Genomic DNA, 115,343 nt, shown 5'->3' on the forward strand with positions numbered 1-115,343 from the left:
AGATTCTGTGTATGGACTTCATCCACCATCGCTCGGATAGTCGAACTCCATGAGGAAACGCCCACCAGGTCTTTGGGGCGCAATCGGGTTTCCAGATAGTGGGCTGCGGCAGAACCAATGGCGCGTTTGATGGTGTGGTCGCTGGCATCCTCCTCGGTATCAACCACTATGGCCTGCTTAATGCCGTAACGTTCCTCGATCCCTTTTTCAAGATTCAGGAAGATATTTGAGGGCTGGACAACGCTGATTTTCACCACCCCTTCTTTCTGACAGCGGGTGATGGCGCGGGAGATAAACGACTGAGAAAGCGAGAGAAGTTGAGCAATATCGGACTGTTTGCGTCCTTCAAGATAGTAAAGGGTAGCGATTTTAACCAATAGCCGTTGTTCGTCCTGCTTAGCCATATATTTCCCCGAAAATCATTTACGTACCGCCATTATCTTAATGCGTTTTATCATACGCGAAAATTGAAGACAGGTAAGTGTGATAAAGCTCTAACTTTAACCAATCCTCAAAAACAGCTATGGACAAATACGAAAATTAGGTTGCATAATTGAATAAAGAATCATTTATGAATATATATTCATAGTGGTGACAGATCAACTTATTATTACCAGCGTCAGTGTGGTCGCGGTAAGGAGGCAGAATGTACCTGAGTATGATACAAGGGCGTAAGCCTGATGATGTGACGTATGGGAAATTCTGGTTTTTTTAGTCCCACACGGAATAAATATTCCACATTGAAAATAAATTCAGAGGTGCTAAATGAATCCCTGGAACTATGATATCCAGACTCTTGAGCGCAAAGCGCGGGCGGTTCGCCGTCACATCGTCAGATTAAATGCTAACAGTCCTGCGGGTGGGCATACTGGTGCGGACCTGTCTCAGGTTGAACTGTTGACGGCACTCTATTTTCGGATACTCAATGTCGCTCCGGAGCGTATCGCTGATGAAGCTCGGGATATCTACATCCAATCTAAAGGTCACGCGGTGGGCTGTTACTACTGTGTTCTGGCGGAAGCGGGTTTTTTCCCCGTTGACTGGCTGGAAACCTATCAACATGCCAATTCCCATCTTCCCGGACATCCGGTTCGCCAGAAAACACCGGGTATTGAACTGAATACAGGTGCTCTGGGCCACGGTTTACCTGTTGCGGTGGGACTGGCTCTGGCTGCGAAGAAAAATAACAGTTCACGCCGCATCTTTTTAATCACAGGTGATGGTGAATTGGCCGAAGGAAGTAACTGGGAAGCGGCACTGGCTGCTGCTCATTATGGCCTCGACAACCTGATCATTATTAATGACAAGAACAATCTTCAATTAGCCGGACCGACTCGCGAAATCATGAATACCGATCCGCTTGCCGCAAAATGGCAGGCATTTGGTATGACAGTGACTGAATGTCAGGGGAATGATATGGCGTCGGTTGTCGCCACTCTGGAAGGACTTAAGCAGGAAGGCAAACCTAACGTCATCATTGCCAATACCACGAAAGGCGCGGGTATATCGTTTATCCAGGGGCGCTCTGAATGGCACCATCGGGTGCCAAAAGGTGAAGAGATCGAACTGGCTCTGGAGGAGTTAAAAGATGAGTAATGCAGAACACCTCGCAAACGTCATGGTTCAGGCGTTCATTGATGCAGTTGAAAAGGGGGTTGACCTGGTTCCGGTCGTAGCGGACTCGACATCAACAGCGAAAATTGCTCCTTTTATAAAGCAGTTTCCTGGTCGGTTGGTCAACGTAGGTATTGCTGAACAAAGCATGGTTGGAACGGCGGCAGGACTTGCTCTTGGCGGTAAGGTAGCCGTCACCTGTAACGCTGCGCCATTTCTGATCTCCCGTGCCAATGAGCAAATTAAAGTCGATGTTTGCTACAACAATACCAATGTGAAGCTATTCGGTCTTAATGCCGGTGCCAGCTATGGCCCGTTGGCGAGCACTCACCATTCGATCGATGATATTGCCATTATGCGAGGCTTCGGCAATATCCAGATTTTCGCCCCATCTTCGCCACGAGAGTGCCGACAGATTATCGATTATGCGATTGGCTATCAGGGACCGGTATATATTCGTCTTGATGGAAAAGCACTGCCGGAACTTCATGACGAGAGTTACCGTTTTGTTCCGGGGGCGGTGTTGACACTGCGCGAGGGGGAACATGTGGCGCTGGTGGCAACTGGCTCGACAGTTCATGAAATTGTTGATGCCGCTGCGCTGTTGGCTGATGCAGGTATTCAGGCGAAAGTGGTCAGTGTACCTTCAATTCGACCATGTGATACCAAAGCTCTGTTATCAGTATTACAGGGCTGCAAAGCGGTGATTACCGTAGAAGAGCACAATATTAATGGTGGGTTGGGAAGCCTGGTGGCAGAAGTACTGGCTGAGGGCGGAGTTGGGGCAGTGTTAAAGCGTTTAGGTATTCCGGATGGAGAGTACGCAGCGGCAGCGGATCGTGGCTGGCTACGTCAGCATCATGGTTTTGACGCCGCAGCTATCGCTGCTCAGGCGCGAGACCTGCTGTGACGTTCACACTGTTGCCAGTGTGATTACATCATTGCCCGAGAACCGCCATTGCACGCGATACATTTGGCTGTGAGCACGTAGTATCATTTGGTTGTGTTGCAACTCAACGATTTGATACTGCGAAAATCCGGCGTTTGCCTGTTGTGATGCCAGGGTTACTTTAAAAGCACTTTCTTTGGCGGAAAATGCCAGTGTGAGAGCCTGTTCCACTGTCAGGCCGCTATTGGCCAACCACTCTTTTTCTGTATTGGTGACAATACTACTTAACAGTTCGTTCGCAGTTTGCAGCGTAAATATAGTTTCTATATCCAGCCCGACGGGATGCGTCGATACCGTCGCCAGGGCAATTGTTGCGCAATGACTGATGCTGCCAAACAGATTTTGCGGCCACAACGGTTGGCGTTGTGCGCCGATGCCGGGTACGGTTTTGTGGCCAAATTCACGCAGCGCGTGCACGGCGGCAATACGGCCTGCCAGGTGCTCGGCTTTACGCTTACGTCCACTGGACAGAAGTTGAGTGTGGTGGGGCAGCCAGAGCATGTCGTGCTCATGGAAGCTGTCGGGATCGAACTCGACAACGTGCAGCGTATGGTCTGCGAAGGTGAGTGGTGTGTGAGTTGTGCGCATGATAGTGATGAGTTCCCTCTCCCCGCAGTGAGGAGAGGGAGAAACGTTATCAGAAGTGCGTGTTAACGCTCATGAACCACGTGCGGCCCGGTTCGTTATAGGTGTGCGCGCCAGCGCCCGCCATATAGTTCCCGGTGACGATATCACCCGTGGTCTGGGCATTACCTTCACGCCACAAACGTTTATCAAAGACGTTATCCACGCCGCCGGTCAGGCTGACGTTTTTCGTCACGTCCCAGGTCGCACTCAGGCCGACGATACTGTACGGACTAACTTCGCTGGCCGAGCTGCCGGTCACCGGTTTACCCTGGTAATCGTATTTCTTAGGCTGCTGTTTGCCATACCAGGTGAAGGTTGACTGCAGCGACAAATCTTCGCGTGCCTGCCAGCTCAGGGTCGAATTCAACGTGTATTCAGGAATAATCGACAGGCGCTCGCCGGTCTCTTTATTCTTACTTTGCAGCATGTAGGTGATGTTGTTGGTCCAGGTAACGGTTTCGCTAACTGGCACGTTCAACGTACCTTCCAGACCCTCAACCACCGCTTTAGGAATGTTTTCCCACTGATAGATATCGGTGTAAGTCGTCTTTCCTTTATTGGTGATAGACGTTCTGTCGAAAGGTACCGTACCCGCTTCAATCTTGTTGCGATAATCATTGCGGAACCAGGTTACCCCGGCCAGCCAGCCGTCACGTTTGAACTCAAGACCAATCTCTTTATTGATACTGGTTTCGGCCTTCAGATCGTCATTGCCCATCATGTAGCAACCAATACCGGTCGCGGAGCCGGTGGCGTAGCAACCCTGCCCCTTGCTGTACAGAATGTAATTCGGGTTGAGCTGGTACAGACTTGGCGCTTTATAGGCGCGCGCAATGCCCATTTTCAGCGTAAAGTCATCTCCCAGACCTTGGGACAGGTTCAGAGACGGACTCCAGTTGTCGCCGACGATGCTGTGATGGTCGAAACGTAGACCCGGCGTCAGCATGGTGCTGTCGGTCAGTTCCATGTTGTTTTCAGCAAACAGAGAGAAAATCTCTGCGTCTGAGTACGGGCTACGGTTGGTGCTGCTCGAACCTGGAATATCACCGCCCATAAAGGTCTGTGAATTGGACAACATATCCTTCATGCGCTGCTGATTCCATTCGGTACCGAGCGTCAGGTTTTGGTTGACCAGCAGATCTAACGGAATGCTGACCTCACTGTGCAGCATGACGTCACTCAGGTCGGCGTCGAGATATTTTTGTGACGCATTCGGGTCGAAGATCCCCTCAGTACCGCCCGCCAGACCTTCCGGCGTACGGGAGTTACGCGTATGTTCGTACTGTACCCAGTTGCTGGTGGTGACGCCGTTATCCCAGCCACCATTCCAGGTCAGAGAGTAGTTCTGGCGGTAAAGACGGTTGGTCTCTTTCCCGTAGTTATCTTTCACCAGTTGGTTGGTGTTGGTGTTTTGGGTGTCACCCGCATAAAGATTGCCTTGACGGCTATAGCCAGCTTCCAGTTCCAGTGACTGGAGCGGGGCGAAATCCCAGCGAACCACGCCGTTAATATCTTTGTTGATCACCCCTTCACGACCGGCTGGTAGGGTATTTGAATATGTGCCGGTACGTTCTGACTGATGACCCTGGTTGATGTCCCATGCGTCGGCCTGGGTTTTATCGAGATTACCGTAAAGACGGAAGCTGAAATCTCCGCCCATTGGACCATTCAGGCTAAAGTTGGTACGTTTGGTCGAACCTTCGTCTTTGTGTTCCGGGGCATTGAAATAGGTATCCCAGGAGCCGTGCCATTCGTTGCTGCCTTTTTTGGTGATGATATTCACCACGCCGCCAGCCGCACCGTTGCCATAGCGTGCCGCGGCAGGACCGCGCAGCACTTCAATACGCTCGATCATTTCCGGCGGCACCCATGCGGTATCGCCACGGGTATCACGCTCGCCGCGCCAGCCCTGACGCACGGAGTTGCGGCTGGTGACCGGTTTGCCGTCGATAAGAATCAGGGTGTTTTCCGGCCCCATACCGCGAATATCGATCTGGCGGTTGTTGCCGCGTTGGCCGCTGGTTGAGTTACCGGTCAGGTTAACGCCTGGCATGGTACGGATGATTTCCGACACGTCGCGAGCGGGAGGATTCTTACGGATTTCATCAGCGGTAATGGTTGAAACGCCCGGCGCCTGCAGGTTCTGCTGGGCGGCGGTAACCACAATAGTGTCTTCATGAGAGACTGCGGCGTTCTCGGTTTGATCTTCTGCCATTGCTGGCAGGGCTACCCCGTAAATCCCTAAATTGACCAATAAGGCCAGTGAATGAATCTTGTTGTTCATTGTTTGTCCTGCTGTTCTTTTAGCCACGAGTACCAATCTGCCGTAGTACGGCATTTGGCCTGATGTCGCCCGTATCCGCGTAAACCCTCCATTCCAGAAAAAGTACGCAGCGTCAGGTCGGTTTATAAGTGGTGAAAAACTGTGCGCGCTTCCCACAGCGCGACAATACGCTATTGCAAATGCAAATAGTTATCAATAATATTATCAATATATTTCACGATAAATCATAAAATTTCACAATAAACATGGGGTTATGGCGGTGACGACGTTAATGATGGGAAGCGAGGCGTGGTGGCAGTCGAAAAAGGGCCCGGAGTGGGAGCGTGAAGACAACGGAAATTATCGGGTAACTTTTTGGTGGCGTGACCCGCAGGGAACGGAAAAAGAGTCCGCTATTCGTCGCGTATGGGTCTACGTCACCGGCGTCACCGATCACCATCAAAACGCGACCCCTCAGTCGATGCAACGCATTGATGGAACAAATGTTTGGTGCTGGCGTATTTCACTCAGCGCCAACTGGCGCGGCAGTTACTGCTTTATTCCAACAGCACGAAACGATATTTTTGCTGCGCTGGCAGCGGGCGAAGCGCCTGACCGAACCGTGCTGCGTGAAGGCTGGCGAAAATTGCTGCCGCAGGCCATTGCCGATCCGCTTAATCCACAGAGCTGGCAGGGCGGTCGTGGTCACGCGGTGTCTGCGCTGGAGATGCCGGAGGCTCCCGTACAACCTGGATGGGATCGACCTGAAAACCCCGGTTCTCCCGCAGTTTGCCTGCAATGGCGTAGCGGCAGGCTTGGCAATACGCGCCGCGTGTGGGTGTTTACCACCGGTGATGCCCAACCGGAAGCACGTCCGTTGGCTATCCTGCTGGACGGACAGTTTTGGGCGCAGAGTATGCCGGTCTGGCCTGCGCTAACTTCACTTACGCATTGCGGACACCTCCCTCCCGCCGTTTATCTCCTGATTGATGCCATCGATACGGCTCACCGCAGCCACGAACTGCCGTGTAATGCCGATTTTTGGTTGGCAGTACAGCAGGAGCTATTGCCGCTGGTGAAGGCGACGACCGCGTTCAGTGACGACCCGCAGCGTACCGTGGTCGCCGGGCAAAGTTTTGGCGGGTTGTCATCGCTGTATGCCGGACTGCACTGGCCGGAACGCTTTGGCTGCGTACTCAGTCAGTCTGGATCTTACTGGTGGCCGCATCGCGGTGGTCATCAGGACGGAGCGATCGTCGAGCAACTGAAGACCGGGACCATCAGCGCTCAGGGGCTGCGGATTGTCCTGGAAGCGGGGATACGCGAGCCCATTATTTTTCGTGCAAATCAGGCGCTATATGCCCAGTTACCCTCTGCGCCACAGTCTATTTTCTGGCGTCAGGTTGATGGTGGACACGATGCGCTTTGCTGGCGCGGCGGTTTGATGCAAGGGCTAATGACGCTCTGGCAGCCGCTTACCGACACGATTTAACCGGACGATGTTCCACGACAGGAGTTGAGTATGGAATTCAGTAATCCCTTCGATAATCCGCAGGGTCAGTTTTACATTCTGCAAAATCCCCAACGCCAGTTTAGTCTTTGGCCGCAACAGTGCTCACTTCCTGCTGGCTGGAAGGTCGTGTGTGAACCCCAATCCCAGGAAGCCTGCCAGCAATGGCTGGATGCAAACTGGACCGCGCTGACGCCAGCGAACTATGTCGATGTGCAGGAGGCTCCATGACTCAACGTTTACCGTTAGTGGCGGCTCAGCCGGGGATCTGGATGGCGGAAAAACTCTCCACATTGCCCTCGGCGTGGAGCGTAGCGCACTACGTAGAATTAACCGGCGAACTGGACGCGCCGTTGCTGGCGAAAGCGGTTGTGGCTGGCCTGGAGCAGGCCGATACCTTGCGAATGCAGTTTAGCGAAGATAACGGCGAGGTCTGGCAATGGGTGGATCCTGCGCTCACTTTTGTACAACCCGAAATCATCGATCTGCGCGAAAAAACTAACCCACATGAGGTGGCGCGGGCGTTGATGCAAGCTGACCTGCAGCAGGATCTGCGTGCTGACGGCGTCAAGCCGCTGGTTTTTCATTTGCTTATACAGGTGGGAGACAAACGCTGGTATTGGTATCAACGTTATCATCATCTGCTGGTTGATGGCTTCAGTTTCCCGGCTATTACCCGACAGATAGCCGCAATTTACCGCGCATGGCTGCACGGCGAGTCAACGCCAGACTCACCTTTTACGCCGTTTACTGAGGTGGTGGAAGAGTATCAACAGTATCGTCAAAGCGATGCCTGGCAACGCGACGGCGCATTCTGGCGCGAGCAGCGAAAACAACTACCACCACCGGCTTCGCTGTCGAACAAACCGTTGCCGGGGCGATCGGCCAGCGCGGAGATTATTCGCCTGAAGTTAACCGCGCCTGAAGGCGTGTTCCGCCAGCTTGCGGCACGCATGCCTGATGTTCAGCGTGCGGATCTGGCTCTTGCGCTGGTGGCGTTGTGGCTGGGACGCTTATGCAGCCGAATGGATTATGCCGCCGGGTTTATCTTTATGCGGCGCATGGGCTCGGCGGCGTTGACGTCCACAGGACCGGTTTTAAACGTTCTGCCGTTTGGCGTGCAACTGGATGCGACAGAAAGCTTGCCTGCGCTTGCACAACGACTGGCCGGGCAGTTGAAGAAAATGCGTCGGCATCAACGTTATGATGCCGAACAAATCGTTCGCGACAGCGGGCGTGCAGCCGGGGCCGAACCGCTGTTTGGCCCGGTGCTGAACGTGAAAATATTCGACTATCAGCTGAATATTCCCGGCGTACAGGCGCAAACCCATACGCTGGCGACAGGGCCGGTGAATGATCTTGAACTGGCATTGTTCCCGGATGAAAACGGCGGGCTGAGTATTGAAATCCTGGCCAATAAACAGCGCTACGATGCAGCGACGCTGGCGCAGCATGCCTCGCGTTTAATCGCGCTTATTGAGCAATTTGCCGACAATCCGTCGCTATGCTGTGGCGACGCTGAAATGTTGTTGCCGACAGAACATGAGCAGCTGGCGAAGATTAACGACACGAGCGTGGAGATCCCGTCCACTACGCTGAGCGCGCTGGTGGCGCAACAAGCCGATAAAACACCGGATGCCCCGGCACTGGCCGATGCCCGCTATCAGTTTAGCTATCGCGAAATGCGCCAGCAGGTTGTGGCGCTGGCGAGCCTTCTGCGTGAACGCGGCGTACAGCCGGGTGACAGCGTTGCCGTGGCATTACCGCGTTCCGTGTTCCTGACGCTGGCGCTGCATGGCATTGTTGAGGCGGGAGCCGCCTGGCTGCCATTGGATACCGGATACCCGGACGATCGCCTGCGGATGATGCTCGAAGATGCGCAGCCAAAACTGTTGATCGCGACCGAGGAACAACTGGCGCGCTTTAGTGACATCCCTGGCCTGGAAAGCCTGTGCTACGACGCGCCGCTGCCAGCAGATGATGCAGCTCCGTTGGCGCTATCTCGACCCAATCATACGGCCTATATCATTTTTACTTCCGGTTCAACCGGCAGGCCAAAAGGGGTGATGGTTGGGCAAACCGCCATCGTTAACCGTTTGCTGTGGATGCAAAATCACTATCCGCTGACCGCAGATGATGTGGTGGCGCAAAAAACACCGTGCAGTTTTGACGTCTCGGTATGGGAGTTTTTCTGGCCGTTTATTGCCGGGGCAAAACTGGTCATGGCAGAACCTGAGGCGCACCGCGATCCACTGGCGATGCAGCAGTTTTTTGCCCAATACGGGGTGACGACCACGCACTTTGTTCCTTCTATGCTGGCTGCTTTTGTCGCTTCATTGACGGCGGAAACGGCGCGGGAGAGTTGTGCCTCGCTGAAACAGGTATTTTGTAGCGGTGAAGCCTTGCCTGCAGACTTATGCCGCGAGTTGGAACAGTTGACTCATGTGCCGTTGCACAATTTATACGGGCCAACGGAAGCGGCGGTCGATGTGAGCTGGTATCCGGCTTGGGGGGAAGAACTTGCCGCCGTAACCGGCAACAGCGTGCCGATTGGCTATCCGGTATGGAATACTGGTTTACGTATTCTGGATGCCATGATGCGACCGGTGCCTTTCGGCGTGGCGGGCGATCTGTATCTGACGGGGATCCAACTGGCACAAGGCTATTTGGGCCGTCCGGATCTGACGGCGAGCCGTTTTATCGCCGATCCGTTTAACGCGGGAGAACGCATGTATCGTACCGGGGATGTGGCGCGCTGGTTGGAAAATGGCGCGGTGGAATACCTCGGGCGCAGCGATGACCAGCTTAAAATTCGCGGACAGCGCATTGAGCTCGGTGAGATTGACCGGGCGATGCAACAAATGCCTGACATCGAACATGCCGTTGCCCATGCCTGCGTATTCAACCAGGCCGCGGCGACAGGCGGGGATGCGCGCCAACTGGTGGGGTATGTGGTGTCTCAATCGGGTCTACCGCTGGAGACGTCTGCATTACGGGAACGTCTGCGCGAAAAACTGCCTGCGCACATGGTACCAGCGGTATTGTTACAACTGGCGGAGTTGCCGCTTAGCGCGAACGGCAAACTGGATCGTAAAGCGCTACCCATGCCGCAGTTGACGTCGCGCACTTCCGGGCGCGCGCCGCGAGCAGGGACGGAGACAACCATCGCGCAGTCTTTTGCGGCCTTGCTGAATTGCGAGGTGAATGATGTAGAGGCTGATTTCTTTGCGCTGGGCGGACATTCTCTGCTGGCGATGAAGCTGGCGGCGCAATTGAGTCGCCTATTTGAAAGACAGGTGACGCCAGGTCAGATTATGGTGACTTCTACCGTGGAACAACTCAGTGAATTACTGGAAAGTCATGATGATGAACAGTCGCAGCGTCTGGGATTCGAGACGCTGCTGCCACTGCGTGAAAGTCACGGTCCAACGTTGTTCTGCTTCCATCCGGCGTCGGGTTTTGCCTGGCAGTTTAGCGTGCTGTCACGTTATCTCAGCCCGCAGTGGTCGATTATTGGTATTCAGTCGCCGCGACCGGATGGCCCGATGCAGATGGCGGAAAACCTCGATGCGGTATGCGAACATCATCTGGCAACGCTACTCAGTCAGCAGCCTCATGGCCCCTACTATTTATTAGGTTATTCACTGGGAGGGACGCTGGCGCAGGGAATTGCCGCGCGTTTACAGGCCAGAGGTGAGACGGTTGCCTTCCTGGGGCTGCTGGATACCTGGCCGCCGGAGACGCAAAACTGGCAGGAAAAAGAGGTCAATGGTTTAGATCCTGCCGTACTGGCGGAGATCGAGCGGGAGCGTGAAGCGTTTCTGGCAGCACAGCAGGGGAATGCGTCGGAGGTTTTATTTACCGCTATCGAAGGCAACTACGCTGATGCGGTTCGCCTGCTCACGACGGCACACAGCGTGCCGTTTGCGGGCCACGCCACGCTGTTCGTTGCTGAGCGTACCTTAGTGCCGGGCGTCAGCCCTGAACGTAGCTGGTCCCCGTGGATATCCAGTCTGGATGTTTACCACCACGACTGCGCGCATGTCGATATTATCTCCCCTGCCTCGTTTGAGGATATAGGGCCGATAATTAATTCTCGAATCAATAATTCGATGTAACAAAGCCATTCTAGCTATTGCGGCGATCAAATAGCTCCATAATGTAAATTATATGTTATGGAGATGATCTTTTTTGTGGGGCGGATGGCGATTAAAGGGGTGAATAAATTCCGAATATTATTATTGGTAGGGCTTCAGGCACAAAGAATGTTTCGGATAATTCTTACTAACTGGTAGACTTCTCTTTCGAAAATGTTCTTCTTTGGGCGCGGATCTCAGGTCACACAACATGTCATCATTAAATATTAAGCAAGACAACGTTTCGGAACTTACTGCTTATCCCCAGCCAACGGTTAATGCCAACGAAATTGATTTAGTGAATCTTATCGAAATTTTATGGCGCGCCAGGACGAAAATTATGGCGACCGTATTAGCCTTTGCTTGTGTGGGTATTCTGGTCTCTTTTTTGTTGCCACAAAAATGGACCAGTCAGGCCATCGTGACCCCTGCAGAACCGGTCCAGTGGCAGGAGCTTGAGAATACGTTGACCAAATTGCGCGTGTTGGATATGGATATAAACGTTAGCCGTGGTGATGTATTTAACCTGTTTATCAAAAAATTTCAGTCGCCCTCATTGTTAGGAGCGTATCTGCGTTCTTCACCCTACGTGATGGATCAACTGAAAGGCGCTGATATCGATGAAATGGACCTGCATCGGGCCATCGTCAGGCTCAGTGAGAAAATGAAAGCGGTTGACAGCAACGCGGGAAAAAAGAATGAAACCTCGTTGTATACCGCATGGACGCTGAGTTTTACCGCGCCACAGGCTGAAGAAGCCCAGTCGGTATTGAAAGGCTACATCCAGTACATTTCCGACATTGTGGAAAAAGAAACGCTGGAAGATATTCGCAATAAACTGTCGATCAAAACCAGCTTTGAAAAAGAAAGACTGGAGATGGATCGCGTCAGGCTCAAGAATCAGCTGGAAGCCAATATCCAGCGGTTGAACTACTCCCTGGAGATTGCGAATGCTGCCGGGATTAAAAAACCAGTCTATAGTAATGGTCAGGCAGTGAAAGATGACCCTGATTTTTCTATTTCACTTGGCGCCGACGGCATCGCGCGTAAATTAGAAATAGAAAAATCAGTAACAGATGTTGCTGAAATTAACGGTGAATTACGTAATCGCCAATATCACGTTGAGCAGCTGTTAGCGATGAATGTGAGCGACGTACAATTCGCGCCGTTTAAATATCAACTTTCACCTTCGCTGCCGGTGCATAAAGATGGTGCGGCTAAATCAATGATCGTTGTTCTGGCTGCTTTACTGGGCGGTATGGTGGCATGTGGTGGCGTTTTACTGAACTACGCCATGGCGTCGCGTAAGCAAAAAATGACGTTTGTTGACCAACAACTGGTGTGATGAATTGTCGTATGGCGGCGAACAGGACGCCATACGACAAATCTTGCTATTTGTTGCGCCCGAGCGGTACCACTAACGGCGTTCCGGCAACCGGATCGTCGATAATCATACAGCGCAGCCCATAGATTTTTTCGATAAGCTCCGCCGTGACAATCTCCTTCGGCGCGCCCTCGGCAATAATATGTCCGTCACGGAGTGCAATCAGATGCGTCGCATAGCGACAGGCCTGATTGAGGTCGTGTAAAACGGCGGCCAGCGTATAGCCTTTCTCCCGGTTTAGTTCACTCAGTAGCTCCAGCAGATCGATCTGATGACTGATATCCAGCCAGGTGGTGGGTTCATCGAGCAGCATAATGGATGTTTCCTGCGCCAGTACCATCGCAATCCATGCGCGCTGCCGTTGTCCGCCGGAAAGGGTATCCACACTTTGTGATGCCAGGTGGATGATCCCCGTCGCCTGCATGGCGTTTGAGACCGCTATTTCATCTTCATTCCGCCAGCGGGTAAACAATGGCTGGTGCGGGTAGCGCCCACGGGCAACCAGCTCCTGCACCGTAATATCACCCGGCGTAGTGGCGTTTTGCGCAAGTAAACCAATTCTGCGGGCTACTTCTTTGCTGGGATAGTGCTGAATATGCTCACCGTCGAGCCAGACCTGACCGCGTGCAGGTGTCATCAAACGACTCAACGTGCGCAGTAGCGTTGATTTCCCGCAGCCGTTTGGCCCAATAATTGCGGTGAAGTGACCGTCGGGAATCGACACATTGAGGTTTTCCGCTACGGTAAACTTGCCATAACCCAGCGTTAACTGGTCGCCACGCAAACGGGCTACTGATTCGATCATTTTTTGCGGGACTCCTGAATTAACAAGACGATAAGATAAATACCGCCGAGGCTTACGGTGACAACGCCCACCGGAAGCTGATAAGGCATAAACAGCTGTTGAGCGCACAAATCCGCCAACAGCAGCAGCAATGCGCCGCACAATGCCGACAGGGTTAATCCCCAGCGCGATGTGCCGCTAACCCGCCGCGCGATATGCGGGGCGACAAGAGCAATAAATGAGATGGGGCCTGCCAGCGCGGTGGCGGCGGCGGTCAGCACAACGGCGACCAGCATCATCATCAAACGTGAACGTTCTACGCTGACCCCAAGCGCGCAGGCACTGTCATCACCCATTTCCAGTAAACGCATCCGGCGCACCAGCAACGTGGCGCACACCAGCATAATGATGATCAACGGTGCAGCAGGCCAGGTCTTAGCCCAGGTCAGACCATTGAGCGATCCGGCGTTCCACAGCCCAGCCGTCAATGCGGTTTCTAATGAAGCCTTCAGCAGCAGCCAGGTGTTGAACGCGACCAGCATGGCACGTATGCCAATACCGATAATAATCAGTCGGAAGGTGTCAATACCGTTGCGCCAGGCAAGCGCCCAGACCACCAGAGAAGTCAGGATCCCACCCAGCATGGCCGCCAGCGCGATTGCGGTAAGATGCTGTCCGAACAGCACCATTGCCACCAGCACACCGCTCCAGGCCCCGGTATTGAAACCCATCACATCCGGGCTGCCCAGTGGGTTACGCATCAGCGACTGAAATATTGCGCCGCTCACGCCGAGCGCTGCGCCAATCAATAGCGCCATGAGCACGCGTGGCAAACGCCATTCGGTCACCACCAGGGTAATACTGCGCGGCGCATCGCCGAGCAGGGCGGCAATAATTTGCTGGGTTTCCAGCGTAACAACGCCGCTACGCAGGCTCCATAAACCAATGACGAGACAACCTGCAACCAGCAGCAGGCTGCTGATTATCAGGCGGCGGGAGAGGTGCATCATGCGCCACCCCCGCGCGATTTACGGCGTACCAGAAAGATAAGCACCGGCGCGCCGATGAAAGCGCTGACCACCGACACGCGCAGCTCGCCGGGAACAATCAGGCGACCGATGATATCGGCAATCAGTAACAGTGAAGGGGTTGCCAGCAGGGTGACGGGCAGTGACCAGCGGTGATCCGCCCCCACCAGCCAGCGCGCCATGTGAGGTATCATCAGGCCGATAAAGGCGATAGGACCGACAATCGCGGTCGCGCTGCCGCACAGTACGGTAATCACCAGCAGGCCAATAAACTGTGTGCGAGCGACTTTACTACCAAGCGCGGTAGCTGTGTCGCTTCCGAGGCTCAGGCTATTCAGGGCGCGGCTGAGGAACAGCGCAACAGCAGCGGCAATCAGCACCGGCACCAACACGACCTTCAGCGTTTGCAGGCTGCGGATATCCAGTGAACCAGCCTGCCAGAAACGCAACTGATCGTAGACATCCGGGTTGAGCAGGGCGATGCCGGTGGATAATCCTTCCAGCACCGCGCCCAGGGCAACGCCCGCCAGCGTCAGACGTACCGGGCTTAGCTGCCCACCGCCCTGACTACCGGTAAAAGCTACGATCAGCGACGCAGCCAGAGCACCGCAAAAGGCCATCAGCAGTTGCTCTTGCGCAGAGGAAAAGCCGAACAGCGCGGCCCCCAGCACAATAGCAAAGCTGGCACCAGAGTTGACGCCCAGAATACCGGGATCGGCGAGAGGGTTACGCGTGAGTGTTTGCATTAATGCGCCAGCCAGGCCCAGCGCACCACCTGCGAGCAGTCCTGCCAGTGTGCGCGGCAGGCGCGCGTCCAGCACGATGGTGCAATCAGCGCTTTGACAACTGCCGGTGAGCGCATCCAGCACCACGGAAGCAGGTAGCGATTTTGCGCCAATCACCAGGCTTAGTACCGTGATGAGAACAAGTAATAACAATAGTCCGGGCACGGCGAAGGCGCGTGTCGCGGAAACAGAGCATGGCATATCAACTTCCCTGATAATGATAGTAATTATCGTTATCGATCTTATTTGGATATGTTAGCATGTGCAGCCATCGAATGGATATTGAAAAAGTACCTGGTAAGGCTCTGTAATGAATCGACAATCATGGCTGCTCAATCTCAGCCTGTTAAAGACCCACCCTGCATTTCGTGCCGTCTTCCTCGCCCGTTTTATTTCCATTGTCTCTCTGGGGCTACTCGGTGTGGCGGTTCCGGTACAGATCCAGATGATGACGCAGTCGACCTGGCAGGTTGGTTTGTCGGTGACGTTGACTGGTAGCGCGATGTTTATTGGCCTGATGGTGGGCGGCGTGCTGGCCGATCGCTATGAACGTAAAAAAGTGATCCTGTTGGCGCGTGGAACCTGCGGAATCGGCTTTATTGGTCTGTGTCTGAATGCGCTACTGCCTGAACCGTCATTACTGGTGATTTATCTGCTTGGCTTGTGGGACGGTTTCTTTGCCTCACTGGGTGTAACCGCTTTGCTGGCAGCAACGCCGGCGCTGGTCGGGCGGGAGAATTTGATGCAGGCCGGGGCGATTACCATGCTGACGGTGCGTCTGGGGTCGGTCATTTCGCCAATGCTTGGCGGGGGGCTGCTCGCAACCGGTGGCGTGGCCTGGAACTACGGGCTGGCGGCGGCGGGGACCTTCATTACATTGCTGCCGTTGCTGAGCCTTCCCGCGTTGCCGCCTCCGCCGCAGCCGCGTGAGCATCCGCTGAAATCGCTGCTGGCAGCATTTCGTTTTCTGCTTGCCAGTCCGCTGATTGGCGGCATTGCGTTGCTCGGCGGTCTGTTGACCATGGCGAGCGCTGTACGCGTGTTGTATCCGGCGCTGGCGATTAACTGGCAAATGTCGAGCGCGCAAATTGGTCTGCTGTATGCGGCTATTCCCCTGGGGGCGGCGGTGGGCGCATTGACCAGCGGGCAACTGGCGCACAGCATTCGCCCGGGACTGATCATGTTGGCATCGACCGTGGCGTCGTTCCTGGCTATCGGGCTGTTTGGGTTGATGCCGGTGTGGGAGCTTGGGGTTGTTTGCCTGGCGCTGTTTGGCTGGCTGAGTGCGGTCAGCTCTTTGTTGCAGTACACCCTGTTACAGACGCAGACGCCGGAAGCGATGCTCGGGCGAATTAACGGTTTGTGGACCGCGCAGAATGTCACTGGTGATGCCATCGGAGCGGCGTTGTTAGGTGGTCTGGGCGCGATAATGACGCCAGTCGCTTCGGCAAGCGTCAGTGGATTTGGCCTTGCGATCGCAGGACTGCTGCTGTTGCTGCTGTTGAATGAGTTACGTCGTTTCCGTCAGACACCGCCTGAACTGGCGTGAGGCTTCAGGCCGGATGCGGCGTAAACCACATCCGGTACGAACCATTAAAACAGTGAGGAGAAGCGTTGCAGCAACAGCGTCGCGCTGTAGTAGTCCAGACGGAAAGTTTCCGTTCCCAGGGCGTAAACACGCTTGTTCTGCACGGCCGGCAGATGTGCCAGCAGCGGATTGGCATAAATGGCGTCGGCATCTTTGTTGTCGCCCGCGAACAGGAATAGCGCTTCGCCATTCAGTCCGGTCGCCAGATTCTCACCGCCGATTTGAATGATATCGTGGCGCTTGCCCTGACTCTGGCTGGTGTGCAGTCCGGCTGGCAGCTGCGCTAACGTGAAACCTAACTGCTCCATTAACTTGCCTTGCGCAGATTCCGGCGTCCACAGGTTGGCGCTGTGCGCGGCGGCGGTGTACACCAGTGCGTTAACCGGCTGTGGCGGTAGGGTAATACGTTGTTTAACCGTCTGCAGTTGCTTATCAAACTCGGCAATACGTGCTGCCGCCTGTTGCTCATGCCCGGTGATGCCGCCTAACTGCGTCAGCAGTGACTGCCAGCTTTTGTCGTCGTAATTAATGATAAGTGTGGGCGCAATGGTGGACAGTTGATCGTACAGTGCGAGGGCAGAATCCCCGCCGGTGGCGCTTATCAGAATCAGATCCGGCATTTGCGCCGCAACGGCTTCAGCGCTCGGTTCACCAATATACAGACGACTCAATTTGCGCTCTTTTGCGACTTCGCTCCACTGACGCAAAAAGCCCTGCGCATCGCCAATGCGATTGTTCGGCGTGGTGGCCCCGCTGGCGATGACCGGAGCATCAATCGCCAGTAGCGAGCCTGTGAGGGTGACGCTGGTGGAGACAATGCGCTGCGGCTTATGCTCCAGCGTATGCGTGCCGCGGCTGTCGGTAACCTGACGCGGCCACTCGGCGGCGTGACCTGAAGAAATTCCTGAAATAGACAAACCTGTCAGCAAGAGCATGGTGCGGCAAAAAGAGGGGAGACTCACGAATCAGCTTCCTGTTATCAGTATGAGTAATGCTTCTCATTTTCATTGTTAGTGAACAAGGATGCAAGCCAAAGTCGCACATTGTGCTACCTCAAGAGTTGACATACTGCCGCTTTACTTTTAGGTTAGCGACCGAAAATATAAATGATAATCATTATTAGAACCTTTATCATTTTTGGAGGATGATATGGATACGTCACTGGCCGAGGAAAAAACGCAGACTATGCCGACGCTCGCTCCCGACAGTTTTTTCTTTATGTCGCCGTACCGTAGTTTTACGACGTCAGGATGCTTCGCCCGCTATGCGGAACCGGCAATTGATGGCGACGCGCCAGACAGCCCTTTCCAACAGAAAATGCGCGCCCTGTTTGCTGATGCCAAATCGCAGGGTATCGCTAACCCTATCATGGTCGGGGCGATCCCTTTTGACACCCGCCAGCCGTCATCGTTGTTTATTCCCCAGTCGTGGCAGACGTTTTCCCGCACGGCGAAGCAGCAGTCATCACGTTATTTTAATGCGCATCAGTCGCTGAACGTCGTGGAACGTAAATCGATCCCAGAACAGGACTTTTTTGAAGACATGGTCGCCCGGGCGGCTGCGCTGACGTCTACCCCGGAAGTTGACAAAGTGGTGTTATCCCGCCTGATCGATATCACTGTAGACGCCAATATAGACAGCGGCGCCCTGCTGGAGCGGCTGGTGGCGCAAAATCCGGCGAGCTACAACTTCCACGTGCCTCTTGAAGACGACGGCGTATTGATTGGCGCCAGTCCGGAACTGCTGTTACGCAAAGAAGACGATCGTTTCAGCTCATTACCTCTGGCCGGTTCCGCGCGCCGTCAGCCGGACGATGTGCTGGACAGGGAGGCGGGTAATCGCCTGCTGGCATCCGAGAAGGATCGCCATGAACACGAACTGGTGACGCAGGCGATGAAAAATGTATTGCGCGATCGTAGCCGTGAACTGCAACTCCCTTCCTCTCCGCAACTGGTTACCACGCCTACGCTGTGGCACCTCGGTACGCCGTTTGAAGGTAAAGCCAACGCGCAGGAAAACGCCCTGACGTTGGCGTGCCTGCTACACCCGACACCTGCGCTGAGCGGCTTCCCGCATCAGGTCGCACGCAAACTTATCGCCGAACTGGAGCCGTTCGATCGTGAACTGTTCGGCGGCATTGTCGGCTGGTGTGATGCCGAAGGTAACGGTGAATGGGTCGTGACGATCCGCTGCGCGAGGCTGCTGCGCAATCAGGTTCGTTTCTTCGCCGGAGCAGGAATTGTGCCAGCCTCTTCCCCGGTTGCGGAATGGCGTGAAACGGGAGCCAAGCTTTCCACCATGTTGAATGTTTTTGGCCTGCATTAAGAGCCTGGTCCATCAGGCTATTTTATTTGCCAGTTTGACCCTGGGCAGTGCTCACAATCCTCACGTACCACAAGTACGCTCCGGTTGCTCCGCGCTGTCCGTGTCCAAACTGGCTGCAACAATATACGCCTTATTGACAGGCTCTAAGGAGTAATCATGAGTATTCCTTTCACCCGTTGGCCGGAAGAATTTGCCCGCCGCTATCGTGAAAAAGGTTACTGGCAGGGTTTGCCGCTGACCGACATTTTGACTCGCCACGCCGATAGTGACCAGACGGCGGTGATTGATGGTGAACGCCATCTGAGCTATCGCCAGTTGAACCAGGCAGCGGATAATCTCGCCAGCAGCCTGCGCCGCCTGGGGATCAAACCCGGCGAAACCGCGCTGGTGCAACTGGGCAATGTGGCTGAACTGTATGTCACCTTTTTTGCCCTGCTCAAGCTGGGAGTGGCGCCTGTTTTTGGGCTGTACAGCCATCAACGCACCGAGCTCAACGCCTACGCGACACAAATTAAACCGGCGCTGCTGATCGCTGACCGCGCGCATACGCTGTTTACCGCAGATGACTTTCTGAACACATTTGTTGCCGAGCACAGCTCGGTGCGCGTGGTTCTGCTGCTCAATGACGAGGGTGAACACAACCTGCAAAACGCGATAAGCCAGTCGGCGACTGATTTTACCGCTACGCCATCGCCTGCAGATGAAGTGGCGTATTTCCAGCTTTCCGGTGGCACTACCGGGACGCCGAAGCTGATCCCGCGTACCCATAACGATTATTACTACAGCGTGCGCCGCAGCAACGAGATTTGCCATTTCACTGGAGAAACGCGCTATCTGTGCGCTATTCCGGCGGCGCATAACTACGCCATGAGTTCACCTGGCGCGCTGGGGGTGTTCCTTGCGGGTGGAACTGTAGTGCTGGCGGCCGATCCAAGCGCCACGCTGTGCTTCCCGTTGATTGAACAGCATCAGGTGAACGTTACGGCGCTGGTGCCGCCAGCCGTGAGCCTGTGGCTGCAGGCGATTGCGGAGTGGGGCAGTAATGCGCAATTGGCATCGCTGAAATTGTTACAGGTTGGCGGAGCGCGCTTGTCCGCGACGCTTGCAGCCCGCATTCCGGCGGAAATAGGCTGCCAGTTGCAGCAGGTCTTCGGTATGGCGGAAGGGCTGGTGAACTACACCCGCCTGGACGACAGTCCTGAGCGCATCATCAATACCCAGGGTCGCCCGATGTGTCCCGATGATGAGGTTTGGGTGGCAGACGCTGACGGTAATCCTTTGCCACAGGGCGAAACCGGACGCCTGATGACGCGTGGCCCGTACACCTTCCGTGGCTATTTCAACAGCCCTGAACACAATGCCAGCGCCTTTGATGCCAACGGGTTTTACTGCTCCGGCGATCTGATCGCTATCGATCGGGATGGCTACATCACCGTGCAGGGGCGCGAAAAAGATCAGATCAACCGTGGCGGGGAGAAGATCGCTGCCGAAGAAATCGAAAACTTGTTACTGCGCCATCCGGCGGTGATTCATGCGGCGCTGGTCAGTGTGGATGACGAGCTGATGGGCGAGAAAAGCTGCGCCTGCCTGGTAGTAAAAGAGCCGCTACGCGCGGTGCAGGTGCGTCGTTTTCTGCGCGAGCAGGGCGTGGCGGAATTCAAATTACCTGACCGTGTGGAATGCGTTGAGTCATTACCGCTGACGCCGGTTGGGAAAGTGGATAAAAAACAATTACGTCAGTGGCTGGCATCACGTTCACTGGCCTGAAGGAGAAAAAGAGATGGCAATTCCTAAACTGCAGGCTTATGCGCTACCCACAGCGCTTGATGTTCCGGTGAACAAAGTGGACTGGGCCTTTGAACCTGAACGCGCCGCGCTGCTGATCCATGACATGCAGGACTATTTTATCGGTTTTTGGGGCGATAACTGCCCGATGATGGAGCAGGTCGTCGCGAACATCGCCGCGCTGCGCCAGTACTGCAAAGCGCATAATATTCCGGTGTATTACACCGCCCAGCCGAAAGAGCAGAGTGATGAGGACCGTGCTTTGCTTAATGATATGTGGGGGCCGGGCCTGACGCGTTCGCCTGAGCAGCAAAAAATCGTTGAAGCGCTGGCACCGGATGCAGCAGATACTATCCTGGTGAAATGGCGTTACAGCGCATTTCATCGCTCTCCGTTAGAACAGATGCTTAAGGAAACCGGGCGTAATCAACTGATTATTACCGGCGTGTATGCGCATATTGGCTGTATGACCACTGCAACAGACGCCTTCATGCGTGATATCAAACCGTTTATGGTTGCCGATGCGTTGGCGGACTTTAGCCGTGACGAACATCTGATGTCGCTGAAATATGTGGCGGGACGTTCCGGGCGTGTGGTGATGACGCAGGAATTATTGCCGATGCCTGTCCCGGCCAGTAAAGAGGCGTTGCGCCGCGTTATTCTGCCGCTGCTGGATGAATCAGAAGAGCCGATGGATGATGAAAACCTGATCGACTATGGACTGGATTCGGTTCGCATGATGGCGCTGGCCGCCCGCTGGCGTAAAGTGCATGGCGACATTGATTTCGTCATGCTGGCGAAAAAACCGACCATTGACGCCTGGTGGACGCTGCTCTCCCGCGAGGTGAAGTAATGGCCGGATTTGACTTCACAGGGAAAACCGTCTGGGTAACCGGCGCGGGAAAAGGAATCGGCTACACCACGGCGCTGGCGTTTATTGACGCCGGGGCACAGGTTACGGGCTTTGACCGCGAGTTCGCGCTGGCAGAGTATCCCTTTGCCACCGAGGTGATGGACGTGGCGAACGCGCAGCAGGTGGCGCAGGTATGCGGGCGTTTGCTCGCGAATACCGAATGTCTCGACATACTGGTGAATGCCGCAGGGATCCTGCGTATGGGACCAACCGACGAGCTTAGCGTTGAGGACTGGCAGCAAACCTTCGCCGTCAACGTGGGCGGGGCGTTCAATCTGTTTCAGCAGACGATGGCGCAGTTTCGTCGCCAGCAGGGTGGGGCGATCGTCACCGTTGCATCGGATGCGGCGCACACGCCGCGTATCGGCATGAGTGCTTATGGGGCGTCAAAAGCCGCGCTGAAAAGCCTGGCGTTAACCGTCGGACTTGAACTGGCGGGTAGCGGTGTGCGCTGTAATGTGGTTTCGCCTGGCTCGACCGATACCGATATGCAGCGTACGTTGTGGGTCAGCGATGACGCGGAACAGCAGCGTATTCGTGGATTTGGCGAGCAGTATAAGCTCGGCATTCCGTTGGGGAAAATCGCCCAGCCGCAGGAGATCGCCCACACGATTTTATTTCTTGCCTCCGATTTAGCCAGCCACATTACGTTGCAGGATATCGTGGTAGACGGCGGCTCTACGCTGGGAGCATGACGATGATCTGGAAACGTCATTTAACGCTGGATGAACTCAATGCCACCAGTCAGAACACCATGGTGGCGCACCTGGGCATGGTCTATACCCGACTGAGTGATGATGTGCTGGAAGCCGAAATGCCGGTGGATGAGCGTACGCATCAGCCGTTTGGTTTGCTGCACGGCGGAGCGTCTGCGGCTCTGGCAGAAACGTTGGGTTCGATGGCGGGTTATCTGATGACTCGCGACGGGCAGTGTGTGGTGGGGACGGAACTCAACGCCACGCACCATCGGGCGGTTTCGCAGGGTAAAGTGCGCGGTGTCTGCCAACCTTTGCACCTCGGGCGTCAGAATCAGAGCTGGGAAATCGTCATCTTTGATGAGCAGGGACGACGCTGTTGCACCTGCCGTTTAGGTACTGCGGTGATGGGGTGAAGTGACCCTGAAAAGTAAAATGAAATTGCAGCGTTAACAGGTAAATGAAGTGATCTAGTTAACAATGCAATGTAAATACTCAGTGATACTTCGGGTTTGTATGGTTGTCAGGTTGTTAAATTCAGAAAAGATGTTATAGAAACAAAATGTAACATCTCTCTGGAGCGGACAACGGATAACAACTATGAACAAATCAGGGAAGTACCTCGTCTGGACAGTGCTCTCCGTAATGGGAGCATTTGCCCTCGGCTATATCGCATTAAACCGCGGTGAACAGATCAACGCGTTGTGGATAGTCGTGGCGTCGGTCTGTGTCTACCTTATCGCTTATCGTTTCTACGGCCTGTACATCGCTAAAAATGTATTGGCGCTGGACCCGACGCGTATGACGCCAGCCGTGCGTCATAACGATGGTCTGGACTATGTTCCCACCGATAAAAAAGTGCTGTTTGGTCACCATTTTGCGGCGATTGCCGGAGCGGGGCCATTAGTTGGACCTGTACTGGCGGCGCAAATGGGCTATCTGCCAGGTATGATCTGGTTGCTGGCCGGGGTGGTGCTGGCGGGTGCGGTGCAGGACTTCATGGTACTGTTTGTATCTACCCGTCGCGATGGTCGTTCCCTTGGCGAACTGGTTAAAGAAGAGATGGGCCCAACGGCAGGCGTTATTGCGCTGGTGGCCTGTTTTATGATCATGGTGATTATCCTGGCGGTACTGGCGATGATCGTCGTGAAAGCGCTGACCCACAGTCCGTGGGGAACCTATACCGTGGCGTTCACAATCCCGCTGGCGATTTTTATGGGGATTTACCTGCGTTATCTGCGCCCAGGTCGCATTGGTGAAGTGTCGGTCATCGGTCTGGTCTTCCTGGTATTCGCCATTATTTCCGGCGGCTGGGTGGCGGAAAGTCCCACCTGGGCTCCTTATTTTGACTTTACCGGCGTACAGCTGACATGGATGCTGGTGGGATACGGTTTTGTCGCTGCCGTGCTGCCGGTATGGCTGCTGCTGGCACCGCGTGATTATCTTTCTACCTTCCTGAAAATTGGCACCATTGTTGGTCTGGCGGTAGGGATCCTGATCATGCGCCCGACACTGACCATGCCTGCGTTGACCAAGTTTGTTGACGGTACAGGCCCGGTCTGGAGTGGTAACTTGTTCCCGTTCCTGTTTATTACCATCGCCTGCGGTGCAGTCTCGGGTTTCCACGCGCTGATTGCCTCCGGCACCACGCCGAAGATGCTGGCGAATGAAGGTCAGGCCTGCTTTATCGGTTACGGCGGGATGCTGATGGAATCCTTTGTCGCCATTATGGCGCTGGTGGCGGCCTGCGTTATCGATCCAGGTGTTTACTTTGCGATGAACAGCCCGATGGCGGTACTGGCACCTGCCGGAACCACCGATGTGGTTGCGTCAGCGGCACAAGTCGTGAGCAGTTGGGGCTTTGTTATCACGCCTGATACGCTGCATCAGATTGCGAACGATGTCGGCGAACAATCCATTATCTCCCGCGCAGGCGGTGCGCCGACGCTGGCGGTGGGCATGGCGTATATTCTGCACGGTGCGCTGGGTGGCATGATGGATGTGGCGTTCTGGTATCACTTCGCCATTTTGTTTGAAGCCCTGTTTATTCTGACGGCAGTCGACGCCGGTACGCGCGCCGCGCGCTTTATGTTGCAGGATCTGCTGGGCGTGATGTCACCGGGTCTGAAACGTACCGATTCGCTGCCAGCGAACCTGTTGGCGACAGCGCTGTGCGTGCTGGCCTGGGGTTATTTCTTGCACCAGGGCGTGGTGGATCCACTGGGCGGTATTAATACCCTGTGGCCACTGTTTGGTATCGCCAACCAGATGCTGGCCGGTATGGCGCTGATGCTTTGTGCAGTGGTACTGTTCAAGATGAAACGTCAACGCTACGCATGGGTGGCGCTGGTGCCAACCGCCTGGCTGCTGATTTGTACCCTGACTGCTGGCTGGCAGAAAGCGTTTAGCCCGGATGCGAAAATCGGCTTCCTGGCTATCGCCAACAAGTTCCAGGCTATGATCGACAGCGGAAACATTCCGGCACAGTACACCCAGTCACAGCTGACGCAGCTGGTGTTTAACAACCGTCTGGATGCGGGGCTTACCATTTTCTTCATGGTGGTCGTGGTGGTGCTGGGTCTGTTCTCTATCAAAACTGCACTGGCAGCGTTGAAAGAAGATAAACCTACGTCGAAAGAAACGCCATACGAACCGATGCCTGAGAATGTCGAAGAGATCGTGGCGCAGGCGAAAGGCGCGCACTAATATTCTCTTAACCAATTAGCCCTCTCCTGAACGGGGAGGGCGTTTGTACGACAGGTAACCACTATGTTTGAAACGCTCTCTAAAGCCGGAAAGTATTTAGGCCAAACCGCCCGGTTAATGATCGGTGTACCGGATTACGACAACTATGTTGAACATATGCGAGTCACGCACCCGGATCAGACGCCGATGACCTACGAAGAATTTTTCCGCGAGCGCCAGGATGCGCGTTATGGGGGCAAAGGCGGCGCGCGCTGTTGTTAATGATCTTCATAATTCAAGCTGCAGGTATGTGGGCTTTGTTACTCGGCCCATCCCTGGGCTTCGCCCCTACAGGGCCGCTGCAAGCAGTGTGCAAATCTGCTCCCGGCAGATTTTTCGCTCACCCTGTAAACGATTCTACCTTTTCGAACGCCGTGCGCAGGGTATCCGGGGTTAACGTCACCGCTAGCGCGTGAATGGATTCTACCGGGCGCAGAGTGTGGGCAATCACCTTATCAATCTCGGCCTGATTCTTGATATCCACATCTAATTGAGCCAGCCGCGTTGGCAGGTTGAAGCGCTGATAAGCGGCTATCAATTGCGCCAGTGCATCATCTTGTTCCAGCAGCGCGCTCTGCACCAGTATGCCGTACGCCACTTTGGTGCCGTGTAAAAACCTCTCCGTTTGCGGAAGGACGGTCAGGCCATTGTGTACCGAATGTGCTGCCGCCACCCGGGTGTAACGTTCGCCCAGACCGCCAACCATGCCGCCTCCGGCAATAATGGCATCAACCACATCGCAAAATGTGCGGCTTAACTTGCCTTGTTGTTTATCGGCTAGCGCCTGCTCGCTGCTTTCCAGCAGGACATCGCGGATCGTCTGTGCGGCATGGATACCCAGGCGTACGGTCAACGGCAAAGTTTCCGGCTGAGGCGCGAGAACGACAGCTTCATACCACTTCGCCAGCGTATCGCCGATCCCCGCCAGTAAATACTCCTCTGGGGCGTTGAGTATGATTTCCGGCTCTACCAGTACGAGAAAATTAGCATCATCGAAAATGTCAAAATGTAGCGCCTGGCCAGCATCGTTGTACCAGACAGAGAGCGGTGTCCAGGCCGCGCAGGTGGCGGCAATGGTCGGGATCGCCACGAAAGGCAAACCGAGACGACGAGCCAGCGCTTTGGCGGTGTCGAGCAAGGTTCCGCCGCCCACGCCAATCACCACGCTGCGATCCTCTCCTGACAGTTTTTGCAGTTCAGTTACATCGGTTTCGCTGCAGTGTCCTGTGAACAACAGGCGCTTAGCTTCGGCAAGATGAAATGCATCTGGCAGATAAGGGCGGGCCGCATCAATGGCGCGCTCACCATAAACCCAGACAGCGTGTGAGAGTTGATCGGCAGTGAAAAAATCGTTGAGTCTTGACAGGCTGCCGGTATGGGAAAAATAGTTGGCCGGGCCGGTGACGACGCGAATCTCGGTATTACTCATGTTGTGTTTGTCCTTTTGGCTGTCCTGTCCTGGCAGGTTATTTTTATATAGACGTCTGAACGTCTTGATTGCCAAATGCTAGCATCGTGCTATAGTGGCTTCAACCACAACATCACACGCTGGGATAACAATAATGAGTAATAACCCGCTGATTCCGCAAAGCAAACTACCTAATCTGGGCACCACTATTTTCACGCAAATGAGCGCGCTGGCGCAGCAGCATCAGGCCATTAACCTCTCGCAGGGATTTCCTGATTTTGACGGTCCACTTTTTTTGCAGGAACGTCTGGCGTATCACGTCGCGTATGGTGCAAACCAGTATGCGCCGATGACGGGTGTGCAGCCGCTGCGCGAAGCTATTGCGGATAAAACCACGCAGTTATACGGCTTTAGTCCCGACGCAAATAGTGAAGTGACCGTCACCGCAGGGGCAACGGAAGCATTGTACGCCGCAATTACGGCGCTGGTGCGTCAGGGTGATGAGGTGATTTGTTTTGACCCAAGTTACGATAGCTATGCGCCTGCGGTCGAATTATCCGGCGGGGTGGTGAAACGTATCGCGCTGCAACCGCCGTCTTTTCGCGTCGACTGGCGGGCGTTTAGCGCTTTGCTCAGCGAACGTACCCGGCTGGTGATCCTTAACACACCGCATAACCCTTCTGCCACCGTGTGGCATCACGCCGATTTTGATGCGCTGTGGCAGGCGATTAAAGAACGCGAGATCTTTGTCATCAGTGATGAAGTTTATGAACATATCTGCTTCGCTGAACAGGGTCATGCCAGCGTGCTGGCGCATCCCCAGCTACGTGAACGCGCTGTTGCCGTTTCATCATTTGGTAAGACTTATCATATGACCGGCTGGAAAGTTGGCTACTGCGTCGCGCCTGCCGCCATTAGCGCAGAATTGCGCAAGGTTCACCAGTATCTGACGTTTTCTGTCAATACGCCGGCGCAGCTGGCGCTGGCGGATATGCTGCGCGAAGATCCAGCGCACTATCATGAGCTGCCAGCATTTTATCAGCAAAAACGCGACATATTGGTGAATGCCTTGCGTGATAGCCGCCTGGAAATACTCCCGTGTGAAGGCACGTATTTTCTGTTGGTCGATTACAGTGCTGTCTCTACGCTTAACGACGTTGAGTTTTGCCAGTGGCTAACGACTGAGGTGGGCGTTGCGGCGATCCCGTTGTCGGTTTTTTGCGCCGATCCTTTTCCGCATAAGTTGATTCGCCTCTGTTTTGCCAAGCAAGAATCGACGCTACTAGCGGCAGCCGAACGTTTGGTTTCGCTATAGCTATTTCACCGTCCAGGCTTTAGAGAATCGACGGTCGGCAAACAACTCTTGCAGGCCGTTGATTTGTTTTAGACGTAAAACCTCATCGTCGTCCATACCTAGCTCTTTACTTATTTTCTCTTCACTCCACCCCAGCTGTGATAATTCACGAACGATTTCCGACATAGCGTGAATTTGATGCCGCCCGCGAGCACGGTTATGGCGAATGGTCGCTGCCATACGTTCGTGGCGTTCGCGTTGTAAACAGGTGACGGGCAGATAGCCATGCAGGCGTGATCTCAGCAATAGCTTGCTTTTACCTAACTCATGACGGTGAAATCCATCGACGATTTCATAGTCTTCCGCCGTTGACTGGACCACCACAATAGGTTGAGTGAATCCGTCGGCTTCGATGGATCTCAGCAGCAACTTTTTCTCCGGCGGGGCAACGTTATTGGGATTGTAATCGTTGGGCGAGATATGATCATTTTTAACCCATAACACACAATCGACAGGCTCATCGCGAAAGGGGCTGACGCTGTGTATCGCCATTCTGAATTGATTGATCGCTTCAATTCGCTCTTCTTCTGACAGGCCAGAAAGAAAACCAGTGAGTTCCTGAGTTAATCGTTGCTGCATAAAATCCCCCATTCCTGGCGTTTTGTTTTCATACGTTCGTTATAACGTTGGTAGTTTTTAGGTTTTGTTGGGCTAAAAGAAAGTGCCCGGCACCAGTAGTCATTATTCAGCAAGACTTTGCAGATACGCCGCCACGATGGAATATCCTTTGAACCAATATCTTTTTCCTGAATTTGCGGGATATTGTCCATGCCCTTTTTCTTATACCACTGTAAATAAACGGCGATTTTATTGCGGTAATGTTCTGCAGTCGTCTCTGGCATGCTGTTCAATAGCAGCATGGCATATTCCTGCCAGCTTAAATGCTCTGGTTTGAGTATTTTCCGGTGACCGTAAAAATGATTATCATGTCCAGCGTAAATTCCCCCGCTTTTGACGCCGCTAACACGGGCGCACATGGCTGCCCAGCGCTCGGGTTCAATGACATGATATAGCCATAATCCCTGGCGCTGTTCCGGGCCAAAGGGCTCACAAATGCGCATGTAGCGCGTTGGGACACCAGCCTGATACATCAGGTTGTATAGGGGATTGCTCGGCATTCTGGTTTTTGCAAACCAGGTCCATATATCGGCGGTTTTCCAGTCATAAAGCGGATAAATATACCAGGTGTGCCCGCCGGGGGCGCTGGTAGTCCAGGGTTTATCATCGGCAAAACGTTGCTTATGAGAATTGGCGATAGCGACGAAACGATTGTATGACTCATCGGCGCGGATGCCCACCATCATGGCGGCTGGTCGTTTCTCTGAAAACCAGTCAGCAAATTCACGAACAAATTGTTCAAATGTCATGCCGGGTTGATAGAAAGAGAAGAACTCAGGGTCGGTTATAGCATCCGCAGGTGGTTGACGAACCCACGGTGTATCAGGTTCCCAGCACTGCCATTCGGGTTGAAATTGTGAGAGTGAATTTTGGGTGGTGAGCGGTAAGGCCACCCAATAAAATCGTTCAATGACATCGGCATAACGTTCACGTAGAGCTACTACATAGTCGATAGTGCAGGAAAATTGTGCTTCCCAGTCGATAAACAGGACGTTAATTTTTTTTCCTAACTGACGAGCGAGCGTGGCTGTCAGGTGTAGCATTAGCCCTGAATCTTTTCCTCCAGAGAATGAGACGCACACGCGTGGCAGAGTTTCTAGTGTCCAGGTTATGCGTTCCTGAGCGGCCTCCAGAACATTTTGTACCAGAGGAATTTTATAAACAGACATATCAAGTCCATATCGGCATCTTATTATTTACAGACATAATAAATGCTTGTAATTGGATATGCCAGTTTATGTGTTATGCAATTTACGCTGCATTCTTTATTTGTATGGTTCGACAGAGATTATTCTCTGGATGAATTAAATTTATTGATTGAATATATCACTTGCTGCTTTAAATAATATTCTGGCTGATTCTTGCTATGTATTCAGCGAAAGCATTATTGTTGAGTGAGGCTCTGTTGTACATTAAATAAAGTGTAATGGATGGTAATGTAAAATCAATATTGATCTCTTTTAAATCTAAAGAAGTACGATAGTATTCGTATATAGCCCGAGGAATAACGCCGATTATGTCCGTGCTGGCAATGATATTGGTGATTGAGATCGTCGAATCGCTGCTGAAACCAATGTTACGATTGATTAAAGCATTATCTATTTGTGACTGGAAGTTTTTAATACCTTCATTTTCAGTAAGAAAAAATGTAAACTGCTCTTGTATAATGTCATCAATCGTACTTGACTCATTGATTCTTGAGTGATTTTTTCTGCAAGCCAGGACATGCTCGAGTGTTGTGAATGGCGTACAGATAATGGAGCGGTTATTGATTGACTCTGTCGTAATGACCAGGTCAGCCTTGCGGTATACCAATATGTTCTCCGCCGTTTCTGAGGAGATTAATATATCGTGATGCTCAATTTCGATATCTGACTCATCTCTGAGAGAATGAATTAACTCGTTGATAATCAGTCTGGTTGCAAATTGCGGGCTGTAAATAACAAATTTTTTGCTCAGACTGGAACTGTGCATTATGTTTATTGTTTGTTCCAGATTGTTGAGGTTTTTCTCAAGATGATGATGAAGATTAATGCCTGTCACCGTCGGGGTAATACCCTTACCGGAACGAATAAACAGTGGATCATTAAATTGCGTACGCAGTCGCTGCAACGACTGACTAACAGCAGAAGGTGTAATATACAGCGTTTCAGCAGCCTTACTGATGCTCAAATGTTGATAAATACACTCAAATATAACCAGTAGATTGAGATCGAATTTTTTAAGGTCGTAGAGATTAGCCATATATGCCTTCCAATAATAGTTATGTTGAGAAAAATAAAGATTTTGAATATTTTAAATGGTAGTTATTCTGGTAGTTTATGTTTCTGTGCTTAATGAATCATTAACTTTAACTAAAATAGCACAATCTGCGTAATTTTCACGAGGGGAATTTGAATTGTGCTGAGTGATTGAAATGAGAACGATAACAATCACTCATTCTATTACCTTTATTTATTTCCCATGATAATGTTTAATTTATCCTTATCGGGCAACCCGACCTCCTGTTGTAACGTATTGTCCTTGCTCATGTAATAGATAGCCGGCGTTACGTTAGCCCCCAGGTCATCCATCAACTTTTGATTGATATTCAATACTTTCATCTGTTCTGGGGGGACGGCGGTCGGGATTTCCAACTTTATTTTCCCACCAGATGCCTCATAGTCATGCCAGGTTTTGGCCGGATCTTTTGCGGCCAGAATCGCAGCGGCGGTAGCCGGACTTTCGGGTTTAATTACGCCAACCAGCAATGTGCGCAACTGAACTTTTCCGGAATCCACCCACGGGCGCGCCTGCTGCCAGAATTGTTTACAATAAGGACAGAAAGGATCGGCAAACACGTAGACAATGACTGGTGCCTCTTTTTTCCCGTCCAGGATCCAGGATGCCTTTTCCATCCGTTGCCACATCTCGCGACCTGCAGGGGCATAAACCTCTTTTTCGATTAGCGCATTGCTGAGGTTTTCTCCTTTTTCGTTATACATGTAGCCCGAGATGGCATGTTTACCGTCAGGCGTGACGTAGATAGTAACGCCCATATCCTGGTATTTTCCCAGATAGCCTTTCATTCCTCCCGGCGCGTCGAAGGGTTTCAGGATAGTAATGCCCTGTTTCTCAATCGCTTTAACAGGAGCAGGCAGTTCTTCGGCATACACCACTGCAGGGAGCAGGCTTAAAAGTAAGGTGCGTTTAAACATTGATTTTCCTTATAAAATAAGAAGGACAGGGGACTCTGTTGTAAAACCTATCGCAGCCATAGGTAAGATCGACCGTCCATCGATTGCCCTTTCTTTAGTTGGGTGATGTAATCCCAATCGCTGTTACGACCTTTGTTAAGGTAATGTAGAGCGCAACACATAGCCAGTCCTGCTGGCACTGATGTTACCTGCGGGTAGCTCGGGTAATGGGGCTCCCTGCAAAGGGGGCCTTTTTTACTTTTATCGTTAAGTTCACAACATGTGTTTGAGTGGGTTGTTAGTTATCGCTTATTGATTTGATAAAGGAAACGCATTAGCCCTGCGAAGAGATTTTCGTTAACTTATCTCTCAACGAAAACACGGAGGAAGTACAGATGTCTTTGATTAATACTAAAATTAAACCTTTCAAAAACCAGGCGTTCAAAAACGGTGAGTTCATCGAAGTAACCGAGAAAGATACCGAAGGTCGCTGGAGCGTCTTCTTCTTCTACCCGGCTGACTTTACTTTCGTATGCCCGACCGAATTGGGTGACGTTGCAGACCATTATGAAGAACTGCAGAAACTGGGCGTAGATGTCTATTCCGTCTCTACTGACACCCACTTCACTCACAAGGCATGGCACAGCAGCTCTGACACTATCGCGAAAATCAAATACGCGATGATCGGTGACCCGACTGGCGCCCTGACCCGTAACTTCGACAACATGCGTGAAGATGAAGGTCTGGCTGATCGCGCAACTTTCGTTGTTGACCCGCAGGGTATCATCCAGGCAATCGAAGTTACCGCTGAAGGTATCGGCCGTGATGCATCTGACCTGCTGCGCAAAATTAAAGCTGCTCAGTACGTCGCTTCTCACCCAGGTGAAGTTTGCCCGGCGAAATGGAAAGAAGGTGAAGCGACCTTAGCGCCATCTTTAGATCTGGTCGGCAAGATCTAAGCCAGTTTTGCCTTGCGGTGATGCGCTTGCACAGGCCTATGAAACCGTAGGCCGGTAAACGAAGTGCCACCCGGCAATCAATGGGCGCAGACGCGCCCATTTCATTCCAGCACCATGACGCAAGTTGCATTAATGCAGTCCAGCGAAGTCGGCTTGCATGATGATGTTTTCAGAGAGGGAAGAAGAATGCTCGACACAAATATGAAAACCCAGCTCAGGGCTTACCTTGAGAAACTGACCAAACCTGTTGAGTTGATTGCTACGCTGGATGACAGCGCTAAATCGGCAGAAATCAAGGAACTGCTGACTGAAATTGCTGAATTGTCAGAAAAAGTCACCTTCAAAGAAGACAATACTCTGGCGGTACGTAAGCCATCGTTTCTGATTACTAACCCCGGTTCTCATCAGGGACCACGCTTTGCCGGTTCTCCTCTGGGTCATGAATTTACCTCTCTGGTGCTGGCGCTGCTGTGGACCGGCGGTCATCCGTCAAAAGAAGCGCAGGCGTTGCTGGAGCAAATCCGCGATCTCGACGGTGATTTTGAGTTTGAAACCTATTATTCGCTTTCCTGCCATAACTGTCCGGACGTAGTGCAAGCGCTGAACCTGATGTCTGTACTCAACCCCCGTATCAAGCATACGGCGATTGACGGCGGGACATTCCAGAACGAAATCACCGAGCGCAACGTGATGGGCGTTCCAGCGGTCTATATGAACGGCAAAGAGTTCGGTCAGGGTCGTATGACGCTGACTGAGATCGTGGCGAAAGTGGATACCGGTGCAGAAAAACGTGCAGCCGAAGAGCTGAACAAGCGCGATGCCTATGATGTGCTGATTGTCGGTTCTGGTCCTGCGGGCGCGGCAGCGGCGGTGTACTCTGCACGTAAAGGTATTCGCACCGGACTGATGGGCGAACGCTTTGGTGGTCAGGTTCTTGATACCGTTGATATTGAAAACTATATCTCGGTGCCCAAAACTGAAGGTCAGAAACTGGCCGGCGCGCTGAAAGCACACGTTGATGATTATGATGTTGATGTGATCGACAGCCAGAGCGCGAGCAAACTGGTCCCGGCGGCGCAGGAAGGCGGTCTACATCAGATCGAAACGGCATCCGGTGCAGTGCTGAAAGCTCGCAGTATTATCATTGCTACTGGTGCGAAATGGCGCAACATGAACGTGCCGGGCGAAGATCAGTATCGCACCAAGGGCGTAACCTACTGCCCACACTGCGATGGCCCGCTGTTTAAAGGCAAGCGCGTCGCAGTGATTGGCGGCGGTAACTCTGGTGTTGAGGCCGCAATCGACCTCGCTGGTATTGTTGAACATGTCACGCTGCTGGAGTTTGCTCCAGAAATGAAGGCCGATCAGGTGCTGCAGAATAAACTTCGCAGTCTGAAAAACGTCGATATCATTCTCAACGCGCAAACGACAGAAGTGAAAGGCGATGGCAGCAAAGTCACTGGTCTGGCGTATCGTGATCGCGTAAGCGGCGATGTTCACAGCGTAGAACTGGCTGGTATTTTTGTACAGATTGGTCTGTTGCCAAATACCAACTGGCTGGAAGGTGCCGTTGAGCGTAATCGCATGGGTGAAATCATCATTGATGCCAAGTGCGAAACGAGCGTTAAGGGCGTTTTTGCTGCCGGTGATTGCACCACCGTACCGTATAAGCAGATTATCATTGCGACCGGCGAAGGTGCCAAGGCATCATTGAGTTCGTTTGATTATCTGATTCGCACGACAGTAGCATAAAAAAGTAAGACACACCTGCAATACCAAAACCGCCAGTTTTCCTCTGGCGGTTTTTTTTATTTCCGCCGCTCACAAATTTTCAATTCCTGAAACAATAAAACGCATAAAACATTACTTAAGTTAGCCTGATCATTTTTTTAGTCAAAGAAAGCGTTAGCGTTTCATTTATTATATTAACCCACATTATGTTCTTATTTATTTTATGAATAAATGGTTGGTTAATTCATGGGTGAAATATATAAAACCCTGACGAACTTTGAATCGACAGGGTTATTTTTGCGTGACTTTTTTATCTCTTATGACAGTAACGCGCTGAAAGAGGCTTATTCTGCCCTGGATAGAAATGCCGAGTCGCTAACAGAGCAGGAGTGGCTGGAAGTGGAGTACGACTTCAATGCACTGTTTGTCGGACCGCAGAAACTAAAGGCCGCGCCGTTTGCCTCGGTTTATCTTGAAGAAGATGCCCTCGTAATGGGCAAATCAACCCGAAGCATTCGGGAATTCATGGCAAATATGGGCTTATCTATAAATGACAGGAATAATATTCCGGATGATCATATTTCCTGTGTATTGGAATTGGCGGTTTTATTATCAGCTAATGCCAGAGCATCATCTGAATACCAGGTGACCCTTACTCGATATGCATCTGAGTATGTCGCGGTGTGGGTGCCCAAGTATATAGAAAAAATAAATATAAATGCACAAACCGTCACGTTGAAAAACGTAGCGGGAAGATTGTCTTCTTGGCTTGATGAATTAAAAACGAGAGTATCAATATGAGTAATGAACCGGGAGTTCTGAACAGACGTTCATTTTTGAAAGGGTTGATTGCCCTTGGCACGGTCGCAGCCCTGCCAGGGGGATTGCTGACTTCACGCTGCGCATTGGCGCAACCGCCAATCCCGTTTAACCCCAAAACCTACAAAATTTATCGCAACGCTTGTCCGCGTAACTGCTATGACACCTGTAGCCTGAAAACCTGGGTGAAAGACGGTGTCATCACCTTTGTCGAAGGGGCACCGGAGTCAACATTTACACACGGTACTCCTTGTGTAAAAGGCCTGACTTATCCCCGTCGCGTCTATAGTCCGGATCGTATTAAATATCCGATGGTTCAGGATGTTCGCGGTAGCGGGAACTGGCGTCGCATCTCATGGGAAGACGCAATGCAGCGTATTGCGACCAAGATGCTGGAGATCAAAAAGAAAGACGGCTCAATGCTGGGTCTGGCGCTGACTAAGTACTCCGGCAAATTCGGTGTGCTGAACTATGCCGTTGAAGGCATGATGTCTTCGCTGGGCTACACCACCCGTTTTGCCGGAACGCCGTGCTGGCCGGCCGGTATTGACGCGCAGAACTATGACATGGGCGACATGTGGTGTAACGACCCGGAAGATATGGTGAAAGCCAAATACATCATCATCTGGGGGGCTAACCCGGCCTGGTGTTCAATGCACACCATGAAATATGTCTATCAGGCGCGGGAAAAAGGCGCAAAAGTGGTCGTTATCGATCCGCTGTTAACCCAGACTGCCGCGAAAGCCGATCTCTACTTGCGTGTACGTCCAGGCTCAGATGGCGCTCTGGCGTTGGGAATGGCGCGCCATCTGGTGGATAAAGGTCTGGTGGATCAGGATTTCGTCAATAACTATTCCCACGGTTATCCGGAATTCGAAGCCTATCTGCGCAACAATGTGACCGTTGAGTGGGCCGCTGAAATCTGTGGTTTTTCCGCTGATGTTGTTCGTCAATTGGCGGAAGAATTTACCGCAGTTAATCCTGCCACCGTGTGGATTGGCTACGGTATGCAGCGCCATGTCAACGGCGGCGCAAACGTCCGTGCGATTGATGCCTTTGTGGCAATGACCGGCAATATTGGGGTTGAAGGCGGCGGGGCGCGTTATGGTCACCTGCATACCTGGGGCTTTAACTACAATGCCATGCTGCAGAAACCGCCGGTAGGTTCTGTTGGTATGCCCGGTGCTGCTGGGGCAACCAGCGAATTTGGCGCCGCGGGCGCAGTTGCGCAATATTCCGATCGTTCGCTTAATATCAACCAGACGGCACAAGGGTTGCTTGATGCCAACGATCCCCCTGTGCGCATGCTTTGGGTCGCTTGTAAGAACCCGTTTGCTCAGGATTTTGATCGTAGCAAGATGGAAAAAGCGTTCGAAAAACTGGAAATGGTGGTGTGCGCCGATCAGTTCTTTAACGAAACCGTTGGGCATGCCGATATCGTTTTGCCGGTGACTACCGCATTTGAAGAGTGGAACGTAGACGCCTCTTACTGGCACTACTGGCTCTCTATCAACCAGCCAGCCATTAAGCCGATGTATGAGGCGAAATGCGACCTGGAAATTGCCGTTTTACTTTCCCGCACGATCAACAAACTGGAGCCGGGTTCCTGTACGTTCCCGCAGGAGTTCGATCATAAACGTTGGTTGGATCAGGAATTCAATGACGGGATGGGCAAAATGTTTGGTATCTCTTCCTGGGACGATCTGCTGGACGGCCCGAAAAAAGCCATTCTACCAAGCTCTGCGGCCTGGTATGACCGCAAGTTCAAAACGCCCTCCGGCAAGTTTGAGTTCAAATCTGAGCTATGCGAGAAAAATGGTCATACTGCGCTGCCGGAGTACAAACCGGAAGCCAAAAGCACCTTGCCATTCCACCTGTTTACGCCGCATGTGCAGTTCGGTATCCATTCTCAGTTTATCAACCTTGACTGGATGCAGGTTTTCTATCCGGAGCCGTTTGTTTATATGCATCCGCTTTCTGCAGCGAAAAGAGGAATTACTGAAAACGACCTGGTAAAAGTGTTTAACACCGCCGGAGAAGTGGAACTGCGTGCGAAGGTCACCGCTAACGTACCGGAAGATTTCCTGGTGATGTATGAGGCGTGGTTCCCGAAACGCAAATACAACGTACAAAACGTGGTAGCTGATACCCCAGCCGATATGGGGTTGATGAAAACCGGCGCACCGGGTGCGGCGATCCACAGTCAGTTTGCGGACATCATTTTGGTAAGTAAAGGAGCAGCGGCATGAGACGCGCGTTTTTAGTCAATAGCGATAAGTGCATCGGCTGCCGTGGCTGTGCGATGGCGTGTAAGAGTTTTAACCAGTTGGAGCCTGAACGCTTCTGGCGCTATGTCTATCCATTGGATAAAGAAATTTATCCGCATGAAGAGCGAGCATTTTATTCGCTGGCCTGTAATCACTGCGAAAACCCAGCCTGTCTGGCGGCGTGTCCGGTAGAGGCGTATACCAAACGTGAAGATGGTGTAGTGGTGCATAACCCGGAGCGCTGTATCGGATGCAAAAACTGTATCCGCAACTGCCCATACGGTGCGCCGCGCTTTAATGAGGAGACGAAGAAAGCGGAAAAATGCAGCATGTGCTACGAGCGACTTGATGTTGGTATGCAGCCGGCGTGCGTGAATGCCTGTCCGGTCGGTGCGCTGACGCTTATCGACCTGGATGCCGACCCGATCCCCAATAATGCCGTACAGTATCCGCCGGGATTCCCGCGTATGCCGCAGCTGAATCCGGGCACGCGATTTATCCTTGCGCGCCAACCGAAGCAGCCGGAGGGCAAGTAATGGAAAAGTATGAACTTCCGCTGGTTATTTTTACCGTATTGAGCCAGATGTCGGTTGGGATCACACTCATTCTGACGCTGCGTGCCTTGCAGGGAAAACTGGAGAGCAAGCGCCTGTATTGGCTGATAAGCGGGCTGGTTCTGGCTGCTGCGTCCGTGGCGGCAGTATTGCACCTTGCGCATCCGGATCGCGCCTACAACGCCCTGATTAACCTGCAGCACGCCTGGCTGAGCCGTGAAATTCTTGGCGCAACCTTATACGGCGCGGCGGTGGGCGTGACGTTTTTGGCGAAAGGGCACAAAGCCCCAGCTTTACTGGCATCCATTCTCGGGATCGCGCTGGTGGCGGTACAGGGGATGACTTATGCAGCCCCAGCTATGGCGGCGATCGCCAATGGTCTGACGATGCTGCTGTTCTTCATCACAGTGTGGGTGATGGGGTGTGCCGCGATTCCGTTGCTTAATCTCACGCCTGCCATTGCCGCATTACGTCAGGGGATTGTCGCTTGTCTGGCGGTCATGATTGCCGCGCCGATTATCTGGTTAAGCGGCGGTACTATCATGCAGATGACGGCGCATGCCTGGCTGACGTCGCCGCTTTATCTGGCAAGTTTGGTTTGTCTGGCGGTGGCCTTTGTACTCAGCCGCCAGGGAGAGCGTCGTGCAAAAGCGCTTTTTGTTCTGCTGTTTGTTGGTCTGTTTCTGAGTCGTCTGACGTTCTTTGGCGATACGGTCAGTACCATTGTGAATATCGGTCACTTGTATTGATTGTGAGCGAATAAAAACCCCTGTCAGGCGGTTAACCTGGCAGGGGTTTTCTATCTATCGCAAAGATAGTAAATCAGCGGCTGTTAGCGGACAACCAGCACCGGCAGTGTTGCGTGGCGAACAACGCTGGACGCGTTTGAGCCTAGCAGATGGGTGCTGATTGATGGATTGCGTGACCCAATGACAACGACATCCGCATTCAACTCTTCACCTAACTCGTTGACCACGTCACGTACGCTGCCAAAGCGGACGTGTTGTTTGATACGAGAAGGATCGATACTGAAATGACCGACCATCGTTTGCAGACGGGATTCCGCTTCGTGTTGCAGATGCTCTTCAAAACGACGAACGTCAGCGGCAAAGCGATGCAGACTTAAGCTCGCCGAACCTGGCAACACGTGCAGCAGATGGATAACGCCTTTTTCCTGTGCCAGAAATTCTGCATGGCGAATAGCCTTATCGCTCAGTTCCATCTCGAATACATCAACAGGCATTATGATTGTGTTGTACATAAACATTCTCCTTGTCATTACATGAACACATAACAGCATAGTATTAAAAATGATTCTGTCAGTCACGACACAGATTTATGTTTTGCGAACAGGAAGAAAAACAAGGAACTGGGGCAAACCGGAAAGAGGATGCGGATGCATCCCCTGTAAGATAAAGCGAGTCGCTTTGATAAGACAGAGTTAGCGCAGGTAATCGCCAGCAGCTTCAGGTTGGTACTCAAGCTCAATGACTTCGAGATGTGTTGATGTCCCGCCTGGCAGTTCCCAGTGAATGGTGTCGCCAACGCGCAGACCCAAAAGTGCAGCGCCAACCGGCGCCATTACCGAAAGCTGTGTGCTGCTGTCAGTCATATTAGCTGGATACACCAGGGTACGCACGCGGACTTCGCCATCACTCAGATTGCGGAATTTCACGCGGCTGTTCATGGTCACAACATCGTGCGGCATGGTTTCTGGAGAACACATTTGGGCACGATCCAGCTCGGCGTTCAGGGCGTCGGCAATCGGTAAACCAGCAAACGCAGGTTGCTCCAACAGGCGGTCAATGCGTTCCGCATCGAGGTCGTTAATGATGATAGTTGGTCTGGACATTTATTACTCCATGTCGTCGATACTGCGGGTGCGCAGGTAAATAATCCCAAAAGAAAACCCTCACCGTCAGGCGGCAAGGGTTTAGCTTTTATGATGATACTGAGACTTACCCCAGGTTTGAAGTGATTTAGTTCACATTCAGGCAAATCATCAATATTGTCGCGTATGGTGTGATTTTAGCCGAAAAACGTGATCGTTCTCCAATTTGCATTATGCTTTTTAAGCGCTCGCTGCGGGCGCGTCAAACAACTCAGTGTTCCGCGACAGGAGATCTCATGAGCCAGTACGACAAACTAACCTTGAAAGACGGCAGCTATTTGCATTTTAAAGACTGGGGAAGTGGACAGCCCATTGTCTTTAGTCATGGTTGGCCGCTGACGGCGGATGCGTTTGAGGATCAGATGTTGTTCCTCGCGTCGAAAGGATTTCGTGTGATCGCCCATGACAGGCGTGGGCATGGGCGCTCGGCCCAACCCTGGGATGGTCACAATATGGATCAGTATGCTGACGATCTGGCTGAACTTACCGCGTATCTCAATCTTAAAGATGCCGTCCATGTCGGACACTCTACGGGCGGTGGGGAAGTGGCGCGGTACATTGGTCGCCATGGAACGCAACGGGTAGCAAAAGCGGTATTAATCGGCGCGGTGACGCCCATTATGATCAAGACCGATTTTAATCCAAACGGCGTGCCGAAAGAGGTGTTTGAGGGTATCCGTGAAGGGGTGATAAACGATCGCGCTGCCTTTTTCTATGAACTGACCGCAGCATTCTATGGCTACAACCGACCGGGCGTAAATGAGTCGAAAGCCGTACGCGAAAGCTTTGTTGCACAGGGCTTACAAGGCTCCATCAAAGCGTTGTACGACTGTATCCATGCGTTTTCAGAAACTGACCTGCGTGAGGATCTCAAAAAGATGACTATCCCGACGCTGGTGATCCACGGTGATGACGATCAGATTGTCCCGTTTGAAACCTGCGGGAAGGTCGCGGCGGAAATATTACCGGACTCGCAACTGAAGGTGTATGTTGGTGGATCGCATGGCATTTGCACCACCCATAAACATCAGATCAACGGCGATCTGCTCAACTTTATTCAGTCTTAATCTTTGGGGACGTACTACGCTGTTCCGCCCGACGAGGGAGCAGCGTAGTGTTCGATCAGGCTGTTTAGTATCCCACTTTGTCGATAATAAACTGTTTACCACAGTTACCCGGATGCGGTTGCGGTAAGAATGACTGTGCGGATAACGTCTGGTTGATGGTGTCGGCTTTCAGAGATAACTGGATCTCCGTGAGATAAGCCGGATTACCGTGGCAGCTTAACTTCACGGCTTTAACGTTCTCTTTACCCCAGCTTTTGGCGACGGCGGCGTCAAATGCGCTACGGCTGACGGTTTTACCGTAGTTGTCTGCCAGGAACTTGCCAGCTTCGCTGTTTTTAACCTCATTATTCAGCCGTACCATCGTGCCGAAGTACGCGTCGGGGTCAAAACCGAAACAGGCGCCATGTTTGGCATACTCGTAACGCTCCAGACAGGATCTCCCACCGGCGCCGGGCATTACGGCGCTGAGCTTTGCCGCGCTTTCCAGAGAAAGTCCCGTTTCAGGTGCCGCGCATTTACGGCTGGCGCGCGCTTCAGGTAGGTTGGGAATTGGTCGCGTCGCGCAGCCAAAACGCATCCAGCGGCGGTTGTCGACTCCACGGGCGGCGATAGATTTTGGCAGGCTGGGCCATAAACCGTGAACGGTCAGGAAATCCGCTTTGTTCGCGCTCTCTTTTTGCAGGCGACATTCGTCAGGTTCCTGACGATTACGCTCATGCTGGCTCTGACAAAATCCGGTTTGCCAGGAGAGGGCCAGCACGTAGCTGTCAAAATCAGCGTACTGTTTTGCCTGAAGTTCATCGGCCTTAGCCGCAGAAATTGGCAGCAGAAGTGCTGCCAGCAACGAAGAATAACGCCATGTTGATCTCATGATGATGTCGAATACTTATATAAATTCTGAATATCATCTATTTAATCATAAAAAATGCCAGTCAGGTTCAGCTGACTGGCATCATTTTCATCAGGCGTGAACCGAAATGGTTAGCTCCACATTGCCAGAATCGGCCAGCCGACCAGCAGAAGCATAGAGATGTAGATAACGCCGAAGATAGCACCCAGACGCCAGTAGTCTTTGGATTTCACATAACCACAGCCGTAGATGATTACGCCAGGGCCTGTTGCATACGGAGTCAGACAGCCCATGATACCGATGGACAGCACCAGCAAGATACACAGGTGTTCCATCGGAACGCCCGGGATACCTTTACCAACCGCCAGAATAACCGGCAGCATGGTGGCGGTGTGTGCAGAAAGACTGGCAAACAGGTAGTGAGCAAAGTAGAACACCAGCACCAGCACGATTACGGTCGCGTTAGGCGAGAAGCCTTCCAGGTGCGTACTCATGGTGTTGGCGAACCAGTCGATAAAGCCTGAACGGGTTAATCCATTCGCCATAACGACCAGTGTGGCAAGGTTGACCAGGGTGTTCCATGCGCTGTTATAGCGGGTAATGTCTTTCCACGGTACCACGTGCAGCGCCAGCATCAGGGAGACTGCCAGCAGGCCCACTGCGGTTGCGTCAATCAGCTTACCACCGAAAACCCACAGACCCAGGCTCAGTATAACCAGACCGATCAGAGTCAGCTCTTTACGGGTCAATTTACCCATGGTTTTCAGTTCATCACCAGCCCATGCGGCAACTTCAGCACTGTGCGTAACTTCTGGCTTGTACAGAACATAGGACAGCCACGGAGCAACGATCAGCAAAATAATACCAACCGGCAGGAAGCTGAGGAACCACTGCAACCAGCTGATTTGAATACCGGCAATTTTGTTGACGAATTCCAGACCCAGCACGTTAGGCGCAGCGCCGGTTACGAACATAGAGGAGCTCAGGCTGGTACTGATAACCATCATCCACATCAGATATCCGCCGATACGGCGCGCGGAAGGATCGTTTGGGAATGATTTAAACAGCGGAGGCAGGTTTTTGATAACCGGGAATACGGTCCCACCGGTACGCGCGGTGTTAGATGGTGTAAACGGCGCCAGCAAAATGTCGATAATAACAATCGCATAGCCCAGCGTCAGGGTACGTTTCCCCATGAATTTCACCATAAACAACGCGATACGGCGACCCAGACCGGTGACTTCATAGCCCAGCGCGAAAATAAACGCGCCAAACACCAGCCACACGGTCGTGCTGGAGAAGCCTGCCAGACCCCATTTCAGCGCTTGCTTACCCGCTTTAAACGCCGGGTCAGCCAGCTCTGAAGCATCAAACAGCAGATAGTTGCTGCCGATGACGCAGATCGTTACGGCGATAAAGCTAATCGCTGTTGCCGGGATTGGCTCAAGGATCATCCCGACAATCATTGCCACGAACACGGCAAAGTAGTGCCAGGCCTGCGGGGGCATTCCATCAGGGACGGGGATAAGAAACATGACGCCCATGACGATCAGTGGGGCCAGCAACTTCCATATTTTATCTTTTGCTAAAGACATGTGTGTGATTCTCCGGAAAGGATCTTTAATTGTGATAATGATGAACTTGTGAAATCTGAGCTAAGAACCAGGTGATGATCAGCAGATCGGCACAGCCTCCAGGGCTGAGATTGCGTTCAATGCACTGTTGGTCGAACTGGCGCAGGTATTCGAGATCGGCAGGGGTGCGAATTCCCCCTTGCTGCAATAGTGTGGCGGCCTGTTGTTGTAGCCAGCGCAGACCTTCAGCGCCACCGCGAGAGGCCACGTTGGTATCGCCATTGATGGACATCAGCAGCAGTAACGTATCGAGTAACGCCAGTTCAGGATCGCGCCCCTGTGCCAGCAGGGCACGGTAGTGCGGCAGAGCATGCTGGATGACTAACGGGTAACCCGCTTCGGCTTCACCTCGTGCGCCGGTTAATCCCAGTTGCTGATAAAGACGTTGGCCAGCCGTGAGTTGTTGATTATTCTGGCGCAGTTCGCGCTCGGTCAGGCCACGGCAAAATGCGGCTGCCGTAGAGCAAAGGATTTCAGGGGTGACGGTCAGGCCTAGCTGGAGCAGGCGGCCAATGGCGGCACACAGTAGTCCCAGTGAAAAGATGCTCCCTTTATGGGTGTTCACCCCGGCGGTGGCGCGAAACATGTCGGCTTCGCAGGCCATGCCCAGCGGCCGCAGCCCTTGCAGCACATCTTCAGGCGACAATTGCGCGCTAAACGCCCCGTATTCAATAAAACGCGGCAGCCAGGCCTGAATCGCCTCAGCGCTGCGATGGAAATCTTCCAGCGCCATATCTTTATGTGCGCCGTTGTTAAAACGATCCACCAGACCCGGTTTGGGCGACAGGTTGACTTCAGTCAACATGGCGCGCCACGCAAGCGTTGCGTAGGCATCCGGGAGATCCAGAGGAAGGACTGCGTTATGGGGTGATGTTGCGGGAATCGGCATCATGCAGCAGTGCCTCCATTTGAGTCAGTAAATCGGAAAGCGCGTGAGTTTTACCCCGCGCACAGTCGGCAGCACTTTGCCCGCACAGCAGACAGCGACGGGCAGGGAGTGCGAAATGACGCCGGGACAGAATTTCCCCTTCTGGGGTCAGGACATCGATGTCCCACAACCGTCCCAGCGGGTGAGAATGCTCAAGCTCAATGGTGGCGAGCTTGAGGTCATGGGCCGGAGCCTCAATAGACAAAAGACCTTCCGGACCGCTGGCCGAAACCAGCGCTGTTTGCTCCCTGATAATCCAGGCAGATTTTTCTGCCAGTGCGAGCAGGGCGGTTACGCCGTGATTAAAGATGCGACGGGTTAATGCGCTGTCTTTAATCGGACCCGGTGCAACCACAGTGAATGAGACCAGTGGCGCGTGGTGGCGCGTCAGCCAGGCATGTTGCCTTGCTTGTCTCTCATCGCGGCTGGCGAGCAGCTCGGGAATCGAAACCGCGTGTTGGGTGGCGAATTCAGGGAGCAGGTGCATGGCTTATTCCTTCACCTGATGCACAACGTCAATCACCGAGCCATCGCGATAACGCACAACGGCAATCACACGATCGGTGAATTCGATAGCGCGTGGTTGACCAGTAAGTTGCTGAGCTCGTTCGCGCAGCCATTCAATGGATACCACTTTCATACCAGCTTCTTTCAGACGTTCTGCCAGTTCAGGACGCGCAGGGTTGACGGCGATACCGTGGTCAGTGACCAGGATATCGACGCTGGAGCCCGGCGTTACGCAGGTCAGGACGTTATCAACCAGCGTCGGAATGCGTCCGCGAACCAGTGGAGCAACAATGATGGAGAGCGCAGCGGCAACTGCGGTATCGCAGTGACCACCGGATGCGCCGCGCAGTACGCCGTCAGAGCCGGTCAGGACGTTAACGTTGAAGCTGGTGTCAACTTCCAGCGCACTCAGTACCACGACGTCCAGACGATCGACAGATGCGCCTTTCGAGCCCCAGTTGGCATACTGGTTGGCACTGATTTCAATGTGGTTTGGGTTGCGGGCCAGCGACTCAGCCGCGTTACGGTCGAAGCTCTGCACGTCCAGCAGTTTGCGGATCAGACCTTTTTCGTGCAGATCCACGATGGTGGCGGTGATGCCGCCCAGCGCGAAGTCAGCACGGATATCGCGGCTGCGCATTTTGTCTTCCAGGAAACGCGTCACGGCCAAAGAGGCGCCGCCGGTTCCTGTCTGCAGTGAGAAGCCTTCATTGAAGTAGCCGGAGTTAACAATGACGTCTGCTGCGCTACGGGCGATTAACAGTTCACGTGGGTTGGTGGTCATGCGGGTCGCATCAGCACCGATTTTGTCTGCATCGCCAACCTGATCGATCTGGACGATCAGATCCACCTGATCCTGCGTAATGCTCGCCGGGTTATGTGGGTAGGTCAGTAGCTGTTCTGTCAGCAGGACAACCTGTTTTGCGTTTTCGGCATCAACGCGGGCATAGCCCAGTGAGCCGCAGCATGCTTTACCGGTATAACCGTTGGCGTTACCAAACTGATCGCAGGACGGTACGCCGAGGAAGGCGACATCAATGCTGAGTTCGCCGCTTTGTACCAGGTGTACACGGCCACCGTGGGAGTGGATCTGGACTGGTTCTGCCAGCAGGCCACGGGAGATCTCTTCCGCCAGCGGGCCACGCAACCCGGAGGTATAAATACGGCTGACTACACCCTGACGGATGTGCTCAACCAGTGGAGCATGGCAATCGCTCAGAGAGCTGGAGGCCAGCGTCAGGTTTTTGAAACCCATCCTGGCGATGGCGTCCATCACCAGGTTAATCGTCAGATCGCCACCGCGGAAAGCGTGGTGGAAAGAGATGGTCATGCCATCCTGTAAACCCGAACGACGAATGGCGTCTTCCAGGTTAGCGCACAGCTTTTTGTCGCGCGGTTTTTGCGCCTGTAATTCTACTTTTGCGGTGCTCTGATAAGCGGAAAGCTCACTTTCTGCATGACGGCTCCAGGTCGCCACGCGATCCTGGCGTTGAGACTGTTCGATTTTCTGCGTCATTTTTTTGCCTTATTCTTCGCGAATGCCTGAAAGTTCTGCACGGGAGATAACCAGAAGGGCGCGCTCGATAACCGGGCTGTCGACCATTTTGCCGTTGAGGGAAACTACGCCACGACCCTCGCGAGCGGCGGCTTCAGCGGCCTCCACGACCAGGCGCGCATGAGCCAGCTCTTTGCGCGTTGGGGCGTACAGGTTGTGCAGGAGTTCGATCTGGCGCGGGTTGATCAGCGATTTACCGTCAAAACCCAACTGCTTGATGTGTGCAGCTTCGTGCAGGAAACCTGCTTCGTTGTTGGCATCGGAATACACGGTGTCGAACGCCTGAATACCGGCAGAGCGTGCCGCCTGCAAAATAGAACAGCGGGCAAACAGCAGTTCAGTACCCTCCGGCGAGCGCTCAGTACGCAGGTTACGCACATAATCTTCCGCACCCAGAGCAATGCCGATCAGACGCTCGGAAGCGTGGGCAATTTCTACCGCGCGGGTAATGCCTAACGGCGATTCGATAGCGGCTAACAGACCGGTGCTGCCGGGCTCACGGCCACAGGCTTTCTCGATACGCAGAATTTCGCTTTCGATGTCGATGACATCCTGCGCGGTATCAGTTTTCGGTAAACGCACGATGTCTGCACCACCGCGTACCACGGCTTCGAGATCGTTAATGCCCCATTCGGAGTCGAGGGCGTTTACACGCACGATAGTTTCAACGTCGTGATACAGCGGATGCTGCAGGGCGTGATACACCATACGGCGGGCAGTATCTTTCTCGCGCAGCGCGACGGAGTCTTCGAGGTCGAACATCAACGCATCTGCCGGGTAGATGAACGAGTTGCTGACCATGGCGGCATTGGCACCAGGTACGAACAGCATGCTGCGGCGGGTACGGGTTTTACGTTGTTGTAAAGATGCGGAAATCACTGGCAATCCTCCCATGGCAGTGCCGAAATACCACCAGCGCGGGCCAGTAGTGCTTCCAGTCGCGCACGTAAAATGCAGTCCAGTGCGCCTTTATCATCAACATTTAATTGCACGCCGCGTACGTTGTAGCGGGACAGAACGTCCAGAATGGTGGTCCGGATGGCATCACCGAACTGTTTTTCGACGCTACTGTTAACCTGCAGGTCAATATCCTGCGAATCGAGTGGGGCGATGCGAATCATCACATCACCGGACTCAAGTGTGCCTGCGACGGCTGCCTGGTTTATTTTCATTTTTCACCTGTTGCTAATGCGGGGGTATTTTGGCGGACTGCCGCACCCGATGAGGCTCGTTCAACCATGCTTTGCAAGTAGTGCAGCGTGGCGTCAGGGACCAGGGATGCGATAGCCGTGAGATCTTTTTTAACCAGCAGCTTGCGCACCCAGGAGGCGGAAATCGGCATCTCCTGGAAACACAGCCGCTCAATTTCCACCAGTTCAATTGGTGGGGCGGGAAGCGTTGGGGTCTCCAGCCAGTAACGCATATCGTTGTTGTACTGGGAGGTGACGGTGCAATACGGCTCGGTACCGACGAAGCGGTGCGTAACGCCGAGAGCCGGGGCCAGATATTGGCGGAAGATTTTCAGGTCAATTTCGGTGTAGCAGTGGTTAATAACGCTCTGCTCTTTGATGAAGTAGCACGGGAATGTGGCGCGGGAAATGATATATTCCGAACCGCGATGCACGGTTAAACGTGGAATGTCTTTTGTTCCTTTAAGCACCAGATCCAGTCGGTCTTCATACGGAAAACGCGAGGTATCCTCTTTGACCAAAAACAGATGCAGCCAGTCACATTGTGCGGCTGCCTGTTGGATCAGAAAACGGTGTCCGTTGGTGAAGGGGTTGGCGTTCATGACGATACAACCAATTTTTTTCCCTTCACGACGCAGTTTTGCCAGAGATTCAGCGTAACGCTTCAGACGCGTGGTGCTGTTTTCCATCAGCACCATAATGCCGGGAACGCTGGTCAGCGTAGAAAAGCCACACTGTTTAAACAGCGATTCGTACTCGGTTTTGGTATAGATGAAGAGGTGCGTACAGTGGCGCTCATAGGCGAGGTTGATTAACTCGGTCGCCAGTGTCAGCGCTAAGCCTTCGCCGCGTACGGATTCGCAGATGGCGACACACTTAATGATATTGCCAGCAATACCGCCACAGGCGATCAGGCGGTCATCACGGGTGACGGTGATAAATACTTCGACGGTGGTATCAACGCTCAAATCATTTTCTTTCAGAAATTGCGCGATAGCCGCCATCTTTTTATTTTCTGAGCGTTTAACTTGCGTGAATATATTATTACCGAACATAGTGAAAAGAGTCCCGATGCTATATTTTGTTACTGGGTTTCTGTTTTTGTTGCTCCGCTTAGCAACTTGATAACGTTTTGTTCGCAATTGAAGGGAATGGTTTTTTATTACCGAGTATTTCTTTTTTTCCCTGATGCATACATCGTAAGGGGTATTTTGGAGGTAATTTTTGATTTATTTCACAATAAGTTAGAAGGTTTTAATGTGTTTTATGGTTTTAAGTTTTTTAATTAATTTAACCCCCAAATAACCGGTGGTTTTTATTTGTTTAATTGATTTAAGGTGGGGAATCTGCAACGATCTTGCTTTATACCGTAACGTGTAAATAGAACATTTTAATTACAACTACAATGATAAATAAGTTTTGGTTAATGTCGGTGAGGGAAGGGGTGATGACAGAACAGAAAAATAAAACAAGGTTTCCTTTTTTTCGTCGCCTGGCATTTCCATTGCGTATCTTTCTGCTTATTTTGGTCGTTTCCGTTTTTATTATCGCCGCGCTAGCGCAATACTTTACCGCCAGCTTTGAGGATTATCTGGCAACGCATGTCCGAGATATGGCGATGAACCAGGCCAAAATCATCGCCTCTAACGACAGTATCATCACTGCGGTGAAACATCGCGATTACAAGCGTCTGGCGACCATTGCCGACAAACTGCAGAGCGGGACTGACTTTGACTATGTGGTTATCGGGGATACCCACTCTATCCGGCTTTATCATCCGAATCCGGAAAAAATTGGCTACCCGATGCAGTTCACCAAGCCTGGTGCGCTGGAAAAAGGGGAGAGTTATTTTATTACCGGCAAAGGGTCGATCGGGATGGCGATGCGCGCCAAAACCCCGATCTTTGACAACGATGGTAAAATCATTGGTGTGGTCTCCATTGGCTATCTAATCAGTAAAATCGACAGCTGGCGTTCGGACTTTTTACTCCCCATGGCAGGGGTGTTTATTCTGTTGTTGCTGGTACTGATGCTGCTCTCCTGGTTCTTTGCCGCCCATATTCGGCGGCAGATGTTGGGGATGGAGCCCAAACAAATCGCGCGGGTGGTGCGCCAACAGGAAGCGCTCTTCAGCTCGGTGTATGAAGGGTTGATTGCCGTGGATCCTGATGGATATATCACCGCAATAAACCGCAGCGCGAGGAAGATGCTGGGGTTGTCTTCACCTGGGCGAAAGTGGCTGGGAAAACCGGTTAGCGAGGTGGTTAAACCTGCAGACTTTTTTACCCAGCAGATTGCGGAAAAACGTCAGGACGCAATGGTGAACTTTAATGGCCTGAGCGTTATCGCCAACCGGGAGGCGATTCGCTCCGGCGATGAGCTGCTCGGCGCCATCATCAGTTTTCGTAGTAAAGATGAAATTGCTACCCTTAATGCGCAATTAACGCAAATCAAACAGTATGTAGAAAGCCTGAGAACGCTGCGCCATGAGCATCTGAACTGGATGTCGACCATTAATGGCCTGCTGCAAATGAAAGAATATGATCGGGTTCTGGCAATGGTGCAGGGGGAATCCCAGGCGCAGCAGCAGCTGATTGACAGCCTGCGCGGTGCGTTTGCCGATCGCCAGGTCGCTGGTCTCTTATTTGGCAAGGTGCAGCGCGCGCGGGAGCTGGGCCTTACTATGATCATCGTTCCTGGCAGCCAGTTGCATCAACTCCCCGAGGGGCTGGATAGCACAGAGTTTGCAGCAATTGTTGGCAATCTGCTTGATAATGCATTTGAAGCGAGTTTGCGCACCCAGCAAGGCAACAAGGTCGTCGAACTCTATTTGAGTGATGAAGGGGATGACGTCGTCATCGAAGTTGCCGATCAGGGATGCGGTGTGCCGGACGCGCTACGTGAAAAAATATTTGAGCAGGGTGTGAGCACCCGTACCGATGAACCCGGTGAACATGGCATCGGTTTGTATCTGATTGCAAGTTATGTGAGGCGCTGTGATGGGGTGATTACGCTCGAAGATAACTCCCCTTGCGGTACCTTATTTTCTTTATTTCTTCCGAAAGTGAAAAAAAATAATGACGGAACCATTAACGCTGTTGATCGTTGAGGATGAAACGCTACTGGCGGAAATGCATGCTGAATATATCCGCCATATACCCGGATTTAGCCAGATATGGCTGGCGGGTAATCTTGCACAGGCAAGGATGATGATTGAGCGTTTTAAACCCGGTCTGATACTGCTCGATAACTACTTGCCGGACGGCAAGGGAATTACGTTGTTGCATGAGCTGACTCAGGCGCGCTATCCGGGCGGCATCGTGTTTACCACGGCTGCCAGCGATATGGAAACGGTCTCCGAGGCTGTGCGCAGCGGCGCGTTTGATTACCTGGTCAAACCCATAGCCTACGAGCGCCTGGGGCAGACGCTGACGCGCTATCAACAGCGCAGACGCATGCTGGCCGGTAATGACAGCGCCAGTCAAAAACAGATTGACGAAATGTTTAATGCCTATGCCCGTGGCGAGCCGAAAGGTGATTTGCCGACCGGGATTGATGCGTTAACCCTGAATGCGGTGTTGAAGTTATTTGCCGATCCGACGGTACAGCACACAGCGGAAACGATCGCTCAGGCTCTCACCATCAGCCGTACCACCTCCAGGCGCTACCTCGAGTACTGTGCCAGCCGTCATTTGATTATTGCGGAAATTATTCACGGTAAAGTAGGCAGACCGCAGCGTATTTATCACGGCGGTTAATACACGTCATCCTTTAAGCTGCCACTTTGTTGGCGGCGTGAAGAAACCCCAGTCACATAGTTATCTATGCTCCTGGGGATGTCTTCACTTGCCGCCTCAATGCAGCTTAAATGATTTTGTGTATCACGGTCAGATAATGAAAGTTATCGTCAACCGCCAATCAGAGCAGACGTAGCGGGTACCATCACTTCAGTGGCGATAATCACCACCAGCAGTCCAACCAGAACCGGAACCGAGGTACGTTTAACTACTTCGAACGGAGATATTTTTGCCATACCTGCGACAGCGACAACCACGCCGGAGACCGGGGAGATGGTGCGTCCAAGATTTGATGCCTGCAACATCGGGATAGCAAGATATGCTGGGTTAATGCCAGAAGAGTGAGCCAGTTTAGGGATCATCTCAACGAAGGCATAGAACGGTGCGTTACCGGAACCTGTGGTCATTGCCGCCAGCATGGTCAGGATAACCAGCACCAGCATCAGAATAATACTCGCTGAGCCAAACGAGGTGGCGATAGAAATCAGGCTCTGAATAAAGCCGATAGTGCTCAAGCCCTGGGCAAATACACCCGCCGCGACGAGCAGCATCACTACGTTAGCAAAGGCGTCCGCCATGCCCCGGTAAGCGACTTCCAGACCTGAAAACACCTTCTGGGTGTTGAATCCGCGCACAAATTCCAGAACAGCAGCGATGAGCATGCACAGCACCAGAATTGTGATGATGTGCAGTTGTGGACCCCATTTACCATCAAAAATCAGCACGCCAACGATCGGTGTAAACGGCAGGATGGCATAAAACGACGGAGCGGTAGTGGTGATTTCTGCCACGTCTAACATTTCGTGAGAAATGTGCTCTTTTTTATCCAGGTAGCGCTGCCAGAAAAAGTGGGCAATCGCCATAGCAATGATGGCGGCAATGGAAATCGGCAAAGTGGTTTTAAACGCGAAATCGATGAGCGGCATTTCTGCGGCTTTTGCCGCTAGCACCACATCACCGGATGTCGGCGAAAGAATAATAGCAGCAGGAGAGGCACAAATAGCCGCTGCAGCGCCACGGCTGATTCCAACGTTAACCATGACCGGGAACAGCGTTGCCATCAGCAATACGCCCAGGCCGGTAGCTGACGAGACGGCCAGGGACATCAGACAGGCGACAAAATAGGCGGCAATCATAAGCAGATAAGGTGAATTGATGTACTGCAGCGGCTTAGAGGCAAGCTTAACTACCATATCGTTTGCACCAATATGCGTCATATAGGCAGCAAAACCACACAGCATCATAATCATCATGCCGAGATCGCCACCACGGCTCATCAGCAAAATTTTAATATATTCAACAATATCTGTTGCGGTATAGCCCGTCGTTGCCGCGCTGGACGGCAAAACTTTATGCCCCATCAGCGCACTGATAATCAGCAAAACCAGACCACCAACAAACAGTACGCCTGTGGCTGAATAACCTTTAATGATGTAGCGCGCCACACCCACAATAACCACAACCCCAATAAGGAGTTCAATAATTGTCAACATTGTTTCCCCTGTCGCATTGCTGCCCGGAAAGTAAAAAAACTAAAAAAAGTAAAAAGTGGTGACAGAATGTGCCTAATAAACTGATAACTCTTGCTGATTGAAATCAATAAAAATACGGATTAAAGCGATAGCTAAGTCGTTTTTTCAGCATCGCGGCAAACAAAAGAATCTCACAATAAAAAACTGTGATGCGCAGCACTGATGTGAGTGTTTTGTAGCTATATTGATTCCAATTTGTTAATTTATTGTGATTTTATTTAACTTTTTCCGGAGGGAAGAGCAATTTATTGGCAATAAAGAGAAAATAGTTCCTCTGAGATGGCTCAATATATAAAGGGATAATTATCTTAAAAATTATAGGCTGAGGATTATTCTGATTTTTTATTTGTGCGTTTTTGTTAAGCTAACATTAAGGTTGGGTTTGCTAAAATTAGTAATAAATCCCAGGATGGTAATTAAGTTGTGATTGTTGCTAAACGATATTTTCTCATTTTTTCATTTCTTTTTATTCAGTTAGCTTTCATTCCACAGGGAGCAGCTGATGATAAAGGCTGGTTTGCTACTTTTAAAGATAATGTCAGTGAAACCTGGCAGCAACCAGAACATTATGATCTGTATGTACCTGCTATTACCTGGCATGCGCGTTTTGCCTACGATAAAGAAAAAACGGATCGCTACAATGAACGTCCCTGGGGGGCTGGATTTGGTCAATCCCGTTGGGATGATAAAGGTAACTGGCACGGACTTTATATAATGGCCTTTAAGGATTCCTACAATAAATGGGAACCCATTGGCGGTTATGGCTGGGAAAAAACCTGGCGACCACTGGCTGATGAAAATTTTCATGCGGGCCTCGGTTTTACCGCCGGTTTCACTGCGCGCGATAACTGGAACTACATTCCGATCCCGGTGCTGTTACCGCTGGCATCAATTGGCTATGGTCCGGCAACGTTTCAGATGACCTACATTCCAGGAACGTATAACAACGGCAACGTCTACTTTGCCTGGATGCGTTTTCAGTTTTGATAGACTACCTGTTTTGTCAGGTGGTTTATTAAAAAACTTTTTAAAAACAGATATATAAGAGGTTTAACTGAAAAATAACGCGACATTTATCACTTTTTGATAAAGTTCGACTGGACAAAGTGCATCACAATTGTTGTACTGATACCCGACACAGCATTTGTGTCTATTTTTCATGTAAAGGTAATTTTGATGTCTAAGATTAAAGGTAACGTTAAGTGGTTTAATGAGTCCAAAGGATTCGGTTTCATTACTCCGGAAGATGGCAGCAAAGATGTGTTCGTACACTTCTCTGCAATCCAGACCAATGGTTTTAAAACTCTGGCTGAAGGTCAGCGTGTAGAGTTCGAAATCACTAACGGTGCCAAAGGCCCTTCTGCTGCAAACGTAATCGCTCTGTAAGCATACGACAGCAAGCATTCAAAACCCGCTTAATTGCGGGTTTTTTTCGCTCTAATGTGCGGGTGAGGCGGAAACCAGCCAGAATGCCAGGGCGGTCATCGCAAATGATCCCAACAGATTAACCAGTACATTCACCATAGCCCAACCTAAGCGTCCTTCCTGAAGTAAAAACACCACTTCGGCTGAAAAGGTGGAGAACGTTGTTAACCCACCGCAAAAGCCTGTGGTGATCAACACTTTCCACATAGGGTCAATGTTGGTCATGCGATTAAACCATGCCAGACCCATCCCAATGATAAACGCCCCAAGTAAGTTTGCCGCAAGCGTACCGAACGGAATAGCCTGATGCAGCGGGTTAAACCGCATACTCAACATCCATCTTGCTACGCTACCTGTACCACCGCCGATAAAAACCGCTAAAAGGAGTTGTAACACTACGTAATCCTGCTATTTGATTGTATAGAGAGTGAGTTTAACGCTGAATAATCATTGTTGGCGAGCTTAACAAAGATTTCTGGAGGGAATATGTTTGTTGCAGCAGGGCAATTTGCCGTAGGACCTTCATGGAAAAAGAATGCAGAAACCTGTGCCTTACTGATGTCTCAGGCGTCAGGTGAGGGGGCGTCGCTGCTGGTATTACCGGAGGCTTTGCTGGCACGCGACGATTCTGACCCTGATCTGTCCGTGAAATCAGCCCAGTTGTTGGAAGGTGGGTTTATGACGCGTTTATTGCGTGAAAGCGCGCAAAATGAGATGACGACAATCCTGACCATTCATGTCCCCTCTGTTCCAGGGCGGGCATTTAACATGCTGGTGGCGCTACGTGCAGGCCGGGTCGTGGCCCATTACGCGAAATTACATCTCTACGATGCCTTTTCGATTCAGGAGTCACGTAATGTGGATGCTGGGGACACCATCGCGCCGCTGCTGGACGTTGGCGGATTAAAGGTAGGGTTAATGACCTGTTATGACCTGCGCTTCCCTGAGCTGGCCTTGGCGCACGCATTGCAGGGGGCAGAGATCCTCGTTTTGCCCGCGGCCTGGGTGCGAGGAGCGCTTAAAGAGCATCACTGGGCTACGCTTTTGGCGGCAAGAGCGTTAGATGCGACTTGCTACCTGATTGCGGCTGGAGAGTGTGGTAACAAGAATATTGGTCAAAGCCGGGTTATCGATCCCTTTGGTGTAACCATTGCCGCCGCGGCAGAAACGCCCGCACTCATTATCGCCGAGGTTTCTGCCGAGCGGGTGAGACAAGTCAGGGCACAACTTCCGGTGTTAAGTAACCGGCGTTTTGCGCCACCGCAATTATTATGACGTTTTTTTAAACAAGGCTTGATTCACCTTGTTACAGATTGCTATTGTGTGCGCGCGTCGAAAGGCCGTTAATATTCTCAGGTTAATATGGCGCTTTATGCAGCCTGGTTTAAGTCAAGAAGGTATCTATGGGTGAGATTAGTATTACCAAACTGCTGGTGGTTGCCGCACTGGTTGTTCTGCTGTTTGGTACCAAGAAGTTACGTACGCTGGGTGGAGACCTGGGGACGGCAATCAAGGGCTTCAAGAAAGCTATGAACGATGATAATGCTGATGCCAAGAAAGAGGCTGATGGTAGCGTTCAGGCTGAGAAGCTTTCTCATAAAGAGTAATGTCAGGAGCATGATGCTCATACTGCATACTCTGCATGAAAAAAAACCGGCAATTTGCCGGTTTTTTATTGGTGATATGTAAGTGAGTATTACACGATTACTTCACTTCCAGCCCTTTGGCCTGCATGTCAGCATGGTATGAAGAGCGAACGAATGGGCCGCAAGCTGCATGGGTAAAGCCCATGGCCATGGCCTCTGCTTTCATCTCATCAAACTCATCCGGGCTTACATAGCGTTGAACCGGCAGGTGGTGACGGCTTGGCTGTAAATATTGCCCCAGCGTCAGCATGGTCACGCCATGATTACGCAGGTCACGCATAACCTCAATGATTTCAGCATTGGTTTCACCCAGACCCACCATCAGACCTGATTTCGTCGGAATCTCAGGGTGTGCTTCTTTGAAACGTTCCAGAAGCTTCAGCGACCAGTTGTAATCTGCGCCAGGACGTACATTGCGATAAATACGCGGTACGTTTTCGAGGTTGTGGTTAAACACGTCCGGCGGTGTGGCTGTGAGGATATCCAACGCACGATCCATACGACCACGGAAGTCAGGCACCAGCGTTTCGATTTTAATTGACGGGCTCTTCTCACGAATAGCAGTGATGCAGTCAGCAAAGTGTTGAGCACCGCCGTCACGTAGATCGTCACGGTCAACGGAGGTAATGACCACATAGCGCAGCGCCATGTCAGCAATCGTCTGAGCCAGTTTTAACGGCTCGTTGGCATCAGGGGCAACCGGGCGGCCATGGGCAACGTCACAGAATGGGCAACGGCGGGTACAGATTGCGCCGAGGATCATAAAGGTTGCGGTTCCGTGATTGAAACATTCCGCCAGGTTAGGGCAGGACGCTTCTTCGCAGACAGAGTGCAGGCCATTTTTGCGCATTGCTGCTTTGATGCCCTGGATGCGGGTGGAGTCCGCTGGCAGTTTTATTTTCATCCATTCCGGTTTACGCAGCAGGGCTTCACGCTCTGTTGCCACATTTTTTACCGGGATAAGAGCCATCTTATCGGCATCGCGGTATTTAACACCGCGTTCCATCACAATGGGTTTACTCATAGCTTGCGTGTTCCAGTTGCGAATTACGAAGGAAAGCGTTTCAATTCAAGGGAATGTTGCATTTATCAACTATTTTTGAATTAGTGATACGCAGTATATCATTGAAACGGGCCAGAAAGCAGCCTGACAGGCTGGCAAAATGTAAAATAGTTGTTGTTTTGTGCCATTTGCCACAACATTTGCCGTGGCAAAGTATGACCGAATTTTAGTCTGCAACGTACTCGTGCGGTGGGTTACCCAACAGCGCTAAGATGTTGGCCAGCAGTAGGGGGCGAACGCTCTCGGTCGTGGCTGCGCTATCCCACTGCGATACTTTCGCCATCTCCATCCCGGCGTAACCACAAGGATTGATACGCAAGAAAGGCGACAAATCCATATCTACGTTGAGCGCTAAGCCGTGAAACGAACATCCTCTACGAATACGTAATCCCAAAGAGCAGATCTTCTTCTCCCCGACGTATACGCCAGGCGCATCGGCTCGCGGGTGGGCATCAATACCGATTTCCGCAAGCGTATTCACAACGGTTTGCTCCAGCAGCGTTACCAGTTCGCGAACGCCAAGTTTACGACGTTTCAGGTTCAACAGCACATACATGACCTGCTGGCCTGGCCCGTGGTAGGTCACCTGACCACCACGATCGCTCTGGATCACCGGAATATCTCCTGGCATCAATACGTGTTCTGCTTTACCTGCCTGGCCCTGGGTAAAGACAGGATAATGCTCTACCAGCCAGATTTCGTCATGGCTGTTTTCATCGCGGGTATCGGTGAATTCGTGCATGGCCAGAGAGACTGGCTCGTAGGATTGCAGACCGAGCTGGCGGACAAGAATTTTATCCTGATACAAAACGGCATCTCCGTAGATACTCACATAGAGTAGAGAATGTTAAAGAGGGGAAAGTATATCACAGGGAGGGAGGGGTTACCCGGGCGGGGATGCGCGGGTAACCGACAGGTTTTTACAGCACCATGCGTACGATATCGATATTACCTAACTCTTCGTACAGCGTTTCAACCTGCTCAATGTGCGTAGCGGTAATAGTGATTGAGACCGAGTGGTAATTGCCTTTGCTGCTCGGTTTTACCGTCGGAGAGTAATCACCTGGCGCATGGCGCTGTACCACTTCAACCACCTGATCAACCAGCTCAGGCAACGCCTGCCCCATTACTTTGTAAGTAAATGGAGTAGGGAATTCAAGCAGTTCGTTAAGTTTGGTTTTCATGTCAGCTCCGGCGTTACATCAATAAATAATAACTCCCACGGCGTGTGGGAGTTATCTGGATACCTAGTATATGGGGACGTAAATCACACTTTCAAGTGTTCGATTTTTAGCCAAACCAGTGATGGAACATTAATTTAATGTAATCAATGATTTTCCCAAAGAAGTTGCCTTCAGGGATTTCCTGCAGGACTACCAGCGGGCGCTGCTCAATGGTTTTACCATCCAACTGGAAGTTGATGGTGCCGACCACCTGGTTTTTCTGCAGCGGTGCGTGCAGTTCCGTAGTGTTCAGCACATAGCTTGCTTTCAAATCTTTCATGCGGCCGCGCGGAATCGTCAGGTACACGTCTTTATCGACGCCTAACGATGCACGATCGGTATTACCAAACCAGGCTGGTTCTGAAGCAAACTCTTTACCCACTTTCAGCGGATTCACTGTTTCGAAGAAACGGAAGCCCCAGGTCAGCAGTTTTTTACTTTCAGTTTCACGGCCTTTATAGGTGCGCCCCCCCATAACGGCGGAGATCAGACGCATCTGGCCTTCGGTTGCGGATGCAACGAGGTTATAGCCAGCTTTGTCGGTGTGACCGGTTTTGATACCGTCGACATTCAGGCTGTTATCCCACAGCAAGCCGTTGCGGTTTAACTGACGAATGCCGTTAAAGGTGAACTCTTTTTCTTTATAGATAGAGTATTCGTTAGGCACGTCGCGAATCAGCGCCTGGCCAATCATTGCCATATCGCGGGCCGAGCTGTACTGACCGTCAGCATCGAGACCATGAACAGTCTGGAAGTGGGTATTTTTCAGGCCCAGCGCGTTCACATAGCTGTTCATCAGACCAACGAAAGCATCCTGGCTACCGGCCGCGAAGTCCGCCATCGCCACGCACGCATCGTTCCCTGATTGCAGGTTAATACCACGGATCAACTGAGAAACAGGAACCTGCATACCAGGTTTGAGGAACATCAGCGATGAACCTTTAAACACCGGGTTACCTGTAGCCCATGCGTCATTGCCGACGGTGACCAGATCGGTTTCTTTAAATTTCCCGGCTTTCATTGCCTGGCCGATGACGTAGCTGGTCATCATTTTGGTCAGACTGGCGGGGTCACGGCGAGTGTCCGCATTCTGTTCTGCGAGAACTTTACCTGAATTGTAATCAATCAGGATATACGACTCCGCATCGATCTGCGGAACACCCGGGATCATGGTTTTAATATTCAGGTCATCGGCATGGGCAGCAGAGAGAGAAGCTGCGCAGAGAGCCGCGGTGAGCGCCATACGCTGCACGAAACGAGCGGAAAAAGTGGTCTTCATGGTCAGAACTACGACGTCCGTGATGAAATTAAAAAAAGAGCCCTACTATAGCAAATACATAACTGGCAGGCATCTGACTTTCCGCGTGACTTTGTTAATGTCATTTACAGAAATTGACAATTCAGATGCCTGATTGAAGTTATTACACGCCAGTGATGAAGGACTGTAATTGCGCTTCGGATTGAAGACGCTGCTGCAATGTGGAGGCTTCAGTTTTGCTGGCGAAAGGCCCCATCTGGATACGCCAGACTGCACCGTTTTGCACCACTCGCCCTGGGACGCCAAACTGCTGACTTAAGCGTTTTTGGTACTGTTGCGCACGAGCTTGATCGCTCACCGCACCAACCTGAACCACGTAACGTCCGTTAGCCGTTGCTGCCGGAGCAGGAGCTGCGACGGTTGCTGGTGTTGTTGCCGGTGTGGTTGGTGTTACCGGTGTGGTGGTTGCCGGTTGCGGTGCAGGAGTAGGTTCGCTGCCTTCCAGCACGCCTGCCGCGAGCGTAGTCGGCGCACCGAGGAATCCACCGCTGTTTACTGGCGCGCCGGTTGGATCATCGCTTTTCAGCGTGGAATTGCTGATCGGACGAATATCGCCCTGCGGCTGACCTGCATCCGATGGAGAAGGCATGCTTCCCATGTTGCCGCCACCGCTTAAATCAGGACGCGAAGGCAGGGCATACGTTTGTTTCGCGACGGTGGTACAGGCCATACCCGGCCCGGACAATGAACCATCCTGGGCGACGATGATCGGGTCGATACGCACTTTGGTATTGTTGGAGGTGTTCAGACGATCGGCGGCGGCACGCGAAAGTGAAATTACACGATCGTTGCCATAAGGACCGCGATCGTTAATGCGTACGACGATCATTCTGCCGTTTGCCAGGTTAGTAATTCTGGCATAGCTTGGAACGGGCAGCGTCGGATGCGCAGCGGTCAGCTGCATCGGGTCGAACGTTTCACCAGAGGCCGTCAGGTTGCTTCCTGGCTCCGCATCATAAATAGCGGCAAGCCCGGCCTGGCTAAAGCGAGAGGGATCCTGGACTATTTTGTAACTCTTACCATCTCGTTGGTAATCCTGATTCGCCGTTGGGTTCAGGGGTTCAAAGCGCGGATCGGCCCCGCTGATTTCAACAATCGGACCATTACACACCGCAGGCTGCGGGGCGACAGCAACCTGTTGCTGACCATCATCATTCGAACACGCCGCGAGCATTCCTGCTGCGATGCAGATACCAAGCCACTGCTTACGCATTGCGTACCCCTTACACGCTTTTCGACAACATTTTTCTATGGGTGTGGATCGACATAACAATCCCGAACCCGGCCATCAGCACGATAAGTGCTGAGCCTCCGTAACTGACCAGTGGGAGTGGAACGCCAACCACGGGCAGAATACCGCTCACCATACCAATATTTACGAAGACATAAACGAATAATATCAACATTAAGCCACCCGCCATGACGCGGCCAAAGGTGGTTTGCGCGCGAGCAGCGATCCATAACCCGCGCATAATCAGCAAAATGTACAGCGTCAGCAGAATCAAAATGCCCACCAAACCCAGCTCTTCTGCTAACACCGCGAAGATAAAGTCGGTGTGACGCTCGGGTAAAAACTCAAGCTGCGACTGCGTGCCGTGCAGCCAGCCCTTGCCGCGCAGCCCGCCGGAGCCAATAGCAATTTTTGACTGAATGATGTGATAACCCGCGCCCAGCGGATCGGTTTCCGGATCGAGCAACATCATGACGCGCTGACGCTGGTAATCATGCATCAGGAAGAACCACAGTATCGGGATAAACGCCGCAACCAGAACCACCGCAACACCGATTAAGCGCCAGCTCAAGCCGGAAAGGAACAGGACAAACAGACCGGAAAGGGCAACCAGAATAGAGGTGCCGAGGTCAGGTTGTGCAGCAACCAGCAGCGTCGGCATGAAAATCAATACCAGCGCGATGGCGGTATTCTTCAACGACGGTGGACAGACGTCACGGTTGATAAAGCGCGCGACCATCAGTGGGACGGCAATTTTAGCGATTTCTGAGGGCTGAAAACGCACAATACCCAAATCCAGCCAGCGCTGCGCGCCTTTGGAAATGGCGCCGAAGGCGTCTACCGCGACTAACAGAATAATGCAAAAGATATAGAGATAAGGCGCCCAGCCTTCATAAACCCGGGGCGGAATTTGCGCCATTACCACCATGATGACCAGACCCATTGCGATCTGGCCGACTTTGCGCTCCATCATGCCAATATCCTGGCCGCTGGCGCTCCAGATGACTAACGAACTGTAGACCAGCAGTGCCAGTAAGATAAGCAACATTGTGGGATCGATGTGAATTTTGTCCCAAAATGTTTTTTTGTTCGGATTATCCGTCACGATTATTGGTCCTCAGCTGCTGCAACCGCGGGGTTTTCTGCTGGCAGATTGGTGTTGTTGTCGCCCAACATAATGTGGTCAAGGATTTGGCGCATAATGGTGCCTACCGCCGGACCTGCTCCGCCGTTTTCAAGGATCATGGCGACAGCGACCTGGGGTTTATCATAGGGTGCGAAGGCCGTCATCAGCTTGTGGTCACGTAAACGCTCGGCGATCTTATGCGCGTTATAGGTTTCATTCGCTTTCAGGCCAAAGACCTGTGCGGTACCGGATTTCGCCGCAATTTTGTAAGGTGCGCCAGCAAAATACTTGTGTGCAGTCCCGTTCGGGCGGTTCGCTACGCCGTACATACCATCTTTCGCGATTTCCCAGTAACCAGAATGAATATCGCCAACGGGCGGTTCTTGTGGCTGTACCCACGGTACCTGTTTGCCGTTTTCTGCCGTGCTCATCAACAGATGTGGGACTTTTATCAAACCGTCGTTGATAAGGATCATCAGCGCTTTACTCATCTGGATTGGGGTTGCTGTCCAGTAACCCTGACCGATGCCGACCGGAATGGTATCACCCTGGTACCATGGCTTTTTAAACCGTTTTTGCTTCCACTCGCGGGTTGGCATATTACCGGAGCGTTCTTCAGCAAGATCGATGCCGGTATATTTGCCGTAGCCAAATTTACTCATCCACTCTGAAAGTCGGTCAATCCCCATATCATAGGCGATTTGATAGAAAAACGTATCCGCGGACTCTTCCAGAGAGCGGGTGATGTTCAGATGACCATGCCCCCATTTTTTCCAGTCTCGGTAACGTTTCTCAGAGCCAGGTAGCTGCCACCAGCCCGGATCGAACAGGCTGGTATTACGGGTGATAACGCCTGCACTTAACGCAGAAACCGCAACGTAAGGTTTAACCGTTGACGCTGGAGGGTAAACGCCCTGCGTGGCGCGGTTAACCAATGGTGTGTTCGGGTCATTGAGCAACGCGGAGTAATCTTTGCTGGAGATGCCATCCACAAACAGGTTCGGGTCATAGCTTGGCATGGACACTAGCGCCAGTACACCACCGGTACGTGGGTCGGTAACCACCACGGCAGCGCGACTGCCTGCCAGCAACGTTTCAATGTACTGCTGAAGTTTCAAATCAAGGGTAAGATAGATATCATGCCCGGCCTGCGGCGCCACTTCTTTAAGCTGGCGAATGACGCGGCCACGGTTGTTCACTTCAACCTCTTCATAGCCGGTCTGACCGTGAAGCACGTCCTCGTAATAACGTTCAATACCCAGCTTGCCGATGTCGTGCGTCGCCGCGTAGTTGGCCAGCTTGCCGTCTTTGTCCAGGCGATCCACGTCTTTATCGTTGATCTTCGATACGTAGCCGATCACGTGAGTCAGTGCTGAGCCGTATGGGTAATAGCGGCGTTTATAGCCTTTAACTTCGACGCCCGGAAAACGATACTGATTAACGGCAAACCGTGCTACCTGAACTTCAGTCAGGTTGGTTTTTACCGGGATAGAGGTGAAGCGATGTGAACGGGCGCGCTCTTTTTTAAAGGCGGCAATGTCGTCGTCCGTTAGATCGACGACGCTACGTAGCGCGTCGAGCGTATCCTGAATGTTGTCGACCTTTTCCGGCATCATTTCTATTTGATAGATGGTGCGGTTAAGGGCGAGCGGAATTCCGTTGCGGTCATAAATGATGCCGCGGCTGGGGGCGATAGGCACCAGTTTGATGCGGTTCTCGTTCGAGCGAGTCTGGTAATCAGTAAAGCGAACGATTTGCAGATTATAAAGGTTGGCGATTAGCACGCCGGTGAGCAGCAAAATCCCCAAAAAAGCGACCAGCGCCCGGCGCACAAACAGCGCGGACTCAGCCGAATAGTCGCGAAAAGAATTCTGTAGTTTCATCCGCTGCTTAATCTACTCAAGAATCAATGATCACTCACGGTGATAAGGATGGTTGGTGGTAATGCTCCACGCCCTGTACAGACTCTCCGCGACCAGAACCCGAACAAGAGGGTGAGGGAGGGTTAACGCAGAGAGTGACCAGCTTTGTTCCGCTGCCGCTTTACAGGCCGGTGAGAGGCCTTCCGGCCCGCCAATCAGCAGGCTGACATCACGACCGTCCAGTTTCCAGCGCTCCAGTTCGGTCGCCAGTTGCGGCGTATCCCAGGGTTTTCCCGGGATATCAAGGGTGACGATGCGGTTTTTGCCTGCGGCGGCCAGCATCTGCTCACCCTCTTTGTCGAGAATGCGTTTAATGTCCGCGTTCTTGCCGCGTTTTCCTGCCGGGATTTCGATCAGCTCAAAGGGCATATCTTTCGGAAACCGACGCAGATACTCGGTAAATCCGGTTTGCACCCAGTCAGGCATTTTCGTACCGACAGCGACAAGTTGCAGCTTCACGCATTAACTCCAGAGTTTTTCCAGTTCATACAGGCGACGACTCTCTTCCTGCATTACGTGGACAATCACATCGCCGAGGTCAACGACGATCCAGTCAGCGGCATTCTCGCCTTCTACGCCGAGCGGCATCAGGCCAGCAGAGCGGGACTCCTGAACAACGTGGTCTGCAATAGACATAACGTGACGGCTGGAAGTACCGGTGCAGATAATCATGCAATCAGTAATGCTGGATTTGCCCTGAACGTCTAAGGCGATGATGTCTTGACCCTTCAGGTCATCAATTTTGTCGATTACAAAATCCTGGAGTGCTTTACCCTGCAAGTGTTCCCCCTGGGTGAAAAAGAGTTAAAAACGTCTGTTAGTATACCTGAACCAGAGGCGATATCGGGACAAATGTCTCCGAAAGCGCTTGTGAAGTGCGCTATCATCCCACCCCACGCCACAGAATGCATCGCCATTTTTGTAAAACAATTTTTGCAAAGCTCTGAAGGGCAGGGAAAGTCAGGTTGCGGAGAATAACAGCCTGTCATGGGGTGTCAATGGGAGAGAGGCCCTTCAACAGAAAAAACAGCGCTTTCACTCGCCTTCACGCCATACGGCCCGGCTATTGAGTACTTTCAGAACCGCAAAATCGTCACAAAAATCAATGGCGCTCCAGCAGCCTTGTTCGACGCGGAAATGCCACATTGCTGCGGCTGGCATGGAAAGCAGGCGGGCTATCAACACACTCAACACGCCCTGATGACTGACTACCAGCAGGTTTTGGCTCGCTTTATATTCAGTAAGTTGGGTAATAAAGCGTTCCACTCGCTGGGAAAACACCTGAAAACCTTCGCCATTGGTGGGCGTCGCATTCTGCCAGTCGTTACACCACACGGCGTAATTTTCGGCATCTTCGTGCGCCAGATCGCGATGGTGGCGCATTTCCCAGTCGCCAAAAAACATCTCATTGAGCTCAGGCATATTACGCACGGGAATCTCGCGATCGCCTAAGATCAACTGCGTTGTATGGCGGGCGCGCTCCAGCTCGCTGCACAGAACGTTATCGACAGGGACATTGCGTAATAGTGTACTCAGCGTTTGCGCCTGAGCTATTCCCCTTTCTGTTAGCGGTGTGGGGGCGTGTCCGCTATATAAACCCGCGACATTGGCTTCTGTTTCGCCATGACGCACTAACCAGAGTCTCATGTTTCCCTCGTAAGGCTATTCGCGCAAAATATGATGTTTGCCCTGATTACACAGAGATTTTTCACTAAAATACCCTTTTTTATGTGGAGCGGCACGATGTCTTTATTCAAGAGCGCGCATGGCGGTAATACCCGAGAAGCCGCCGAACTGTTGGGCATCTCGCCTGAGCAATTGCTGGATTTTAGCGTGAATATTAATCCACTGGGTATGCCAGCAGGTTTAAAACGCGCAATTATCGACAATATGGACTGCGCGGAGCGTTACCCGGATGTCGATTACGCGCAGCTGCATGCAGCGCTGGCGGAGCATCATCAGATTCCGGCCTCGTGGATCCTTGCGGGAAACGGTGAGACCGAGTCTATTTTTACCCTGGTAGATGGCCTGAAGCCACGTCATGCGATGATCGTGACCCCCGGGTTTGCGGAATATCGTCGGGCGCTGCAATGGGGAGACTGTACGATCCATGAATTTGCGCTGCGCGAAGACGATGGCTGGCAGCTTACCGATGCGATCATCGATGCGTTAACCTCAGAGCTGGACTGCCTGTTTCTCTGCACGCCCAACAACCCCACCGGGTTACTACCGGATAACCGCCTGCTACGTGAGATTGCCGCACGTTGTAAATGGCTTGGGATCAATCTTATCCTGGATGAAGCGTTCATCGATTTTATAGCCGGGGAACCGGGGTTTATTCCGCTGCTGCATGAGAACCCGCATATTTGGGTGCTACGCTCTCTCACCAAGTTTTATGCGATACCGGGGCTGCGTCTGGGATATCTGGTCAACAGTAACGAGCAGGCCGTTGCACAAATGCGCAGCCGACAAATGCCATGGTCAATTAATGCGTTTGCTGCTCTGGCCGGCGAGATTATTTTATGCGACAGCGCTTATCAGCAGGCGACGTGGAAATGGCTGGAACAAGAGGGAGCGCGGTTTGAGCAACAGCTACAAAACCTGCCTGGCCTGACGGTGTATCCCGGCCAGGCAAATTATCGTTTATTACGCTGCGATCGCGCGGATATTGATTTGCAACGGACGTTGCTGGAACAGCATGTCTTGATTCGCAGTTGTGCCAATTACCCTGGGTTGGACGCGCGTTATTATCGGGTTGCTGTTCGCAGTCAGGAAGAAAATGACCGCCTGCTGGCGGCATTAAACAACACGCTTAGCGGTACAACCCCTGCTGATTGATATAGTCAAGCACTGCGCCTGGCATCAGGTCGTCGCACGGCTCGCCTTTTTCCAGGCGCTCGCGAATGAGCGTGGCGGAGATGTTGAACCACGGCGTTTCGGCCAGGTAAATTTTCCCGCAAGGCAGGTTGTGCAGGTCATCCGGAGAATGAGTCAGATGATCCTCCAGCCATTGCTGGTGCTTTTCCTGCACCATTTCGAGCGGATAACCCGGACGTCGGCACACGATGAGATGGGTATTGCCCAGAATCGTGTGGTAGTCGTGCCAGGAAGGGAAGGTCAGCAGCGAATCCTGACCAATGATAAACGCTAACGGCACGTTCGGGCCTTGCTCTTCGCGCCACTCTTTTAGCGTTTGCGCGGTGTAGGAGGCGGTATCGCGTTTCAGTTCGCGTTCATCCAGGGAGAACAGCGGTTTATCAGCAATGGCCAGTTCAACCATGCGCTTACGTTGCTCACTGGATGCTTCAGGCTGTGCGCGATGTGGTGGGACGTTATTGGGCATGATGATGACCCGGGAAAGGCCAATCAGATTCGCCAGAATTTCAACCGGTTTAAGATGACCATAATGCACCGGATCAAAGGTGCCGCCGAACAGAGCCTGCAATGATTTCATATCAACCATCAATAAAAACATCGGCCAGTGATTTATGGCAGAGCAAAAGGGAAAGTCCCTCAAGTTCAGCCCACACTGACTGACCATAGTCTTGTTTAAGCGTAATTTCTGTACGCGTTAACAGCGTTACTGCCTGACGTAGCTGTGCCGGGTTCAGCCGGTTTAGTGCATCACCCATCATGCCCCGGCGATTTTGCCACACCCGGTGTTTATCAAACAACGTGCGCAAGGGGGTATTCGCCGACTGCCGTTTTAGGTTGACCAGCAACAGCAATTCACGCTGTATCGTACGCAGCAAAATAACCGGCTCACTGCCTTCCAGACGTAGCTGTTGCAGAATGTGCAGCGCGCGTTTGCTTTTGCCCATCAGCAGCGCATCCACCCAGTGGAACGGGGTAAAGTGCGCGGCATCGTTAACGGCTTTCTCCACGCGAGGTAGCGTTAGTTTGCCGTCAGGCCAAAGCAATGCTAACCGTTCCAGCGCTTGCGCCAGTGCTAACAGGTTGCCTTCATAGCAATAGCACAATAGCTGATTGGCTGCGTCATCCAGTTGCAGGTTGTTAAGTTTTGCCCTCGCGGCGACCCAACGCGGGAGCTGCGACTGCTCTGGCGTCTGACAGCTTACCTGAACCGCGTTATTCGCCAGTCCGGTACACCACGCGGCGTTCTCCTGCGCTTTGGTGAGTTTGTTGCCGCGAACAATCAGCAGCAGATCGTCATGTAACAGCGTGACGAGCGAAGCGAGTTGTTCGTTAATGGCAGCGTTAGGCCCATTTTCAGGCAGTTGCAGAAGTAGCGTTTGGCGGCTGGCAAACAGGCTCATCGCCTGGCAGAGCGAAAAAATCTCTCCCCAGTCGGTGCTGTTGTCCAGAGTGAAAGCGTGATGTTCTTCGAATCCTTGCGTTGCGGCAGCCTGACGGATGGCGTCCTGACTTTCCTGCAATAAAAGGGGATCGTTACCTAAGAGTAAATACGCCGCGCGCAGCCCTTCATTGAGCTGTGCGCGGAGTTGTTCAGGGTACAACTTGAGCATCAGTTACCCAGCGTGGTGGAAACACGCGCCGGAGATGACGCCGGCGTCGCGGCTTTATTTACCGCCGGTTCAGCATCAGCATTGGATGACTGAGTATCGGCCAGATGTACGCTTGGCAGCTTACGAATCAACTGTTCAGCCGCTTTGTCATACATCTCTTTGATGATCATGTCCTGCTCGTTATCTTTCGCCAGTGCAGCCTGCGGGTTGTCAAAGAACGAACGATAAACTTTGGCGCTGATTGGGTATATATCATGACCAGGAATCAGCACAGTAGCACTTACGGACAACACCATCTGGTATTCAGCCGTTTGACCGTTCTGGAATACCGACGCCGTATCCTGTGAAATGCTGACCGCGCCAAGACGTAAGGATGTTACGTCTTTACGCATTGTACCGTCTTCAAGCAGCGTCACACCGTTCAGACGCAGCTGGTTACGGACTGCACGGCTTAACGGGCCGTTCGGATCGCCAGAGTTCAGGATCATGGTTTTCATTGAGGGTGGAACCTGCGTAGTGCTACGCAGATGCCAGCCACACCCGGCGGTGACCAGCACCGCCAGAGATAACAACAATGTTGTCAGAAATCGCACGCTTCCTCCCGCGCTTAGCCAACGACCAGATTGAGGAGTTTACCCGGTACATAAATCACTTTACGTACGGTAACGCCATCAAGATATTTTGCCACCAGAGGCTCCTGGCCCGCACGTTCACGAACCTGCTCTTCAGTGGCGTTTACCGGAACGGTGATTTTGCCACGTACTTTGCCGTTTACCTGAACCACAACCAGCGTTGAGTCTTCAACCATTGCGGCGTCGTCAGCTACCGGCCACGGCGCGTTGTCGATATCGCCTTCACCTTTCAGCGCTTGCCACAGGGTGAAGCAAACGTGTGGAGTGAACGGGTTGAGCATGCGTACAACGGCAAGCAATGCTTCCTGCATCAGAGCTCTGTCCTGCTCGTCTTCCTGCGGTGCTTTCGCCAGCTTGTTCATCAGCTCCATAATCGCCGCAATTGCGGTGTTAAAGGTCTGACGACGACCGATATCATCGGTAACTTTAGCAATGGTTTTGTGCACGTCGCGACGCAGCGCTTTTTGATCTTCTGTCAGTGCTGCAACGTTAAGCGCCGGTGCATCACCCTGTGAAGTGTGTTCGTAAACCAGTTTCCAGACACGCTTCAGGAAGCGGTTCGCCCCTTCAACGCCGGATTCCTGCCATTCCAGGGTCATGTCAGCCGGAGAGGCGAACATCATGAACAGACGTACGGTGTCGGCACCATAGCGTTCAACCATAACCTGCGGGTCGATACCGTTGTTTTTCGACTTGGACATTTTGCTCATGCCGGTATACACCAGTTCATGGCCTTCTGCGTCCTTAGCCTTAACGATACGACCTTTTTCGTCGCGTTCAACGATGGCATCAACCGGAGAAACCCAGTTGCGTTCGCCGTTTGCGCCCACGTAGTAGAACGCATCGGCCAGCACCATCCCCTGACACAGCAGTTGTTTAGCCGGTTCGTCAGAGTTGACCATGCCCGCATCGCGCATCAGTTTATGGAAGAAGCGGAAGTAGAGCAGGTGCATGATGGCGTGTTCAATACCGCCAATGTAGATATCAACCGGCAGCCAGTAGTTGGCGGCTTTGGAATCCAACATGCCTTCCTGATACTGCGGACAGGTGTAGCGCGCGTAGTACCATGATGACTCCATAAAGGTATCGAAGGTGTCGGTTTCACGTAGCGCAGGCATACCATTAACGGTGGTTTTTGCCCACTCCGGGTCGGCTTTGATCGGGCTGGTAATACCGTCCATGACCACGTCTTCCGGCAGAATAACCGGCAGTTGATCTTCTGGCGTCGGCAGCACGGTGCCATCTTCCAGCGTCACCATCGGGATTGGCGCCCCCCAGTAACGCTGACGGGAAACCCCCCAGTCACGCAGGCGGTAGTTAACTTTACGCTTACCCACGCCTTTATCGACCAGTTTGTCAGCAATGGCGTTGAAGGCAGCGTCGAAGTCGAGACCGTCAAACTCACCGGAGTTAAACAGCACGCCTTTGTCGGTCAGCGCCTGTTCAGACAGATCCGGCTCTGCGCCTTCAGAAGTCAGAATTACCGGCTTGATGGTCAGGCTGTATTTGGTGGCAAATTCGTAGTCGCGCTGATCGTGACCCGGAACGGCCATGACGGCGCCTGTGCCGTATTCCATCAGGACGAAGTTTGCCGCCCAAACCGGGATTTCTTCGCCAGTCAGCGGATGAACGGCTTTAAAGCCAGTGTCGACGCCTTTTTTCTCCATGGTCGCCATTTCGGCTTCAGCAACCTTGGTATTACGGCATTCGTCAATGAAGGCAGCCAGTTCAGGGTTATTTGCAGCGGCTTTCTGCGCCAGCGGATGACCTGCGGCAACGGCCAGGTAGGTCGCACCCATAAAGGTGTCCGGGCGGGTAGTGTAAACGGTCAGCGTGTTGTCGTAACCGTTCACATCAAAGGTGATTTCCACGCCTTCAGAACGGCCAATCCAGTTGCGCTGCATCGTTTTCACGGTGTCAGGCCAGTGATCCAGGTTATCCAGGTCACGCAGCAGTTCGTCAGCGTAAGCGGTGATTTTGATAAACCACTGCGGGATCTCTTTACGCTCTACTTTGGTATCGCAACGCCAGCAGCAGCCGTCAATAACCTGTTCGTTCGCCAGTACGGTCTGGTCGTTCGGGCACCAGTTGACCGCAGACGTTTTCTTGTACACCAGGCCTTTTTTGTACAGCTCGGTGAAGAATTTCTGTTCCCAACGGTAGTATTCCGGGGTACAGGTTGCCAGCTCACGGCTCCAGTCGTAACCAAAACCCAGCATTTTGAGCTGGTTTTTCATATAAGCGATGTTGTCGTACGTCCACGGTGCTGGGGCGGTGTTATTTTTAACCGCCGCGCCTTCCGCAGGAAGGCCGAAGGCATCCCAGCCAATGGGCTGTAGGACGTTTTTACCCAGCATACGCTGATAGCGGGCGATCACATCACCGATGGTGTAGTTACGTACGTGGCCCATGTGTAGTCGACCAGAAGGATAGGGAAGCATAGACAGGCAGTAATACTTCTCTTTGCTCTCGTCTTCGGTAACTTCAAATGTGCGCTTCTCATCCCAGTGAAGCTGTACTTTGGATTCTATCTCTTCCGGGCGGTATTGCTCTTGCATGGCAGCCAGTGGTCCTGTTTTCAATACAGCTACAAACGTAGCTCTAGATGTGGTGTTTCAGATCCGCATAGCATAGCCCAAACGCCCGCGTCAAAACAGCCTTTCGCGCATTCAGCGTTGAATTCCTGCAAGGATAATTCTTGCACAAATTTACACACTCTGTGGGCAGCCTTGCAAAGCGTTGTGTAAATAACGTCTATTATTATAGACAGTTAACGACCCAGGAGGCGAAGCGATGAACAAGGTTGCTCAATATTACCGTGAACTGGTGGCTTCACTGAGCGAACGTCTGCGCAACGGCGAACGCGATATTGATGCATTGGTGGAGCAGGCGCGGCAGAGAGTTATGCAGACCGGGGAGTTAACGCGAACCGAGGTGGAAGAACTCACCCGGGCCGTCAGACGCGACCTGGAAGAGTTTGCTCTGAGCTATGAAGAGAGCCTTGATGAGGAGACCGACAGCGTCTTTATGCGGGTTATCAAGGAGAGTATCTGGCAAGAGCTGGCCGATATCACCGACAAAACGCAGCTTGAATGGCGTGAGGTATTTCAGGATCTTAGCCATCATGGGGTTTATCACAGTGGCGAGGTAGTGGGACTGGGAAATCTGGTCTGCGAGAAGTGCCATTTCCATTTAGCGGTTTACACGCCGGATGTGCTGCCGCTGTGTCCGAAATGCGGTCACGATCAGTTCCAGCGGCGACCGTTTGAGCCGTGATAATTAGGCGTGCTAATCGTCAATTGCAGGCCTGATAACATGCGCCACCATCAGGCCTGCAGTTTTTATGCGTAGTACCTTAAACGCTCCGCTAGCAGATCGACAAACCCTTCGCGATCCACGTCCACCATCACGGTGGTGTTTGGCTTATTGCCACTCAGGAAGTAGTAATCCACCACGGTCATGCCCTGCGTGTATTTGCCCTGGGTTTCCACACCAACCCAACGCTCAACGGTAGTAAACAGCTCAGGTTTCAGCAGCCAAGCAATGGTGCAGGGGTCGTGCAGCGGCGCGCCAATGAATCCCCATTTTTCGTCTTTGTGGTATTCGAAGAAGAAGTCGAGTAGTTCAGCAACGATCGTTGAAACAGGATTGCCGATAGCGCGGAACCGCTCGGTATCTTCGCGATGAATTTGCGCTTTATGTGTCACGTCCAGACCAGCCATCACCACCGGAATGCCTGACTGGAATACAATTTCAGCAGCTTCAGGATCCACAAAAATATTGAACTCGGCGGCGGGCGTCCAGTTTCCGAGACCCATTGCCCCACCCATTATCACGATACGGGCGATGTTGGCGTGCAGTTCTGGATGGCTATTCAGCAGCAATGCCACGTTTGTTTGCGGCCCGGTGGAGACGATGGTCACCGGTTCCGGGCTTTCACGCAGTGTTTTCGCCATCAGTTCCACAGCTGTGCATGGCTGCGGCGCAAAGGTTGGTTCCGGGAGCGCCGGGCCATCTAACCCACTCTCGCCGTGGACGTTATCGGCAATAATCAGATCGCGCATCAGCGGTTTCACAGCGCCACCGGCGACGGGAATATCACTACGATTGAGCAGCGTTAGCATGCGCAATACGTTACGCAGCGTTTTGTCGGGCGTCTGATTCCCGGCAGAAGAGGTTATGGCTTTAACGTCCAGCTCTGGTGAGGCGAGGGCGAGAACAATTGCGATAGCGTCGTCATGACCTGGATCGCAATCAAACAGGATAGGAAGTGCCATTGTTGCTCCTTGTAAGTGGGACTCTGTGACAAGGTTAACGCTGGGCTGTATCTGTTTCGAGAAGTGAAGAGGTAAATCGTGAGATGGCGCGCACATGGCGGTGCGCGCCAGCAAGATTAGTGCAGGATTTTTGCGAGGAAGTCTTTGGCTCGGTCTGATTTCGGATTGGCGAAGAACTCTTCTTTCGGCGAGTCTTCAACAATCTTCCCTTCATCCATGAAGATCACCCGGTTCGCCACTTTACGCGCAAAGCCCATTTCGTGGGTGACTACCATCATGGTCATCCCTTCATTGGCCAGTTCAACCATGACGTCCAGCACTTCGTTGATCATTTCAGGATCAAGCGCTGATGTCGGTTCGTCAAACAGCATGGCGATAGGATCCATACACAGCGCCCTGGCAATGGCGACACGCTGTTGTTGGCCCCCGGAGAGCTGAGCCGGAAACTTATCGGCGTGCGCTGACAGACCAACGCGTTCCAGTAACTTTTGCGCTTTGTCACGAGCAGGCTTTTTATCGCGCTTAAGCACTTTTACCTGCGCCAGAGTCAGGTTCTCAATGATCGACAGATGCGGGAACAGTTCAAAGTGCTGGAACACCATGCCAACGCGTGAGCGCAGTTTGGCCAGATCGGTTTTTTTATCATTTACCACGGTGCCGTCAACGGTGATGACGCCCTTTTGTACCGGCTCCAGTCCGTTCACCGTTTTGATAAGCGTTGATTTACCTGAACCTGACGGGCCGCAGACCACCACTACTTCACCTTTTTTCACTTCCGTGGAGCAGTCGGTCAGCACCTGAAAGTGACCATACCATTTAGAAACATTTTTCAGGGTAATCATTAAACTGTCCTTTTCTTCAAATAGCTGACCAACAACGATGCGCTCAGACTGAATACAAAATAAACGGCGCCAGCAAACAGGATCATTTCAACCTGCGTGCCGTCACGCTCGCCAATGGTGGAGGCGGTACGGAAGAAGTCTGCCAGACTCAATACATACACCAACGAGGTATCCTGGAACAGTACGATGCCCTGAGTAAGCAGTAGCGGTACCATTGCGCGGAATGCCTGTGGCAGAATGATCAGCTTCATCGACTGCCAGTGGGTCATTCCCAGCGCCAGCGCGGCACTCGACTGCCCACGAGAAATACTCTGGATACCGGCACGGATAATCTCGGAATAGTACGCGGCTTCAAACATCGAAAACGCGACCATCGCCGAGATCAGGCGAATATCGGTTTTTGGCGACAGGCCCAACACGTTTTGCAGGAAGCCGGGCACAATCAGGTAGAACCACAGCAGTACCATTACCAGCGGAATGGAGCGAAATACGTTGACGTAGCCTTTCGCAAACCAGGCAATTGGCGCGAAGCTGGACAGACGCATGACGGCAAGGATGGTCCCCCAGACGATACCAATGACGACCGCTGTAACGGTGATTTTCAACGTGATGATCAGCCCGTCCAGCAGATACGGCAGGGAAGGGACGATAGAACTCCAGTCAAATTCGTACATTATTTGCCTCCCAAATTGCCAGGCAGGCGGATTTTGCGTTCGACGAGATTCATTACCAGCATGATGACGGCGTTAATCAATACGTAGGCCAGCGTGATGGCGGTAAACGATTCCCACGCGTGAGCGGAGTAATCCAGCAGTTTTCCCGCCTGCGCAGCCATATCCACCAGACCGATAGTGGAGGCGATCGCGGAGTTCTTCACCAGATTCATCATCTCTGAGGTCATTGGCGGAACAATCACGCGGTAAGCGTTTGGCAGCAGGACATAGCGATAGGCTTGCGGCAGCGTTAGACCCATCGCCAGCGCGGCGTTTTTCTGCCCGCGAGGCAGGGACTGAATCGCTGCACGAACTTGCTCACAGACGCGCGCGGCGGTAAACAGCCCAAGACAAAGCATGGATGAGAGGAAGAACTGAATGTTGGGATCCAGTTCTGACTTGAACCACATGCCAATGTTTTCCGGCAGCAGTTCAGGAATGACCAGATACCAGGTAAAGAACTGGACGATGAGTGGAACGTTACGAAACAACTCAACGTACAGCGTGCCGATCCCGGAAAGGAAACGGTTTGGTACGGTACGTAATATGCCGAATAAAGAGCCTATGAGGAAAGCGATAATCCAGGCGGTGATAGATAACGCGACTGTGACCTGGAAACCACTCCAGAGCCAGCCGAGATAGGTGGTGTTGCCGAACGGGGCCTGTTGTAAAAAAATACCCCAGTTCCAGTTTATAGACATAAATCTACTCCAGAAAAAAAAGGGTAGCAGCGCTACCCTCGAAGATTGTTATTCGGCGTTTTGCGGTTTTCAGGCCTGATGGGGAACGACCATCAGGCTTATAGTCTGTCCGTACCGAATAGCAATCGAGAGGGAGGGGAAGCCTCCCATTTATTTTAGTTAGTTAAGCGCTTTATCATTCGGTTCTTTGAACAGGGCTTTCATCTCGTCTGACAGTTCGAAATTCATGTTCAGGTTCTTGGGTGGAATTGGATTTTTAAACCACTTATCAAACCATTTCTCAGCTTCGCCTGAGGTCTGAGCCTTGGCGATAGTGTCGTCCATCAGCTTTTTGAACTGCGGATCATCTTTGCGCAGCATGCAGCCGTAGGCTTCCTGAGACTGCGGTTTGCCGACGATCTCCCAGTTGTCTGGTTTCTTCGCCTTTGCGCGTTCGCCAGCCAGCAGTGCATCATCCATCATAAAGGCAACGGCGCGACCGCTTTCCAGAGTACGGAAAGAGTCACCGTGGTCTTTCGCGCTGATGATGCGCATATCCATTTTTTGTTCTTCGTTCAGTTTGTGCAGCAGTACTTCTGAGGTCGTACCCGAAGTCACGACCACGGCCTTACCTTTCAGGTCCGCAAAATCTTTGACGTCGCCGCCTTTTTTCGCCAGCAGACGGGTACCGACAACGAAAATAGTGTCAGAGAAAGCTGCTTGTTTTTGGCGCTCAACGTTGTTAGTGGTGGAACCACATTCAAAGTCGAAAGTGCCGTTTTGCAGCAGTGGGATACGGTTCTGTGATGTAATCGGGATCAGTTTCACCTGCAGATCGGGCTTGTTCAGCTTTTTCTTCACCGCTTCAACGATCGCGTTGGAGTAATCCTGTGAATAACCAACCACTTTTTGCTGGTTATCGTAGTAAGAAAACGGCACCGAGGATTCACGGTGACCAACCACGATCACACCGTTTTTGGCGATTTTGTCCAGCGTGCTGCCTGCCGCTGGTGCTGCGTCTTCTGCGTGCGCCAGACCGGCGGACATTCCCATGACCAGCATGGCAGTGGCGAGCTTACGTAATTGCATATCCAACTCCTTTATCGTCTGCGCCAGGGACGCATTGATACCCATTGTGATGTTGTTATTGTTTGCTACTAAAAAGTGCAGTCTTGTATGTGTTTGTTAACATTTAGTTTGGATGAATGTAAAGAATTTGATGTTTTATTGTTTATTTTTGCGAAGTGCGCCGCACCATTTGGGGGCAAAAATATCCTGTTGCACTTTCCAGGTGCTACCTATGCTCAACTTTGGTGCGACCAGGTTGCACATTCAGCCAAAACTACGTTTGCCTTGTAGAACAAAGCAATAGGCGTGCCAGAATGGGATGCGGGAATGTGTGTGGGCCGGATAAGCGAGGTGTTATCCGGCCAGGGGAAGAAGGGTTACTTACGACGTTGACGCAGGCTCATTACCACCGCACCAAAGCCAAACAGTGCGGTCAGCAGCCAGAGCGGCCAGTTACCGGTACGGGCATAAGGGGTCAGGCCCGTCGTTGGCGTCACGCTGGTGGTCAGAACCTGACGGGTAAACTGCGGGATCATCGCCTGAATCTCACCCTGAGGACCAATCACCGCCGTAATACCGTTATTGGTGCTACGCAGCAGAGGGCGCGCCAGCTCCAGGGAACGCATCCGCGCCATCTGGAAGTGCTGCCACGGTCCAATAGACTTACCAAACCAGGCATCGTTGGAGATAGTTAACAAGTAGTCCGTATCCGGACGGAAGTTATCCCGAACCTGTTCGCCAAGAATGATTTCGTAGCAGATGGCTGCCGTCAGCTTAAAGCCGTGCGCATGCAGCTGCGGTTGTACATAAGACCCACGGCTAAACGAAGACATAGGCAGGTCAAAGAACGGCGCTAACGGACGCAGGATCGATTCCAGCGGGACAAACTCGCCAAACGGCACCAGATGGTTTTTGTTGTAGCGATTGTTGGAATCGTAGCTGTACGGACTGTCTTTACCCAGCGTGATGATAGTGTTGTAGGTATCGTAACGATTCTGCTTGTTCAGACGTGCATCTACGATCCCGGTAATTAGCGTGCTGTTTTTCGATTTCAGCAAGTTATCCATCATGCTCAGAAAGCGCTGCTGGTTAATTTCCAGATCCGGAATAGCAGATTCTGGCCAGATGATGAGCTGTGATTTGCCCATCTCGGGCTGGGTGGCGTCGAGATAAATCTTCAGGGTGTTGAGTAACTGACCTTCATCCCATTTGAGTGACTGCGGAATGTCACCCTGCACCATCGATACCTGAGTGGTTTTTTCCGGCTCAAGCGTGTACCACTGGATATAGCGCAACGGAAAGGGCAGGGCAAAGAGCACCAGCGCGGCAATCAGCGGCTTCCAGTTACGCGTCACCAGCGCCAGCGCCAGCAGGCCGCTGACCATCATCAGCAGGAAGTTAATCGCCTCAACGCCCATCACCGGCGCCAGCCCTTTTAACGGACCGTCGATCTGGCTGTAGCCGAATTGCAGCCATGGGAAGCCGGTCAATACCCAGCCGCGCAGGAATTCAGTGATTTGCCAGACTACCGGCGCGGCAATCGCCACGCGTAGCCAGGTGGTTTTCGGCCACAAGCGCGCTAAAACGCCGGCAAACAGACCGGTATAAAGGGAAAGGTATGCGGCAAGCAGAACCACGAGGAAAACATTAACCGGGCCCGGCATACCACCAAACTGCGCGATGCTGACGTAAACCCAGTTAATACCTGAGCCAAACAGCCCTAGTCCCCAGAAGTAGCCGATAGCGGCAGACTGGAGCGGGCGACGGTTGAAGGTAAGAGCCTGCAGGCCCATCAGCGAAACGATCGCGGCGGGCCAGATATCATACGGAGAGAAAGCCAGCGTCCCGCAGGCACCGAATAATAACGCCAGCAGCAGGCGAATGCGCTGGCGTTCGATTAATGGGGCAAATGCCATGTAGTCTTAGATCCAGTTTCGGGTTTATTCGTCCAGTTTGGGCTGGGGTGAGTCGTCCGGAATTCTGACATGAACCTGAATAATACGACGGCTGTCGGCCATTGCCACTTTAAACTGGTAACCATCAATGTCGATAGTTTCCCCACGTGCGGGCAGATGACCAAAGGCCTGCATAACCAGCCCGCCAATAGTATCGACTTCTTCGTCGCTAAAGTGGGTCCCAAAAGCGTCGTTGAAGTCTTCAATAGACGCCAAAGCGCGGATAGTCCAGGTGTGGCGACTGAGCTGACGGAAGTCAATATCGTCTTCTTCGTCGTACTCATCTTCAATTTCACCGACGATCAGTTCAAGGATGTCTTCAATGGTCACCAGACCTGAGACACCGCCAAATTCGTCGATGACGATAGCCATATGATAACGCTGGGAGCGAAACTCTTTCAGCATGCGGTCAACCCGCTTGCTTTCAGGTACGACAACCGCCTGGCGTAACACTTTCTCCATGCTGAAGGCTTCGGCATCGCTGCGCATAAACGGCAGCAGATCTTTGGCCATCAGAATCCCTTCAATGTGATCTTTATCTTCGCTGATCACCGGGAAACGCGAGTGGGCAGACTCGATAATGACATCGAGACATTCATCCAGGGTCTGGTTGCGTTTCAGGGTAATCATCTGAGAGCGGGGGATCATGATGTCGCGCACGCGTTGGTCCGCAATATCCATCACCCCTTCGAGCATATCGCGCGTATCTTCATCGATAAGGTCGTTTTGCCCGGAATCACGGATCAGCTCCAACAGTTCGTCGCGGTTTTTGGGTTCACCGTGGAAAAGTTGGCTCAGTAACAGGGAAAAAAATCCCTTTTTGCTGTTTAAGGTGTCACTACTGTGTGAATTGTCGTCGCTCATGGCGTCGTATGGGTTCTCATGTTAGTTAATAGGTCGCTCAATGCGCGTAAACTCAGCGCATGGCTTTATGGGAAACCCGGGCTGATGCCCGACGGCTTATTCCTTCTCGGCAATGTACGGATCCTCATAGCCCAGAGCAAGCATAATCTCAGTTTCGAGGGATTCCATTTCCTCCGCTTCACCGTCTTCGATATGATCGTAGCCGAGTAAATGCAGGCTTCCGTGCACCACCATGTGCGCCCAGTGGGCTTCAAGCGGCTTACCTTGTTCCTGCGCTTCCTTCTCGACGACCTGACGGCAGATGATCAAATCACCCAGCAGCGGCATCTCAATGCCCGGCGGAGCTTCAAACGGGAAAGAGAGCACGTTGGTTGATTTATCTTTCCCGCGATAGGTCAGGTTTAGCTCATGGCTTTCCGCGTCATCGACCAGACGAATAGTTACTTCAGACTCTTCCTGAAACTGCGGGATCACCGCATCGAGCCACCCCTGAAACTGACTTTCTGTGGGTAAACCGGATTCGTCTTCACATGCCAGCTGTAAATCGAGAATAACCTGACTCATTTTTGTTCCTGCTCCTGAGCTTCGCGCTTGCGTTCTGCAGCCTGCTCGGCTTTGCGTTTCTGTTCTGCTTCTTCCCAGGCTTCATACGCCGTGACGATACGGGCCACCACCGGATGGCGAACCACGTCTTCGCTATGGAAGAAATTAAAACTAATCTCGTCGACCTCAGCCAGCACTTCAATGGCATGACGCAGACCGGATTTGGTGCTACGCGGCAGGTCAATTTGGGTGATATCGCCGGTGATAACCGCTTTGGAGTTAAAGCCGATACGGGTCAGGAACATTTTCATCTGTTCGATGGTGGTGTTCTGGCTCTCATCAAGAATGATGAACGCATCGTTGAGTGTACGTCCGCGCATATAGGCCAGCGGCGCAACTTCAATGACGTTACGCTCAATCAGCTTTTCAACCTTCTCAAAACCGAGCATTTCGAACAGCGCGTCATACAGCGGTCGTAAATAGGGATCGACTTTCTGGCTCAGGTCGCCAGGCAGGAAACCGAGTTTTTCACCTGCTTCCACTGCTGGACGGGTCAGCAGAATACGACGGATCTCCTGACGCTCAAGCGCATCGACCGCGGCAGCAACCGCAAGATACGTTTTACCCGTACCCGCAGGGCCAACGCCGAAGGTGATGTCGTGGTCGAGGATATTCGCAATGTACTGCGCCTGGTTCGGCGTACGCGGTTTAATGACTCCGCGCTTGGTTTTGATATTCACCGCTTTGCCAAATTCCGGCACGCTGTCTGCGCTTTGCTCAAGCACACGCGCTTCTTTGATTGCCAGATGAATTTGTTCAGGCTCAATGTCCTGCGTCTGACCGCGCATGGGGGCGGTATCGACGTACAGGCTGCGTAAAATATCTGCCGCTGCGGTAACGCAAATTGGGCGACCTGTCAGTTTAAAATGGTTATCACGGCGGTTAATTTCGATGCCGAGGCGACGCTCCAGCTGTTTGATGTTGTCATCAAATGGGCCGCAAAGGCTCAACAGGCGGGCATTGTCTGCGGGTTCAAGGGTGATTTCGCGAGTGTCTATGTTCAAACTGTTCCTCTTATGCATGTCTTGCCGGACGTTGAACATTTACCGGCACCTAAGGAAATTATTCACGCCATGGGGGAAAGGCGCAAGCATTGCAATAAATATGGGGATGCCAGGGCAAATTACAAGGCTCGCCGGAGCAGCGAGCCAGGAAGTTTAGGCCCGATAGGCGTGGTGCCATCGGGCATTGTTTGCGTTTTTCAGCAGGATTAAGGCTGATAAATACCGACGCCCAGATCGTTTTCTTTGCGGGTACGCGCAATAACCGACTCAGGGGATTCTGCGATGCGCAGGCCCATTTCGTCTTCAGTACGTACCACTTTGCCGCGCAGGGAGTTCGTCCAGACATCGGTAATTTCAACATCCACAAACTTACCGACCATATCCGGAGTACCTTCAAAGTTCACCACGCGGTTATTTTCGGTACGCCCTGACAGTTCCATGATGCTCTTACGCGATGTGCCTTCAACCAGAATGCGCTGGGTCGTGCCGACCATACGACGGCTCCAGGCCATAGCTTGCTGGTTAATACGTTCCTGCAGAATGTATAAACGTTGTTTTTTCTCTTCTTCTGGTACGTCATCAACCATATCGGCGGCAGGTGTGCCTGGACGTGCAGAGAAGATAAAGCTGTAGCTCATATCAAAATTGACGTCAGCAATCAGCTTCATGGTCTGCTCGAAATCCTGCGTAGTTTCACCCGGGAAGCCAACGATGAAATCGGAGCTAATCTGGATATCCGGACGTGCTGCGCGCAGTTTGCGGATGATCGCTTTATATTCCAGTGCGGTATGGGTGCGCCCCATCAGATTCAGCACGCGATCTGAACCGCTCTGTACCGGCAGGTGCAGGAAGCTGACCAGTTCCGGCGTATCGCGATAAACTTCCACGATATCGTCGGTAAATTCGATCGGATGGCTGGTGGTGAAGCGGATACGGTCAATGCCGTCGATCGCCGCGACCAGACGCAGCAGATCGGCAAAAGATCCGATCGTGCCGTCGTAGTTCTCACCGCGCCAGGCGTTGACGTTTTGCCCCAGCAGGTTCACTTCACGCACGCCTTGCGCTGCCAGCTGGGCGATTTCAAACAGGATATCATCCGCCGGACGGCTGACTTCCTCACCGCGGGTGTAGGGCACCACGCAATAAGTACAATATTTATTACAACCTTCCATGATGGACACAAACGCGCTTGGACCTTCAGCACGCGGTTCCGGCAGGCGATCGAACTTTTCGATCTCCGGGAAACTGATATCAACCACTGGGCTACGAGTCGTGCTTCCACGCACTTTGTTGATCATTTCCGGCAGACGGTGCAGGGTTTGCGGCCCAAAAATAATATCGACATAGTGGGCGCGCTGGCGAATATGGTCGCCTTCCTGAGACGCAACACAACCACCGACGCCGATAATGAGCTTGGGATTCTTCTCTTTTAACAGCTTCCAGCGACCTAACTGATGGAAGACTTTTTCCTGAGCCTTCTCACGGATAGAGCAGGTATTCAGCAGTAGCACATCTGCTTCTTCGGCCACGTCGGTCAGTTGATAGCCATGGGTGGCATCCAGCAGATCGGCCATCTTCGATGAATCGTATTCGTTCATCTGACAGCCCCAGGTTTTAATATGGAGTTTTTTGGTCATCGACTTGCTCTTGCGAAATTGTGGCTGAAATGCAGGGCGCATAGTGTACTGCTTTGGCGCGGTTGTGACCAGTATGACGGATGTCAGCCTCAAGGGGTAAAAAATCCTGTAAACTTAAGCAATACATGTAACAGGATAATTGACCATGACAAATCAACCAACGGAAATTGCCATTGTCGGCGGGGGGATGGTCGGCGGTGCGCTGGCGCTGGGACTGGCGCAGCATGGATTTACGGTAACGGTTATTGAACATGCTGCTCCTGCGCCATTTGTGACTGACGGACAGCCTGATGTCAGAATTTCGGCCATTAGCTCCGCGTCCGTGTCGTTGCTGAAAGGGCTGGGTATCTGGGATACGATTCAGGGGATGCGCAGTCATCCTTACCGTCGTCTGGAAACGTGGGAATGGGAAAATGCCCATGTAATGTTTGATGCCGCCGAACTTAAGTTACCTTTGCTCGGCTATATGGTCGAAAACACGGTTCTGCAACAGGCACTCTGGCAGGCGCTGGAAGTTCACCCCAAAGTTACGCTGCGCGTGCCTGCATCGCTTCTCTCTTTGCATCAACATCACGATCGGCATGAACTTGAGCTGGCAGACGGTGAAAAAATCAGCGCGAAGCTGGTCATCGGTGCGGATGGGGCCAATTCTCAGGTGCGTAAAATGGCCGGGATTGGCATTCATGCCTGGCAGTATGCGCAGTCCTGTATGTTGATAACCGTACAATGCGAGAATTCGCCGGGAGACAGTACCTGGCAGCAATTTACGCCTGACGGTCCGCGCGCGTTTTTACCGCTGTTCGATAACTGGGCCTCGCTGGTGTGGTACGACTCACCGGCGCGCATCCGCCAGTTGCAAGGCCTGAACATGCCCCAGCTGCAGACGGAGATCGCCAAACATTTCCCGTCTCGACTGGGCAACGTGACGCCTGTGGCGGCGGGAGCATTTCCGCTTACGCGTCGCCACGCACTGCAATATGTGCAGCCGGGCCTGGCGCTGGTGGGTGACGCTGCGCATACCATTCATCCGCTGGCAGGGCAGGGCGTTAATCTGGGATTCCGTGATGTGGATGCGCTGATTGACGTGCTGGTGAATGCGCGTAGCTACGGCGAGACCTGGGCCAGCCAACCGGTGCTGAAACGCTATCAGAATCGTCGTATGACTGACAATTTCATTATGCAAAGCGGCATGGATCTGTTTTACGCCGGTTTTAGCAACAACCTGCAGCCGCTGCGTATCATGCGTAATCTCGGGCTAATGGCTGCAGAGCGCGCAGGTGTGCTGAAGCGTCAGGCGCTGAAGTATGCGTTAGGATTATAATTCAGACAGGCCTATAGCAAACGTTGTAGGCCTGATAAGCGGAGTGCCATCAGACAATCAATCCAGGAATGCAGAAAAGCAAAAAGCTCGCCGAAGCGAGCTTTTTTTATATGGCTGGGGTACGAGGATTCGAACCTCGGAATGCTGGTATCAGAAACCAGAGCCTTACCGCTTGGCGATACCCCAACGGGCGCATCCACAAAATGGACGACTTGTTAAAATTGGCTGGGGTACGAGGATTCGAACCTCGGAATGCCGGAATCAGAATCCGGTGCCTTACCGCTTGGCGATACCCCAACAATTTTTTGACTTTATCGAGCGAGTCGACAGGCCTTTAATATGGTGGCTACGACGGGATTCGAACCTGTGACCCCATCATTATGAGTGATGTGCTCTAACCAGCTGAGCTACGTAGCCATATACTACTTAATCTTCGATGGCTGGGGTACCTGGATTCGAACCAGGGAATGCCGGTATCAAAAACCGGTGCCTTACCGCTTGGCGATACCCCAAAGACCGTTGCGGTGAACCGCTATATCGAAGAAAAAATGGCTGGGGTACCTGGATTCGAACCAGGGAATGCCGGTATCAAAAACCGGTGCCTTACCGCTTGGCGATACCCCATCCGTGCAACGCTTACGGGTGAATGGTGCGGGAGGCGAGACTTGAACTCGCACACCTTGCGGCGCCAGAACCTAAATCTGGTGCGTCTACCAATTTCGCCACTCCCGCAAAAAAGATGGTGGCTACGACGGGATTCGAACCTGTGACCCCATCATTATGAGTGATGTGCTCTAACCAGCTGAGCTACGTAGCCATCTTTTTTTCGCGTAACCTTATCGGCGTTGCGGGGCGCATTATGCGTATTGAGCCTTGAAGCGTCAACCCCTTTTTCATTGAAAATAGCTGGAATGTGACTGTTTGGTTAGGTTGCGAACAGCATGACGCAATATTCGGCAATTATTAGTTATTAATTGTTTTTTAGCACAGAAAACAGACATAAAAAAAGAGCCCCGCAGGGCCCTTTTCCAGTGATTAACTTATTTATAAGCGGATTGGTGTACGCCAACTGCACGACCTGAAGGATCGTTCATGGTTTTAAACGCTTCATCCCATTCGATCGCTTTGGCCGAAGAACAGGCAACCGACGGCCCGCCTGGTACACATTCTGCCGCGCTCGCAACCGGGAACAGCTCTTCGAAAATTTCACGATACAAATACGCCTCTTTAGATGATGGCGTGTTGTACGGGAAACGGAAGCTGGCGGTTTCCAGTTGTTGGTCAGAAACTTGTTCAGCAGCGACTTCTTTCAGTGTATCAATCCAACTGTAACCGACACCGTCAGAGAACTGCTCTTTCTGCCGCCATGCGACGCTTGCCGGCAGGTAGGATTCAAAACATTCGCGCAGAACATGTTTTTCCATTTTGCCGTTGCCGCACATTTTATCCTGCGGGTTGATGCGCATCGCCACATCAAGGAATTTCTTATCCAGGAAGGGCACACGAGCCTCCACGCCCCAGGCTGACATGGCTTTGTTGGCGCGAGCGCAGTCGAACATATGCAGCGCCTGTAGCTTGCGCACGGTCTCTTCATGCAGCTCTTTTGCATCCGGCGCTTTGTGGAAATAGAGATAGCCGCCAAACACTTCGTCCGAACCTTCACCCGACAGCACCATTTTAATGCCCATCGCTTTAATTTTACGCGACATTAAGTACATTGGCGTCGAGGCGCGAATGGTTGTGACATCGTAAGTTTCAATGTGATAAATCACGTCGCGGATAGCATCCAGACCTTCCTGCACGGTGAAGTGGATCTCGTGGTGCACGGTACCCAGATGGTTCGCCACTTCTTGTGCGGCTTTCAGATCTGGTGCGCCCTCCAGGCCGACGGCGAAGGAGTGCAGTTGCGGCCACCATGCTTCGCTACGTTCCTGATCTTCAACACGACGCGCCGCGTATTTTTTGGTGATTGCGGAAATGACCGAAGAATCCAGACCGCCGGACAGCAATACACCGTAAGGAACATCTGACATCAGGTGACTTTTCACCGCATCTTCCAGCGCCTGACGCAGCTCGTTTTTATCGGTAACGTTGTCTTTAACCGCATCATATTCAAACCAGTCGCGCTGGTAGTACTGACGAATTTCGCCGTCTTTGCTCCATAAATAGCTACCTGCCGGGAATTCTTTGATCGTGCGGCATACAGGAACAAGGGCTTTCATTTCAGACGCGACGTAGAAGTTACCGTGCTCGTCGTAACCCATATATAGCGGGATGATCCCAATATGATCGCGACCGATCAGATAAGCGTCCTGCTCGCTGTCGTACAGGGCAAAAGCAAACATGCCTTGCAGGTCATCCAGGAACTCTGGGCCTTTTTCCTGGTACAGCGCGAGGATAACTTCGCAGTCGGAACCGGTCTGGAACTGGTAGCGATCGCCGTATTCAGCGCGCAGCGCCTGATGGTTATAAATTTCACCGTTAACTGCCAGGATATGCGTTTTCTTTACGTTGTACAGCGGTTGAGCTCCGGCATTGACGTCGACGATGGACAGACGTTCATGCGCCAGAATGGCGTTATCATCGGCGTAAATACCCGACCAGTCCGGACCGCGATGGCGCATCAGACGAGACAATTCCAGGGCTTTTTTACGCAGTTCAACTGCGTCAGTTTTAATATCGAATACGCCAAAAATAGAACACATAACCTTCTCCGTTAACCTGTTGCGTGATGCTTTTTATGTTTGCTTGATAAAGAAAATGCCGCAAAGCGGGAGAGGGCGCAAGCGAATTACGGGTCAGAAAATAAAAAACGCAATGGTCATTGTGGATTGGTGAAAAAAGATTATGTAATGAACATTGTTATTGATGAATCAGCAATGAAATGGTGATTTTATTGAATGGATGGGTTTTGCAGACCGGATAGCTTGCAGGTAGTGTTATCCGGCCTGGGGGATTAAATGACGTCTATCTCAGCAACGGACGGGTAAATCCAGCTAGGTCTGAACGGCATGCTGTCGATGTCATCAAGCGTCGATACGCCAGACAATACCAGGATGGTTTCCAGACCCGCCTGGAAGCCCGCCAGAATATCGGTACGCAGGTTGTCGCCAACGATAACCGTCTCTTCCGAGTGCGCCTGCATTTTGTTGAGCGCTGCACGAATAATCCACGGGCTGGGTTTCCCCACATAAAACGGCTTACGGCCAGAGATTTTTTCGATACCGGCGCACAGCGCACCGCAGGCAGGATAAAAGCCACGGCCGTGAGTATCCGGGTTTGTGGCGATGAAACGCGCGCCGTTAGCCACAAAATAGGCGGCTTTATGCATCATGTCCCAGTTATAGGAACGCGTCTCGCCAACAATCACAAAATCCGGGTTCACGTCGGTAATCGTAAATCCGGCTTTATACAGTTCGTGGATCAGCGCTCCTTCACCTACCACGTAGGCCTTTTTACCTTCCTGGCGACGAAGAAAATCAGCGGTAGCCATGGCAGAAGTATAAAAGACGCTATCGGGGACATTCACACCTGCGGTGGCGAAGCGGTTGGCCAGATCTTGCCCGGTCTGTGAAGGGTAGTTAGTTAGCAAAACGAGCGGCAGACCTTTTTCCAGAATCCCGGTCAGAAATTCTGCCGCACCCGGTACGGCAACATTGTCGTGCATCAGCACGCCGTCGATATCACAAATTACATTCTTAATGGCCATGGACAATCCGACATTAAAAAAAGAAGGCATTACTATACACAAAATACACGACATCATTCGAGTTGCATCAAGGCGGCAAGTCTGCGAAACCCCGGAGCTTACTGAAGTAAGTGACCGGGCTGAGCAGATGCAGCTAACGCAGATGCAGCTAACGCAGAGGCAGCTTGAAGGATGACATGTATTAGCTTTCCAGCAAACGTTGCAGCAAAGTCCCGTTGAGCATTGCACGCTTCACCAGCGCAAAGGCGCCAATGGCGGAGCGGTGATCCAGCGTGGAACGAACCACCGGTAAATTGTGACGAAACGCCTTCAACGCCTGCGTGTTGATACAGCTCTCTATGGCTGGCAGTAGCACTTTATCCGCTTCGGTAATTTCGCCTGCAATGACGATTTTTTGCGGGTTAAACAGGTTGATGGCGATAGCGATGGTTTTACCCAGGTGTCGACCAACGTGCTCGATGACTTCTGCTGCCAGATTGTCGCCTTTATTCGCTGCCCTGCAGATGGCTTTGATACTGCAATCATCCAGCGTGAGCCGACTTGGATAGCCTTGTTTTAGCAAGTTTTGTACGCGGTGTTCGATAGAAGCATTAGCCGCAATGGTTTCCAGACAGCCGAAATTACCGCAGTGACAGCGCTCACCCAGCGGTTCTACCTGAATATGACCAATCTCACCTACGTTGCCATTGCGACCGATGAAAATGCGACCATTGGAAATAATTCCCGCGCCGGTTCCGCGGTGAACACGCACCAAAATGGAGTCTTCGCAATCCTGACTTGCCCCGAAATAGTGCTCGGCCAGAGCCAGACTGCGAATATCGTGACCGACAAAGCAGGTGACCTTAAAGCGTTTTTCAAGCGCTTCGACCAGCCCCCAGTTTTCAACCTGAATGTGTGGCATATAGCGAATAACACCGCTTTCAGGGTCAACCAGGCCTGGCAGGATGACGGAAATCGCAATCAGCTCGCGGATTTTCCGCTGGCAGCTCTCAATAAAGGAGGCAATGGTGTTGAGCAGCGCATACTCCAGCGTTTCCTGGGTACGCTCCGGGAGAGGGTAGTGCTCTTCAGCGACCACTTTACTGCTCATGTCATAGAGCGTGAGCGTGGTATCGTGACGGCCCAGTCGCACACCAATCGCGTGGAAATTGCGGGTTTCGGTGACGATGGAGATAGCGCGGCGGCCCCCGGTGGAGGCCTGCTGATCGACTTCTTTGATCAACCCGCGTTCGATCAACTGACGCGTAATTTTGGTTACGCTGGCGGGGGCAAGCTGGCTTTGCTCGGCAATTTGAATTCGCGAGATTGGCCCATGCTGGTCAATCAGGCGATAAACCGCCGCGCTGTTAAGCTGTTTTACGAGGTCAACATTACCTATTTGAGCTTGTCCGCCTGGTGTCATTCTTTCTCTTACTCAGTAACGACCTCGTTGCCATTAACGATGGTCTTGATAATTTTAAAGTCGTGCGTGAACGCAGTCAGGTTGGCTACTTTGCCTGGCGCGATGCTGCCGAGTTGTTTGTCGACGCCAATGGCGCGAGCAGGGTAGAGCGTTGCCATGCGCAGGACTTCGTCGAGAGCGATATTCGCATGTTCGACCAGATTGCGTACGCCTTCAATCATGGTTAATGATGAACCGCTCAACGTACCGTTCTCATCAACGCACAATCCATTGCGGTAGTATATTGTTTTACCAGCGAAAATGAACTGTTCAATGTTTGCACCTGCTGGCGCGGTCGCGTCGGTGACCAGGCATAGCTTGTCGCCTTTCAGGCGCTTGGCATTACGAATGTTAACGTAGTCAACGTGCAGGCCATCGGCGATGATACCGCAGTAGATATCGGCTTCATCAAGAATTGCGCCCGCCAGTCCCGGTTCACGACCGGTAATGTACGGCATCGCGTTGAACAAATGGGTCGCAAAGGTGATGCCTGCGCGGAAGCCGATTTTGGCTTCTTTGACCGTTGCATTTGAGTGACCCGCAGAAACCACAATACCGGCATTCACCAGTTTGGTGATGACCTCTACCGGAACCATTTCTGGCGCCAGCGTCACTTTAGTGATGACATCGGCATTATCGCACAGGAAATCGACAAGCGCAGCGTCCGGTTGACGGACAAATCCCGGATTATGCGTGCCTTTTTTCACCAGATTCAGCCACGGACCCTCCAGATGAAGCCCTAATGCCTGATTCGGGTGTTTCGCCAGGTATTCACGCATGACGCGAACGCCCTGCTTCATCAGGTCATCGCTGGTGGTGATAAGCGTTGGCAGGAAGCTGGTGCAGCCCGATTTTTCATTGGCTTTCTGCATGATTTCCAGCGTTTCAACGGTTACGGCTTCTGCCGTATCGTTAAACTGTACGCCGCCGCAGCCGTTTAGCTGTACATCGATAAAACCGGGGGAAATAATGGCCCCATTCAGTGAGCGCTGTTCAATTCCTGACGGTAACTCAGCCAGTGGGCAAACGCTGTCAATCAGGCCATTGGCGACAACAATCGCATGGTCATCAAGAATTTCGTGACCGGTAAAGATCCGGCCCTGGGTTAAAGCATACATTCCGACCCCCGATTTCAAAAAATGCCGCCCTGCAACTCATCGACAGGGCGGAGACATCAATTACAGACCTTTAATATTTTCCGCTTCTAACTCGTTAAAGTATTTCAGCGTTTTCACTTTCAGTTCCATGGTGGAAGGCTCATCGCAGACCACAACGGCTTTCGGATGCAACTGCAGGCAACTGATGGTCCACATATGGTTAACATTGCCTTCAACGGCAGCTTGTAGGGCCTGCGCTTTCTGGTGACCCAGAACCAAAATCATCACTTCTTCAGCATCCAGCAGAGTACCCACGCCAACGGTCAGCGCATATTTAGGCACCTGGTTTACGTCACCGTCAAAGAAGCGTGAGTTAGCAACACGCGTGTCGTGAGTCAGCGTTTTGATGCGGGTACGGGAAGCCAAAGAGGAAGCCGGTTCGTTGAACGCGATGTGACCATCATTACCTACACCGCCCATGAACAGGTGGATTTTACCGTAAGAACGGATTTTTTCTTCGTACTGACGGCATTCTGCATCAATATCCGGCGCATTACCATTGAGGAGGTTGATGTTTTCTGCTGGAATATCAACGTGATCAAAGAAGTTACGATGCATGAAACTATGATAGCTTTCCGGATGTTCCTTCGGCAGGCCTACATATTCATCCATGTTGAAAGTGACAACATGTTTGAAGCTCACCTGGCCCGCTTTGTGCATTTCGACTAATGCTTTATAGGCTGTCAGCGGAGTACCGCCAGTCGGCAGGCCCAGAACGAACGGACGATCTGCCGTTGGTTTGAACGCGTTAATACGGTTAACGATATGGCGAGCAGCCCATTTGCCGACTTGTTCAGCGGTATTCAGGGGGATCAGTCTCATTCTTCACCTCAAAAGTAAATGTAAGCAATTGGCGGATTGAGTCTCTGTGCAGTATTAAGCGTAACCTGGTTTTGCATCGGTAAGGATCAATCCGTTTCGATTTTTTGAATGATAAAATAAGTTTTCTTAGTTAGCCAGTGAAAGGGAGGGTTAATAACGATATTTGGTGACTGAAATCACAAAAAACATGCTTTTAATTTGCGATACGAATTAAATTTTCACACACTCTGAATGTAGATGAATGGTTAATATCGTTGTTCCAGAATCTTGTTGTCAGGAATGGTCGCACAATAAAAATATGGCTTCAAAGAAGCCTAATCGGGGTCTCGTAGGGGGAATAAAATGAATATTTTAGGTTTTTTCCAGCGGCTGGGTAGGGCGTTACAGCTCCCCATCGCTGTGCTGCCAGTCGCGGCACTGCTGCTGCGATTCGGCCAACCAGATTTACTTAACGTACCCTTCATCGCGCAAGCGGGTGGGGCCATTTTTGATAACCTCGCGTTAATTTTCGCGATCGGTGTGGCATCCAGCTGGTCAAAAGACAGCGCAGGTGCGGCAGCGCTGGCGGGTGCGGTCGGTTATTTCATATTGACCAAAGCAATGGTTACCATTAACCCAGCCATCAACATGGGTGTGCTGGCGGGTATCATTACCGGTCTGGTCGGCGGCGCCGTCTATAACCGCTGGTCTGGTATCAAACTGCCTGACTTCCTGAGCTTCTTTGGCGGCAAACGCTTCGTGCCGATCGCCACTGGCTTTTTCTGTCTGGTGCTGGCTGCAATCTTTGGCTACGTGTGGCCGCCGGTGCAGAACGCCATCCACGCGGGTGGTGAGTGGATCGTAGGCGCTGGCGCGCTGGGTTCAGGTATCTTTGGTTTCATCAACCGTCTGCTGATCCCAACCGGTCTGCATCAGGTTCTGAACACCATCGCCTGGTTCCAGATTGGCGAATTTACTAACGCCGCAGGAACCGTATTCCACGGTGACATCAACCGCTTCTATGCGGGTGACGGTACTGCGGGTATGTTCATGTCTGGCTTCTTCCCGATCATGATGTTTGGTCTGCCGGGTGCGGCGCTGGCGATGTACTTCGCTGCTCCAAAAGCACGTCGTCCGATGGTTGGCGGTATGCTGCTGTCCGTGGCGATCACTGCATTCCTGACTGGTGTTACCGAGCCGCTGGAATTCCTGTTCATGTTCCTGGCTCCGCTGCTGTACCTCCTGCACGCAGTGTTAACGGGTATCAGCCTGTTCGTTGCGACACTGCTGGGGATCCACGCGGGCTTCTCCTTCTCCGCAGGTGCTATCGACTACGTGTTGATGTACAACCTGCCGGCAGCAAGTAAGAACGTCTGGATGCTGGTGGTGATGGGGCTGGTGTTCTTCGTTATTTACTTCGTGTTGTTCAGCGCGGTTATTCGTCTGTTTAACCTGAAAACGCCGGGCCGCGAAGATAAAGAAGACGATATCGTCACTGAAGAAGCGAACAGCAATACTGAAGAAGGTCTGGCTCAACTGGCAACCAGCTACATTGCAGCGGTTGGCGGTACCGATAACCTGAAAGCGATTGATGCCTGTATTACCCGTCTGCGTCTGACCGTTGCCGACTCTGGTCGCGTAAACGATGCGATGTGTAAACGCTTAGGCGCTTCTGGTGTGGTTAAGCTGAACAAGCAAACTATTCAGGTCATCGTGGGTGCAAAAGCTGAATCCATTGGCGATGAAATGAAGAAAGTTGTCGCGCGTGGTCCGGTGGCGGCAGCGTTTGGTGAAAGTGCGCCAGCGGCGGCAGCTCCAGTTGCAAAGCCGCAGGCTGTCGCGAATGCGGTCACCGTTGAAGCGTTGGTTTCTCCTATTACCGGTGATGTGGTTGCACTGGAACAGGTTCCTGATGAAGCCTTCGCCAGCAAAGCAGTAGGTGACGGCGTGGCGGTAAAACCGACCGATAAAATCGTGGTTGCTCCGGCTGCGGGCACTATCGTGAAAATCTTCAACACTAACCATGCGTTCTGCCTGGAAACCGTGAAAGGCGCGGAAATTGTGGTCCATATGGGCATCGATACTGTAGCGCTGGAAGGTAAAGGCTTTAAGCGTCTGGTTGAAGAAGGTGCGGAAGTAACGGCAGGTCAACCGATTCTGGAAATGGATCTGGAGTTCCTGAACGCCAACGCACGTTCCATGATTAGCCCGGTTGTGTGCAGCAACAGCGATGATTTCGGCGCGCTGGTCATTAAAGCCGAAGGTCATGTGGTTGCTGGTCAGACACCGCTGTATGAAATTAAAGGTAAATAACTGCTCCTGAGTAAAGTAAGTTAAGTGCCTTAAGCGGCGGGGGATAATCCTCCGCCGCTTTTTTTTACAGCAAATACCCTCATATATCCTGCTGAAACACCTTTTTTGTGCAACTAATAGTTGTCTCCTGACGTCGCTTATAAGATCATGTTCCGTTATACGTTGTTTACGCTTTGAGGAATCCACGATGAGTGAGGCTGAAGCCCGCCCGAGTAACTTTATTCGTCAGATCATCGATGAAGATCTGGCCAGTGGTAAGCACACCACTATCCATACACGTTTTCCGCCGGAGCCAAATGGCTATCTGCACATTGGCCACGCGAAATCCATTTGTCTGAACTTTGGCATTGCGCAAGATTACCAGGGCCAGTGCAACCTGCGTTTTGATGATACGAACCCGGTTAAAGAAGATATCGAGTACGTTGAGTCGATTAAAAACGACGTTGAATGGTTAGGTTTCCACTGGACTGGCGACATTCGCTACTCTTCGGATTACTTCGATCAGCTTCACGCCTATGCGGTAGAGCTTATTAATAAAGGCCTGGCGTACGTTGACGAACTGTCAGCGGACGAAATCCGCGAATACCGTGGCACGCTGACTCAGCCGGGCAAAAACAGCCCGTTCCGCGATCGTAGCGTCGAAGAGAACCTCGCGCTGTTCGAAAAAATGCGTACCGGTGGTTTTGAAGAGGGTAAAGCCTGCCTGCGCGCGAAAATCGACATGGCGTCGCCGTTTATCGTGATGCGCGATCCGGTGCTGTACCGTATTAAGTTCGCTGAACACCACCAGACCGGCAACAAGTGGTGCATCTACCCGATGTACGACTTTACCCACTGCATCAGCGATGCGCTGGAAGGCATTACGCATTCTCTGTGTACGCTGGAGTTCCAGGATAACCGTCGTCTGTACGACTGGGTGTTGGATAACATCACCATCCCGGTTCACCCGCGCCAGTACGAATTCTCGCGCCTGAATCTGGAATACACCGTGATGTCCAAGCGCAAGCTGAACCTGCTGGTTACCGACAAGCACGTTGAGGGCTGGGACGATCCGCGTATGCCAACGATTTCTGGCCTGCGTCGTCGCGGTTACACCGCTGCCGCGATCCGCGAGTTCTGCAAACGCATTGGCGTGACTAAGCAGGACAACACCATTGAGATCGCTTCTCTGGAATCCTGTATCCGCGAAGATCTGAACGAAAACGCTCCGCGCGCGATGGCGGTTATCGATCCGGTGAAACTGGTTATCGAAAACTACCCACAGGGCGAAAGCGAGCTGGTCACTATGCCTAACCATCCGAACAAACCGGAAATGGGCAGCCGTGAAGTACCATTTAGCGGTGAAATTTGGATCGATCGTGCAGACTTCCGCGAAGAAGCGAACAAGCAATACAAACGTCTGGTGATGGGCAAAGAAGTGCGTCTGCGTAACGCTTACGTGATCAAGGCCGAACGTGTCGAGAAAGATGCGGAAGGGAATATCACCACTATTTTCTGCACCTATGATGCCGATACCCTGAGCAAAGATCCGGCTGATGGTCGTAAAGTTAAAGGCGTTATTCACTGGGTGAGCGCGTCCCATGCGCTGCCGATTGAAATCCGTCTGTACGATCGCCTGTTTAGCGTTCCAAACCCAGGCGCGGCGGAAGACTTCCTGTCCGTCATTAACCCGGAATCGTTGGTTATTAAGCAGGGCTACGGTGAGCCATCGCTGCAGGCTGCGGTTGCAGGCAAAGCGTTCCAGTTTGAGCGTGAAGGTTACTTCTGTCTGGACAGCCGCTATGCAACAGCAGACAAGCTGGTGTTTAACCGCACCGTTGGTCTGCGCGACACGTGGGCTAAAGTCGGCGAATAAGTCGCAATACCTCCAGTCTAAACGCCGCGTCATGCGGCGTTTTTTTTCGCAAAAAAACCGTACGCCAGGCTCCGTTTGCGGAGCGAATTAATTACATGTCTGTAATAATGGAATAGCTGAATATTTTTACGTTTAAATAACTTACCTCAATATGAAATAGGCTGAAACCGATTTCATCCTCATGGAAAACAAGCGATTTTTTCAACTTTTCAACGCTTTTTTATCTGTCGATGAAAATGTAACAGAAAGCAATCAAATATGTGCGGTTGCTCATACTATTACATACTCGTTACAGAAAGAGATTGATAATTCGCGTCGCGAAAAATAGTCTATTCATTGTAGTCACTGAGGTTTTCTTAGCGCTACTTTTTTTATTTTTTTCGCTGTCCGCTTTTGTCGGCAGCATTTTTATGTCAAAGAGGATTAACATATGCGTACGTTTAGTGGCAAACGTAGTACGCTGGCGCTGGCTATCGCCGGTATCACAGCAATGTCGGGTTTTGTTGTCGCTCCCCAGGTACACGCCGAAGGATTTATTGATGACTCTACCTTAACCGGCGGCATCTACTACTGGCAGCGTGAGCGTGACCGTAAAGATGTGACCGATCACGACAAATACAAAACCAACCTTTCTCACTCCACCTGGAATGCTAACCTCGACTTCCAGTCCGGTTACGCGGCTGATATGTTTGGTATTGATATCGCAGCATTCACTGCTATTGAAATGAACGAAAGTAGCGAAAGCGGCCATCCAAACGAAATTGCATTCTCTTCCAAAAATAAAGGCTATGACGAAGATTACTCCGGCGATAAGAGCGGGATTAGCCTTTATAAAGCAGCAGCTAAATTTAAATATGGTCCAGCCTGGGCGCGTGCCGGTTACATTCAACCAACCGGACAGACTTTGCTGGCTCCGCACTGGAGCTTTATGCCAGGTACCTATCAGGGTGCTGAAGCTGGCGCCAACTTCGACTATGGCGATGCTGGTGCGCTGAGCTTCTCCTATATGTGGGCCAATGAATATAAAGCACCGTGGCACACCGAAGTTGATAAATTCTATCAGGCCGATAAGAAAACCAGCGTAGATTACCTGCACTCAATCGGTGCGAAATATGATTTCAAAAATAACCTGCTACTGGAAGCGGCATTTGGCCAGTCAGAGGGCTACGTCGATCAGTACTTCGCCAAAGCCAGCTACAAATTCGATTTAGGGGGTAATCCGTTTACCACCAGCTATCAGTTCTACGGCGCACGTGACAAAGTTGACGATCGCACCGTGAACGATATTTATGACGGTACGGCCTGGCTGCAGGCGCTGACCTTCGGTTATAAAGTAGCGGAAGTGGTTGACCTGCGTCTGGAAGGTACCTGGGTTAAAGCGGACGGGCAGCAGGGCTACTTCCTGCAGCGTATGACCCCGACCTACGCTTCATCAAACGGTCGCCTGGATATCTGGTGGGATAACCGTTCTGACTTCAACGCCAACGGCGAAAAGGCAGTTTTCTTCGGCGCAATGTATGATCTGAAGAACTGGAACCTGCCTGGCTGGGCAGTGGGCGCGTCCTACGTTTACGCATGGGATGCCAAACCAGCGACCTGGCAGCTCAACCCGGATGCGTACTACGACAAAAACCGCACTATCGAAGAGTCCTCTTACAGCCTGGATGCGGTCTACACCCTGCAAGATGGTCGTGCGAAGGGCACTATGTTTAAACTGCACTTCACCCAGTACGACAACCATTCAGACATTCCGAGCTGGGGCGGTGGTTACGGCAACATCTTCCAGGATGAGCGCGACGTGAAGTTCATCGTTATTGCTCCATTCACCATCTTCTAATGCCAATAGCGGCAGGCCGGGCGCCTGCCGCCTCGTTGAGGAAAGTGCTATGAAAAAACTGATACTCATCGCCGTTATGGCATCAGGGCTGGTGGCTTGTACGCAATCCCCTGCACCGAAAGAAGACAGCCGCCTGAAAGAAGCCTACAGCGCGTGTATTAATACCGCGCAAGGATCGCCGGAAAAAATAGAAGCCTGCCAAAGCGTGTTGAATGTACTGAAGAAAGAAAAACAGCACCAGCAGTTTGCCAATGAAGAAAGCGTACGTGTGCTGGATTATCAGCAGTGTATCCAGGCCACGCGTACGGGGAACGATCAGGCCGTTAATGCTGATTGTGACAAAGTTTGGCAGGAAATTCGCAGCAAGAATGCCGCGCAGTAATTCAAAAAATGAAAAAGACAACGGGCGGAGATTTCTCCGCCCGTTTGCATTTCAGAGTTTATGTTCGAGCGGCTGATAATCCCGGCTCAACCGGATAAACAGCATTGCTGTAGCGGCGAGTCCGCAAAGTGCCGCACACATCAGCCACCATCCTGGTGAACTTTTATCCCCGGTTAGCTGGACCAGCGCTGTGGATATAACGGGTGTAAGGCCGCCAAAAATAGCTGTGGCAAGGCTGAATGCCAGTGAAAAACCCACTGTACGGACGTAGACAGGCATCACCTCGGTGAGTGCGGCAACCATTGCCCCGTTGTACATACCAAAAAAGAACGAAAACCAAAGCAGAACCAGTGTCATGCGCGTGAAATCTGGCGCGGCGGTGAGCCAGTGCATTACCGGCCAGGTGGTGATCAGTGCAAGTACAGTTATACCCATCAGCACCGGACGACGACCAATTCGGTCAGAAATCGCTCCGCCAATCGGCAGCCAGATAAAGTTAGAAATACCGACCAGCATAGTGACTACCAGGCTGTCGCGCGCGCTCAGGTGGAGTACAGCCCTGCCGTAGGTCGGGGTATAGACGGTGATGAAGTAAAACGTCGTTGTGGTCATCGCCACCAGCAGCGTGCCTGCAGCGATGAGACGCCAGTTTTTGACGATAGTGGTGAAAATTTCCCTGGTGTCGGGACGGTGCGTGCGTTGTAAAAATGCCTCGGTTTCCTGCAGCGAGCGGCGGAGCACGAAGATCAAAGGAATAATCATGCAACCAATAAAAAAGGGAATGCGCCAGCCCCATTCCGAGATCTCATCATGTCCCAGGGTGGCGTTCAGGCCATAACCAATCAGCGCCGCCACCACAATGGCGACCTGTTGACTGGCGGATTGCCAGCTGGTGTAGAAGCCTTTATTGCCAGGCGTGGCGATTTCAGAAAGATAAACTGAGACGCCGCCTAACTCCACGCCTGCAGAAAATCCCTGTAATAATCGTCCAAGTAATACCAGCACGGGAGCCAGCAGACCAATACTGTGATAGCCGGGTACCAGGGCAATCAGCAGAGTACCGCAGCCCATAATCGCCAGCGTTACCATCAGACCTTTACGACGACCAATTCTGTCGATGTAAGCACCCAGTACAATGGCACCAACGGGTCGCATTAAGAAACCCGAGCCAAAAACGGCGAAAGTTAACATTAGCCCGGCAAATTCACTCTCCGCGGGAAAGAAGGTCTTTGCGATATAGGTGGCGTAAAACCCGAACAGAAAAAAGTCGAACTGTTCGAGGAAATTACCGCTGGTTACCCGCAGTATTGCGCCGAAAGTTCCGGCACGCGATGGATGTTGTGTCATTGGGTTTGCTCCACTGTCTTATCATAATATTTATAGAGGTAAGAGTGTGCGGGTTAGTTGTCTGTGATCCCCGCCTGTTTGCCGCGCCGTTTCTCAATCGCCCACTTGAGTAAGGCTGCGCAGCGGTAAAATCCATGGGCAAATTTTCCGTAAGGAATGGTCAGAAAGAGCGCCATGACCACGCCGAGGTGAATGGCGAGTAAAACAGCCATCCATGACGTGTCTCTTCCCGCCAGAAGCGCTAAACCGGTCAGACTGGTCAGCAGCAGCAGTAAAATAAAACCGCGATCCATCGGTTTTTGCCGTGCGTCGCCATGCAGCGGTGAGCGCTTAACGTTCAGCCATAACAAACCCGCTGGGCCGATAATCAGGCCAATACCGCCTAATGTGCCCAATATTACCGGCACGCTGAGGAACGGATAGGGCGCTTCAATACCTGCGAAATAGTGATAGCCCGTCGCCACCACGGTGGCGGCAAAGCAGAGCATAAAACCGTAGAAGGTAAAGTGATGGTAACGGCGGCGCATCAGGGTGAAGGCATCATCTGCTTCGTTACACCCTTTGCCGTGCCCACCATCGAGATATTTCAGCGTCAGCGCATTGTGTGAGGCTTCAGCAATGTCGGTGGAAAGCGGTATTCCCGGAGAAATTTCGCGCCAGAATCGGATAACGCCCGCCATTAGCAGAACGATTGCCAGAATAAAGACTGAACCAAACATCCAGGCCAGCAGGTTATGCGGGAAAATTTGATAGAAATCACCGGCCAGTGGAGGATGGAGTAACGAGCCCTTTAACCCCATGGCGAGAAGTAAAAACAGGATCAGACCGAAAACCAGTGCCAGCGTCACGGTGACGCCAGCACGACGATAAAGCGCACCCAAGGCGGCGGGTTGTGCGTAGTGCTGATAGGTTTCCAGCCGGACTTCCGCCATTGCCTTCGGCACGTTGATGGCAAATTCATGAGGCGGGGCATACTGACACGCGTGCAGGCAGGCGCCGCAGTTATGGCACAGGTTCGCCAGATAGTTGATATCCGCTTTACCGAATTCCAGACGCTGCGTCATTGCCGGGAACACGGCGCAAAATCCTTCACAATAGCGGCAGGCGTTACACACCTGCATCACACGTTCAACTTCAGCTTCCGACTCGGTGATGATTTGCGCGTCGATGATCAATTTCTCAAGCTGTTTCATAACGTACCTCCTTCTGTGCTGCCAGAGCAGCCTCCTTTCCGGCAATGCGGCCAAAAGTGGTGCCGATCGACATCCCCACGCCTGCGGTGTAGCCCTTGCCCAGCACATTGCCTGCCATCATCTCTCCGGCGACGAACAGGTTGCGGCTTGGAAGCCCTGCAAAGTGTACGGCAGCGCGTTCATTCACTTTCAATCCGAGATAGGTGAAGGTGATCCCTGGCCGCAGGGCATACCCGTAGTAAGGCGGCTGGTCCAGCGGTCGCGCCCAGTGTGTCTTTGCGGGGGCTAACGCTTTCGTCGTGCAGTTATCCAGAATGGTATGGTCGAAATGGCCTGGCTGGCAGGCGTTGTTATACTGCGTTACGGTGTGGGTAAAACGTTCAGCATTGAGACCCAACTGATGCGCCAGATCCGCCAGCGTATTGGCCTGTGCGCCAGGAAAGACCGGTGGCATGAAGTGGCCGATGGCCTTACTGTCGATAATGGAGTAACCAATCTGCCCTGGCTGTTGGGCGACCAGTCGTCCCCAGATGGCGTAGCGTTTGGGCCAGAAATCTTCGCCTTCATCATAAAAACGCTCAGCGTCACGGTTGACGACAATGCCAAGCGAAACGCAGTCCACGCGGGTGCAAATTCCGCCGTCATATAATGGTGCTCTGGCATCAATGGCTACACAGTGTGACTGGGAGGGGTCGCCGATGATGTCCGCCCCGGCGTCGATCATAAATTTGAGCAGTACGCCCTGATTAAAGCGTGTGCCGCGAATCAGGAAGTTATCCGCAGGCCACTCACCGCGTTCATTTTCCCCCCAGGCTTCACGTAGCCATTCGCGGTTTGATTCAAACCCGCCAGCGGCAAGCACGCAGGATTTCGCTGTAATACGCTCTTTGCCCGCCAGCGCCGCCACGAATTCGCCGTTATGCAGTTCAAGCGCCTGTACCGGGGTGTTATAGCGGATTTGCACACCTAACTTTTCTGCGCTGCGATAATAGGCATTCACGAGGGCTTTCCCGCCGCCCATAAAAAAGGCGTTGGTTCGCGCCACGTGTAAAGCGCCAGAGAGGGGAGGTTGAAAATTCACGCCGTGTCGGCGCATCCAGTCGCGGCATTGTGAAGAGGTGCGGATCACCAGACGTGCCAGGGCTTCGTTGGTATTGCCCTCCGTGACGCGCTGCAGATCCTGCCAATACTCCTCTTCAGGATAGCTTTCCACCAGCACATCCTGCGGCGCATCATGCATACAGCGCAGATTACGCGTGTGTTGGGAGTTTCCCCCGCGCCATTCCCGGGGGGCTGCTTCGAGCAGGAGTACCGAAGCTCCTTGCTCCCGGGCGGTTAGGGCAGCACATAACGCGGCATTGCCACCGCCAATCACCAGAACGTCAACCATCGTATACTCCATTACCATTTAACTAATTGTTAAATTTGTAATTGAAATGTATACGTGCAGCTTGTGCGGGCGCTATAACGCAGTGCTAAAGGGGGTTTTAGTTATTGTAAAGGATAGCGCCAGGCCAGCGTCCCGCTTCTACCAGTTGATGCATCACTTTCGTCAGCACCACGCGGGCTGCGAGCCCCGCCGGGGTGAGTTCATCGTCAGAGAGGCTGACCAGAAAGTTGGGGCGACTCAGTATTGGATTATGGACGCCGATCACTCTTAGCGTCTCTTTATCGAGATGGGAAATTGCCGCGCCGGGCTGGAGAGTAGCGCCGATCCCACTGCGAACGGCGCGCATTAGTAGCGCCAGACCATCAATTTCTGTTGCGATCTCAATGCGTAGCGCGTGTTCCTGACAAATCGCTTCCAGTCTGCCGCGCAGACCGTGGCCTGGGCTAGGCATTATCAATGGAATATGTGCCAATTGGGCTGGAGCAATATTGTCATCAGTAATATCAGCCAGTAAAGCATGAGTGCCAATTAAAAACAGCCGCTCTTCGAGAATCGGTCTGGCGCTCCAGCGCAGGAGCTTTTCTTTTTGAAACACAACGGCCAGGTCAATCTGACGAGTGCTGATCATTCGTTCCAGGTTACCAGAGAGGCTTTCCACCACATGCAGACGGACATCACTATAGGTCTCTCGCATGGCGTTGATAAAAGGCATGCCGAGAATGGAAGCGGTACTGGGGGCCATGCCGACGCTGACGTGTCCGGAAAGGCGGGATTCTCGTGCGGCGAGGATTGCATCGTCTGCGTGACGGAGCGCCAGCTGCGCCTGGGCGTAAAATGCCAGCCCGGCACTGGTGGGCGTCACGCCACGCGAGGTGCGTTGCAGCAGGCGAATAGCAAGTTCATTTTCCAGGCGGGACATTTGCTGGCTGAGTGCCGAAACCCCAATATTGAGATCGAGCGCCGCACTACCCATGCTGCCAGTTTCGACAATGCGAACAAAATAACGTAGCTGGCGAAGTTCCATTTCGATTCTCCGGAAGGGACAATTGATTTTTACATTAAAGCAACACAAGAGTGGAGGGAAGGGGGGAACGGGCTGAAAACGTGCATAAAAAAAGCCAACCGGATGGTTGGCTTTTCAGAAAGCATCACATTACTTGCCGTCGTGCGCGTGCTCATCTTCGCGACAATCACCTTCGGCGCAGTGACCGTAAAGATACAGGCTATGGTTGGTTAAACGAATACCATGTTTAGCCGCAATCTCACGCTGGCGCGCTTCGATGGAATCATCGCTGAACTCGACCACTTTGCCGCAGTCGAGGCAAATGAGGTGATCGTGATGATGCTGTTGAGTCAGTTCGAAGACGGATTTACCACCTTCAAAATTATGGCGGGTCACGATACCGGCATCATCAAACTGGTTCAGCACGCGATACACGGTCGCCAGACCAATTTCTTCACCCATATCGATCAGGCGTTTGTACAAGTCTTCCGCACTGACGTGATGGTTATCCGGTTCCTGAAGAACTTCCAGAATTTTTAAACGAGGAAGCGTTACTTTCAGGCCAGCCTTCTTTAATGCGGTATTGTTGTCAGTCATGCGGAATCTGTCCTGTAGCTAAACGATTCACTTCATTAACAGAAGTGACAGAAATTGCACTTGAGATAATGCGATTCATTATAGAACTGCCATGGCTAAATGAAAACTGCAAGTCTCTGGCAAATATTGTTAATCAAAACGTGGTATCGCCGACAAACACACTGTGCAACACCCGATTGGCATCCAGCCATTGTACAGGGTCAGACGGAAAAGTTACAAATTTGTAGCAATTATTTTGATTGGTTTTATCTATTGATGCGGCGCAGATAGAAATCTACGCCGTACAAAATCAGGCATTGATGATTTCGTCGAGGTGCAGCTCTTCAGAGATCTGCTTAACCCATTTTTCTACGCGCTCTGCGGTCAGCTCAGGCTGACGGTCTTCATCGATAGCCAGCCCGACAAAGTGGTCGTCGTCAGCCAGACCTTTGGACGCTTCAAAGTGATAACCTGCAGTCGGCCAGTGACCAACGATGGTTGCGCCGCGCGGTTCGATGATGTCGCGAATGGTACCTAACGCGTCGCAGAAGTATTCTGCGTAATCTTCCTGGTCGCCGCAGCCGAACAATGCAACCAGTTTACCGTTAAAATCAATGTCTTCGAGGGTAGGGAAGAAATCGTCCCAGTCACACTGTGCTTCACCGTAGTACCAGGTTGGAATGCCAAGCAGCAGAATGTCATACCCTTCGAGATCTTCTTTGCTGCTTTTTGCAATGTCATGAACGTCGGCAACGTCTTTACCAAGCTGTTTTTGAATCATTTTTGCGATATTTTCGGTGTTACCGGTGTCGCTGCCGAAAAAGATGCCAGTGATTGCCATGAGTAAAATAACCTCTTGAAACTTATTGAAATGGTGGTGGCGCATTGCCCACGGATAAGGGCAATCATAGCAGAACAGTCAGGCATGCGGAAACAGCAAACACACAGGACTGCACTCTGTGCTACACGATTTATGATTTAGAGCAGAAATTCAGACTATGCCTGATCGCGCAACGCGCTGAGTTGGGTCATCAGCATCTCTTCGATGAGTTCACTGCGACTCATGTTGCGCGCCTCGGCCAGCTCGTTCAGAGCGTCAACGGCATCAGCGTTCAGTTTCAGTTCGACACGCTTAAGCCCGCGAACTTTATCGCGTTTAAGCTGATTACGTTTGTTAATACGTAACTGTTCATCACGCGAGAGCGGATTAGTTTTGGGTCGTCCCGGGCGACGCTCCTGCGCGAACAGATCTAATGTCGTACGGTCCGTTTGTTCTTTGGCCATGATCTTGGTGACTTCGGGGAAACAATCAGCCAGGCGTCTGCCCGGATGGATAGCGCGCCATAATACATCAGCAGGGGAGACACGCCAACGTCCACGCGCGTAATCGCGCACAGACGCTGAGTTTTTAATCAGTTAGCCTGTTCATTCAGATAACGACGGATGGCGCGCAGCACCGCCTCCGGTTTTTCTGCATGCACCCAATGCCCGGCACCTGCTATAACGTGCGCCCGAGCCTGCGGGAATTGCGCCAGCAGCTGGTCACGATACGCTTCGGTAACATACGGTGAATTGCCACCCGGGATAAACAGCGCCGGGTGCTCCCATGCCGGAATGGTCTCCCAACCGACGATATGAGGATATTGATCCCACAGCACAGGAACATTAAAGCGCCACTCGCCGTCAACAAAGGATTTCAGCAGAAACTGGATCACACCTTCTTCTTGCAGGTGCTGACGCATAACGCTCGCCGCCTGCTGACGTGAAGAGGATTGCGCGTCAGTTACCGCGTTAATGGCAGCAAAAATCTTATCGTGGCGGCGAACATGGTAGTCAACGGGAGCAATGTCGATGGCGACCAGCCGTTCGACACGTTCAGGGGCCAGCGCGGTCAGCGCCATGACGGCTTTGCCACCCATCGAGTGACCAATAAAGATCGCTTTTTCGATCTGCCGATCGTCCAGCGTATCCAGCAGATCTTGCGCCATAGCCGGATAATTCATCTCAGGTGAACGAGGGGAGAGGCCATGATTTCGCATATCAACCTGGATGATATCGTGATCGGCCACTAGATCGCGTGCCAGGATCCCGAGGTTATCCAGACTGCCAAACAGGCCGTGAACCAGGACGATGGGAGAATTATTGTGCAGGTTTTGCGCAGATTGCGCTCGGATATTCAATTTCATGGCAAAGTTCTTTTTTTCACACTGACGGGTTAGGGTATCATGTTGACCATTCTGCCACATGGCTGCAACAACTACGGTTACTCCGAGTTTTGCGTGCCACCAGGCTTGACGCTATCCGCTGTTGGGATTTGCCTTTACACTACGCGTGTTGACCCAACAACTTGTATTCAGCTAAACACTGCACTGGATTAAGATGAAAACGATTGAAGTTGATGATGAACTCTATAGCTATATTGCCAGCCACACCAAGCATATCGGCGAGAGCGCATCCGACATTTTACGGCGTATGTTGAAATTTTCCGCCGCATCACAGCCTGTCATTCCGGTAGTAAAAGAAGTCCGCGCTGTGCAAGCTGTCGTGGAAGCCAAGCCGGTTAACCCCGTAAAAGATAAAGTGCGCGCGATGCGTGAACTGCTGCTGTCCGACGAATACGCTGAACAGAAGAAAGCAGTAAATCGCTTTATGCTGGTGCTGTCTACACTCTATTCACTGGATCACAACGCGTTCGCCGAAGCAACGGAATCGTTGCACGGACGTACGCGCGTTTATTTTGCAGCGGATGAACAGACGCTGTTGAAAAATGGTAATCAAACCAAACCGAAGCACGTGCCAGGCACGCCGTACTGGGTGATCACCAATACCAATACCGGCCGTAAATGCAGCATGGTTGAGCACATCATGCAGTCAATGCAATTCCCTGCGGAATTGATTGAAAAGGTTTGCGGAACAATTTAATCCTTGCATTAGAAGGACCAGGCAATGGCAATCCACAACCGTGCAGGTCAACCTGCGCAACAGAGTGATTTGATTAACGTCGCCCAACTGACGGCACAGTACTACGTACTGAAACCAACGGCAGGGAACGCTGAGCACGCCGTCAAGTTCGGTACGTCCGGACATCGCGGCAGTGCAGGTCGTCATAGTTTTAACGAGCCGCATATTCTGGCTATCGCTCAGGCGATTGCTGAAGAGCGTGCGAAAAACGGGATTACTGGCCCGTGCTATGTGGGCAAGGACACCCACGCGTTGTCTGAACCGGCTTTCATCTCTGTACTGGAAGTGCTGGCGGCGAACGGCGTTGATGTCATCGTGCAGGAAAATAACGGCTTTACGCCAACGCCTGCCGTGTCGAATGCAATCCTGGTCCATAATAAAAAAGGCGGCCCGCTGGCTGATGGCATTGTGATCACGCCGTCTCACAACCCGCCGGAAGACGGCGGTATTAAGTACAATCCGCCTAACGGTGGTCCGGCTGATACTAATGTTACCAAAGTGGTTGAAGACAGAGCCAACGCGCTGCTGGCCGACGGTCTGCAAGGCGTGAAGCGCATGTCGCTGGATGCCGCGTTGGCATCCGGTCATGTTAAAGAACAGGATCTGGTGCAGCCTTTCGTGGAAGGGCTGGCTGACATCGTCGACATGGCGGCGATTCAGAAAGCGGGCCTGACGCTGGGTGTCGATCCGCTGGGCGGTTCCGGTATCGAATACTGGAAGCGTATTGCGAAGCACTACAACCTGAACCTGACTATTGTTAACGATCACGTTGATCAGACTTTCCGCTTTATGCATCTCGACAAAGACGGTGCGATCCGTATGGACTGCTCCTCCGAGTGCGCGATGGCGGGCCTGCTGGCGCTGCGCGACAAGTTCGATCTCGCTTTTGCCAACGATCCGGATTACGACCGTCATGGCATCGTCACGCCCGCTGGTCTGATGAACCCGAACCACTACCTGGCGGTGGCGATTAACTACCTGTTCCAGCACCGTCCACAGTGGGGCAAAGACGTTGCCGTCGGTAAGACGCTGGTTTCTTCGGCGATGATTGACCGCGTGGTGAATGCTTTAGGGCGTAAACTGGTTGAAGTCCCGGTTGGCTTTAAATGGTTCGTTGACGGTCTGTTTGATGGCAGCTTTGGTTTTGGCGGTGAAGAGAGTGCGGGTGCCTCTTTCCTGCGTTTCGATGGTACACCGTGGTCAACGGATAAAGACGGCATCATCATGTGTCTGTTGGCGGCTGAAATTACCGCAGTGACCGGTAAAAACCCGCAAGAGCACTACAACGAGCTGGCTGCTCGTTTTGGCGCGCCGAGCTACAACCGCCTGCAGGCCAGCGCGACCTCTGCGCAGAAAGCGGCGCTGTCTAAGCTGTCTCCGGAAATGGTGAGTGCCAGCACGCTTGCGGGTGACCCGATCACCGCACGTCTGACGTCGGCACCGGGTAACGGTGCTTCTATCGGTGGTCTGAAAGTGATGACCGACAACGGCTGGTTTGCCGCACGTCCTTCCGGTACAGAAGACGCTTACAAGATCTACTGCGAAAGCTTCCTCGGTGAAGAGCACCGCAAGCAGATCGAGAAAGAGGCGGTCGAGATTGTCAGCGAAGTGTTGAAAAACGCGTAAGTACTGTTCGCACTGACGCGTTTTATAGGCCCGGTAAGCTAGCGCTACCGGGCTTTTTTGTGCCGATATTTAACTATGTTTATTTTTCAGTTCAAAACGCGGTGAGACCAGGCCATACAGCGTCCAGCCGAGGAAAGTCACGATAGAACCATACAGCATTGCTTCTTCGCCAGAGGAGTAGAGTGCATAGAAGCTGTATAATGCGCCAATAAACGCGACAAAGTTTGCTGGTTTCGCTTTTGACGATGGGACATTCGCCATCTTCTGAATAATAACCAGTGCGGCCATCGACAAGATATACGGGATGATATTCGTCACGACAGCCAGGTTGACCAGCACGTTGAACTGGCTGTTCAGCGACGGGCTGATGGTCATCAGCGATAAGCCACTCTGGATTATTACGATGGTCAGCATTCCCTGAACTGGCGCATCCACTTTAGTTACACGGGAGAAGATTTTCGGGAAGTAACCTTCATCAGCCGACGATTTAAAGACCTGAGCGATAGTAAACTGCCAGCCCAGCAGTGAACCACAGCAGGACATTACCATCAACGCCATGATCACTTTACCGACTTCCGGGGTGAACATCTGCGCAAAGGCCAAACCGAAAGGCGCAGTGGAGTTAGCCAGATCCATATTTGGCACAATCCCGGCGATCACATTGGTCGAAATGATGTAAATCACTGCCGCGCCCAACGTACCGCCCAGTACAGCGATGGGTACGTTGCGCTCCGGATTTTCAACCACTTCGGCGTTAGCGCAGGCCGATTCCAGACCGAGAAAAGCCCACAGGGTCATCGCAATCGAAGAACCGACTGCCGTGAAGAACGGGACGTGGTGTGGGTTCCAGGAGTTAGCGTACAGCGTCGGACTGAACCAGAACCAGCCGATGATGCACAAACCGACAACCGGAATAATAACGCCCCAGACGGTGATACTGCTGAGCTGCCCAGTAATACGTGCCCCGCCAAAGTTAGCGACGGTGCAGATCCACAGCACGCCGATAGTGGCCAGGCCAATCTGCACGGGTGTCAATGTGGCACCAAACAGTTCGGTACCGTAGCCCACGGCGGAGATAGCGATAGCCACGTTGGCAATTAACAGCGAAACGCCATAGGTGTAGTTCGCCATAAAGTTACCGGATTTGCCAAAGGCATATTCAGCATAACCGCCCATACCACCGGATTTACGACTGAACATACCGCATTTTGCGAAGGCCCACGCCAGTGCCATTGAACCGACAGCGGTCACCAGCCACGAGATGATCGAAATGGTGCCGACTTCTGCAAGTTTGGTAGGCAACATGATGATCCCTGAGCCCATCATATTGACCATGGTCAGGATGGTGAGCTGGACGACACCCATTTTGTTGGATTTGGCTTTGCTCATAACATTTCCCCTTTCAACAGATCGTCTTGCGCGTCTTTTGGCTTAATGACATAGCACCACACCTGTTTACGCCCGTCGTGTTCTTCGATGTAGACACCCTGAAGTTCAGGCGCAAAACCCGGCAGCAGATTGATTCCCTCTTCCAGCGCGCTAAAGTAACGCAATACTGAACCACCCCAGATTTCACCCGGAACCACACACAGCACGCCAGGAGGATAAGGCAACGCACCTTCCGCGGCGATTCGGCCTTCCGCGTCCGGTAGTCGCACCAACTCAACTTCACCGCGCAGATAGGCGTAGTTGGCCTCCTGGGGATTCATGCTGACGCGCGGGAAATGATCCTTACGGAACATCTCTTTCTGAAGCTGTTTCACGTTGTGACGGGCGTACAAATCGTGCATTTCCTGGCACAGCTGACGCAGGGTATAACCGGCATAACGGGCTTCATGTTGTTTGTAGAGAGAGGGCAGAACCTCAGCCAGCGGGGCATCGGCTTCCAGCAGTTTTTCGAAACGCACCAGCAGGGCGACAAGTTGCTGCATCTTCGCCATATCTTCTGCCGGGGTCATCAGGAACAGGATGGAGTTAAGGTCGCATTTTTCGGGAACTACGCCATTTTCCCGCAGGAAGTTAGCCAGAATGGTGGCCGGAACGCCGAACGTGTCATATTCGCCGTTACGCGTTTTGATCCCCGGTGTGGTGAGCAGCAGTTTGCATGGATCCACAAAGTACTGGTGTTCGGCGTAGCCTTCAAAGGCATGCCAGTGTTCACCAGGAACAAAATGGAAGAAACGTAGATCGCTGGCAATTTCAGCGGTGGAATAAGCCTGCCACGGTTTACCTTCCACCATCTCAGGCACAAATGGCCGGATATGGTGGCAGTTTTCCAGGATCAATTTACGCGTATCAATTCCGTTGACGACGCAGTCCATCCACATGTTGCGCCCGCTGACGCCTTCATGCATTTTGGCGTTGATGTCGAGCGCGGCAAAGAGCGGATAGAACGGGCTGGTGGAGGCGTGCATCATGAACGCGTTATTCATTCGTTTATGGGGCACGTAGCGAGACTGGCCTTTAATATGGCTGTCTTTTTTGTGGATCTGCGATGTCTGGGAGAAACCCGCCTGCTGTTTGTGTACCGACTGGGTGACCAGAATACCAGGATCGTTTTCATTCAGATCCAGCAACAATGGAGAACAATCGGCCATCATCGGAATGAACTGCTCATAGCCCACCCACGCGGAGTCAAACAGGATGTAGTCGCACAGGTGACCGATGTTATCCACTACCTGACGCGCGTTATAGATAGTGCCATCGTAGGTACCTAACTGAATCACGGCCAGTCGGAATGGACGGACATCATTTTTACGTTTTGGCGCGACTTCACCGATCCTTTCTCGCAGATAGCTTTCTTCAAAGCAGTGAGCGTCAATCCCGCCGATAAAGCCGTACGGGTTGCGTGCAGTCTCCAGATAGACCGGCGTGGCCCCAGCCTGTAATAACGCGCCGTGGTGGTTTGACTTGTGGTTGTTGCGGTCAAACAACACCAGATCGCCTGGGGTGAGCAGCGCGTTAAGCACCACTTTGTTTGATGATGAGGTTCCGTTCAGGACAAAGTAGGTCTTATCCGCGTTGAACACTTTGGCCGCATGCTGTTGGGCGATGCAAGGCGCACCTTCGTGGATCAACAAATCACCCATTGCCACATCGGCATTACACAAATCAGAGCGGAAAAGCGTTTCGCCGAAGTACTCCACAAACTGATTACCCGCAGGATGGCGACGGAAAAATTCGCCCCCCTGATGACCAGGACAATCAAATGCGCTGTTACCCTGATTGACGTAATCGACCAATGCGCGGAAGAATGGGGGACGTAGCTGCGTTTCGTAGTGGCTGGCGGCGGTTTCTAACTGACGACCATAAAATGCTGAGCGGGCTTCATTGCATTCGAATACGCCGGAGATCCGTGGCAGATACTCTGCTGGAACACGCTCTTCATTTTCGGTGGCGATAAAAACGGGAATGCCGTAGCCGGTGGCGTCAATTTCTTCGAGTTTTCCTCGTTCAATATCATTGATGGATAACACGATGGCAGCAACATCAATGAAATTACTTTCATCGATATTTACGCAGGAACGCTGCGTAGAAAAACAATCAGGACAGGAACGGCTTACGGCAATTTTTAATTCAGACATTTTCATCTCTTTATTTTAGGTAATAGCAGGTCCTCAATTTCTCAAATGAGAAATTGATAACTCCGGAAAAAAAAGCAAAGTAATACCGCTGATAAATAAATCAGTAAATTGCTTTTTTGAAGATGCAATAAACCCTAACCGGTCCGGTCACAGGTAATACAGGGTTATGCAGGGAGAGCACTGTGGATACAGGCATTATACCCGTCGTCTTTCAAGCTGCATCTGTGTTGGCTTTACTCGCTTATCCCAGTCACGTACTGATGTACGCTCCCGGGCTTCGCTGCATCGCCGTCTTGATGCAACTCGAAATCTATTGGGTATATATCTGCGATACAGAGAGTCAGGATGACCTGTATACTGGAGTGCCCTTAGTCGGAAGACTAACGGGCATTAAAGAAATGAAAGTCGAAACTATTGCGGTGGGCAAACATCATAATATGCGTTGTTCGCCTTATATGTGGCATTGTACGGCTATTATTTTCCATTTTGGTTACCTTTACTGGATAAGTGGAAGGTGTGGGTATTTTATCCAGGAAATGGCTATGAACTGTGAAGAAGATCAATAAAAAATGATCGTTTCCAAAATATTTAGTCGCCGATTATGCATATCGTGAGATAAGATACTGTTTTGTTGTTTATATGTTATTTATTTGTATTTTATTATTTTGAGTATAACCTTATCGGCTGCGTAATAAATATTATGCAGCCTTAAGGATAATAGATAATATATTTGTTATTTAATCAAAATAAATGAATAAAAATTCAAGGCATAAACCGATAACCAATTCCGGTCTCGGTCAGAAAATGACGCGGGCGGGCCGGGTCCAGTTCCAGCTTCTGGCGCAAGTGTCCCATATAAATGCGCAGATAGTGACTGTGTTCGACGGCGTTTGGTCCCCAAACCTGATTCAATAACTGACGTTGCGTCAGTACCTTCCCGGCATTATTCAGCAGTACCGCCAACAGGCGAAACTCAATCGGCGTCAAGTGAATTTCTTCATCACCTCGGTGTACGAGGCGAGCAGCGATATCCACTTTAACATTAGAAAAATGTACGACCGGTTCGGGAGACGTCCCACTGGCGTGGCGACGCAATGCCACGCGCAATCGCGCCTGTAGCTCGCCAATACCAAAAGGTTTGCTGAGATAGTCATCGGCTCCGGCATCCAGCGCGGCGATTTTATCGCTTTCCTCACTGCGGGCTGAAAGCACAATCACTGGAATCGCGCTCCATTGACGCAGGTCGCGAATAAAATCAATGCCGTCGCCATCCGGCAGGCCAAGATCGAGAATGATGAGATCGGGTTTTCGCGTGGCGGCTTCCAGCAGACCGCGTTGCAGCGTTTCCGCTTCAAATACACGTAGGCCATCGGCCTCCAGCGCGGTGCGCAGAAAGCGGCGAATGGCCTGTTCATCTTCAACAATCAGTACGTTCGTCACATATCCTCATGAAAATCTTCAAGTTGAGGGGGGATTTCCTGGGGCAGTGTAACACGAAAACATGCTCCTCCCTGCGCGCGATTGTGGACAGAAATAGTCCCGCCATGCACGTCCACAATGGCCTGACAAATTGCCAGCCCCAGCCCGACGCCTGGCACCGATGACTCTTTATTCCCTCGGGAGAACTTGTCAAAAACGCGCTGTTCCATACCCGACGGAACACCCGGCCCATTATCCCAGACGTCTAATTGCAGGTGTTCTCCATTGACGCTGGCATCAATACCGATCTGCGCCTGTGGACCCGCGTATTTGACGGCGTTTTCCAGCAGGTTAATCAGCACCCGTTCAAAGAGTGGGCCATCGACGTGAATCAATGTCAACGGTTCTGGTAACGACAGATTTATTGGGGCAGAGAGACCTGGCTCCAGCATCTGCAGGGCGCTACCCACCACCTCTTCCAGCGTTAACCACTCCTTCTTAAGATTAAAGCCGCCAGACTGAATTCGCGCCATATCCAGCAGGTTATTCACCAGTCGGGTCGTGTTCAGAACGTGCTGGCGAATCTCGCTGGCCTGGCGTGCGTGCGGCGATCCCTCGCTTGCCAGATCCAGCGTTAAGATTTCTGCCTGGCCGAACAACACCGTCAATGGCGTGCGCAAATCGTGGGACAGGGCTGCGAGCAGGGCGTTGCGAATACTTTCGCGCTCGCTGGCAAAGCGAGCCTGCTCTTCGCTGGCAGTCAGCGTCAGGCGCTCCAGCGCACTGGCGACCAGCAACGTGAAGGTTTCCAGCAGGCGTTGCTGTTCAGGGATCATCAGTTGGCGTAAATTTCCCGGTTCCACGATCAGCAATCCATGCGTTTTGTCGGCGCTTTTTAACGGTAAAATTTGATACGGCACGCCGGGTAACGTATCAGTGCCTGCGCCGGCGGGTTGCCCTTTATCAAAGCTCCATTGGGCAATGGCGTCATCCCACGGTGTCATGCCCTGTTGATGAGTGAGAGGGGCCAGCTTACCGTTTTCGCCGGGCAGTAAAACCTGGCTACGGGCCTGAAACGTTGAAGCGATAAACTGTTCGCTGGTGGCGGCGATATCCGTCTGACTGCGTCCGACGGCCAACGCTTTGGACATCTCATACAAATGACGCGTACGCTGTTCACGATAACGCGCTACCCGTGCCTGATACCGCACCCCGGCGGTCAGATTACCGATAACCAGCCCTACCGTGAGCATTACGGCAAAGGTAAGCAGGTACTGGACGTCGGAAACGGCCAGCGTTCCGCGCGGAGCAATAAAGAAGAGATCGAAGCTGGCGACGTTAATAAAAGTGGCCAGAACGGACGGCCAGCGTCCGTAAAAGAGTGCGATAACCACCACGCCCAATAAATAGATCATCACCAGGTTGGCGGCGTCAAACGCCATCAGCCACTGCATGGCGATTAGCGTAATGATGGCGCACAGCGCAACAGCGACCACGCACCCCTGAATTTGTACCCGCCATTTATCCTTAAAGGTACGGCTGTCTGCGGTTTGCAGCACAGGACGTGAAGGGGGCTCATCGAGGGCGACAATCATCAGGTCGAGATCGGGTGCGCGGTGGGCCAGTTTGTCGGCAAAGGAGTCGCTGCGCCACCAGCGTCGCGTCGTTGGACGCCCGAGCACAATTTTTCCCAGATTATGCTCGCGGGCATAGCGGATTACCGCTTTGTCTTCGGCGGGATCGGAAAGGGTGGCGGTTTCTGCGCCTAACTCCTGGGCCAGTCGCAGAGCGCTTAAAATCGCGCGGCGCTGTTTTTCAGGCAGTCGGTGCAGCGCTGGCGTTTCGACATACACCGCATGCCAGACGCTACCCAGACGCGCTGCCAGACGTGCGGCGGCACGTACCAGTTTTTCGCTGCCGGTGTTGTGCCCAATGCACAGTAAAATAGCGTCGCGGGTATGCCAGACTTTTTCTTCACCCGGACGTCCCCGCCAGGCGCGCATCTGATCGTCCACCCGATCGGCCGTACGGCGCAGGGCCAGTTCACGTAGTGCAATCAGATTACCTTTGCGAAAGAAATGCTCGATGGCTCTTTCCGCCTGGCCGGCGATGTAGACCTTGCCTTCGTTCAGACGCTGGCGTAAATCGTCGGGGGGAAGATCGACCAACACCACATCGTCGGCGGCATCGAAAAAAGGATCGGGGACGGTTTCGCGAACCTGAATGCCGGTAACGCCGCTGACCACATCATTGAGACTTTCCAGATGTTGCACGTTGACGGTAGTAAAAACGTCAATGCCAGCTTCCAGCAGCTCTTCAATGTCCTGCCAGCGCTTAGGATGCCGTGAGCCTGGCGCATTACTGTGCGCCAGTTCATCCATCAAAATGAGCGCCGGACGGCGGGCCAGCGCAGCGTCGAGATCGAACTCACTGATATGACGACCATGACGTGACTGCCGCTTGAGCGGCAGGATGCTGAGACCGTCCAGCAGCGCGGCGGTCTCTTTGCGCCCGTGGGTTTCCACCACGCCAATCAGCACATCTAACCCTTGCGCCCGCAGTCGCTGGGCCTCCGCCAGCATGGCCCAGGTTTTGCCGACGCCCGCGCAGGCACCGAAGAAAATTTTCAGTTTTCCCCGGTGCGGAGCGGTGGTCTGCTCCAGCAGGCGATCGGGGTCGGGGCGTAACGGTTCGTTATGCATGTCCTTTTTCTCAGTGCTTATCCAGCGCTAAATTAAGTTCCA

At 52.3% G+C, this 115,343-nt stretch carries 105 protein-coding genes and 7 tRNA genes (2 of these 112 cut by a window edge); 37 read left to right on the forward strand and 75 right to left on the reverse strand.

The annotated features are described in order from the left end of the window. A protein-coding gene (locus tag On2M_RS10590) for a sugar-binding transcriptional regulator (RefSeq protein WP_187252848.1) crosses the window boundary here: on the reverse strand, positions 1-404 show its 5' end (the start). 547 nt of this gene lie to the left of the window's left edge; only the first 404 of its 951 coding nucleotides appear in the window; the start codon lies at positions 402-404; its stop codon lies off the left edge, out of view. 361 nt (positions 405-765) lie between these two features. On the opposite strand from On2M_RS10590, the gene On2M_RS10595 reads away from it, so the two are divergent. Then, positions 766-1,596, forward strand: a complete 831-nt coding sequence (locus On2M_RS10595; RefSeq protein WP_151224903.1) for a transketolase — start codon at positions 766-768, stop codon at positions 1,594-1,596. Further along, positions 1,589-2,524 (forward strand): transketolase C-terminal domain-containing protein, encoded by a 936-nt coding sequence (locus tag On2M_RS10600; RefSeq protein ID WP_151224904.1) that lies wholly within the window; start codon positions 1,589-1,591, stop codon positions 2,522-2,524. Before On2M_RS10595 ends, On2M_RS10600 begins: the two co-directional genes overlap by 8 nt. A 3-nt stretch (positions 2,525-2,527) precedes the next feature. Here the strand turns inward: On2M_RS10600 and entD are convergent, their stop codons facing one another. Together entD and On2M_RS10610 are read right to left on the reverse strand one after the other, a co-directional pair. Further along, positions 2,528-3,151, reverse strand: a complete 624-nt coding sequence (gene entD / locus On2M_RS10605) for an enterobactin synthase subunit EntD (RefSeq protein ID WP_187259408.1) — start codon at positions 3,149-3,151, stop codon at positions 2,528-2,530. A 49-nt stretch (positions 3,152-3,200) separates the two neighbouring features. Further along, entirely contained in the window at positions 3,201-5,474 is a 2,274-nt protein-coding gene (locus On2M_RS10610) for a TonB-dependent siderophore receptor (protein WP_210904802.1), read from the reverse strand. A gap of 253 nt (positions 5,475-5,727) precedes the next feature. Between On2M_RS10610 and fes the strand changes: the two genes are divergently transcribed. The 4 genes from fes (at position 5,728) to wzz(fepE) (ending at position 12,444) form a co-directional block, all read left to right on the forward strand. Further along, positions 5,728-6,945: an enterochelin esterase gene (gene fes, locus On2M_RS10615; RefSeq protein WP_210904803.1), complete on the forward strand. Its 1,218-nt coding sequence runs from the start codon at positions 5,728-5,730 to the stop codon at positions 6,943-6,945. Positions 6,946-6,975: 30 nt separating this feature from the next. Further along, a complete protein-coding gene (locus On2M_RS10620) occupies positions 6,976-7,194 on the forward strand; it encodes an MbtH family protein (protein WP_151218720.1) in 219 nt (72 codons plus the stop codon). Continuing rightward, complete coding sequence (gene entF, locus On2M_RS10625; RefSeq protein WP_210904804.1) at positions 7,191-11,081, forward strand: enterobactin non-ribosomal peptide synthetase EntF; 3,891 nt, start codon at positions 7,191-7,193, stop codon at positions 11,079-11,081. Before On2M_RS10620 ends, entF begins: the two co-directional genes overlap by 4 nt. 229 nt (positions 11,082-11,310) lie before the next feature. After that, entirely contained in the window at positions 11,311-12,444 is a 1,134-nt protein-coding gene (gene wzz(fepE) / locus On2M_RS10630; protein WP_210904805.1) for an LPS O-antigen length regulator Wzz(fepE), read from the forward strand. A gap of 46 nt (positions 12,445-12,490) precedes the next feature. Here the strand turns inward: wzz(fepE) and fepC are convergent, their stop codons facing one another. The 3 genes from fepC to fepD are packed head-to-tail and all read right to left on the reverse strand — an operon-like array spanning position 12,491 to position 15,281. Then, entirely contained in the window at positions 12,491-13,288 is a 798-nt protein-coding gene (gene fepC, locus On2M_RS10635; RefSeq protein WP_151224906.1) for an iron-enterobactin ABC transporter ATP-binding protein, read from the reverse strand. After that, positions 13,285-14,277, reverse strand: a complete 993-nt coding sequence (gene fepG / locus On2M_RS10640) for an iron-enterobactin ABC transporter permease (RefSeq protein WP_210904806.1) — start codon at positions 14,275-14,277, stop codon at positions 13,285-13,287. The genes fepC and fepG overlap by 4 nt, the downstream gene beginning before the upstream one ends. Beyond that, positions 14,274-15,281, reverse strand: coding sequence for a Fe(3+)-siderophore ABC transporter permease (gene fepD, locus On2M_RS10645; protein WP_210904807.1), 1,008 nt, complete (start codon positions 15,279-15,281; stop codon positions 14,274-14,276). Before fepD ends, fepG begins: the two co-directional genes overlap by 4 nt. Positions 15,282-15,390: 109 nt before the next feature. Here fepD and entS point away from each other — a divergent pair, with 109 nt between their 5' ends. Next, a complete protein-coding gene (entS, locus tag On2M_RS10650; protein WP_210904808.1) occupies positions 15,391-16,629 on the forward strand; it encodes an enterobactin transporter EntS in 1,239 nt (412 codons plus the stop codon). A 44-nt stretch (positions 16,630-16,673) separates the two neighbouring features. On the opposite strand, the gene fepB is transcribed toward entS, so the two are convergent. After that, a complete protein-coding gene (gene fepB, locus On2M_RS10655; protein WP_151225084.1) occupies positions 16,674-17,603 on the reverse strand; it encodes a Fe2+-enterobactin ABC transporter substrate-binding protein in 930 nt (309 codons plus the stop codon). A 214-nt stretch (positions 17,604-17,817) separates the two neighbouring features. On the opposite strand from fepB, the gene entC reads away from it, so the two are divergent. From entC to On2M_RS10690, 7 genes are all read left to right on the forward strand, one after another. Beyond that, on the forward strand, positions 17,818-18,993 hold the full coding sequence (gene entC / locus On2M_RS10660; protein ID WP_187259413.1) for an isochorismate synthase EntC: 1,176 nt from the start codon (positions 17,818-17,820) through the stop codon (positions 18,991-18,993). Between the two features lie 156 nt (positions 18,994-19,149). Then, the gene (gene entE / locus On2M_RS10665) at positions 19,150-20,760 is read left to right on the forward strand and encodes a (2,3-dihydroxybenzoyl)adenylate synthase (RefSeq protein ID WP_210904809.1); all 1,611 of its coding nucleotides are present in this window, start codon (positions 19,150-19,152) and stop codon (positions 20,758-20,760) included. Between the two features lie 13 nt (positions 20,761-20,773). Then, entirely contained in the window at positions 20,774-21,631 is an 858-nt protein-coding gene (locus tag On2M_RS10670; RefSeq protein ID WP_210904810.1) for an isochorismatase, read from the forward strand. Then, positions 21,631-22,386 carry a 2,3-dihydro-2,3-dihydroxybenzoate dehydrogenase EntA gene (entA, locus tag On2M_RS10675; protein WP_151224910.1) on the forward strand — a complete coding sequence of 252 codons (756 nt, stop codon included), beginning with the start codon at positions 21,631-21,633 and terminating at the stop codon, positions 22,384-22,386. The genes On2M_RS10670 and entA overlap by 1 nt, the downstream gene beginning before the upstream one ends. A gap of 2 nt (positions 22,387-22,388) precedes the next feature. After that, positions 22,389-22,802, forward strand: coding sequence for a proofreading thioesterase EntH (gene entH, locus On2M_RS10680; protein WP_151224911.1), 414 nt, complete (start codon positions 22,389-22,391; stop codon positions 22,800-22,802). A gap of 184 nt (positions 22,803-22,986) precedes the next feature. After that, the gene (gene cstA, locus On2M_RS10685; protein WP_187252835.1) at positions 22,987-25,092 is read left to right on the forward strand and encodes a pyruvate/proton symporter CstA; all 2,106 of its coding nucleotides are present in this window, start codon (positions 22,987-22,989) and stop codon (positions 25,090-25,092) included. Between the two features lie 63 nt (positions 25,093-25,155). Then, a complete protein-coding gene (locus tag On2M_RS10690; RefSeq protein ID WP_151218731.1) occupies positions 25,156-25,353 on the forward strand; it encodes a YbdD/YjiX family protein in 198 nt (65 codons plus the stop codon). A 118-nt stretch (positions 25,354-25,471) separates the two neighbouring features. Here the strand turns inward: On2M_RS10690 and On2M_RS10695 are convergent, their stop codons facing one another. Continuing rightward, a complete protein-coding gene (locus On2M_RS10695) occupies positions 25,472-26,560 on the reverse strand; it encodes an oxidoreductase (RefSeq protein ID WP_210904811.1) in 1,089 nt (362 codons plus the stop codon). Between the two features lie 133 nt (positions 26,561-26,693). Between On2M_RS10695 and On2M_RS10700 the strand changes: the two genes are divergently transcribed. Continuing rightward, positions 26,694-27,854 carry a pyridoxal phosphate-dependent aminotransferase gene (locus On2M_RS10700; RefSeq protein ID WP_210904812.1) on the forward strand — a complete coding sequence of 387 codons (1,161 nt, stop codon included), beginning with the start codon at positions 26,694-26,696 and terminating at the stop codon, positions 27,852-27,854. On the opposite strand, the gene On2M_RS10705 is transcribed toward On2M_RS10700, so the two are convergent. From On2M_RS10705 to dsbG, 4 genes are all read right to left on the reverse strand, one after another. Beyond that, positions 27,855-28,472, reverse strand: coding sequence for a ParB/RepB/Spo0J family partition protein (locus On2M_RS10705; protein ID WP_210904813.1), 618 nt, complete (start codon positions 28,470-28,472; stop codon positions 27,855-27,857). Next, positions 28,457-29,680, reverse strand: coding sequence for a phosphoadenosine phosphosulfate reductase (locus On2M_RS10710; RefSeq protein WP_187252832.1), 1,224 nt, complete (start codon positions 29,678-29,680; stop codon positions 28,457-28,459). Before On2M_RS10710 ends, On2M_RS10705 begins: the two co-directional genes overlap by 16 nt. A 169-nt stretch (positions 29,681-29,849) precedes the next feature. Further along, positions 29,850-30,755, reverse strand: a complete 906-nt coding sequence (locus tag On2M_RS10715; protein ID WP_210904814.1) for a LysR family transcriptional regulator — start codon at positions 30,753-30,755, stop codon at positions 29,850-29,852. 206 nt (positions 30,756-30,961) lie between these two features. After that, positions 30,962-31,708: a thiol:disulfide interchange protein DsbG gene (gene dsbG, locus On2M_RS10720; RefSeq protein WP_151218735.1), complete on the reverse strand. Its 747-nt coding sequence runs from the start codon at positions 31,706-31,708 to the stop codon at positions 30,962-30,964. 374 nt (positions 31,709-32,082) lie between these two features. On the opposite strand from dsbG, the gene ahpC reads away from it, so the two are divergent. From ahpC to On2M_RS10750, 6 genes are all read left to right on the forward strand, one after another. Further along, entirely contained in the window at positions 32,083-32,646 is a 564-nt protein-coding gene (gene ahpC / locus On2M_RS10725; protein WP_004859485.1) for an alkyl hydroperoxide reductase subunit C, read from the forward strand. Between the two features lie 186 nt (positions 32,647-32,832). Further along, a complete protein-coding gene (gene ahpF, locus On2M_RS10730; protein ID WP_151224914.1) occupies positions 32,833-34,398 on the forward strand; it encodes an alkyl hydroperoxide reductase subunit F in 1,566 nt (521 codons plus the stop codon). Positions 34,399-34,623: 225 nt separating this feature from the next. Then, positions 34,624-35,178 carry a molecular chaperone TorD family protein gene (locus On2M_RS10735; protein WP_151224915.1) on the forward strand — a complete coding sequence of 185 codons (555 nt, stop codon included), beginning with the start codon at positions 34,624-34,626 and terminating at the stop codon, positions 35,176-35,178. Beyond that, complete coding sequence (locus On2M_RS10740; protein WP_151218737.1) at positions 35,175-37,445, forward strand: molybdopterin-dependent oxidoreductase; 2,271 nt, start codon at positions 35,175-35,177, stop codon at positions 37,443-37,445. The genes On2M_RS10735 and On2M_RS10740 overlap by 4 nt, the downstream gene beginning before the upstream one ends. Then, positions 37,442-37,999 carry a 4Fe-4S dicluster domain-containing protein gene (locus On2M_RS10745; RefSeq protein ID WP_047412739.1) on the forward strand — a complete coding sequence of 186 codons (558 nt, stop codon included), beginning with the start codon at positions 37,442-37,444 and terminating at the stop codon, positions 37,997-37,999. Before On2M_RS10740 ends, On2M_RS10745 begins: the two co-directional genes overlap by 4 nt. Beyond that, a complete protein-coding gene (locus tag On2M_RS10750; RefSeq protein WP_210904815.1) occupies positions 37,999-38,766 on the forward strand; it encodes a DmsC/YnfH family molybdoenzyme membrane anchor subunit in 768 nt (255 codons plus the stop codon). Before On2M_RS10745 ends, On2M_RS10750 begins: the two co-directional genes overlap by 1 nt. A gap of 83 nt (positions 38,767-38,849) precedes the next feature. Here On2M_RS10750 and uspG read toward each other — a convergent pair whose 3' ends face one another. Both uspG and rnk read right to left on the reverse strand, forming a co-directional pair. Further along, on the reverse strand, positions 38,850-39,278 hold the full coding sequence (gene uspG, locus On2M_RS10755; protein ID WP_151218738.1) for a universal stress protein UspG: 429 nt from the start codon (positions 39,276-39,278) through the stop codon (positions 38,850-38,852). A 180-nt stretch (positions 39,279-39,458) separates the two neighbouring features. Beyond that, positions 39,459-39,869, reverse strand: a complete 411-nt coding sequence (rnk, locus tag On2M_RS10760; RefSeq protein WP_005120853.1) for a nucleoside diphosphate kinase regulator — start codon at positions 39,867-39,869, stop codon at positions 39,459-39,461. Between the two features lie 275 nt (positions 39,870-40,144). Here rnk and On2M_RS10765 point away from each other — a divergent pair, with 275 nt between their 5' ends. Further along, positions 40,145-40,975 carry an alpha/beta hydrolase gene (locus tag On2M_RS10765; RefSeq protein WP_151218739.1) on the forward strand — a complete coding sequence of 277 codons (831 nt, stop codon included), beginning with the start codon at positions 40,145-40,147 and terminating at the stop codon, positions 40,973-40,975. 64 nt (positions 40,976-41,039) lie between these two features. Here the strand turns inward: On2M_RS10765 and rna are convergent, their stop codons facing one another. The 8 genes from rna to citC all read right to left on the reverse strand — a co-directional run bounded on the left by rna (position 41,040) and on the right by citC (position 48,694). Continuing rightward, a complete protein-coding gene (rna, locus tag On2M_RS10770; protein WP_151218740.1) occupies positions 41,040-41,846 on the reverse strand; it encodes a ribonuclease I in 807 nt (268 codons plus the stop codon). 110 nt (positions 41,847-41,956) lie between these two features. Beyond that, positions 41,957-43,420 (reverse strand): citrate/succinate antiporter CitT, encoded by a 1,464-nt coding sequence (gene citT / locus On2M_RS10775; protein WP_151218741.1) that lies wholly within the window; start codon positions 43,418-43,420, stop codon positions 41,957-41,959. 25 nt (positions 43,421-43,445) lie between these two features. Beyond that, a complete protein-coding gene (gene citG / locus On2M_RS10780) occupies positions 43,446-44,351 on the reverse strand; it encodes a triphosphoribosyl-dephospho-CoA synthase CitG (protein WP_151218742.1) in 906 nt (301 codons plus the stop codon). Then, entirely contained in the window at positions 44,320-44,874 is a 555-nt protein-coding gene (gene citX, locus On2M_RS10785; RefSeq protein ID WP_151218743.1) for a citrate lyase holo-[acyl-carrier protein] synthase, read from the reverse strand. The genes citG and citX overlap by 32 nt, the downstream gene beginning before the upstream one ends. A 3-nt stretch (positions 44,875-44,877) precedes the next feature. Beyond that, a complete protein-coding gene (gene citF, locus On2M_RS10790) occupies positions 44,878-46,410 on the reverse strand; it encodes a citrate lyase subunit alpha (RefSeq protein ID WP_187259426.1) in 1,533 nt (510 codons plus the stop codon). Between the two features lie 9 nt (positions 46,411-46,419). Continuing rightward, a complete protein-coding gene (locus On2M_RS10795; RefSeq protein ID WP_151218744.1) occupies positions 46,420-47,328 on the reverse strand; it encodes an aldolase/citrate lyase family protein in 909 nt (302 codons plus the stop codon). Further along, a complete protein-coding gene (gene citD, locus On2M_RS10800; RefSeq protein WP_151218745.1) occupies positions 47,325-47,621 on the reverse strand; it encodes a citrate lyase acyl carrier protein in 297 nt (98 codons plus the stop codon). The genes On2M_RS10795 and citD overlap by 4 nt, the downstream gene beginning before the upstream one ends. Continuing rightward, entirely contained in the window at positions 47,618-48,694 is a 1,077-nt protein-coding gene (gene citC / locus On2M_RS10805) for a [citrate (pro-3S)-lyase] ligase (protein ID WP_187252823.1), read from the reverse strand. Before citC ends, citD begins: the two co-directional genes overlap by 4 nt. 392 nt (positions 48,695-49,086) lie before the next feature. On the opposite strand from citC, the gene dpiB reads away from it, so the two are divergent. Beyond that, the gene (gene dpiB / locus On2M_RS10810; protein WP_187252822.1) at positions 49,087-50,748 is read left to right on the forward strand and encodes a sensor histidine kinase DpiB; all 1,662 of its coding nucleotides are present in this window, start codon (positions 49,087-49,089) and stop codon (positions 50,746-50,748) included. Next, a complete protein-coding gene (gene dpiA, locus On2M_RS10815) occupies positions 50,717-51,397 on the forward strand; it encodes a two-component response regulator DpiA (RefSeq protein WP_151218747.1) in 681 nt (226 codons plus the stop codon). Before dpiB ends, dpiA begins: the two co-directional genes overlap by 32 nt. Before the next feature lie 149 nt (positions 51,398-51,546). Here dpiA and dcuC read toward each other — a convergent pair whose 3' ends face one another. Next, complete coding sequence (gene dcuC, locus On2M_RS10820) at positions 51,547-52,929, reverse strand: anaerobic C4-dicarboxylate transporter DcuC (RefSeq protein WP_151218748.1); 1,383 nt, start codon at positions 52,927-52,929, stop codon at positions 51,547-51,549. 462 nt (positions 52,930-53,391) lie between these two features. On the opposite strand from dcuC, the gene pagP reads away from it, so the two are divergent. Together pagP and cspE are read left to right on the forward strand one after the other, a co-directional pair. Next, positions 53,392-53,955: a lipid IV(A) palmitoyltransferase PagP gene (pagP, locus tag On2M_RS10825; RefSeq protein ID WP_151218749.1), complete on the forward strand. Its 564-nt coding sequence runs from the start codon at positions 53,392-53,394 to the stop codon at positions 53,953-53,955. 189 nt (positions 53,956-54,144) lie between these two features. After that, the gene (gene cspE, locus On2M_RS10830; protein WP_000034825.1) at positions 54,145-54,354 is read left to right on the forward strand and encodes a transcription antiterminator/RNA stability regulator CspE; all 210 of its coding nucleotides are present in this window, start codon (positions 54,145-54,147) and stop codon (positions 54,352-54,354) included. A 51-nt stretch (positions 54,355-54,405) separates the two neighbouring features. Here cspE and crcB read toward each other — a convergent pair whose 3' ends face one another. Continuing rightward, positions 54,406-54,789 carry a fluoride efflux transporter CrcB gene (gene crcB / locus On2M_RS10835; RefSeq protein ID WP_151224920.1) on the reverse strand — a complete coding sequence of 128 codons (384 nt, stop codon included), beginning with the start codon at positions 54,787-54,789 and terminating at the stop codon, positions 54,406-54,408. Positions 54,790-54,879: 90 nt separating this feature from the next. Between crcB and On2M_RS10840 the strand changes: the two genes are divergently transcribed. Together On2M_RS10840 and tatE are read left to right on the forward strand one after the other, a co-directional pair. Then, positions 54,880-55,668 (forward strand): deaminated glutathione amidase, encoded by a 789-nt coding sequence (locus On2M_RS10840; RefSeq protein WP_151218751.1) that lies wholly within the window; start codon positions 54,880-54,882, stop codon positions 55,666-55,668. Positions 55,669-55,796: 128 nt separating this feature from the next. Continuing rightward, positions 55,797-56,000 (forward strand): twin-arginine translocase subunit TatE, encoded by a 204-nt coding sequence (gene tatE, locus On2M_RS10845; protein ID WP_016152230.1) that lies wholly within the window; start codon positions 55,797-55,799, stop codon positions 55,998-56,000. A gap of 97 nt (positions 56,001-56,097) precedes the next feature. Here tatE and lipA read toward each other — a convergent pair whose 3' ends face one another. The 10 genes from lipA to On2M_RS10895 form a co-directional block, all read right to left on the reverse strand. After that, complete coding sequence (gene lipA / locus On2M_RS10850) at positions 56,098-57,063, reverse strand: lipoyl synthase (RefSeq protein WP_151218752.1); 966 nt, start codon at positions 57,061-57,063, stop codon at positions 56,098-56,100. Between the two features lie 205 nt (positions 57,064-57,268). Next, positions 57,269-57,910: a lipoyl(octanoyl) transferase LipB gene (gene lipB, locus On2M_RS10855; protein ID WP_151218753.1), complete on the reverse strand. Its 642-nt coding sequence runs from the start codon at positions 57,908-57,910 to the stop codon at positions 57,269-57,271. Between the two features lie 112 nt (positions 57,911-58,022). Next, positions 58,023-58,286: a DUF493 family protein YbeD gene (gene ybeD / locus On2M_RS10860; RefSeq protein ID WP_003022706.1), complete on the reverse strand. Its 264-nt coding sequence runs from the start codon at positions 58,284-58,286 to the stop codon at positions 58,023-58,025. 106 nt (positions 58,287-58,392) lie between these two features. After that, positions 58,393-59,604, reverse strand: a complete 1,212-nt coding sequence (gene dacA / locus On2M_RS10865; RefSeq protein ID WP_003022711.1) for a D-alanyl-D-alanine carboxypeptidase DacA — start codon at positions 59,602-59,604, stop codon at positions 58,393-58,395. 142 nt (positions 59,605-59,746) lie between these two features. After that, entirely contained in the window at positions 59,747-60,856 is a 1,110-nt protein-coding gene (rlpA, locus tag On2M_RS10870) for an endolytic peptidoglycan transglycosylase RlpA (protein ID WP_210904816.1), read from the reverse strand. Positions 60,857-60,866: 10 nt separating this feature from the next. Beyond that, positions 60,867-61,979, reverse strand: a complete 1,113-nt coding sequence (gene mrdB, locus On2M_RS10875; protein ID WP_006685529.1) for a peptidoglycan glycosyltransferase MrdB — start codon at positions 61,977-61,979, stop codon at positions 60,867-60,869. Positions 61,980-61,981: 2 nt separating this feature from the next. Next, positions 61,982-63,883 (reverse strand): peptidoglycan DD-transpeptidase MrdA, encoded by a 1,902-nt coding sequence (gene mrdA, locus On2M_RS10880; protein WP_187252818.1) that lies wholly within the window; start codon positions 63,881-63,883, stop codon positions 61,982-61,984. A gap of 30 nt (positions 63,884-63,913) precedes the next feature. Then, entirely contained in the window at positions 63,914-64,381 is a 468-nt protein-coding gene (rlmH, locus tag On2M_RS10885; protein WP_003022725.1) for a 23S rRNA (pseudouridine(1915)-N(3))-methyltransferase RlmH, read from the reverse strand. A 3-nt stretch (positions 64,382-64,384) separates the two neighbouring features. Continuing rightward, the gene (gene rsfS / locus On2M_RS10890) at positions 64,385-64,702 is read right to left on the reverse strand and encodes a ribosome silencing factor (protein WP_210904817.1); all 318 of its coding nucleotides are present in this window, start codon (positions 64,700-64,702) and stop codon (positions 64,385-64,387) included. Positions 64,703-64,957: 255 nt separating this feature from the next. Further along, positions 64,958-65,569 (reverse strand): adenosylcobalamin/alpha-ribazole phosphatase, encoded by a 612-nt coding sequence (locus On2M_RS10895; protein WP_151218755.1) that lies wholly within the window; start codon positions 65,567-65,569, stop codon positions 64,958-64,960. Positions 65,570-65,665: 96 nt separating this feature from the next. On the opposite strand from On2M_RS10895, the gene cobD reads away from it, so the two are divergent. Next, positions 65,666-66,760: a threonine-phosphate decarboxylase CobD gene (gene cobD, locus On2M_RS10900; RefSeq protein WP_210904818.1), complete on the forward strand. Its 1,095-nt coding sequence runs from the start codon at positions 65,666-65,668 to the stop codon at positions 66,758-66,760. On the opposite strand, the gene nadD is transcribed toward cobD, so the two are convergent. From nadD to leuS, 4 genes are read right to left on the reverse strand one after another with little or no spacing between them, the layout of a single operon-like run. Then, the gene (nadD, locus tag On2M_RS10905) at positions 66,735-67,376 is read right to left on the reverse strand and encodes a nicotinate-nucleotide adenylyltransferase (RefSeq protein WP_151218757.1); all 642 of its coding nucleotides are present in this window, start codon (positions 67,374-67,376) and stop codon (positions 66,735-66,737) included. The genes cobD and nadD overlap by 26 nt on opposite strands. A 1-nt stretch (position 67,377) precedes the next feature. Next, entirely contained in the window at positions 67,378-68,409 is a 1,032-nt protein-coding gene (holA, locus tag On2M_RS10910) for a DNA polymerase III subunit delta (protein WP_187252816.1), read from the reverse strand. Next, the gene (gene lptE / locus On2M_RS10915) at positions 68,409-69,002 is read right to left on the reverse strand and encodes an LPS assembly lipoprotein LptE (protein ID WP_151218759.1); all 594 of its coding nucleotides are present in this window, start codon (positions 69,000-69,002) and stop codon (positions 68,409-68,411) included. Before lptE ends, holA begins: the two co-directional genes overlap by 1 nt. 14 nt (positions 69,003-69,016) lie before the next feature. Then, positions 69,017-71,599, reverse strand: coding sequence for a leucine--tRNA ligase (gene leuS, locus On2M_RS10920; RefSeq protein ID WP_187252815.1), 2,583 nt, complete (start codon positions 71,597-71,599; stop codon positions 69,017-69,019). Positions 71,600-71,834: 235 nt separating this feature from the next. Here leuS and On2M_RS10925 point away from each other — a divergent pair, with 235 nt between their 5' ends. Further along, positions 71,835-72,317 (forward strand): zinc ribbon-containing protein, encoded by a 483-nt coding sequence (locus tag On2M_RS10925; protein ID WP_003022748.1) that lies wholly within the window; start codon positions 71,835-71,837, stop codon positions 72,315-72,317. A gap of 65 nt (positions 72,318-72,382) precedes the next feature. Here the strand turns inward: On2M_RS10925 and rihA are convergent, their stop codons facing one another. From rihA to miaB, 10 genes are all read right to left on the reverse strand, one after another. Continuing rightward, positions 72,383-73,318 carry a pyrimidine-specific ribonucleoside hydrolase RihA gene (gene rihA, locus On2M_RS10930; RefSeq protein ID WP_151218760.1) on the reverse strand — a complete coding sequence of 312 codons (936 nt, stop codon included), beginning with the start codon at positions 73,316-73,318 and terminating at the stop codon, positions 72,383-72,385. A 116-nt stretch (positions 73,319-73,434) separates the two neighbouring features. Then, positions 73,435-74,160, reverse strand: coding sequence for a glutamate/aspartate ABC transporter ATP-binding protein GltL (gene gltL / locus On2M_RS10935; protein ID WP_151218761.1), 726 nt, complete (start codon positions 74,158-74,160; stop codon positions 73,435-73,437). Further along, positions 74,160-74,834, reverse strand: coding sequence for a glutamate/aspartate ABC transporter permease GltK (gltK, locus tag On2M_RS10940; protein WP_003022757.1), 675 nt, complete (start codon positions 74,832-74,834; stop codon positions 74,160-74,162). The genes gltL and gltK overlap by 1 nt, the downstream gene beginning before the upstream one ends. Further along, on the reverse strand, positions 74,834-75,574 hold the full coding sequence (gene gltJ / locus On2M_RS10945) for a glutamate/aspartate ABC transporter permease GltJ (RefSeq protein WP_187252813.1): 741 nt from the start codon (positions 75,572-75,574) through the stop codon (positions 74,834-74,836). The genes gltK and gltJ overlap by 1 nt, the downstream gene beginning before the upstream one ends. A 159-nt stretch (positions 75,575-75,733) precedes the next feature. After that, positions 75,734-76,642, reverse strand: coding sequence for a glutamate/aspartate ABC transporter substrate-binding protein GltI (gene gltI, locus On2M_RS10950; RefSeq protein WP_016152242.1), 909 nt, complete (start codon positions 76,640-76,642; stop codon positions 75,734-75,736). A gap of 356 nt (positions 76,643-76,998) precedes the next feature. Then, positions 76,999-78,537, reverse strand: a complete 1,539-nt coding sequence (gene lnt / locus On2M_RS10955; protein WP_210904819.1) for an apolipoprotein N-acyltransferase — start codon at positions 78,535-78,537, stop codon at positions 76,999-77,001. 24 nt (positions 78,538-78,561) lie between these two features. Then, a complete protein-coding gene (corC, locus tag On2M_RS10960) occupies positions 78,562-79,440 on the reverse strand; it encodes a CNNM family magnesium/cobalt transport protein CorC (protein ID WP_048212288.1) in 879 nt (292 codons plus the stop codon). A 96-nt stretch (positions 79,441-79,536) separates the two neighbouring features. Then, positions 79,537-80,004 (reverse strand): rRNA maturation RNase YbeY, encoded by a 468-nt coding sequence (gene ybeY / locus On2M_RS10965; RefSeq protein WP_151218763.1) that lies wholly within the window; start codon positions 80,002-80,004, stop codon positions 79,537-79,539. Next, positions 80,001-81,047 carry a PhoH family protein gene (locus tag On2M_RS10970; protein WP_003022776.1) on the reverse strand — a complete coding sequence of 349 codons (1,047 nt, stop codon included), beginning with the start codon at positions 81,045-81,047 and terminating at the stop codon, positions 80,001-80,003. Before On2M_RS10970 ends, ybeY begins: the two co-directional genes overlap by 4 nt. A gap of 206 nt (positions 81,048-81,253) precedes the next feature. Then, complete coding sequence (gene miaB, locus On2M_RS10975) at positions 81,254-82,684, reverse strand: tRNA (N6-isopentenyl adenosine(37)-C2)-methylthiotransferase MiaB (RefSeq protein WP_003022779.1); 1,431 nt, start codon at positions 82,682-82,684, stop codon at positions 81,254-81,256. A gap of 145 nt (positions 82,685-82,829) precedes the next feature. On the opposite strand from miaB, the gene ubiF reads away from it, so the two are divergent. After that, a complete protein-coding gene (gene ubiF / locus On2M_RS10980) occupies positions 82,830-84,005 on the forward strand; it encodes a 3-demethoxyubiquinol 3-hydroxylase (protein ID WP_210904820.1) in 1,176 nt (391 codons plus the stop codon). A 111-nt stretch (positions 84,006-84,116) separates the two neighbouring features. Here ubiF and On2M_RS10985 read toward each other — a convergent pair. The 12 genes from On2M_RS10985 to nagB form a co-directional block, all read right to left on the reverse strand. Continuing rightward, positions 84,117-84,191 (reverse strand) — tRNA-Gln (locus tag On2M_RS10985). 36 nt (positions 84,192-84,227) lie between these two features. Next, positions 84,228-84,302, reverse strand: a tRNA-Gln gene (locus tag On2M_RS10990). 43 nt (positions 84,303-84,345) lie between these two features. Continuing rightward, positions 84,346-84,422 (reverse strand) — tRNA-Met (locus tag On2M_RS10995). A 20-nt stretch (positions 84,423-84,442) separates the two neighbouring features. Further along, positions 84,443-84,517 (reverse strand) — tRNA-Gln (locus On2M_RS11000). A gap of 37 nt (positions 84,518-84,554) precedes the next feature. Further along, positions 84,555-84,629 (reverse strand) — tRNA-Gln (locus On2M_RS11005). Between the two features lie 23 nt (positions 84,630-84,652). After that, positions 84,653-84,737: transfer RNA gene (locus tag On2M_RS11010), tRNA-Leu, on the reverse strand. A gap of 8 nt (positions 84,738-84,745) precedes the next feature. Further along, a tRNA-Met gene (locus On2M_RS11015) sits at positions 84,746-84,822 on the reverse strand. Between the two features lie 223 nt (positions 84,823-85,045). Continuing rightward, positions 85,046-86,710: an asparagine synthase B gene (asnB, locus tag On2M_RS11020; protein ID WP_151219516.1), complete on the reverse strand. Its 1,665-nt coding sequence runs from the start codon at positions 86,708-86,710 to the stop codon at positions 85,046-85,048. Between the two features lie 251 nt (positions 86,711-86,961). Continuing rightward, the gene (gene nagD / locus On2M_RS11025; RefSeq protein WP_005121413.1) at positions 86,962-87,714 is read right to left on the reverse strand and encodes a ribonucleotide monophosphatase NagD; all 753 of its coding nucleotides are present in this window, start codon (positions 87,712-87,714) and stop codon (positions 86,962-86,964) included. Between the two features lie 181 nt (positions 87,715-87,895). Next, positions 87,896-89,116: an N-acetylglucosamine repressor gene (locus tag On2M_RS11030; RefSeq protein ID WP_151219518.1), complete on the reverse strand. Its 1,221-nt coding sequence runs from the start codon at positions 89,114-89,116 to the stop codon at positions 87,896-87,898. An 8-nt stretch (positions 89,117-89,124) separates the two neighbouring features. Then, positions 89,125-90,273, reverse strand: coding sequence for an N-acetylglucosamine-6-phosphate deacetylase (gene nagA, locus On2M_RS11035; protein ID WP_151224925.1), 1,149 nt, complete (start codon positions 90,271-90,273; stop codon positions 89,125-89,127). Positions 90,274-90,333: 60 nt separating this feature from the next. Next, complete coding sequence (gene nagB / locus On2M_RS11040) at positions 90,334-91,134, reverse strand: glucosamine-6-phosphate deaminase (protein WP_085047509.1); 801 nt, start codon at positions 91,132-91,134, stop codon at positions 90,334-90,336. Between the two features lie 342 nt (positions 91,135-91,476). Here nagB and nagE point away from each other — a divergent pair, with 342 nt between their 5' ends. From nagE to chiQ, 4 genes are all read left to right on the forward strand, one after another. Next, positions 91,477-93,426 (forward strand): PTS N-acetyl glucosamine transporter subunit IIABC, encoded by a 1,950-nt coding sequence (gene nagE, locus On2M_RS11045; RefSeq protein ID WP_151219520.1) that lies wholly within the window; start codon positions 91,477-91,479, stop codon positions 93,424-93,426. Positions 93,427-93,613: 187 nt separating this feature from the next. Then, positions 93,614-95,281, forward strand: coding sequence for a glutamine--tRNA ligase (gene glnS, locus On2M_RS11050; RefSeq protein ID WP_210904821.1), 1,668 nt, complete (start codon positions 93,614-93,616; stop codon positions 95,279-95,281). Positions 95,282-95,711: 430 nt separating this feature from the next. Next, the gene (chiP, locus tag On2M_RS11055) at positions 95,712-97,118 is read left to right on the forward strand and encodes a chitoporin (RefSeq protein ID WP_151219521.1); all 1,407 of its coding nucleotides are present in this window, start codon (positions 95,712-95,714) and stop codon (positions 97,116-97,118) included. Between the two features lie 49 nt (positions 97,119-97,167). After that, the gene (gene chiQ / locus On2M_RS11060) at positions 97,168-97,500 is read left to right on the forward strand and encodes a ChiQ/YbfN family lipoprotein (protein WP_003022817.1); all 333 of its coding nucleotides are present in this window, start codon (positions 97,168-97,170) and stop codon (positions 97,498-97,500) included. 51 nt (positions 97,501-97,551) lie between these two features. Here chiQ and On2M_RS11065 read toward each other — a convergent pair whose 3' ends face one another. From On2M_RS11065 to ybfF, 9 genes are all read right to left on the reverse strand, one after another. Next, complete coding sequence (locus On2M_RS11065) at positions 97,552-98,847, reverse strand: MFS transporter (RefSeq protein ID WP_210904822.1); 1,296 nt, start codon at positions 98,845-98,847, stop codon at positions 97,552-97,554. A 53-nt stretch (positions 98,848-98,900) separates the two neighbouring features. Then, positions 98,901-100,040, reverse strand: a complete 1,140-nt coding sequence (tcuB, locus tag On2M_RS11070) for a tricarballylate utilization 4Fe-4S protein TcuB (protein ID WP_210904823.1) — start codon at positions 100,038-100,040, stop codon at positions 98,901-98,903. Then, positions 100,027-101,430, reverse strand: a complete 1,404-nt coding sequence (tcuA, locus tag On2M_RS11075) for an FAD-dependent tricarballylate dehydrogenase TcuA (protein ID WP_210904824.1) — start codon at positions 101,428-101,430, stop codon at positions 100,027-100,029. Before tcuA ends, tcuB begins: the two co-directional genes overlap by 14 nt. A gap of 97 nt (positions 101,431-101,527) precedes the next feature. Further along, complete coding sequence (gene tcuR, locus On2M_RS11080; RefSeq protein WP_151219523.1) at positions 101,528-102,454, reverse strand: tricarballylate utilization LysR family transcriptional regulator TcuR; 927 nt, start codon at positions 102,452-102,454, stop codon at positions 101,528-101,530. 129 nt (positions 102,455-102,583) lie between these two features. Further along, complete coding sequence (gene fur, locus On2M_RS11085) at positions 102,584-103,030, reverse strand: ferric iron uptake transcriptional regulator (protein ID WP_003022836.1); 447 nt, start codon at positions 103,028-103,030, stop codon at positions 102,584-102,586. Beyond that, on the reverse strand, positions 103,023-103,109 hold the full coding sequence (locus On2M_RS11090; protein WP_049259739.1) for a ryhB-regulated fur leader peptide: 87 nt from the start codon (positions 103,107-103,109) through the stop codon (positions 103,023-103,025). Before On2M_RS11090 ends, fur begins: the two co-directional genes overlap by 8 nt. Positions 103,110-103,319: 210 nt before the next feature. Then, positions 103,320-103,850 carry a flavodoxin FldA gene (gene fldA, locus On2M_RS11095; protein WP_003022839.1) on the reverse strand — a complete coding sequence of 177 codons (531 nt, stop codon included), beginning with the start codon at positions 103,848-103,850 and terminating at the stop codon, positions 103,320-103,322. A gap of 155 nt (positions 103,851-104,005) precedes the next feature. Further along, entirely contained in the window at positions 104,006-104,293 is a 288-nt protein-coding gene (ybfE, locus tag On2M_RS11100) for a LexA regulated protein (protein ID WP_151225090.1), read from the reverse strand. Positions 104,294-104,421: 128 nt separating this feature from the next. Continuing rightward, positions 104,422-105,195, reverse strand: coding sequence for an esterase (ybfF, locus tag On2M_RS11105; protein WP_151224947.1), 774 nt, complete (start codon positions 105,193-105,195; stop codon positions 104,422-104,424). Between the two features lie 193 nt (positions 105,196-105,388). On the opposite strand from ybfF, the gene seqA reads away from it, so the two are divergent. Together seqA and pgm are read left to right on the forward strand one after the other, a co-directional pair. Beyond that, positions 105,389-105,931: a replication initiation negative regulator SeqA gene (gene seqA, locus On2M_RS11110; RefSeq protein ID WP_151219526.1), complete on the forward strand. Its 543-nt coding sequence runs from the start codon at positions 105,389-105,391 to the stop codon at positions 105,929-105,931. 24 nt (positions 105,932-105,955) lie between these two features. Continuing rightward, entirely contained in the window at positions 105,956-107,596 is a 1,641-nt protein-coding gene (gene pgm / locus On2M_RS11115) for a phosphoglucomutase (alpha-D-glucose-1,6-bisphosphate-dependent) (RefSeq protein WP_187252807.1), read from the forward strand. Positions 107,597-107,665: 69 nt separating this feature from the next. Here the strand turns inward: pgm and potE are convergent, their stop codons facing one another. From potE to kdpC, 6 genes are all read right to left on the reverse strand, one after another. Then, entirely contained in the window at positions 107,666-108,985 is a 1,320-nt protein-coding gene (gene potE / locus On2M_RS11120) for a putrescine-ornithine antiporter (RefSeq protein ID WP_151219527.1), read from the reverse strand. Beyond that, the gene (speF, locus tag On2M_RS11125; RefSeq protein ID WP_210904825.1) at positions 108,982-111,180 is read right to left on the reverse strand and encodes an ornithine decarboxylase SpeF; all 2,199 of its coding nucleotides are present in this window, start codon (positions 111,178-111,180) and stop codon (positions 108,982-108,984) included. Before speF ends, potE begins: the two co-directional genes overlap by 4 nt. 380 nt (positions 111,181-111,560) lie before the next feature. Beyond that, positions 111,561-111,665, reverse strand: a complete 105-nt coding sequence (speFL, locus tag On2M_RS11130; protein ID WP_114149115.1) for a leader peptide SpeFL — start codon at positions 111,663-111,665, stop codon at positions 111,561-111,563. A 277-nt stretch (positions 111,666-111,942) separates the two neighbouring features. Further along, the gene (gene kdpE, locus On2M_RS11135; protein ID WP_005121396.1) at positions 111,943-112,620 is read right to left on the reverse strand and encodes a two-component system response regulator KdpE; all 678 of its coding nucleotides are present in this window, start codon (positions 112,618-112,620) and stop codon (positions 111,943-111,945) included. Then, a complete protein-coding gene (gene kdpD / locus On2M_RS11140; protein ID WP_210904826.1) occupies positions 112,617-115,301 on the reverse strand; it encodes a two-component system sensor histidine kinase KdpD in 2,685 nt (894 codons plus the stop codon). Before kdpD ends, kdpE begins: the two co-directional genes overlap by 4 nt. 10 nt (positions 115,302-115,311) lie before the next feature. Further along, on the reverse strand, positions 115,312-115,343 hold the 3' portion of the coding sequence (kdpC, locus tag On2M_RS11145) for a potassium-transporting ATPase subunit KdpC (protein WP_187252804.1). Its footprint extends 535 nt past the window's final position; only the last 32 of its 567 coding nucleotides appear in the window; its start codon lies off the right edge, out of view — the gene reads right to left on this strand; its stop codon occupies positions 115,312-115,314.

The sequence above is a fragment of the Citrobacter sp. On2M genome, from assembly GCF_018035235.1.
Classification (GTDB): Bacteria; Pseudomonadota; Gammaproteobacteria; order Enterobacterales; family Enterobacteriaceae; genus Citrobacter; species Citrobacter meridianamericanus.

Bases quoted from the DNA above. Each gene is read 5' to 3' on its own strand.
- On2M_RS10745 (WP_047412739.1), top strand. From the start codon at position 37,442: ATGAGACGCGCGTTTTTAGTCAATAGCGATAAGTGCATCGGCTGCCGT.
- nagA (WP_151224925.1), bottom strand. From the start codon at position 90,273: ATGTATGCTTTAACCCAGGGCCGGATCTTTACCGGTCACGAAATTCTT.
- tcuB (WP_210904823.1), bottom strand. From the start codon at position 100,040: ATGAAACAGCTTGAGAAATTGATCATCGACGCGCAAATCATCACCGAG.
- tcuA (WP_210904824.1), bottom strand. From the start codon at position 101,430: ATGGTTGACGTTCTGGTGATTGGCGGTGGCAATGCCGCGTTATGTGCT.
- glnS (WP_210904821.1), top strand. From the start codon at position 93,614: ATGAGTGAGGCTGAAGCCCGCCCGAGTAACTTTATTCGTCAGATCATC.
- citF (WP_187259426.1), bottom strand. From the start codon at position 46,410: ATGACGCAGAAAATCGAACAGTCTCAACGCCAGGATCGCGTGGCGACC.
- ybfE (WP_151225090.1), bottom strand. From the start codon at position 104,293: ATGGCCAAAGAACAAACGGACCGTACGACATTAGATCTGTTCGCGCAG.
- pgm (WP_187252807.1), top strand. From the start codon at position 105,956: ATGGCAATCCACAACCGTGCAGGTCAACCTGCGCAACAGAGTGATTTG.
- On2M_RS10895 (WP_151218755.1), bottom strand. From the start codon at position 65,569: ATGAGACTCTGGTTAGTGCGTCATGGCGAAACAGAAGCCAATGTCGCG.
- On2M_RS10620 (WP_151218720.1), top strand. From the start codon at position 6,976: ATGGAATTCAGTAATCCCTTCGATAATCCGCAGGGTCAGTTTTACATT.
- gltJ (WP_187252813.1), bottom strand. From the start codon at position 75,574: ATGTCTATAAACTGGAACTGGGGTATTTTTTTACAACAGGCCCCGTTC.
- entC (WP_187259413.1), top strand. From the start codon at position 17,818: ATGGATACGTCACTGGCCGAGGAAAAAACGCAGACTATGCCGACGCTC.
- On2M_RS10610 (WP_210904802.1), bottom strand. From the start codon at position 5,474: ATGAACAACAAGATTCATTCACTGGCCTTATTGGTCAATTTAGGGATT.
- kdpD (WP_210904826.1), bottom strand. From the start codon at position 115,301: ATGCATAACGAACCGTTACGCCCCGACCCCGATCGCCTGCTGGAGCAG.
- entE (WP_210904809.1), top strand. From the start codon at position 19,150: ATGAGTATTCCTTTCACCCGTTGGCCGGAAGAATTTGCCCGCCGCTAT.
- cstA (WP_187252835.1), top strand. From the start codon at position 22,987: ATGAACAAATCAGGGAAGTACCTCGTCTGGACAGTGCTCTCCGTAATG.
- ybfF (WP_151224947.1), bottom strand. From the start codon at position 105,195: ATGAAATTGAATATCCGAGCGCAATCTGCGCAAAACCTGCACAATAAT.
- leuS (WP_187252815.1), bottom strand. From the start codon at position 71,599: ATGCAAGAGCAATACCGCCCGGAAGAGATAGAATCCAAAGTACAGCTT.
- uspG (WP_151218738.1), bottom strand. From the start codon at position 39,278: ATGTACAACACAATCATAATGCCTGTTGATGTATTCGAGATGGAACTG.
- citT (WP_151218741.1), bottom strand. From the start codon at position 43,420: ATGTCTTTAGCAAAAGATAAAATATGGAAGTTGCTGGCCCCACTGATC.
- ahpF (WP_151224914.1), top strand. From the start codon at position 32,833: ATGCTCGACACAAATATGAAAACCCAGCTCAGGGCTTACCTTGAGAAA.
- nagB (WP_085047509.1), bottom strand. From the start codon at position 91,134: ATGAGACTGATCCCCCTGAATACCGCTGAACAAGTCGGCAAATGGGCT.
- fur (WP_003022836.1), bottom strand. From the start codon at position 103,030: ATGACTGACAACAATACCGCATTAAAGAAGGCTGGCCTGAAAGTAACG.
- On2M_RS10695 (WP_210904811.1), bottom strand. From the start codon at position 26,560: ATGAGTAATACCGAGATTCGCGTCGTCACCGGCCCGGCCAACTATTTT.
- citC (WP_187252823.1), bottom strand. From the start codon at position 48,694: ATGTTCGGTAATAATATATTCACGCAAGTTAAACGCTCAGAAAATAAA.
- chiP (WP_151219521.1), top strand. From the start codon at position 95,712: ATGCGTACGTTTAGTGGCAAACGTAGTACGCTGGCGCTGGCTATCGCC.
- On2M_RS10715 (WP_210904814.1), bottom strand. From the start codon at position 30,755: ATGGCTAATCTCTACGACCTTAAAAAATTCGATCTCAATCTACTGGTT.
- lnt (WP_210904819.1), bottom strand. From the start codon at position 78,537: ATGGCATTTGCCCCATTAATCGAACGCCAGCGCATTCGCCTGCTGCTG.
- On2M_RS10925 (WP_003022748.1), top strand. From the start codon at position 71,835: ATGAACAAGGTTGCTCAATATTACCGTGAACTGGTGGCTTCACTGAGC.
- potE (WP_151219527.1), bottom strand. From the start codon at position 108,985: ATGAGCAAAGCCAAATCCAACAAAATGGGTGTCGTCCAGCTCACCATC.
- On2M_RS10700 (WP_210904812.1), top strand. From the start codon at position 26,694: ATGAGTAATAACCCGCTGATTCCGCAAAGCAAACTACCTAATCTGGGC.
- gltK (WP_003022757.1), bottom strand. From the start codon at position 74,834: ATGTACGAATTTGACTGGAGTTCTATCGTCCCTTCCCTGCCGTATCTG.
- cspE (WP_000034825.1), top strand. From the start codon at position 54,145: ATGTCTAAGATTAAAGGTAACGTTAAGTGGTTTAATGAGTCCAAAGGA.
- seqA (WP_151219526.1), top strand. From the start codon at position 105,389: ATGAAAACGATTGAAGTTGATGATGAACTCTATAGCTATATTGCCAGC.
- dpiA (WP_151218747.1), top strand. From the start codon at position 50,717: ATGACGGAACCATTAACGCTGTTGATCGTTGAGGATGAAACGCTACTG.
- rna (WP_151218740.1), bottom strand. From the start codon at position 41,846: ATGAGATCAACATGGCGTTATTCTTCGTTGCTGGCAGCACTTCTGCTG.
- asnB (WP_151219516.1), bottom strand. From the start codon at position 86,710: ATGTGTTCTATTTTTGGCGTATTCGATATTAAAACTGACGCAGTTGAA.
- entD (WP_187259408.1), bottom strand. From the start codon at position 3,151: ATGCGCACAACTCACACACCACTCACCTTCGCAGACCATACGCTGCAC.
- lipA (WP_151218752.1), bottom strand. From the start codon at position 57,063: ATGAGTAAACCCATTGTGATGGAACGCGGTGTTAAATACCGCGATGCC.
- ahpC (WP_004859485.1), top strand. From the start codon at position 32,083: ATGTCTTTGATTAATACTAAAATTAAACCTTTCAAAAACCAGGCGTTC.
- nadD (WP_151218757.1), bottom strand. From the start codon at position 67,376: ATGAAATCATTGCAGGCTCTGTTCGGCGGCACCTTTGATCCGGTGCAT.
- cobD (WP_210904818.1), top strand. From the start codon at position 65,666: ATGTCTTTATTCAAGAGCGCGCATGGCGGTAATACCCGAGAAGCCGCC.
- tcuR (WP_151219523.1), bottom strand. From the start codon at position 102,454: ATGGAACTTCGCCAGCTACGTTATTTTGTTCGCATTGTCGAAACTGGC.
- On2M_RS11030 (WP_151219518.1), bottom strand. From the start codon at position 89,116: ATGACACCAGGCGGACAAGCTCAAATAGGTAATGTTGACCTCGTAAAA.
- On2M_RS10840 (WP_151218751.1), top strand. From the start codon at position 54,880: ATGTTTGTTGCAGCAGGGCAATTTGCCGTAGGACCTTCATGGAAAAAG.
- citD (WP_151218745.1), bottom strand. From the start codon at position 47,621: ATGAAAATAAACCAGGCAGCCGTCGCAGGCACACTTGAGTCCGGTGAT.
- On2M_RS10710 (WP_187252832.1), bottom strand. From the start codon at position 29,680: ATGTCTGTTTATAAAATTCCTCTGGTACAAAATGTTCTGGAGGCCGCT.
- nagD (WP_005121413.1), bottom strand. From the start codon at position 87,714: ATGGCCATTAAGAATGTAATTTGTGATATCGACGGCGTGCTGATGCAC.
- rnk (WP_005120853.1), bottom strand. From the start codon at position 39,869: ATGTCCAGACCAACTATCATCATTAACGACCTCGATGCGGAACGCATT.
- gltI (WP_016152242.1), bottom strand. From the start codon at position 76,642: ATGCAATTACGTAAGCTCGCCACTGCCATGCTGGTCATGGGAATGTCC.
- fepG (WP_210904806.1), bottom strand. From the start codon at position 14,277: ATGATGCACCTCTCCCGCCGCCTGATAATCAGCAGCCTGCTGCTGGTT.
- nagE (WP_151219520.1), top strand. From the start codon at position 91,477: ATGAATATTTTAGGTTTTTTCCAGCGGCTGGGTAGGGCGTTACAGCTC.
- On2M_RS10600 (WP_151224904.1), top strand. From the start codon at position 1,589: ATGAGTAATGCAGAACACCTCGCAAACGTCATGGTTCAGGCGTTCATT.
- tatE (WP_016152230.1), top strand. From the start codon at position 55,797: ATGGGTGAGATTAGTATTACCAAACTGCTGGTGGTTGCCGCACTGGTT.
- On2M_RS10750 (WP_210904815.1), top strand. From the start codon at position 37,999: ATGGAAAAGTATGAACTTCCGCTGGTTATTTTTACCGTATTGAGCCAG.
- fes (WP_210904803.1), top strand. From the start codon at position 5,728: ATGGCGGTGACGACGTTAATGATGGGAAGCGAGGCGTGGTGGCAGTCG.
- ubiF (WP_210904820.1), top strand. From the start codon at position 82,830: ATGACAAATCAACCAACGGAAATTGCCATTGTCGGCGGGGGGATGGTC.
- dacA (WP_003022711.1), bottom strand. From the start codon at position 59,604: ATGAAGACCACTTTTTCCGCTCGTTTCGTGCAGCGTATGGCGCTCACC.
- rihA (WP_151218760.1), bottom strand. From the start codon at position 73,318: ATGGCACTTCCTATCCTGTTTGATTGCGATCCAGGTCATGACGACGCT.
- entS (WP_210904808.1), top strand. From the start codon at position 15,391: ATGAATCGACAATCATGGCTGCTCAATCTCAGCCTGTTAAAGACCCAC.
- fepB (WP_151225084.1), bottom strand. From the start codon at position 17,603: ATGCTCTTGCTGACAGGTTTGTCTATTTCAGGAATTTCTTCAGGTCAC.
- On2M_RS10595 (WP_151224903.1), top strand. From the start codon at position 766: ATGAATCCCTGGAACTATGATATCCAGACTCTTGAGCGCAAAGCGCGG.
- holA (WP_187252816.1), bottom strand. From the start codon at position 68,409: ATGCTCAAGTTGTACCCTGAACAACTCCGCGCACAGCTCAATGAAGGG.
- On2M_RS10735 (WP_151224915.1), top strand. From the start codon at position 34,624: ATGGGTGAAATATATAAAACCCTGACGAACTTTGAATCGACAGGGTTA.
- miaB (WP_003022779.1), bottom strand. From the start codon at position 82,684: ATGACCAAAAAACTCCATATTAAAACCTGGGGCTGTCAGATGAACGAA.
- On2M_RS10690 (WP_151218731.1), top strand. From the start codon at position 25,156: ATGTTTGAAACGCTCTCTAAAGCCGGAAAGTATTTAGGCCAAACCGCC.
- entF (WP_210904804.1), top strand. From the start codon at position 7,191: ATGACTCAACGTTTACCGTTAGTGGCGGCTCAGCCGGGGATCTGGATG.
- speFL (WP_114149115.1), bottom strand. From the start codon at position 111,665: ATGGAAAATAATAGCCGTACAATGCCACATATAAGGCGAACAACGCAT.
- On2M_RS11065 (WP_210904822.1), bottom strand. From the start codon at position 98,847: ATGACACAACATCCATCGCGTGCCGGAACTTTCGGCGCAATACTGCGG.
- On2M_RS10740 (WP_151218737.1), top strand. From the start codon at position 35,175: ATGAGTAATGAACCGGGAGTTCTGAACAGACGTTCATTTTTGAAAGGG.
- mrdA (WP_187252818.1), bottom strand. From the start codon at position 63,883: ATGAAACTACAGAATTCTTTTCGCGACTATTCGGCTGAGTCCGCGCTG.
- corC (WP_048212288.1), bottom strand. From the start codon at position 79,440: ATGAGCGACGACAATTCACACAGTAGTGACACCTTAAACAGCAAAAAG.
- entH (WP_151224911.1), top strand. From the start codon at position 22,389: ATGATCTGGAAACGTCATTTAACGCTGGATGAACTCAATGCCACCAGT.
- gltL (WP_151218761.1), bottom strand. From the start codon at position 74,160: ATGATTACCCTGAAAAATGTTTCTAAATGGTATGGTCACTTTCAGGTG.
- On2M_RS10705 (WP_210904813.1), bottom strand. From the start codon at position 28,472: ATGCAGCAACGATTAACTCAGGAACTCACTGGTTTTCTTTCTGGCCTG.
- On2M_RS10765 (WP_151218739.1), top strand. From the start codon at position 40,145: ATGAGCCAGTACGACAAACTAACCTTGAAAGACGGCAGCTATTTGCAT.
- fepD (WP_210904807.1), bottom strand. From the start codon at position 15,281: ATGCCATGCTCTGTTTCCGCGACACGCGCCTTCGCCGTGCCCGGACTA.
- fepC (WP_151224906.1), bottom strand. From the start codon at position 13,288: ATGATCGAATCAGTAGCCCGTTTGCGTGGCGACCAGTTAACGCTGGGT.
- speF (WP_210904825.1), bottom strand. From the start codon at position 111,180: ATGTCTGAATTAAAAATTGCCGTAAGCCGTTCCTGTCCTGATTGTTTT.
- chiQ (WP_003022817.1), top strand. From the start codon at position 97,168: ATGAAAAAACTGATACTCATCGCCGTTATGGCATCAGGGCTGGTGGCT.
- citG (WP_151218742.1), bottom strand. From the start codon at position 44,351: ATGATGCCGATTCCCGCAACATCACCCCATAACGCAGTCCTTCCTCTG.
- entA (WP_151224910.1), top strand. From the start codon at position 21,631: ATGGCCGGATTTGACTTCACAGGGAAAACCGTCTGGGTAACCGGCGCG.
- fldA (WP_003022839.1), bottom strand. From the start codon at position 103,850: ATGGCAATCACTGGCATCTTTTTCGGCAGCGACACCGGTAACACCGAA.
- rlpA (WP_210904816.1), bottom strand. From the start codon at position 60,856: ATGCGTAAGCAGTGGCTTGGTATCTGCATCGCAGCAGGAATGCTCGCG.
- On2M_RS11090 (WP_049259739.1), bottom strand. From the start codon at position 103,109: ATGAATCGCATTATCTCAAGTGCAATTTCTGTCACTTCTGTTAATGAA.
- On2M_RS10670 (WP_210904810.1), top strand. From the start codon at position 20,774: ATGGCAATTCCTAAACTGCAGGCTTATGCGCTACCCACAGCGCTTGAT.
- dpiB (WP_187252822.1), top strand. From the start codon at position 49,087: ATGACAGAACAGAAAAATAAAACAAGGTTTCCTTTTTTTCGTCGCCTG.
- dcuC (WP_151218748.1), bottom strand. From the start codon at position 52,929: ATGTTGACAATTATTGAACTCCTTATTGGGGTTGTGGTTATTGTGGGT.
- citX (WP_151218743.1), bottom strand. From the start codon at position 44,874: ATGCACCTGCTCCCTGAATTCGCCACCCAACACGCGGTTTCGATTCCC.
- ybeY (WP_151218763.1), bottom strand. From the start codon at position 80,004: ATGAGTCAGGTTATTCTCGATTTACAGCTGGCATGTGAAGACGAATCC.
- ybeD (WP_003022706.1), bottom strand. From the start codon at position 58,286: ATGAAAACCAAACTTAACGAACTGCTTGAATTCCCTACTCCATTTACT.
- dsbG (WP_151218735.1), bottom strand. From the start codon at position 31,708: ATGTTTAAACGCACCTTACTTTTAAGCCTGCTCCCTGCAGTGGTGTAT.